Below are 115,343 nucleotides of genomic sequence, written 5' to 3'. Positions count from 1 at the left end.
ATGCTGTCAATATTCCAGGCAGGCTTTTATTAAAACAGGATAATGCGTTACCAATCTCCGGTTCAATCAAAGCGCGCGGAGGTATTTATGAAGTGTTGAAGCATGCAGAGACACTTGCGATAAATAACCAATTGCTAGATTACGCAAAAGACTACAGTCAATTCGATACACCGGCATTCCGTGAGTTGTTTGCGAAGCACAAAATCGCAGTAGGCTCGACGGGGAATCTGGGATTGAGTATTGGCATTATGAGTGCGAAACTTGGCTTCGATGTAACAGTGCATATGTCAGCTGACGCCAAACAATGGAAAAAGGGTTTACTGCGCTCAAAAGGCGTACATGTAGTGGAATATATCGATGATTACAGTAAGGCAGTAGAAGAAGGCCGGCGTCAGGCAGAAGCTGATCCGTCTTGTCATTTTGTGGACGATGAAAACTCTACGGATTTATTCATGGGGTATGCAGTGGCAGGGGAACGTGTTGCAGCGCAATTGAAAGAGCAGAATATTACTGTCGATGAAGCGCATCCATTATTCGTCTATTTACCTTGTGGCGTAGGCGGCGGACCAGGCGGCGTGGCATTCGGATTAAAACTGGCATTAGGCGATCATGTACATTGCTTCTTTGCTGAGCCGACACACTCACCGTGCATGATGATTGGAATGATGACAGGTATGCATGACCAAGTCTCGGTTGCAGACTTTGGCCTGGATAATAAAACTGCGGCTGATGGTTTAGCAGTCGGTACAGCTTCTGCATTTGTCGGAAAAATGATGGAACCTTTCCTGACAGGATGCTATACGGTAGAAGATCAGACATTATTCACGCTATTGAAAGAGCTGGCGGACAGTGAGGACATCTGGCTGGAACCTTCAGCACTTGCTGGTATGATAGGGCCTGTCCATGCAATTAAGTCTAAATTGCCGTTTGTTGACTTTAAAGACGCGACGCATCTCGTATGGGGAACGGGCGGAAATATGGTGCCTGAAGACGAAATGAAGGGCTATTATAATCATATGAGGAAATAATACACACTATTTCCCGGGAAATCGACAAAAGATCCGTAGAGAATAATCTCTGCGGATTTTACATTTTAGAGCATATGATTTGGAAGTGGGAAGACATCATTGATTGCCGTTCCAGAGTGCAAATCTGACCTTAATACGGATGCCCACCACATCATTTTACATCATGGTCTTACTGTAAATCTTTAAAAATCTTCAATTTCAAAAGTCTCGGAGCCAATAATAGGCCAATAATTGTCCCACTCACTGTCGATACAAGAAAAGGGGGAAGGAAGAAGAAAGCGGTTACGGTCGTGCCCATCAAAATTTTTGCATAAGGCACTGCAAACATAGGCGCTATCAAACCGGTACCGATTATCTCCCCAATGCCTGCACACCAATTTCTTTTGAAACGCTGATAGAATACGCCGGCCAAAAATGCACCGATCATCCCGCCTGGAAATGCGAGCAGTGAGCCGGTTCCTGTTAGTATACGTACGAGTCCTGTCATAAACGCTACTATGACGGCGGCGCCCGGACCCATTACAATCGCTACTATGACATTCACAGCATGCTGTATGGGGTATGCTCTGGCGATACCAGCAGGAAATGAAACGAATGCAGAGCCGGCAACTGCAATTGCGACAAACATTGTCATGAACATCATTTTACGTGTATTCATACGGACCTCTTTCATTCCAACAAGGAGTGAATGGTTTTTGATAAATCACTTGCCGCATACTGTGGATCTTTAGCCGATGCGATAGCGGAAACAACGGCTACACCGTCTGCTCCCGCTTGGATAATGGAGCCAGTAGTAGCCAGTGTAATACCACCTATAGCAACTATTGGCATATCAGTGAATGCAGTGTGAATTTCTTTTACCAGAGTGGTACCTACAACGGCTGAAGCATCCAGTTTGGTTGAAGTCGGATAGATAGGTCCCAGTCCTACATAATCCGCCCCAATTGATTGTGCCAGTTGTACTTCTTGTGCGTTGTGAGTCGAAACTCCGAGCCATTTATCCGGACCAATTCGCTGACGCACGCTGTCTGCCTGTTCGTCATCTTGTCCTACATGAACTCCGTCTGCATTAATTGCTAATGCCAGATCCACATCGTCATTGATGATGAAAGGAACGCGATACAGTCTGCAGAGCGCCTGACACTTTTTGGCGAATCCGAGCAAAGCGTCGCCTTCAAGTGCGTTCGATCCTTTCTCACGCAATTGAAAACATGTGATACCACCGCGAAGAGCTGCCTCTACTATTGCTAATGGATCCTGACTTCCTGAGTTTGGCGTGCCCATTACAAAATATAAGCGTAATGCTTTCTTTACTTCCATATTTCGCATCAGTGCATCTCCTTTTTCAGCTGACCATATGCCCAGTGATTTGTCGGTCCGTGTCCTGAACCGATCTTCAAGCCGTTTTCAATCGCAGCCTGTATGAATTGCTTCGCTTCGGCAACTGCATCCGGAATGGAATAGCCTTTTGCCAGGAAACTGGTCAGTGCAGCCGCAAATGTGCATCCAGTTCCATGTGTGTCTTTAGTTTGGATCCAAGGTGCTGTCACGGTGAATGACTGACCTTCTGCATCGGCATAATAATCCTTTGCATCCAGTACATCGCTACGGTGACCGCCTTTCATCACGACAGCTTTCGCTCCCATCTTAATAAAAGCAGTTGCAGCTTGCTGAATGTCTTCGTCTGTCTGTATTTTCATTCCGGTCAGCACTTCCGCTTCAGGAATATTTGGTGTCACAATTGTAGCTAGCGGTAGTAAATGTTCTTTTAGTGCTTGAATCGCCTGTTGTTGCAATAAAGATTGTCCACCCTTTGCAATCATGACAGGGTCGATGACTAAAGGAATTGGGGGGTATTCTTTTAATAGCGCAGCTACTTCAGTAATAATATCAGCCGAAAACAGCATTCCGGTTTTACATGCTTTTACATCAAAATCATCAAGCACAGCCCGTATTTGTGTTATGACCCCGTCGGTCTGTATTGGATAAACACCGTGAACACCGTGCGTGTTCTGAGCAGTCACTGCAGTTAGTGCAGAAGTTCCGAATACGCCTAGCTCCTGAAACGTCTTTAAGTCAGCCTGAATTCCTGCACCTCCTCCGCTATCCGAACCAGCAATGGTCAATGCTACTTGTACTGTCAATTAAAAAACCTCCTGTCTATTATGCCAAAAATGTTTTTGATTCGCGATCCAATGTATGTAATGTATTTAAGAAGTTCACAGCAAAGTCTCCGGGGCCACTTGAAGTTTTTGCTGTTTGTTCACCAGCTCGTTTATAAAATGAAAGTGCGTCTGCCACAGCTTCTAGCGGACGTTCCATTCCTACGGCAAGAAAAGCACCTGTAACAGAGCTGAGTAAACATCCCATACCTGTAATGGTAGTCATCATGGGGTGACCGCCTGTAATAGATAGTGTAGAATGTCCGTCCGTAACAATATCGACTTCACCTGAAACTGCTACCAGACAGTTGTACTTGCGTGCAGTCTTTTTTGCTATATCCTCGATGTCTGCTGAACCTTCTCCTGCATCGACACCCTTCGCGGCCCAGGGTATATCTGCAATCGCAGCTAGTTCGCCTGTATTACAGCGAATCAGTGTGATATCTACTTCGTCCAGTACTTTTAGGACGCTAGCTTTACGAAAAGGTGTGGCACCTGCACCAACAGGGTCTAGTACGACAGGTTTTCCTGCTGCGCGGGCACTGTTTCCCGCTAAAATCATTGCATCCACTGTCTGTTGTTTTAACGTACCGATATTTAAAATACTACAATCTGCAATTCTTGCGATATCTTCTGCTTCTTCTACTGCATCCGCCATAACGGGAGAAGCACCTAGTGCAAGTAAACCATTTGCTTGGAAATTCGCAACTACAAAATTTGTGATGCAATGAACGAGCGGTTGCCTTTGACGAAGTTGTTGAATAAGTTGCATGTTTCTCTTCCTCCCATTAAAGGTATATATACAAAAAGCCCATGCATAGATGGGCGGTTGGGTATAAAAACTACCCACTTTCCTCCGCTAGTATGTACTAGATCAGGTTCAAAGGGTTTGCATAATTGCATCTCAGCCAAAAAGAAGGCACCCCTAGTGGTGGAATGTATCAGACGAGCTCATTATATCATATACATGAAAAAGGTTGAAATAATACTGGTATAACGAGGTGGAAGTAAGTGAAAATGAGTGATTGCGCATAGAAGAACAGGTATAACTATAAGCTGAATGTTACATAATTATCTGAAGGCGTATAACTGTTTCAGATGAAATAGATAAAAGGGAGCAGATCGCAAATGGAGAAATTATTTGAAATTCAACAGATGGATCATTCGTTGGGTGATATAACGTTTACATGGAGTGATATAGGTGGTTATTACCGTGTCTATAAAGATGATCGGCAAGTATACGAAGGGACAGCCCCGAAGTTTACGGACGGGGAGCTGGATCCGTCACATCCCTTCCAATATACAGTGGAACGAGTGGAAGAAGGACGGGTTAAAAATGTAATTGTTATCCAAACATCAGCCCTGACAGAAGTACAGAAAGATGAACATCCTTTACAACGCTTAGTAATTACAACGATGGCTGCTCCATCGCAAATTGCATTGTCATGGGAGTGGATTAAGGATGTGGAGAAGTTCGATATTTACCGTAACGGTCAATACCTCGAGACAATTACTGATAATCGTTTTATTGATCGCCAGACGAATTCTTCGGAGCCGGTGGTATACAGTGTTTCGGCAACGCGTCCGTTGATTGACAGCAATCAGAAAATGAATGTCAGTAAATCAATTGCATCTAAAGTGTATGAAGTGATTATGCCCCCAGATCCTGATAATAAACCAACAGAAGAAGTTTATACTTTTTCCGTCCGTGTTAAGCAACGGGATCGATTACTAAAACCGGTGGCTGACAGGGAAAAAATAAATGAAGTGAAGCAATGGAAGTTCCGCTATACAACATTTTTAAAGGAAGATATCATAAAAAATCCGAATCTCTTTTCACCGATCCCATACTTTACAGGGGATGATCGGGACTTCAATCCAGAAGGAAAAAGCTTCCGCACCCGTGTCGATATAGAAGGAAAGTTTATTGGAGGAGACAGCGCACTGCAATTTACGAAAGCAACTGGACCCTCTATTGGATTGAATTATATGAAACGGTATAAACGTCATGACCATGCTTCTGTAGACGGTATAGAAATCGAGAGGTTGGAAGGAAGCTCGACCGAAGTACATTTTGCAATCAACCATGACGTGGGCAATCCACTAACCGCTTCACCGCCTATTCATTATGAAGTGAAAGCCCATTTGGATCAGCAAGGGAATCTAGACCTGGTTGGCTATCATAATGATGCGCCTCACCATGAAATTTATTTAGCACTTGATGACGAGGATTGGCGCTCGGTGCATCGTACTGAAAGTGAAGGGTTGGCATATTTGTCGGGTGTGCTCGGAGATAATTATTGGCGTTATATGACGTGTAATTAACAATGAACGGCCGCAATCCATAGTAGATTGCGGCTGTTCATTTAACTATGCCGTTCTATTTGATCGTTTCTTGAAAACTCTTTTGGTCTGAATTTAGTTTTGTGACTCGTACGTTCAATTTCCCGAACGATTCCTCTGTTAGTTCAATTTCTCCATCTTGTTCATATTTCTTCCATGTCCTCAATTCCTTTCTATCAAATGTTTCCGTTCGGAATTTTTTGTATATAGATAAAGAGAAAGATAAAGGGGAATAAAGCAAGAAACGCAATTATGACTGATATCCAACCATCTCTTCGAGCATCCTCCAGCAGTGAAGAAATAATTGTTACATGAAGTTTCAGTCCAATAACCGTCATAGATAAGAGTATGACATGCAGAACGCTGATAGAGCTCTTTTGATTCATAAGAACCCCTTTCCACTAAAGTACTTTCTCTTAGCATTGCCTAAAATGTGCAGTTTAATAGTCTTTGTAATGAATAAAAGTAGAACGGTAATATCGGACTCTATGACTCGCTTGATTTATGATAGTATTTGGTTGAAAGCGCTTACTAATTAGTTTAGAATAAAAGGTAGCTTATGAAAGCGTACACGTCAGGAATAAAGTGAAACTATGTTTCGTATAATAGCTTTGCGTGCATAATGATTGCGCTGAGATACAAGCAAAATAATGAGAACAGGGAGTGTGACGCAGTATGGTACAAGCTTCAGAAAATCTAGTTTACGCAAATCCAAATACAGAAGGTTCCAAGGTTCAGTTCAAAGAACGCTATGATAACTTCATCGGTGGTAAGTGGACGGCACCAGTAAAAGGCCAGTATTTCGATAATTCAACGCCAGTTACAGGTAAGGTATTTACCCAGGTGGCGAGATCTACGGAAGAAGACATAGAATTGGCTCTGGATGCAGCTCATGCAGCAAAAGATGCATGGGGAAAAACATCAGTCACTGAACGTTCGAATATTTTGCTGAAGATTGCCGATCGTATTGAAGAGAATTTAGAAATGCTAGCTGTAGCTGAAACGTGGGATAATGGTAAAGCTGTCCGTGAAACATTGAACGCCGATCTTCCGCTTGCAGTAGATCATTTCAGATACTTTGCTTCTGCAATTCGTGCGCAAGAAGGCGGAGTTAGCCAAATCGATAACGACACAGTAGCCTACCACTTCCATGAACCATTAGGGGTTGTAGGTCAGATTATTCCTTGGAATTTCCCGATACTGATGGCAGTATGGAAACTTGCTCCGGCATTGGCCGCAGGAAACTGTATCGTATTAAAACCAGCTGAGCAAACACCTGCATCTATTTTGGTATTGGTTGAATTGATCGAAGACTTACTGCCAGCAGGTGTTCTTAACGTAGTCAACGGTTTCGGACTGGAAGCAGGAAAACCACTAGCATCCAATCCGCGCATTAATAAGATTGCCTTCACAGGGGAGACGACAACAGGTCGTCTGATCATGCAGTATGCTTCTCAAAACTTGATTCCGGTTACATTGGAACTGGGCGGGAAATCTCCGAATATTTTCTTTGAAGATGTGATGGCAGAAGACGATGCATTCCTTGATAAAGCAGTTGAAGGTTTTGTTATGTTTGCATTGAATCAAGGGGAAGTCTGTACATGTCCGTCCCGTGCATTAATTCAGGAATCCATTTACGATAAGTTCATGGAACGCGCACTGGAGCGTGTTAAAGCAATCAAGACAGGAAATCCATTGGACCCAACGGTCATGATGGGTGCTCAGGCATCTACTGAGCAACTAGAGAAAATTCTTTCCTACTTGGATATCGGAAAACAAGAAGGCGCAGAGTGTCTGACGGGTGGAGAGCAGAACAAACTTGAAGGCGATCTTGCGGAGGGCTATTACGTGAAGCCGACGGTATTTAAAGGACATAATAAAATGCGTATCTTCCAGGAAGAGATCTTTGGTCCTGTAGTGGCAGTAACGACATTCAAAGATAAGAAAGAAGCGCTAGAAATTGCGAACGACACATTATATGGGCTGGGTTCAGGTGTATGGACGCGTGATATGAATACGGCGTACCGCTTCGGTCGCGGAATTCAGGCAGGGCGTGTATGGACGAACTGCTATCATGCATATCCTGCACATTCTGCTTTCGGCGGCTACAAAGCTTCGGGCATCGGTCGTGAAAACCACTTGCAAATGCTGGCACATTATCAGCAGACAAAGAACATGCTAGTTAGCTATGACGAAAGCAAACTAGGATTCTTTTGATCGAATCTGTCTGGAGGATCCGAAGTGAATGGAGGAATTCCTATGCCAGATCGAGTAGTCGCAACAGAAGAAGCGTTGGCCCTTATAGAGTTGTTAAAAGATAAGCACGGTCTTTTGATGTTTCATCAGTCCGGCGGTTGTTGTGATGGATCTTCTCCGATGTGTTACGAAGATGGAGATCTAATTATTGGCAATCAAGATGTATTGCTTGGGCATATCGGCGGCATGCCGTTCTATATGATGAAAAGTCAGTTTGAGTATTGGAAGCACACGCAGTTAATTATTGACGTGGTAGATGGACGTGGTGGAATGTTTTCGCTCGAAGGAGTGGAAGGGAAACGTTTCTTAACCAGATCCCGTGCTTTCACTGACGAAGAATATAAGGAATTAACTTCATGAAAAAAGCCTTCCGTAAATAGGGAGGCTGGGACTGAAAGCAGCTCCAGAAACATCGGGGCTTGTTTTCAGTCTTTTTAGTATACTTGGATATATAGTTAAAATTTTTACGAGATAAAACGTTTACGTTCTTCAGGTGAAGGTAACATGCAGGATAACTCCTTTTTGCCAAACCATTTATATCGGTTCTTTGCAATATAGTCGTAGGCGATATCGCGGATTGCTGGTGGGATGATTACGAATAGAAATGCTAAGTGCCATAAACCATCCAGTTTTTTTGCGATACGTAAAGCTGCGCCTGACTTTGTATAGGCTTTTTCATTTTCTATCAATACTAAGCTATCTACGTTATCGGGAATTTGATAGTCTTTACGAAATTTTCTACCCACATCATCTTGTAAGGAAGCGAATGAAAAGTGTTTGTACGGGTCACGTTTAATAATAAATTGTACGCTTGCGTCACAGAAATTACATTCGCCATCAAATAGTATAATTCTATTTCGTTCCATATTTATTCTCTCCTTCGAAAATAGGTGATATCGTACTATACCCACATAGCGTTAACTTCACTCATCCTCAATAAACAGAATAATTTAATTGATTCAGTAATCCGTATAAAATAGAAGGTGATTAGGTGGTTCAGTCTTGTGTATTATATTAAGAAAAAAGGGTGAAAAAGGATGGAACGTCAATACATTCATCCAGCTGAGCTGAGTTGCGTCGTGTCTCTGACTTTTTACGCTCTGAGAATATGGTAGGCGAAGGTGCGCCGGTCCACGACGCATTAACTGAGTGTGAAAGTATTGTAAGGAAGCTGGAATCGATTGAAAATAGTCTAGGGTATTAGAAGCCTTCTATACCTAGACGTTGTGAATTATAACTAGACTATCATAAATACAGCAATGTTCTTTATCTAAGTGGATAAGGAACATTGCTTTTTATTTTTTACTATCCTATGGCGGTAGCCCGTAACAAATTGGTTAGCTCGCATGTAATAGGGTATAAGGAGGTGGAGAAATGAATCAAGGACATTGTGGAATGTCAGGCGGACATCATCAGCAAGGGTGGGGACACCAACAACATCATCATGGAATGCATGGTCAGCAAGGTATGCCAAGCGGACAGCAACAAGGTTTCCAACCCGTGTTTTGCCCGCCACAGTACCGCTTTAACGATTGCTTCACTAAACAGGAAATGCCATTTATTCATCCGATCGTGAATGTGAATCGACACCACGTAGTCGGTGTGCCACAGCACTACTATACAGAAACTACTGAAAACGTTATGGGCTCTACTATTATGCCAGGAAGAGGACCGGGAATGGGACCAGGATTTGGACCAGGCCAGGGAGGCATGTGGGGTGGAGGAGGCTGTCACCGCCGCAGAAGATGCCGTTAATCCGTTTTCATTATGAAAAATCCGCTATCTCTGAAATACTAGAGATAGCGGATTTTGTTTATTTCCTCCAACGCCTGTCGAGTCTACCCGGCGCTTTCAGCATTTGAATCATGCGTTAAAGTATCGTGCGTCAGGATGCGCGAAGACGATGGCTGATACGGATGCTTCTGGTTCCATCATGAATTCTTCGGTTAGGATGACGCCGTGGTCTTCCGGTTTGATGAGTCGGAAGAGTTTAGCTTGGTCTTCTAGATTTGGACAAGCTGGGTAGCCGAATGAGAATCGCTGGCCTTGATATTTGGCGGCGAAACGTTCAAGCATTGTAAAGTCTGTTGGATCAGGGAATCCCCATTGGTCACGGATTTCTTGGTGAATCCGTTCAGCAAAGCCTTCTGCTAATTCTAAAGCAGTTGCTTGGAATGCGTGGCTTTCAAGGAATTTCCCTTCTTCCTTTAGTTTATTAGCATAATCACGAACGCCTTTACCAGCGGTCACTTGCATGAATGCAACGTAGTCCATTTCACCACTTTGCACTGTTTTCAAGTAATCAGCCAAGCATAGGAACGGTTCTTTTTCTTGACGGGGGAACGTAAATCGTTCAATTTCAGTTGTTGAATCTTCCGGATCGTAAATGATTACGTCGTCGCCGTCTGCCTGAGCAGGGAAGAATTGATAAATACCGGAAGCTGTCATTTTATCGGACTTCAAGAACCCAGTTACCATCTCGTGAAGTTGTACTGCACGTTCTTCATTTCTTTCAAGCATTTTATCAACATTTCCTCGTAGACCTAAGTGGTGACCGATTAGAGTACGCATATTTACATAAGGATGTAGGTGGGCAACAGAGTAATCTTTCACGACCCGTCTACGTAAGTCAGTTGGAGTAAATACAGGCACATCGGTGCGTACCGTTTTCACAGGACGTGGCTTTACTGCGACTGCTGTAGAACCCCGAGTTGCTTTAATCGCATCATTCGCTTCGCGTTTCTCAATACTATTCGCTAATTCTTCGAGTAACGCTCCTTTGTCAGTACTTTGAAGACGGTTTGCTAAATCAAGACCTTGCATCGCGTCTTTTGCAAAAATAACCGGGCCATCATACTCGGGTGCGATTTTCGTTTCAGTAAAGCGTCTCGTTAAAGCGGCACCGCCAACCATTACTGGCGTATCGATTCCTGCTGCTTTAAAGTCCTGTGCCGTCAACACCATCTGCTGTGCAGACTTTACGAGAAGACCTGATAGGCCAACAATGTCTGGTTTTTCTTTACGGATCACTTCAATTAATGAAGCTGGAGTAACTTTGATTCCGATGTCTATTACTTTAAATCCGTTATTACTTAAGATAATCTCTACGAGGTTTTTCCCGATATCGTGTACGTCACCTTTTACTGTCGCCAGGATAATCTTACCTTTTCCGCTATCGTCTTCATTCTTATCCATGAACTGCTCAAGGTAGGAAACAGAAGCTTTCATGACTTCAGCACTTTGAAGAACTTCCGCTACGATCAGCTGGTTGTCATTAAATAAACGTCCAACTTCAGCCATTCCCTTCATTAAAGGCCCATTGATGATATCAAGTGGTGCATCGTATGTTTTCAAAGCTGTTTCCAGGTCAAGAATTAAACCTTCTTTCGTACCTTCTACTACATAGTACGCGAGACGATCAGGCACAGTTTTCGGAATATCATCTTCGGACTTCTCTTTTTTCTTACCACGATAGAAATCCGTGAAATCAGCTAGTGTTTCATCTGTTGTAGTAAACAGCAAGTCGTTCGCCAACTTGATTTCAGCTTCTGGAATCGAAGCAAAGCGCTCAAGTTTTTCTGTATTGACAATCGCATAATCGAGACCTGCTTGTGTACAGTGATACAAGTACACAGCGTTCAACACTTCACGGCCAACAGGCGGTAACCCGAAGGATACGTTGCTGACACCGAGAGTCGTTAAGGTGCGTGGAAGTTTTTCTTTAATTAATCGAATTCCTTCAATTGTTTCTACGGCTGATCCGATGTATTGCGCATCACCTGTACCAACAGGGAAGACGAGTGGGTCAAAAATGATATCTTCGGGCGGAATCTCCCATTTGTTGACGAGTAAATCATAAGAACGCAACGCAACTTCCAGCTTACGTTCCCTCGTGACCGCCATTCCAATTTCATCAATCGTTCCGACAACGACAGCTGCTCCATATTTTTTTACTAAAGGAAGTACAGCGTCAAAGCGTTCTTCACCATCTTCTAAGTTAATAGAGTTGATAATTGCTTTACCTTGCGAGAATTTCAATGCTTCTGCAATGACATTTTCATCTGTAGAGTCAATGACGAGAGGAACTTTGACTTTTTTCACGACTTCTTTCATGAAGCGAGTCATATCGTACAATTCATCACGGTCAGGGTTCGCAAGACAAATATCCAATACGTGAGCACCACGTTTTACTTGTGCACGTGCGATTTCAGCAGCTTCTTCAAACTTTTCTTCTACAATTAATTGTTTGAATTTACGTGAACCGATAACGTTTGTACGTTCACCGATTAATAATGGACGCAATGTATCGTCGTAAAGCAAAGGTTCGATCCCTGAAATGGCATGACCATGAGGATTTTCCGGCATCTTGCGTGGAGCCTTATCTTTTACTACCTCACGAATTGCGCGAATGTGATCAGGCGTTGTACCGCAGCAACCACCAACCATGTTCAACCAGCCTTTTTCAGCGAAGCCTTCCAGCTTTTTCGATAGAGAATCAGGGGACTCATGATAATGTCCTTCTTCATCTGGCAATCCCGCATTTGGATAACAAGTTACATAGCTTGTCGCTAAGTCAGATAATGAACGCAAATGGTCCGTCATGAATTCAGGACCTGTCGCACAGTTTAAGCCGACCGAAAGTGGGTGGACATGTTCAATGGAAATATAGAAAGCTTCAATACTTTGTCCAGCAAGTGTTGTACCCATCGGCTCGATCGTCCCTGAAATCATGATAGGAATTTCGCGTCCAAGCTCTTCGAACGCCTTTTTAATACCAATCGTTCCGGCCTTCACGTTTAGCATATCCTGACTCGTTTCCATCAGTATCAAGTCGCTGCCTGCTTCTACAAGGGCTTTTGCCTGCACATAGAAATCATTGGATAGTTCATCGAACGTAATGCCGCCCGTAACCGAAAGCGTCTTTGTTGTAGGTCCGATCGCACCTGCGACAAAACGTGGCCATTCTGGTGTAGAAAACTTCGCTGCACTCTTTTTCGCGATTTCCACAGATTTTGCATTAATTTCATCTGCACGATGACCAAGTGAAAATTCATTCAAGACAAGGGGAGTACCACCAAATGTATTTGTACAAATGATATCAGCACCAGCATCTAAATATTCATCGTGAATTTTCTCTAAAACATCGGGGCGTAACACACTTAGGTATTCGTTACATCCATCATATTCTTCTCCGCCGAAGTCTTCCGTTGAGAAATCTTCCGCTTGCAGCATCGTCCCCATCGCACCATCAATGATCAGGATTCGTTTGTCTAGTTGCTCTTCAATAGGATGTCTCTGCATGTGTTAATTCCCTCTCCTTCTTCTTCTGGTCTATTTCCTTAATATACTCATACAACTCTAATGTCATATCGTAACGGAGGAATGGTGTGATGATATACAGCCCATTAAAATACTGCGCTGCTGTATCAATCAATTCTTTTGCGATTTCAAGACCTGTTTCAGTTGATTTTTCACGGTCATCTCCACATTCACGCATTCTTTCCAACACATCTTCTGAAAGCTTGATACCCGGTACTTCGTGATGCAGGAACTCTGCATTTCGTATATTTGTCAATGGCATGATGCCAATGAAGATCGGTGTATCCAAGTGTTTTGTGGCTTCGTATACATCGATAATCTTTTCTTTCGTGTATACCGGCTGCGTGATGAAATAGTCTGCACCCGCTTCAATTTTCTTCTCGAGTCGTTGTACAGCTCGATCAATTACGCGTACGTTCGGATTGAAAGCTGCTGAAATAGAGAAGTTTGCTTTCTTGCGCAATGGCTTACCGGAGAACGAAATCCCTTCATTCAATTTCTTAATTAACTGCAATAACTCCATGCTAGATACATCGTAGACGCTTGTTGCACCGGGGAAGTCGCCAACTTTTGTCGGATCGCCTGTTACAGCTAGGATATCGTGAATGCCTAATGCATCGAGTCCCATCAAATGTGATTGTAAGCCGATAAGATTGTGATCACGGCACGTTAAATGTACAAGCGGGCGGATATTATGTTTCATCTTAACGATTGAACCCATCGCCATGTTGCTGATGCGAGGGGAAGCAAGTGAATTATCTGCCATTGTTATAGCATCAACTCCTGCGTCATATAACACATTTGCACCCTTGATATAATCTTCTGTTTCCAAGTGGCGCGGTGTATCTAGTTCTACAATTACCGTACGCTCTGTTTTCGCTTTTTCATGAAGAGGTTGATGTTTTGTAGGTCCCGCTTCATGAATCACGATAGGCTTTTCCGGATGTACGACCTTTTCTGTGATAGGTGCAAGTCGCGTTAACTGTGTTTTCGCTGCTTTAATATGCTTAGGTGTTGTGCCACAACATCCACCGATCAACCGAACGCCTTGATCACGAAGTAATACGGCAGCGCGTCCGAAGTATTCTGCTTCAGATTCATAGACAATACGTCCATCTTCCACATCTAATAGACTGGCGTTTGGATATGCGGATAAAAATGCTTGTTCCGGTAATGTAACATTATCGAATGCTTGAATCGTGTGGTAAGGGCCTAAGCGACAGTTGACGCCTACGATATCTGCACCAAGAGATTCAAGTTGATGAAGTGCATCATTTAATGAGAGTCCGTTCTGTAATACGCCGGGATCATGCATAGAAACTTGTGCGATCAATGGAACATCCGTGATTTTCTTTAACGTTGTCACAACAGATGATAACTCTTCAAAGTCGTAATATGTTTCCAATAGAAGACCATCCGGATCGCCTGCCAATAATGCACTCGCTTGTTCTAGTACGACTTTTTCTATTTCATCCAATGTAGCATCGCTTTTACGTATGCCACGCAGGCCGCCAATTGTACCGAGTACAAATTGTCCCCCAGGTGCTGCTGCGCGTTTTGCAATTTGAATGGCCGCTTTATTGAATTCTGTTACATGACTTTCTAAGCCGTAGCGAGCTAATTTGTTCGCATTTGCACTGTAAGTGTTCGTCTGTATAATATCTGCGCCGGCTGCGATGTAGTCTTGGTGAATCTGCTCTATAATTTCAGGCTTTTCTACGTTTAGTTCTTCATAACAGTAATCAATTCCGTAAGAATATAAAATCGTCCCCATTGCACCATCTGCCGTTAAGACGTTTGTTTGTAGTTTATCTAGCAATGACATAATTCCATCTCCCCTTTGCTTTTTCTAATCAAAAAAAGCCTTCAAGTATATTAGAAGGCTTTGTAATCTCAATGACTAGTTCCCTCTCATCTTTTCAGAGTGTCAATTTGACAGACTGCTGGAAGTAGCACCTTGCCTATATGGCTGGTTGCTGAAGCGTCGACGGGCCAGTCCCTCAGCTTCTCTTGATAAGATATGTTTCTTATTCAATTATTTAGATTATTCTAACCACATCATAGCGGCTTTGTTGGATATCGTCAAGTGAATGTTTGGTGAAGTTCGAAGTGCGGAGTTAGAGCATAGAGAAATTGCGATATATATGCTAAAATCAATGAAACAACTCGAAAAGGTGAGGAATTATGCGGTTCTTTAAATATTCATTTCCAATCGCTGTTCTTGTAGGTACAATTGCTTGGATTATGATAGGTAGCAGTTACGAAGAAGTTGCTTATGATATGCGTGTGTACATTACAATTGGGGCTGCTATATTCAGTGGATTGATCTCAAGCGTTTTGTTTCGTAAAGAAAAAGAAGAACAGATTGATGAGAAGAAGTAGGCTGTCAGCATTTTGCTGCAGTCTTTTTTATTTGTTTTTTATGGGTTAACTATAAAATAAAATGTGTTGACATATTATGCGTTAACTATTATTGTTTTTATGGTAACTAATATAAAAGAGGTGACATGATGGCAACAGCAACGGAGAGGCAACCGGTAAGTAGGTTCAGTGCACTAACCATTGTATACAGTGGAATGTTCGCGTCATTAATGATGATTGGAGCAAACATCACATCCTTCGTGCCGTTTTTAGTAGTTGGTGGAGTACCTATTACATTACAAACGTTTTTCGCAATTTTATCAGGACTATTACTTGGCAGCCGTCTAGGTGCGTTATCTATGACGGTATATATGTTAATAGGATTAGCAGGTGCACCGGTCTTCGCTAAATTTTCAGGCGGCTTCGGTCAAATCTTGAGTCCAACGTTTGGCTTTATTCTTACCTTCATTTTAATAGCTTATGTAGCCGGGAAGATTGTCGAGCGAAGTCAGACCATGCCTGCATATATTACCGCGGCACTGGTCGCTACGGCAATCAACTATATAGTAGGCACAAGCTGGATGTATTTTGCGTACAAGATGTGGGCTGCTGCACCAGACGTGTTTACCTACAAGATCGCATGGCTATGGATGATGCCTCCTTTGCCAAAAGATCTAATTCTGGCTGTACTGTCAGGCATATTCGCGTTTAGAATCTCAAAACACTTGAAAGTGAGGCGTACGCTATAATGAACTACCAAAGGCTGGCTACTCAAGTACTGGAAGGGCATGTATTAACTGACGAGGAATCACTCGCAATATTGAATAGCCCAGATGAAGATTTGCTATTATTACTGCACGCGACGTACTCGATTCGATCACATTACTTCGGAAATAAGGTAAAGCTGAATATGATCATCAATACGAAATCAGGATTATGTCCGGAGAACTGTGGTTATTGCGCACAATCCATCATTTCAAAAGCACCTGTCGAAAAGTATGCGATGATGAAATCGGAAGAGATACTAGAAGGTGCAGAACGTGCTGCCGCTAATAAAGCGGGCACCTATTGCATCGTAGCAAGTGGACGGGGACCGCGTGACAGTGAACTGGACATAGTCATTGATTCTGTTAAGCAGATAAAAGAAAAACACAAAGGAATGACGGTATGTGCTTGCCTAGGTATTTTGAAGCCAGGCCAAGCAACCCGTTTGAAAGAGGCGGGCGTAGATCGCTACAACCACAACTTGAACACATCCGCAGAGCATCACGAAAGTATAACTACATCGCATACATACGATGATCGTGTAAACACTGTAGGGTTGGCTAAAGAAGCAGGCATATCTCCATGTTCAGGCGTCATCGTTGGCATGCGGGAAACAAAGCAAGATATCATCTCCATGGCGCGTAGCCTACGCGAACTGGACGCTGACTCAATACCTGTGAACTTTCTGCATGCAGTTGATGGAACACCATTAGAAGGGACATCAGAACTGGATCCACGCTACTGCATAAAAGTCCTGTGCCTATTCCGCTACATCAACCCTAGCAAAGAAATCCGCATTTCGGGTGGACGTGAAGTCAACTTGCGAAGCCTGCAGCCACTAGGCCTCTACGCTGCAAACTCTATCTTCATCGGTGACTATCTCACAACAGCCGGTCAGGAAAATGATCAAGATCAAAAAATGCTTGAAGACATGGGCTTCGTAGTCGATCTCGAACCGTTGCGCAAAGAACCTATCATTATATAAATAGAGAATGAGTAAATATACGTATACCTTGTGCTGAAGACAATCCGCTATGTGGATCTGCTCTTCAGTTTTTTCTATTCATTCAGAATTCTATTTAGGAGGATTGCAGTAGTTGGCCGTAAGTGAAAAGTATTCGTCTTGTTTTAATTCGGTGACTAATTGAATAATTAATAGCCTGTTGTGACAACCTAGCAACAAGTTTTCTTTTAACGTAATCATGTATACATACAAACAAATGAATTGCATCCCGCCTAATTCTTGCGATACAATCAAGTCAAAGATAGTCAAAGTCAACTAGATGAACGAGCGAAAAGAGGTGACGAGATGCGTAATATTTCTGACATTATAGAAGGATATTTGAAGTCGATTATAGAAGAGGAAGATAGCGCTTCTATTGAAATCAAACGAAATGAGATTGCTGAGAAATTCCAATGTGTACCATCACAGATTAATTACGTAATCAAAACCCGGTTTACCGTCGAGAGAGGTTACGCTGTTGAGTCTAAGCGAGGAGGAGGAGGCTACATCCGGATTTACAGGGTACGTACCAACTCCCGCAAGGACTTACTTGAACAAGCGTTAGAGATTTTAGAGAGTGAAGCGTCATCTACTATGGCGGAAGATGTCATTATCCGTTTAATTGAAGAAGAAGTCATTACAGAACGTGAAGCTAAACTGATGCTTGCTGCAGTAGGCCGTGCTACTCTGCGTTATATGTTGCCAGAGCGGGATGCGTTACGTTCACGTATTCTTCGCGCTATGTTAGTTACATTAATTTATGAAGAGATAGAATGAGGTGAATTTCAATGCTTTGTGAAAACTGTAAAGAACGACCAGCTACTGTAGTGTTTAAACAGGAAACATCAAATGATGTAATAGAGCGTCATTTATGTGATAAATGTGCATTTTACTCACAAACATTTTCTTTCAGTCCGGATCAGGAACCGTTATCAATTCAACAATTTTTAGCACATTGGTTAGGTGGTTCAGAGTTATTTCCGGAACAAAAAGCCGATGAAAGATTACCGGATGGTCCGAAATGTCCGAATTGCGATTTGACCTTCCATCGTTTCCTCGATATCGGGAAGTTTGGTTGCGCTGTATGTTATGAAACATTCAGGGGGCAACTGCCAAGAGTGTTTGCCAAACTGCATAATGGGCATACCCAACACCGTGGAAAGATTCCCGTATCACTTAATGAACGTTTTGCTTTAAAGAAGAAGCTTGAAGATATCCGTATGAAAATGCGGGAAGCTGTAGAAAACGAACATTTTGAAGAAGCGGCAACTTTGCGTGATGAGGCGAACCAAGTGAAACAGCAACTGTCCGATGGAGGTGATGATCAACATGTCATTTAAAAAATTCATCAAACAGGAACTGACAGGTTGGATGGTTGCGGAAGGTGAGCATGCTGACATCGTCTTGTCCACAAGAATCAGGTTAGCTCGCAATTTACAAGATTATTCTTTTCCGATAAGTGCCTCGCAGGAAGATGCGAACGACGTAAGCGAAGCATTGAATCAGGCAGTCGAGACGATGGAGGACCATCATTTTACAGGCATCACAATGGAAGATTTGTCTCCGCTTGAACGCCAGATTTTAGTCGAGAAGCATTTAGTCAGTCCACAGTTGATCAATCCTAAAAAACATGGATCCGTTTTGCTGTCCGAAGACGAAACAATTAGTATTATGGTGAATGAAGAAGATCATATTCGCATTCAATGTATTTATCCGGGTTTTCAAATAGATCAGGCATATGAACACGCTGATCGAGTAGATAGCGAACTTGAAGTGAATTTGAACTATGCTTTCGATGAAACATTCGGCTATTTGACAAGTTGTCCATCTAACACCGGTACGGGAATGCGCGCGTCAGTCATGATGCATTTACCTGCATTAACCATCACTAAGCAAATCGAGCGAATTATACCCGCGATATCAAGGCTTGGAATGGTCGTACGTGGAAGTTATGGAGAGGGCAGTGAAGCACTCGGTAACATTTATCAGGTTTCCAATCAAATCACACTCGGCAAATCAGAAGAGGAAATCTTGAAAGACTTAGAGAGTATTTCAAAACGCTTGATTGCACATGAAAAGAAATCACGTGAATTATTATTGGCTAAGTCGGAAGTTCACTTGGAAAATAGATTATTCAGGGCGCTCGGGACACTGACTCATTCGCGAATCTTGCCGTCAGCAGAAGCGGCAAAATGTTTGTCTGACGTCCGTTTGGGTATAGATTTAGGTATCATTGAAAATATTGATATGACAATTTTGAATGAATTGATGATTTTCATGCAACCAGGTTTTCTGCAACAATACGCGAAGGCAGAATTAACATCTGATGAACGAGATATCCTTCGTGCACAATTATTCCGTGATCGGCTAGGAGTAGAGCGATCTGCTGCACAAGAAAAAGACAGTGATTCGTTGTGAGCAAAGTTTTTGCAAGAAAGTCTTATAGCATTTATAATTAATCAAAGATAGTCAAAGTCAATATGCGAATTAGGTTGTATCGCGAATTGACATGAATATATATAGTTATAGGAAACAAAGCATTGATGTGTTATTTTGCATAACATAGAATATAGTCCACTGATGAAGGAAGAGGGGAATGAATATGATGTTTAATCGATTTACACAACGTGCACAAAAAGTTTTACAACTGGCTCAAGAAGAGGCTATTCGTTTAAAACATGAATCTATTGGTACTGAGCATATCCTGCTTGGATTGATTCGAGAAGGTGGCGGCATCGCAGCAAAAGCTCTTGAAGCAATTAGTGTGAATGCGGATACTATTGAACGAGAAGTAGAAATTCTAGTAGGTGTAGGCTCTAAAGATGTGGGTCCGATCGTTCATTATACTCCTCGCGCCAAACGAGTTATTGAATTATCCGTTGATGAGTCTCGTAAATTAGGACATTCTTATATCGGCACAGAGCACATTTTATTGGCTTTGATTCGAGAAGGAGAAGGCGTGGCTGCACGCGTTCTGAATAATGCAGGTGTTAGCTTGAACAAAGCTCGCCAGCAAGTACTTCAGTTGCTTGGCAATGATGAAAGTTCTGTTGGCAACCCAGCGAATTCTGCATCGGCAGCAACACCAACATTGGATGGCTTGGCGCGTGATTTAACTGAAATCGCACGTGAGGGCACGCTGGATCCAGTAATTGGACGAAGCAAAGAAATTACACGTGTTATTGAAGTATTGGCACGTCGTACGAAAAACAACCCAGTATTGATTGGGGAACCGGGTGTAGGTAAAACAGCGATTGCAGAAGGTTTGGCACAGCAAGTCGTAAGTAATGAAGTGCCTGAAATCTTGCGTGACAAACGCGTTATGACACTAGATATGGGTACAGTCGTCGCAGGCACAAAATACCGCGGTGAATTCGAAGATAGAATGAAGAAGGTAATGGAAGAAATCCGTCAAGCGGGTAACATTATCTTATTCATCGATGAATTACACACGTTGATCGGTGCAGGTGGAGCAGAAGGTGCTATCGATGCATCCAATATCTTGAAGCCATCTCTTGCACGTGGTGAACTACAGTGTATCGGTGCTACTACACTTGACGAATACCGTAAATATATTGAAAAAGACGCAGCGCTTGAACGACGTTTCCAACCAATCCAAGTTGATGAGCCATCTGTAGAGGAAACGATTCAGATCATTAAAGGCTTGCGCGACCGTTACGAAGCGCATCACCGTGTGAAGATTACGGATGAAGCGGTTGAAGCGGCAGCGAAGATGTCTGATCGTTATATCTCGGACCGTTTCTTACCGGATAAAGCGATTGACTTAATTGACGAAGCTGGATCGAAAGTGCGTTTGCGTTCATATACAACTCCTCCTAACTTGAAGGAGCTCGAGGTGAAGCTTGAAGCAATTCGTTCTGAGAAGAACGCAGCTGTGCAAAGCCAAGAATTTGAGAAAGCTGCTTCTTATCGTGATAAAGAGCAGAAGATGAAGGAAGAGTTGGAAACAACGAAAGCAGCTTGGAAAGAGAAACAAGGGCAGACTGAATCCGAAGTGACAGTGAATGATATCGCGTCAGTTGTGGCGATGTGGACAGGAATTCCTGTTGACAAGATTGCAGAGACAGAGTCGGCTAAATTGCTGAACATGGAAGAAATTTTGCATCAACGTGTCATTGGTCAAAAAGAAGCAGTGTTATCTATTTCGAAAGCCATCCGTCGAGCACGTGCAGGATTGAAAGATCCGAAACGTCCTATTGGTTCATTCATTTTCTTGGGCCCGACTGGTGTAGGTAAAACTGAACTAGGCCGTGCGTTGGCGGAAGTGATGTTCGGCGATGAAGATGCGATGATTCGTATCGATATGTCCGAGTATATGGAGAAGCATTCTACATCTCGTCTAGTCGGATCACCTCCAGGCTATGTAGGGTATGATGAAGGCGGCCAATTAACGGAGAAAGTTCGCCGTAAGCCGTACTCAGTTGTACTACTTGATGAGATTGAAAAAGCACATCCAGATGTTTTCAATATCTTATTGCAAGTATTAGAAGACGGACGTTTAACGGATTCTAAAGGACGTACAGTTGATTTCCGCAACACAGTAATTATCATGACTTCAAACGTTGGAGCAACTGAATTGAAGAAAAACCGCTACGTTGGCTTTAATATTCAAGACGGCGAATCCGACTACGATGACATGAAGGAAAAAATGCTTGCAGAATTGAAGAAAACATTCCGACCGGAGTTCTTGAACCGTGTGGATGACATGATTGTCTTCCATTCATTGGAGAAAGAACACTTGCGTGAAATTGTCAGCTTGATGAGTGATGAACTTTCTAAGCGCTTGGCTGAACAAGACATCGAATTGGTGTTGACGGATTCAGCTAAAGATAAAATCACGGAAGAGGGATATGATCCGGAATACGGTGCTCGTCCATTACGTCGTGCATTACAGAAACATGTAGAAGATCGTTTGTCTGAAGAGTTACTTGAAGGTAAAGTTCTGATGGGTGAAAAAGTAATCATTGATGTAGAGGATAATCAGTTTATCGTACGCACGGAGAAACACACAGTAGCAGTAGAAAAATAATAATATAATCAACGGGATAGCTCGCTCGCTTAGTTTTTAAAAAGCGCAGCGGGCTGTCCTTTTCGTACTTTTCAAATAAGGAGAGAGTGTATGGCTAAGCGAAAGTCGAAGTTCATGTGCCGTTCTTGTGGATATGAGTCCGCTAAGTGGATGGGGCGTTGTCCTGGTTGTGGAGAATGGAACACGATGGATGAAGAAGTGGAGATTGTTCAAAAGGGACCGCGTGCTGCATTTCAGCATGGTGAAAGAGTGAAGCACAAAGCTTTGCCTATCAGTCAGGTGGAAATGGCTGAAGAGCCACGTGTTAAAACGGAATTAGAAGAATTAAACCGCGTACTCGGTGGTGGGATTGTACCGGGCTCGCTCATATTAATCGGCGGGGATCCAGGAATCGGGAAGTCTACATTGTTGCTACAAGTCTCATCGTTACTTGCGAATCAACAACAGCGCGTACTGTATATTTCAGGAGAAGAATCGATCAAGCAAACTAAGTTACGTGCAGAACGATTAGGCGTGAAGTCAGATGAGTTATATATTTATGCCGAAACCGATCTCGCAATGATCAATGAAACTGTGGATGAAGTGAAGCCGAAGTTTGTGGTTGTGGACTCGATTCAGACTGTTCATCATCCTGAAGTATCATCGGCGCCAGGAAGTGTATCGCAAGTGCGTGAATGTACCGCAGAACTAATGCGTATAGCAAAGACGCAAAACATTGCCATATTCCTCGTAGGTCACGTAACAAAAGAAGGACAAATTGCTGGACCACGATTGCTTGAGCATATGGTGGATACGGTGCTGTATTTTGAAGGTGAACGTCACCACACATACCGTATTTTACGAAGTGTTAAAAATCGTTTTGGTTCTACTAATGAAATTGCCATTTTTGAAATGTTGCAGGCTGGATTAAAGGAAGTCTTAAATCCTTCTGAAATGTTCTTGCGTGAGCGATCGCAAGGTGGAGCGGGCTCTACCATTGTCGCTTCTATGGAAGGCACACGGCCAATACTTGTTGAAATTCAGGCACTGATGACGGCATCAAGTTTCAATTATCCGAAGCGCATGGCGACTGGATTGGATCAAAACCGTGTGCAGCTATTAATGGCGGTATTGGAAAAACGTGCAGGGATGCTATTACAGACACAAGATGCGTATATTAAGGTTGCGGGCGGCGTTAAGTTGGATGAGCCGGCCATTGATTTAGCCGTCTTGCTAAGTATTGTTTCTAGCTATCGCGACACGGCTGTAGGGGCGCGCGATTGTTTTGTTGGTGAAGTAGGGTTAACAGGTGAGGTTAGAAGGGTATCTAGAATAGAACAACGCGTCACGGAAGCGGCGAAACTTGGTTTTGATCGCATTATCATTCCGTCGTCTAATTTGGGCGGTTGGGATATTCCGAATGGGATTGAAGTGGTAGGCGTTGAAACTATTACGGAAGCGTTAGGAATGGCATTCAGATAACATCTATTTTATATGACGGGATGAGTAGAATAGCAAGAAACTTTCCTGCTGTTGAGATAGTCCTAGTAGGAGGAGTGAGGAATTTTCAGAAATTCCTCACTTAACCTAAGCAGCTAACCATGATTCGTTGTATACTATTAGGAAGGAAAAGGAGGTGGAAGAATATGTTGAAAAGAGTAGTCCAAGTTTCATTCTTATTAATTGGAGGAACTCTCGGTGTTTTATTTTTACCGTACTTATTCGCTATGTTTGAGTTTACATCACGCCCGATCATAGAAAACCCTTATGTGGAGGCAATTATAGGAGCAATCATTCTATTTTTATTAAGCTTATTTTTAACTGAACCGATTGTAAATTTCATTAAATGGATTGAAGAAAGACTTCTGAAAGCGCCGATCATGGATTTATTATTCGGTACAATCGGATTAGTCGTAGGGTTAATCGTAGCTTTTTTATTCAGTTTCGGACTAAGTGCAATTGGTTTTCCGGTAGTGTCTTCTGTTGTGCCTGTCTTATTGTCTATTCTTCTCGGCTATTTAGGTTTCCAAGTAGGTTTTAAAAAGTGGGAAGAGTTTATTAATGCATTTTCTAATTTACGCATGACAACTGCAAAAAAGAAAGAATCGACAGAACCCGTTGTCACTCCACCACAAAAAGATGTATATAAGTTACTAGATACAAGCGTCATTATCGATGGGCGCATTGCGGATATAGTGGCGACAGGATTTTTACAGGGAATTTTAGTTGTACCTCAGTTTGTACTAACCGAACTACAGCATATAGCCGATTCATCTGATACGTTGAAGCGGACAAAAGGTAGACGTGGCCTCGATATTCTAAAGCGTTTACAAAATGATGACGGTCCTCAAGTGCTCATTACGGACGAAGATATTCCGAATGTAGCCGAAGTGGATTTAAAGTTAGTTAAACTGGCGAAGAAAATGGATGGATTGGTTGTAACAAATGATTTTAACTTAAATAAAGTCTCGGATTTGCATGGTGTCGCAGTATTGAATATAAATGATCTCGCTAATGCAGTAAAACCGGTAGTCATTCCAGGTGAAGAAATGCATGTAGTCGTAATCAAAGACGGTAAAGAGCATAATCAAGGTGTTGCATATTTGGATGATGGCACAATGATTGTCATTGAAGATGGTCGGTCTCATATCGGAGATGCCATTGACGTTGTAGTAACAAGTGTATTGCAAACTTCTGCAGGACGAATGATTTTTGCGAAACCCAAAGGTCGATAACCAGCATAGAAAGCAGAGTGACAAACGTGAAATATACAGTGATGATTCCTGCCGCGGGAAGCGGCAAACGAATGGGTGCTGGACAAAATAAGCTCTTCCTGAAAATTGGAGAGCATTCAATTTTGTATCATACAGTCAGTGTGTTTCAAGAAGACCCTAATTGTGAAGAAGTCATTATGGCTGTGAAGCCGGAAGAGCAAGTTGAAATTGAAGAGATTCTCAAACAGGATCAACACGTGAAACCTATCACATTTGTAAAGGGTGGTGGTGAGCGTCAAAACAGTGTTGCAGCTTGTATCTCTGCTTACAAAGGGAAAGGTATTGTTCTCGTCCATGACGCGGCTAGACCTTTCTTGAATTCGTCAATTATTACGGAACTGGTGCGTACTGCTAATGAAAAGGGTGCAGCTATAGCAGCAGTTAAGGCGAAGGATACAATTAAGTACGCGGAAGATGGTACTGTCAAAGAAACTTTGGCTCGTGAAAAGCTGTGGCTCGTGCAAACGCCTCAGGCATTTCAATATGAATTGTTGAAAGAAGCATCGGACTCGGCTATTGCAGAAGGTTTCCTTGGCACGGATGAATCCATGTTAGTGGAACGACTTGGCCACGAAGTCCAAGTGGTGGAAAGTTCATATGATAATGTAAAAATGACGACTCAGGAAGATCTTGCTATAGGTGAAATCTTACTGGCTAGAAGAAAGTAGGAGGAATAATTACATGTTTCGAATTGGACAAGGTTTTGATGTACATGCATTTGAAGAAGGTAGACCACTCATTATTGGTGGTATCACCATTCCGCACTCAAAAGGGTTGATTGGTCACTCCGATGCGGATGTGCTACTACACACAGTAACAGATGCTGCACTAGGTGCGATTGGAAAAGTGGATATTGGTACACATTTCCCTGATACGGACGACGCGTTTAAAGACGCTGATTCTGCTATTTTATTGGAGAATGTATGGGCGATGGTAAAAGAAGAAGGCTACCGTTTAGGTAATATTGATTGTACGATTATTGCGCAACGTCCAAAAATGGCACCGTATATTGGAGACATCCGTGAACGCGTGGCGGAATTGCTCGAAGCAGATCTGTCGCAAGTGAATGTGAAAGCTACGACTACGGAACGTCTAGGCTTCCCTGGGCGTGAAGAAGGAATCGCAGCAATGGCAACGATTTTACTGATGAAAAACCAGTAACTTTCAAAACGTCCTTTAGAGTGCTAAAATAGATAGGAAATTATATAAGAATGTAATCAATTCGAAACGGAGAGGTAACTATTATGACACAAGAAGTACGTGTGCGTTATGCACCGAGTCCAACAGGCCAACTACATATTGGGGGCGCGCGGACCGCGTTATTCAACTATTTGTTTGCTCGTCACTATGATGGGAAATTTATTGTTCGTATTGAAGATACGGATACAGCGCGAAATATTGAGAGTGGTGAACTTTCCCAACTTGAAAACCTGACGTGGCTCGGTATCCATCATGACGAATCCATTGATATTGGCGGAGAATACGGCCCATACCGTCAAATGGAACGTCTGGACTTGTATAAAAAGTATGCAGACGAAATGCTTGAAAATGGGCATGCCTACAAATGTTTCTGTACACCTGAAGAGCTAGAAGCAAAGCGTGACGCTCAGAAAGAAGCGGGAATCGCAGCACCTATGTATGATGGTACTTGTCGTCATTTAACAGCAGAACAAGTAGCGGAAAATGAAGCTGCAGGGAAGTCATACAATATTCGTATGCGCGTTCCTGAAAATACTACGTATGCGATCGATGACCTTGTGCGCGGTGAAGTAACATTCGAATCAAAAGACATCGGTGACTGGGTTATGGTTAAGACGAATGGTATTCCGACGTATAACTTTGCTGTAGTAGTCGACGATCATTTGATGAAAATCTCCCATGTTTTCCGTGGAGAAGAGCATTTGACGAATACACCAAAGCAACTAATGGTATTTGACGTATTCGGTTGGGACCACCCACGATTTGGTCATATGACGCTGATTGTCAATGAAGAACGCAAAAAGCTTTCAAAACGTGATGAATCAATCATTCAATTCATTGCGCAATATAAAGATTTAGGCTATTTGCCGGAAGCAATGTTTAATTTCTTCTCTTTGCTTGGTTGGTCGCCTGTCGGAGAAGAAGAGATTTTCTCTCATGACGAACTCGTAGAACAATTTGATGAGTCTCGTTTGTCGAAGTCACCTTCCATGTTCGATACGGATAAGCTAACGTGGATGAATAACCAATATATAAAAAAGCTGTCTTTAGAAGAAGTAATTGAATTAACGTTGCCACATCTACAAGCAGCAGGATTGGTTTCAGAAAATATGTCTGCTGAAGAAAAATCATGGGTTCACGATTTGATCGCGCTGTACCACGGTCAATTGAGCTTTGGTGCTGAAATCGTCGAGTTATCCGCCCAGTTCTTCCATGACACATTGGAATATGATGAAACAGCATCTGAAATTTTGGCGAGTGAACAAGTACCTGAAGTGATGACGTCACTTAAGAAGCAACTAGAAGAATTGGAAACATTCGATGCACCGTCTATTAAAGCGGCAATTAAGGCAGTCCAAAAAGAAACAGGACATAAAGGTAAGAACTTATTCATGCCTGTGCGTGTCGTGGCAACTGGTCAGACATCAGGTCCTGAACTACCGGATGCTATTGCGCTAATTGGTAAAGAAAAGATTATTCAACGTGTTGAAAGATTTGCAAAATAAACAATATTGACATTTCGGTGAATTTCTGTAAAATGAACCTAATATACATTTGTCATATGAAAAGCGTCGAAAAGGAAAGTACGTAGTGGATGCTCTATAGAGAGGGTCATCTAGGCTGGAAATGACCTGAGTCGTTCACTATCGAAATGCACCTTTGAGCGATGAGCCGAAATTATTAGTAGGCCATACGTATAGTCTGCGTTAAAGACATTAAGCGGGGGACAATTACGTTCTCAAGCGGAGTGGAACCACGCATTAATTGCGTCTCTGTCATCATGAGTGACAGGGGCGCTTTTTTTATCTTGAGAAATTTTTCTATAGTGGAAATCGCCGTCATGTGAAAGAAGAAAAAGGGGGAAGTTCATTGTTCAAGCGTATGAAAGAGGATATTCGATGTATTTTCGATCAAGACCCGGCAGCCCGCAGCACGGTTGAAGTGATTTTAACGTATTCGGGGTTGCATGCAATTTGGATGCACCGTATTGCGCATGTGTTTTATAAGCGTAATCTTCGGTTTTTGGCTCGTGTAGTGTCGCAAGTTAGCAGGTTTTTCACGGGTATTGAAATTCACCCTGGAGCTGTAATAGGCAGACGTCTTTTCATTGATCATGGGATGGGTGTAGTCATAGGGGAAACATGTGAAATTGGCGATGACGTAACACTGTATCAAGGAGTTACATTGGGTGGAACAGGAAAAGAAGGCGGTAAGCGACATCCGACGCTCTGTGATAATGTATTGGTTGCGTCGGGTGCCAAAGTACTTGGTTCCATTACGATTGGGGAGAACAGTAAAGTAGGTGCGGGTTCGGTCATCTTAAAAGAAGTGCCGCCAAACTCTACAGTAGTTGGTATACCAGGGAAAATCGTTATTTCAAATGGTATACGTGTAAAGAATAAACTAGATCATTCCACGCAAGATCCGATTGCGGATGAAATCAAACGATTAGAAAAGCAAATTCAGGAGTTGAAGCTGCGTACTGAGCAGTTGGAAACCGTGAATGAAAAAAAGGGAGATTTACATGAGCATTCAACTTTATAATACATTGACACGTAAGAAAGAAAAGTTTGTTCCAATAGAAGAAGGAAAGGTCAAAATGTATGTCTGTGGACCAACCGTTTATAACTATATTCATATCGGAAACGCCCGTCCTGTGATTGCATTTGATACGATTCGTCGCTACTTGGAATATCGTGGCTATGAAGTCAATTACGTCTCAAACTTTACGGACGTAGACGATAAAATCATTAAAGCGGCAAATGAATTAAACGAAGAAGTCGGAAATTTAACCGAACGTTTCATTGCGGCCTATCACGAAGATGTCAGTGCTCTCGGCTGTGAAGTAGCGACAGCGCATCCTAGAGTAACTGAGCACATTGATGACATTGTGGAATTTATCCAGGTTCTCATTGCCAAAGGATTTGCTTACGAATCTCGTGGGGATGTCTATTTCCGTACACGTAAATTCGAAGGCTACGGGAAACTCTCACACCAATCCATCGATGAGTTAAAAGTAGGTGCGCGGGTGGAAGAAAATGCAATCAAAACAGATCCTCTCGACTTTGCGCTTTGGAAATCAGCGAAAGAGGGGGAAGTCTCGTGGGATAGTCCTTGGGGCAAAGGTCGTCCTGGCTGGCATATCGAATGTTCGGTAATGGCCAAACAGCTTCTTGGGGACACGATCGATATTCATGCAGGTGGGCAAGACTTAACATTCCCGCATCATGAGAATGAAATCGCGCAGTCTGAAGCGGCTACCGGCAAAACTTTCGCCAACTACTGGATGCATAACGGTTATATCAATATTGATAACGAAAAAATGTCGAAATCCTTAGGGAATTTTATTTTGGTACATGATATTCGTAAGCAAATAGACCCGAAGGTACTGCGTTTCTTCATGCTTTCTGTACACTATCGTCATCCAGTCAACTTTGCACAGGATCTTGTAGAAAGCGCGTCGAATGGATTGGAGCGTATTCAGACTGCGTACAGCAACTTGCAGCATCGTGTAACGATTTCGGCGGATCTAGCAGAAAATCCAGAGCCGTGGTTAGATAAGATTAACGAACAAATTAACGCATTTGAAAAATCGATGGACGATGACTTCAATACGGCTAATGCGATTGCGTCCATTTTTGAACTATCCAAACAGGCGAACGTATACTTGCTCGAGAAAAATACAGACCGTCACGTACTTCAGCAATTCATCGATGCGTTGGATCAATTAATGGGCGTACTTGGATTGCCATTTGATAATGCGGATGAATTAGTGGATGACGAAGTAGATGCTTTGATCCAGGAACGTCTTGATGCTCGGAAGAATCGTGATTTTGCACGGGCGGATGAAATTCGTGATGAACTAAAAGCACAGGGAATCATTTTAGAAGATACAGCGCAAGGCACTCGCTGGAAAAGAGGGTAACAGTGTGGAGAATTTACGTGAAATAGACGTTAAACAACTCAATGCACTTGCTCTTGCTTATATGGGCGATGCCGTATATGAAACGGCGATCAGAGAGCATTTACTACGCCACGGACGTGTGAAACCGCAAATCTTGCATAAGGAAGCTACGCGCTTTGTTTCTGCAAAGGCACAGGCGCGAATCATCTTAACGATGAGAGATCGGCAAATTCTCACAGAAGAAGAATTAGCGGTGATGCGTCGTGGTCGCAATGCGAAAGCGGGATCCGTCCCTAAAAACACTGATGTTACTACGTATAATTATAGCTCTGCATTCGAAGCAGTTCTCGGGTATGTACATTTATTGGATCGGCAAGAACGTCTGGCTGAACTGATAGAAACGGCGATTCGACTAGTGGAGCATCCTGAGGAGGAGAAAGCATGACGGAGCTAGAGATTGAAATGATTGGTGGAAGAAACCCTGTTGTGGAAGCACTACGTTCGGGCAGACAGCTGAATAAAATCTGGGTAGCAGAAGGCGTCAATAAGAAAAGTATCGGTGAAATAATGAAGCTTGCTAAAGAAGCAGGAGTAGTTGTGCAGACAGCGCCGAAGCAGAAATTAGATGGTATGACGGATCTGAGTCACCAAGGAATTCTTGCTTCGGTTGCTGCTTATGATTACGCGGAGTTGGAAGACTTATTCACAATCGCTAAAGAGAGGCAGGAAGATCCGTTCTTCATCATTCTGGATGAGTTAGAAGATCCGCATAATTTGGGTTCTATCTTACGAACAGCGGATGCTTCGGGTGTTCATGGCATCATCATTCCGAAGAGACGCGCTGTTGGGTTGACAGGTGTGGTGGCGAAAGCGTCAACAGGTGCGATTGAACATATACCGGTTGTGCGAGTGAATAATTTATCTCAAACTGTGGACGAGCTCAAGAAGCAAGGGGTTTGGATTGCGGGAACAGATGCTTCCAACTCCACGGATTATCGCCATATGGATGCCACGTTGCCTTTAGCTGTCATTATAGGCAGTGAAGGAAAAGGAATGTCACGCATTTTACGAGAGAGATGCGATTTCCTTTATAGTTTACCGATGGTTGGAAAAGTTACGTCTTTAAATGCTTCGGTAGCGGCGGCATTGTTGATGTATGAAGTTCTACGAAAGCGTCAATCCGCTCAGGCTACATCATGAAGAAAGATGTGCTGCTCGTTGATGGATACAACATCATCGGTGCGTGGCCTGAACTGCAACAACTGAAACAGGAAGATTTTGCGCAAGCGCGTGATCGACTTATTGAGAGGATGGCGGAATTCCAGGCTAACCGGGGATGGCGTGTCATCGTGATATTCGATGCGCACCTAGTACCGGGTATCGAAAAACGGAAAAAACAATACCGTGTGGAAGTTGTCTTTACAAGAGAGAACGAAACGGCGGATGAACGGATTGAAAAATTGGTATCCCAATTATCCACTCGCTTGACGCAAATTCATGTAGCTACTTCCGATCTTGTGGAACAATGGGTAGTGTTTGCCCAAGGTGCACTTCGCATCTCTGCACGAGAGTTGGAAATTGCCATGAAAGAAGTAGATCGTGTAATTGCGCAAAGGTTAAAAGATTCATTAGAACAAAGGCCTCTATCAAAGATTCCTCTGACGGATGAAGTGGCAGCGGAATTTGAAAAAATGAGACGTGGTGGAAAATGAGTAGTTGACGTGAAAAAATACCACGTCTATACTGGCATATAAATCCAATTAGTACTCTGGGGTGGAGAGGTTGGTGCGGGACATGGAAAAAGTGAAGAGTAAAAATAGGTTTTCTAAACTATCTGATGAAGAAATGGTGGAGTTGATCCATCTGGGGAATTCGGATGTATTGGATTTTTTAATTACCAAATTTCAGCCTATTGTCCGGATGAAAGCAAGAACATATTTCATTATTGGTGGAGATCGTGAAGATATCATGCAAGAAGGAATGATCGGACTCTATAAAGCGATACGTGATTTCCGTCCTGATAGATTAAGCTCTTTTAAAGTCTTTGCTGAGCTGTGTATTACGCGACAAATTATTACAGCTATTAAAACTGCCACGCGTCAAAAACATATTCCGCTTAATACGTCTATTTCGTTGGACAAGCCAATGTATGATGAAGATCAAGAGCGAACGTTGCTCGATATCATAGCGGGCTCTACATTAGATGATCCTGAAGATTTGATAATCCATAAAGAAAACTTCACATTCATGGAAAAAGAGATGAATAAAGTGTTGAGTGGATTGGAAAGAGAAGTATTAACATTGTACTTAGAAGGTCAATCCTATCGCGAAATTTCTGAAGTGTTGAATCGTCAAGTGAAATCAATTGATAATGCTTTACAACGGATCAAACGCAAACTGGAACACTCGATGGCGATGGATCTGGTACGTTAAACAAATCGAATGTAAATTGACATGTCGTTGGTTAAATGGTACTCTTTAGCAAGACTATTGTCTTGGATTAGGTGAATTAAATGATGAAAAAAATAACTTTAAGCTGTGAGATATGTGGTTCGCGAAACTATTCTTTACCCGCTGGCAACAATGGTCGCGAGGGAAGAATGAGTATAAAGAAGTTTTGCAGTCATTGCAATGCGCATACATTGCATAAGCAAACCACTTGACCAGTTACATAGAGTTTGAGTCAGAACGCTATGTCATTCGGAAGGGTTGGAGAAGAATGGGCAAGATTACGGATTTTTTGAAAAAAGTCGTTTCGGAAATGCGGAAAGTTAGCTGGCCGAAACGTAAAGAATTAACGAAGTATACCGTAGTCGTTATTTCGACGGTTATTTTCATGGCGGTTTATTTCTTCGTAGTGGATCTAGGTATCTCCGGAGTAATGAAATGGTACACTAATCTGTAATAAATAAAGTATGAATAGCGTGAGAATATCCCGTTTTGATGAATGAACGGGTTTTTTCAGCTTTAATTTAAGGGAGGGACGGACGCATAGTCCTCAATGTCATGGAAATGGATAAAAATTGGTACGTTGTGCACACGTACTCAGGGTATGAGAACAAAGTAAAGGCTAATCTTGAAAAGCGTGTCGAGACAATGGGCATGTCAGATAAAATATTCCGTGTCGTCATTCCGGAAGAAGAAGAGACGGATATTAAAGATGGTAAAAAGAAAACAGTTATGCGTAAAACGTTTCCAGGCTATGTCTTGGTAGAATTGATCATGACGGATGACTCTTGGTACGTTGTGCGCAATACGCCGGGTGTTACTGGGTTTATTGGTTCTTCGGGTGGTGGAGCGAAACCTACTCCATTATTGCCGGAAGAAGTAGAATTCATCCTAAAACAAATGGGTGTAAAAGAACAGCGCGTAGATATCGATTTCGGAGTAGGCGAAAGTGTGACGGTGCTTGAAGGGCCGTTTGCTCACTTTGAAGGTAAGGTGGAAGAGATTGAAATGGACAAAGGTAAAGTTGTCGTAAGCGTCGACATGTTCGGACGCGAAACGAAGATGGAGCTTTCGTTCGACCAAGTAGAAAAAATGGATTGATGGATAATGGGGATTTTCCACTTGCCAAATCTGTGTAATGGTGGTATCATTTCAAAGGTCAGACTTAGTCTGTACGGATTAACCAATTCTACCGACATTGTCGGCAGGCACATATTTGAGTGGGAGGGGCAACCCAATGACCACATCACGGACTTAAGGAGGTGTGTCTCGTGGCTAAAAAAGTTACTAAAGTAGTGAAATTGCAAATTCCAGCTGGTAAAGCAAATCCAGCACCACCGGTAGGGCCGGCATTAGGTCAAGCAGGTGTTAACATTATGGGATTCTGTAAAGAATTTAACGCTCGTACAGCAGATCAAGCTGGTCTAATTATTCCAGTTGAAATCTCAGTATTCGAGGACCGTTCATTTACATTCATCACAAAAACTCCGCCAGCAGCAGTATTGCTGAAGGTTGCAGCAAACGTTCAAAAGGGTTCAGGTGAGCCTAATAAAAACAAAGTTGCTACAGTTAAGCGTGATAAAGTTAGAGAAATCGCAGAACAAAAGATGCCAGACTTAAACGCGGCGTCAGTTGAAGCGGCGATGGCAATGGTCGAAGGTACTGCTCGCAGTATGGGATTCAAAATCGAAGACTGATTTTGTTTTTTCATAATAAAGCAATTGTTTGAAGGTGAAGGCTGCGGTCGATTGAGATTCGCAGCCTTCATTAAGTGGGAGGTTTAATCCGTTAAAACCACAAATGAGGAGGAAAATTCTGATGGCTAAAAGAGGTAAAAAATTCGTAGATGCAGCGAAGCTTGTAGATCGCACAGCTACATACACTGCGCAAGAAGCAATTGAACTTGCTAAAAAGACAACTACTACTAATTTTGATGCAACAGTTGAAGTGGCTTTCCGTCTTGGTATTGATACACGTAAAAACGATCAGCAAATCCGTGGAGCGGTAGTGCTTCCAAACGGTACTGGTAAAACTCAACGCGTATTAGTATTCGCTAAAGGTGATAAAGTTAAAGAAGCAGAAGCTGCAGGCGCAGACTACGTAGGCGACGCAGAACTAATTGCTAAAATTCAACAAGGTTGGTTCGATTTCGACGTAATCGTTGCTACACCTGACATGATGGGTGAGGTTGGTAAGATTGGTCGCGTTCTTGGACCAAAAGGTCTTATGCCGAACCCGAAAACAGGCACAGTAACATTCGACGTAACGAAAGCTGTTGAAGAAATCAAAGCAGGTAAAGTTGAATACCGTGCGGACAAAGCTGGAATTATCCACGCGCCAATCGGGAAAGTATCTTTTGACAACGAGAAGTTGGAAGAAAACTTCTTGACTATCTTTGATACGATTCAAAAAGCTAAACCGGCATCATCAAAAGGAACATTCATGAAATCAGTAAACGTTACGACAACTATGGGTCCTGCTGTTAAAGTAGATCCGTCAAGCGTTACTGTTAAAAAATAATTGACAAGCGCAAAGTGATCTGTTAAGATTACGCTTGTTATGATGATAACCATTTGTACCGAAGACAGCAGGTGTGGCTTGCCACTTAATGCTCCTGCCGAGGACAAGACGCTCTTTTTTAAAGATGACGACTTTTCTGCCCTCATGTCTTAGACATTGAGGGCTTTTTATATCGGTATAAGTGACCCTAATTACCAGGAGGTGTCAACATGAGCAAAATTTTAGAAGCCAAACAAGCAGTAGTTTCAGAAGTTGCTGAGAAGTTACAAGGAGCAGCATCTGTAGTAGTTGTCGATTACCGTGGTCTTACGGTTGCACAAGTTACAGAATTGCGTAAACAACTTCGTGAAGCAGGCATCGAGTTCAAAGTTTATAAAAACTCTATGGTGCGTCGTGCAACGGTAGTTGCAGGAATAGAAAGCTTGAACGAAAACCTTACAGGTCCAAACGCTATAGCTTTCTCCGCGGAAGATGCAATAGCGCCAGCAAAAATCTTAAATGAATTTGCTAAAAAGAACGAAAAGCTTGAAATAAAAGCGGGTGTGATCGAAGGAAACGTTGCATCAGCTGAAGAAATGAAAGCATTGGCTACTCTACCGTCTCGCGATGGTCTACTATCTATGCTACTCAGCGTTCTTCAAGCGCCAGTACGAAACTTTGCACTTGCTACAAAAGCAGTTGCAGAACAAAAAGAAGAGCAAGGTGCTTAATTTCGCATTTTGACAGTGACCGGAACAAGTTAGCCGGTTAAATACAATATTCCAGGAGGAACTTAAAATGACTAATGCACAAATTCTAGACGCAATTAAAGAAATGACAATTCTTGAACTAAATGACCTTGTTAAAGCAATCGAAGAAGAATTCGGCGTAACAGCAGCAGCACCAGTTGCAGCAGCTGGAGCAGTTGCAGAAGCAGCTGAAGAGCAAACTGAATTCGACGTAATCCTTGCATCAGCTGGAGATCAAAAGATCAAAGTTATCAAAGCTGTTCGTGAAATCACTGGCCTAGGCTTGAAAGAAGCTAAAGCTCTTGTAGACGAAGCTCCTAAAGCTGTTAAAGAAGCAGCATCTAAAGAAGAAGCAGAAGAAATGAAAGCTAAACTTGAAGAAGTTGGCGCATCTATAGAAATTAAGTAATTTCTATTTCCCTGAGAAAAGCCCGTCTATTTGACGGGCTTTTTTCTTCATATACAGATATTGTAACTCTACGCAGGAGGTGTATGTATGGGAGAGCATTATTATTCAAAAAGTCCTCAAGCTTTAAGTGCCCCCAAGCAATGGAGAGCTGAGATTCGTAATAAAGTATTTTCTTTCACAACAGATGCAGGTGTATTCAGTAAAGGTAGCATAGATGAAGGATCAAAATTACTCGCTGAAACGTTTAAAGAGCCAACCATCGGGGGAGACTTGTTGGAAATAGGTTGCGGCTATGGGCCAATCGCGTTGTCTATTGCATCGGATTTCCCAGAACGGCTTGTCCATATGGTGGACGTTAATGAGCGAGCGTTGGCTCTTTCTAGAACGAATGCCCAACAAAACAAGATCACTAATGTACAAATTTATGAAAGTAGTGGAGTCAATCAAGTTCAGTCAAATGACTTTGCTGCAATTATAACGAATCCTCCTATTAGAGCAGGTAAGCGTACAGTGTTTTCGTTCTACGACGGCGCTTATGCAAAATTGGCTTCAGGCGGGGAATTATGGGTTGTCATTCAAAAGAAGCAAGGAGCTCCGTCTACAGTGGATCACTTGAAGAAGTTGTTTGGTAATGTGGATACGGTTGCCAAGAAAAAAGGCTACTTTATTTTGGTGGCCAAAAAAGATTGACAGGAACTACATCGTGTAGTAGCATTATTAAATGCATAAATATTTATATTGCAGCTGTATGCCCTTTTGTGTGATGTGTTAGAGAAAAAGGCATATTGATGTTTGGATAAAGATTGTGAAATCGAAAATGAGCTCTTGTCGGAACTCGTTTTCTTTTTGTTTTTTCGAAGTCACAGCGGAATTTCTGATTTTGCAAAAAACTAATATTGTCTTAATGAGGGGTGAATGAGTTGACAGGTCATTTAGTTCAGTATGGTCAACATCGTCAGCGTAGAAGTTTCGCGCGAATCAAAGAAGTACTCGATCTGCCGAATTTGATTGAAATTCAAACGGCATCTTACGAGTGGTTCTTAGAAGAAGGGTTACGTGAAATGTTCCGGGATATTTCGCCTATCCAGGATTTCACAGGTAACTTATCTTTGGAATTTATCGATTACAAACTGGGTGAACCAAAATATCCAGTAGACGAATCAAAAGAGCGCGATGTGACATATGCCGCACCACTTCGTGTAAAAGTACGTCTTCATAATCAAGAAACCGGCGATGTCAAGGAACAGGACGTTTTCATGGGAGACTTCCCGCTTATGACGGAAAACGGAACGTTCATTATTAACGGAGCGGAGCGTGTTATCGTTTCACAGCTCGTTCGTTCGCCAAGTGTTTACTATAATGATAAGACGGACAAAAACGGTAAGCGTGGATTTGGCGCTACTGTTATTCCGAACCGTGGAGCGTGGCTGGAGTATGAAACAGATGCAAAAGACGTAGTACATGTCCGTATCGACCGTACTCGTAAGTTGCCAATCACTGTTTTATTACGTGCATTAGGCTTCTCTACTGATCAAGAAATTATCGATTTAATCGGTGATAATGAATATTTACGGAATTCATTAGAAAAAGATAATACCGAGACTTCAGAAAAAGCGATGCTTGAAATCTATGAGCGACTTCGTCCAGGTGAGCCACCAACACTAGACAGCGCAAGAAGTCTTTTGTATTCACGATTCTTCGATCCGAAGCGCTATGATCTAGCGAATGTCGGTCGTTATAAAATGAATAAAAAGCTTCACTTGCAAAATCGACTGTTCAATCAAACAGCTGCTGAAACACTTGTCGACCCTGAAACAGGCGAGATTTTAGTGGAAAAAGATCAGCTAATCGACCGACGTACATTGGATAAATTACTACCGTTTTTATCACAAGGTATCAATACTGAGTCGATCGAACATGTAGGGTCTATATTGGAAGAACCAATGGTGATCCAGACGCTAAAGATTTACGCACCGAAAAGTGAAGAGAAACAAGTGATTAATGTTATTTCCAACGCTGAAGTAGACGAGTCTATTAAGCATATTACCCCTTCAGATATCGTTGCATCTATCAGCTATTTCTTTAACCTCTTGCATGGTGTAGGAAACACGGATGATATTGACCATCTTGGTAATCGTCGTTTGCGTTCTGTTGGTGAATTACTTCAAAACCAATTCCGTATCGGTCTTTCCCGTATGGAACGTGTGGTTAAAGAGAGAATGTCCATCAATGACACGCAATCTATAGTACCTCAACAATTGATCAATATCCGTCCTGTTATTGCATCAATTAAGGAGTTTTTCGGAAGTTCACAGCTTTCTCAGTTCATGGACCAAACAAATCCACTGGCTGAATTGACGCATAAGCGTCGTCTATCTGCACTGGGACCTGGTGGTTTGACTCGTGAACGAGCAGGAATGGAAGTTCGTGACGTTCACTACTCTCACTATGGTCGTATGTGTCCAATTGAAACGCCAGAGGGGCCGAACATTGGACTGATTAACTCGTTGTCTACATTTGCAAAAGTGAATAAATTTGGTTTCATTGAGACGCCATATCGTAAAGTAGATCCTGAAACGGGTCGCGTTACCTCGCAAATTGATTATCTAACAGCAGATATTGAAGATAACTATGTAGTGGCACAAGCAAACGCACTGCTTGAAGAAGACGGATCATTTACTAATGAAGGCGTGGTAGGACGTTTCCAAGGGGATAACACTGTATTCCGCCGCGAACAAATGGACTATATGGACGTCTCACCTAAGCAAGTTGTGTCAGCAGCTACTGCATGTATTCCATTCTTGGAAAATGATGACTCTAACCGTGCGTTGATGGGTGCAAACATGCAACGTCAAGCAGTTCCTTTATTAAATCCTGAAGCACCACTTGTTGGTACAGGTATGGAACATATTTCTGCACGTGATTCAGGAGCGGCTGTTGTTTCTAAATACCACGGTATCGTAGAACACGTAGAAGCGAAGGAAATTCGTATTCGCCGTATTGAAGAAGTGGGCGGAAAAGAAGTCAAAGGTGACCTTGTCGTTTGTCGTTTGTCCAAATTCATTCGTTCGAACCAGGGAACTTGCTATAACCAACGTCCGATTGTAAAAGTTGGCGATCGTGTAAAACCGCTTGATATTCTTGCGGACGGACCGTCGATGGAACAGGGAGAACTTGCGCTTGGCCGTAACGTTCTAACTGCATTCATGACATGGGATGGCTATAACTATGAAGATGCGATTATCATGAGTGAGCGTCTGGTAAAAGATGATGTATTCACATCTGTTCATATTGAAGAATATGAGTCGGAAGCACGTGATACAAAGCTTGGGCCAGAAGAAATCACGCGTGATATTCCAAACGTCGGAGAAGATGCATTGCGCAACTTGGACGACAGAGGAATTATCCGTATCGGTGCAGAAGTTCGCGATGGCGATATCTTGGTCGGTAAAGTAACGCCTAAGGGAGTTACAGAATTGACTGCTGAAGAACGTCTTCTACACGCAATCTTTGGGGAAAAAGCACGCGAAGTTCGCGATACATCATTACGTGTACCTCACGGGGCAGGCGGAATCGTTCTGGATGTTAAAGTCTTTAACCGTGAAGATGGCGATGAGTTATCACCAGGAGTTAACCAGTTGGTACGGGTATATATCGTACAGAAGCGTAAAATCTCTGTCGGAGATAAGATGGCAGGACGCCACGGTAACAAGGGTGTTATTTCCCGGATCTTACCTGAGTCAGAAATGCCGTTCCTTCCAGACGGTACACCAATCGACGTCATGTTGAATCCACTTGGTGTTCCATCACGTATGAATATCGGACAGGTCCTTGAGATGCACCTTGGCATGGCTGCACGTAGTCTAGGTATTCACACTGCTTCTCCTGTATTTGACGGTGCGAACGAGGAAGATGTTTGGGCTACAATGGAAGAAGCTGGTATGAACCGTGACGGTAAAACTATGCTATACGATGGCCGTTCAGGTGAACCATTTGATAACCGCGTATCAGTCGGAGTTATGTACTTGATCAAACTTGCCCACATGGTAGATGATAAATTGCACGCGCGTTCTACTGGACCATACTCACTCGTTACACAGCAGCCACTTGGCGGTAAAGCCCAGTTCGGTGGACAGCGTTTCGGGGAAATGGAAGTATGGGCACTAGAAGCTTATGGTGCCGCTTATACATTGCAAGAAATCTTAACAGTCAAATCTGATGACGTCGTAGGTCGTGTGAAAACATATGAAGCGATTGTCAAAGGCGATAGCGTACCTCAACCAGGGGTGCCGGAATCATTCAAAGTACTAATCAAAGAACTTCAGAGTTTAGGATTAGACGTGAAAATGTTGACGGAAGACTTTGAGGAAATTGAGCTTCGTGATCTAGATGATGAAGAAGACTTGCAACCAACTGACGCATTGAACTTGATGAAAGAAGATCAACCGATCGCCTAAACTAAAAGCGAAAAGCGCCGTTTAGCCTCGACAGGCGTTGGAAGGGTAGCAGCGAAAGGGGCACTTTCCTTTCGAAGGTATCCTGAAACGACCCGAGAGGCTGGCGCTTGTAGCTAGATGTGACTTAAAGCGAAAAGCGCCGTTTAGCCTCGACAGGCGTTGGAAGGATAGCAGCGAAAGGAGCACTTTCCTTTCGAAGGTATCCTGAAACGACCCGAGAGGCTGGCGCTTGTAGCTAGATGTCGCCGAAAGCGTTGATCTGAAATATAAAAAAACAAACAAAAATGAATAGAAGAGGGCTTCGAGCACCCTCTTCTATTCTATTCAGTAAGACGAACGTCTTACGTGAATGCACTACTACAAGTTAAGTTGACTGATAAGCCGTTATGGCGATTAGACTAAAGGGAGGTTGGCTCCTTGATAGATGTTAATAATTTTGAGTATATGAAAATTGGCCTTGCTTCACCTGACAAGATTCGTTCTTGGTCGTATGGAGAAGTGAAAAAACCTGAAACTATTAATTACCGTACACTAAAACCGGAGAAAGACGGATTGTTCTGCGAGAGAATATTCGGTCCAACGAAAGACTGGGAATGTCACTGTGGTAAATATAAGCGAGTTCGTTATAAGGGCGTCGTGTGTGATCGTTGTGGAGTAGAAGTAACGCGTCAAAAAGTACGTCGTGAACGAATGGGTCACATCGAGCTTGCAGCACCTGTCACGCATATTTGGTACTTCAAAGGAATTCCTAGCCGTATGGGCTTGATTCTGGACATGACACCACGTGCGTTGGAAGAGATTATCTACTTCGCGTCTTACGTAGTTGTCGAACCGGCAGATACGCCACTTGAGCGCAAGCAATTGCTTTCTGAAAAAGAATACCGCCTATACCGTGAAAAGTACGGCTCCAAATTCCAAGCTGCAATGGGAGCGGAAGCAATCGAGCAACTACTTCGTGCAATCGACTTGGATAAAGAAACAGATTCATTAAAAGAAGAGTTGAAAACAGTACAAGGTCAGCGTCGTACACGCGCAATCCGACGTCTGGAAGTTGTGGAATCGTTCCGTAACTCCGGAAACCGTCCGGAATGGATGGTATTGGAAGTGCTTCCTGTCATTCCTCCTGAATTGCGTCCAATGGTACAGCTAGATGGTGGACGTTTTGCAACATCTGATTTGAATGATCTTTATCGTAGGGTTATTAACCGGAACAACCGCCTAAAGCGACTATTGGATCTAGGAGCGCCTGGCATCATCGTTCAGAACGAGAAGCGTATGCTTCAAGAGGCAGTCGATGCACTTGTAGACAATGGCCGTCGCGGAAGACCTGTAACGGGTCCGGGTAACCGTCCATTGAAATCCCTTTCTCATATGCTAAAAGGTAAGCAAGGGCGTTTCCGTCAGAACTTGCTTGGTAAACGTGTAGACTATTCTGGTCGTTCGGTTATCGTAGTAGGCCCTAACTTGAAAATGTACCAATGTGGTCTGCCTAAGGAAATGGCGATCGAGCTATTTAAGCCGTTCGTTATGAAAGAATTAGTAGAACGCAACTTGGCACATAACATTAAGAGTGCGAAACGTAAGATTGAACGTCTTCATTCTGAAGTATGGGATGTACTAGAAGACGTCATCAAAGAACACCCAGTACTTCTTAACCGGGCACCGACACTTCACCGTCTAGGAATCCAGGCGTTCGAACCGATATTGGTTGAAGGACGCGCTATTACGTTACACCCGCTCGTATGTACAGCATATAACGCTGACTTCGATGGTGACCAAATGGCTGTTCACGTACCGCTATCTGCTGAAGCGCAAGCTGAAGCGCGTCTACTGATGCTAGCTGCTCAAAATATTTTGAACCCGAAAGACGGGAAACCAGTTGTTACTCCTTCACAGGATATGGTTCTTGGAAACTATTACTTAACAGTCGAGCGTAAAAACGCAGCTGGAGAAGGTTCTGTGTTCAGTGATCCGAATGAAGCGTTAATCGCCTATCAAACAGGGCACGTTCACTTGCATTCCCGCATCGCGGTTCAGGCTGGCAGTATTAACAATCCGACGTTTACGGATAAGCAAAATAGTCAGCTGTTGTTAACGACGGTAGGTAAAATCATTTTCAACGAGATTTTACCGGAAACGTTCCCGTACATTAACGAACCGACGAATGAAAACTTACAAGTGGAAACGCCTGGGAAGTATTTCATAGACGGTACAGTTAATGTTAAGGAACACTTGCAAGAAGCGGAATTAATCACACCATTCAAAAAAGCAATCCTTGGGGAAATTATCGCGGAAATCTTCCGTCGCTTCCACATTACAGAAACTTCTAGAATGTTGGATAGAATGAAAAACCTAGGATTTAAATATTCTACTCGCGCTGGAATCACAATCGGTATCTCAGATATTGTGGTCTTGCCAAATAAAGAAGAAATTCTTCATGAAGCGCAAGGAAAAGTTGATAAAGTCACGCAACAGTTCCGACGCGGTTTGATTACCGAAGAAGAGCGATATGATCGTGTCATCTCTTATTGGAGCCATGCGAAAGACGTCATCCAGAATAAGCTAATGGATTCATTGGATATTGAAAACCCAATCTTCATGATGAGTGACTCTGGAGCACGTGGTAACGCATCAAACTTTACACAACTTGCTGGTATGCGTGGACTAATGGCCAACCCGGCTGGACGGATTATCGAGCTTCCAATTAAGTCTTCTTTCCGTGAGGGACTGACGGTACTCGAGTACTTTATCTCGACACACGGTGCGCGTAAAGGTCTTGCCGATACAGCACTGAAGACAGCCGACTCAGGTTACTTGACTCGTCGTCTCGTAGACGTAGCGCAAGACGTTATTGTTCGTGAAGAAGATTGCGGAACAGACCGCGGTCTAGCTATCACTGCATTAACTGAAGGAAATGAAATGATCGAAACATTGTTTGAGCGGATTGAAGGTCGTCATACGAAGAAGACGATTAAGCATCCGGAAACAGGTGAAGTCATTCTGGCGAAAAACGGTTTAATTACTGCGGACATAGCGAACTTAGTAATTCAAGCCGGCATCGAAGAAGTGACGATTCGCTCTGCGTTTACATGTAATACGAAACACGGCGTATGTAAAAAATGTTACGGCATCAACTTAGCTACTGGAGAAACGGTAGAAGTTGGAGAAGCAGTGGGAATCATTGCAGCACAATCTATCGGAGAACCAGGAACACAGTTAACGATGCGTACATTCCACACAGGTGGAGTAGCCGGAGATGATATTACACAAGGTCTTCCACGTATTCAGGAGATTTTCGAATCCCGGAATCCGAAAGGTGTAGCGGTTATTTCTGAAATTGCAGGTACTGTTATTGAAATTGATGAAATCCGCGAAGGCATGAAAGAGATTACTATTGAAGGTGAAGTCGAAACACGTAAATATCCTACGTTGTACAATGCGCGTTTAAGCGTAGAAGTAGGCGATGTGGTTGAGCGTGGACAAACGATTACCGAAGGTTCTATTGACCCTAAACAATTAATCGTAATAAAAGACGTTTCCACTGTACAAGAGTATCTGTTGAAAGAAGTTCAAAAAGTTTACCGAATGCAAGGTGTAGAAATTGGTGATAAGCACGTTGAAGTAATGGTACGCCAAATGCTTCGTAAAGTCCGGGTGATTGAAGCGGGAGATACTGATCTTCTTCCAGGTTCATTACTGGATATCCACCAATTCTCTGAAGCGAACGCAAAAGTATTGTTAGCAGGTAAAGTCCCGGCTACTTCACGTCCGGTAATTCTCGGAATTACGAAAGCTTCACTTGAAACTGAATCATTCTTGTCGGCCGCATCGTTCCAAGAAACAACAAGAGTTCTTACTGATGCAGCGATTAAAGGTAAAACAGATGAGTTGCTAGGACTGAAAGAAAACGTCATTATTGGTAAATTGGTCCCTGCAGGTACTGGAATGCAGAGATACCGCCAAATTACAATGCAACATGATGAAGTAGAAGAAACTATTACAGCAGAATAAAAATAAACGGGACATCGTTCCCGTTTATTTCTTAAATTTGTTGACAAGTCATTGTAGAGATGATAATATACAAAAGGTTGATAGTTGTTGACCGTTAACTTTTCAGAAAGAAAATATGTTCTTTTGAATAAGTGCAAGGCGATAAGCAATCATCATTATAAAATTACAGTAAGCAGAGATCTCTGGAGTTACTGTCACCCGTTTTTGTGTGTGCACGCACAAGAACTTTGTTTTTACTTAAAAATGAACCACCTGGGTGTGTGGTATTATAAAAAACTCGGAAGGAGGAACAACCTGATGCCTACAATTAATCAATTAGTCCGTAAACCTCGTAAATCGAAGTCGGAAAACTCTAAGTCACCGGCTCTAGGAAAAAGCTATAACAGCTTTAAAAAGTCTATGACAAACGTGAACTCACCACAAAAAAGAGGTGTTTGTACACGTGTTGGTACTATGACTCCTAAGAAGCCGAACTCGGCACTACGTAAGTATGCTCGTGTTCGTTTAACTAATACATTGGAAGTAAACGCATATATTCCAGGTGAAGGCCACAACTTGCAAGAACACAGTGTGGTACTAATCCGCGGAGGACGCGTAAAAGACTTACCGGGTGTTCGTTACCATATCGTACGTGGGGCACTTGATACAGCTGGAGTTACTGGCCGTATGCAAAGCCGTTCGATGTATGGAGCTAAAAAGCCTAAAGTTAAGAAGTAATACAAAACTAACAATATTGAAAGGAGGAACTAATTATGCCTCGTAAAGGTCCTGTAACAAAACGTGATGTACTACCTGATCCGATTTATAATTCCAAGCTTGTAAGCCGCCTTATCAACAAAATGATGGTAGACGGTAAGAAAGGTACTTCTCAAAAGATTCTTTATGGAGCGTTCGAAATTGTTAAAGAACGTTCTGGACAAGAGCCAATTGAAGTATTCGAAGCAGCTTTAAATAATGTAATGCCAGTTCTTGAAGTGCGCGCTCGCCGTGTAGGTGGAGCTAACTATCAAGTACCGGTTGAAGTACGCCCTGAACGTCGTTCTACTCTAGGCCTTCGTTACCTTGTAAACTATTCACGTACACGTGGAGAGAAAACAATGGAAGAACGTCTAGCGAACGAAATTCTTGATGCATCAAACAACACAGGTGCTTCTGTTAAACGCCGTGAAGAAATGCATAAAATGGCTGAAGCCAACAGAGCATTCGCTCACTATCGCTGGTAAGGTCGGATAAACAATAGCAGTAATCCGAAACGGAAGGAGATTACAAAATGGCTAGAGAGTTCTCACTAGAGAATACTCGTAACATTGGTATCATGGCTCACATTGACGCTGGTAAGACAACGACAACAGAGCGGATCCTTTTTTACACAGGTAAAATCCACAAGATTGGTGAAACGCACGAAGGTGCATCACAAATGGACTGGATGGAGCAAGAGCAAGAACGCGGAATTACGATTACTTCTGCTGCTACAACAGCAGCATGGAAAGGTCACCGCGTAAACATCATCGATACACCTGGACACGTAGACTTCACAGTTGAAGTTGAACGTTCACTTCGTGTATTGGATGGTGCTGTAGCAGTACTTGATGCACAATCAGGGGTTGAACCACAAACAGAGACAGTTTGGCGCCAGGCGACAAACTACAAAGTACCACGTCTCGTATTCGTAAACAAAATGGATAAGACAGGTGCTGATTTCCTTTATTCAGTAGGAACACTACGTGAACGCCTACAAGCGAATGCACACCCTATTCAATTGCCGATTGGTGCGGAAGATAACTTCTCAGGAATTATCGACTTAATCGAAATGAAGGCAACTATGTATCCAAACGATCTAGGAACAGATATTACAGTGGAAGAAATTCCTGCGGAACATCTTGAACTAGCTAATAAATACCGTGAGAGCCTAATTGAAGCTATTGTAGATTTCGATGAAGATCTTATGGAAAAATATCTTGGCGGCGAAGAGCTTACAACAGAAGAAATTACAACAGCTATTCGTAAAGCTACGTTGGCAGTCGAATTCTACCCTGTTGTTTGTGGTACTGCTTTCAAAAACAAAGGTGTACAACTAGTGCTAGATGCGGTAGTAGACTACTTACCATCACCACTTGATGTACCACCAATGATGGGCTTTAACCCCGAAACTGAAGAAGATGAAGTGCGTGAGTCAACTGATGAAGCACCATTCTCCGCTTTAGCATTTAAAGTTATGACGGATCCTTACGTAGGGAAGCTTACATTCTTCCGTATCTATTCAGGAATTCTTCAAGCGGGTTCTTATGTAACAAACTCTACAAAAGGCAAGCGTGAACGCGTAGGACGTATCCTACAAATGCACGCAAATAGCCGTGAAGAGATTTCTGAAGTACACGCGGGTGAAATCGCTGCTGCTGTTGGTTTGAAAGATACAACTACTGGAGATACATTATGTGATGAGAAACAATTGATCATTCTTGAATCAATGGAATTCCCTGAGCCGGTTATCTCTGTAGCAATTGAACCGAAAACAAAAGCGGACCAAGATAAAATGGGACAAGCGCTTGGTAAGTTACAAGAAGAAGACCCAACATTCCGTGCACATACAGATCAAGAAACAGGAGAAGTAATCATCGCGGGTATGGGTGAACTTCACTTGGATATTATCGTCGACCGTCTACGTCGTGAATTTAAAGTGGAAGCAAACGTGGGTGCACCACAAGTTTCTTACCGCGAAACATTCCGTCAGTCAGCTGAAGTCGAAGGTAAATTCGTTCGTCAATCAGGTGGACGTGGACAGTTTGGTCACGTATGGATCGAATTTGGTCCAAACGAAGAAGGAAAAGGTTTCGAATTCGTGAATAATATTGTTGGTGGATCTGTTCCTCGTGAATACATCCCTGCAGTAGAAGCAGGAGTTCGTGATTCATTAGATAACGGTATTTTGGCTGGATATCCTTTAATCGATGTCAAAGCGCGTCTATTTGACGGATCTTACCATGATGTTGACTCCAACGAGATGGCATTTAAGGTCGCTGCGTCAATGGCATTGAAAAACGCGGCATCTAAATGTAATCCTGTAATTCTTGAACCGACAATGAGAGTAGAAGTTATCATTCCGGAAGAATACATGGGCGATATCATGGGTGACATTACATCACGCCGTGGCCGTGTAGAAGGTATGGAAGCTCGTGGTAACGCACAAGTAGTGCGTGCGATGGTTCCGCTTGCTGAAATGTTCGGTTATGCAACGTCTCTACGTTCAAACACTCAAGGACGAGGAGTGTTCTCAATGGTGTTCGATCACTATGAAGAACTTCCAAAATCTATCGCTGAAGAAGTAATCAAGAAAAACAAAGGTGAATAATACAGTTCATCCTTGTTTCCTATAAATAATACTTGTAAGATATGGATAGTCGAAGGTGCGCTTTCGGCTTCCATACTAAAAAAACTAAACTTGTTCAAATTAAGGGAGGACCTCTAAAATGGCTAAAGAAAAATTCGACCGCTCCAAGGAGCACGCAAACGTAGGAACAATTGGTCACGTTGACCATGGTAAAACAACTTTGACTGCTGCAATCGCAACAGTTCTTTCTAAAGCACAAGGTGGAGAAGCAAAGTCATACGCTGACGTTGATAACGCACCTGAAGAAAAAGAGCGTGGAATTACAATCAGTACTTCACACGTAGAGTACGAAACTGACAAGCGTCACTACGCACACGTTGACTGCCCAGGTCACGCTGACTACGTTAAAAACATGATCACTGGTGCTGCACAAATGGACGGCGGAATCTTAGTAGTATCTGCTGCTGATGGCCCGATGCCACAAACTCGTGAGCACATCCTTCTTTCACGTCAAGTAGGTGTTCCTTACCTAGTTGTCTTCATGAACAAATGTGACATGGTAGATGACGAAGAACTACTTGAATTAGTAGAGATGGAAATCCGCGAACTTCTTTCTGAGTATGACTTCCCTGGTGATGATATTCCAGTAATCAAAGGTTCAGCTCTTAAAGCTCTTGAAGGCGAGCCTGAGTGGGAAGAAAAAATCATCGAACTTATGCAAGCTGTAGATGACTATATCCCAACTCCAACACGCGATACTGAAAAACCATTCATGATGCCAGTTGAGGACGTATTCTCAATCACAGGCCGTGGTACAGTAGCAACAGGACGTGTTGAGCGTGGAGTAGTTAAAGTCGGAGATGTTGTTGACATCATCGGTCTTGCTGAAGAACCAAAATCTACAACTGTAACAGGTGTAGAGATGTTCCGTAAGCTTCTTGACTATGCAGAAGCTGGCGATAACATCGGAGCTCTTCTTCGTGGTGTAGCTCGTGAAGATATCGAGCGTGGACAAGTTCTTGCTAAGCCAGGTACAATCACTCCACACACTCAGTTCAAATCTGAAGTTTATGTTCTATCAAAAGAAGAAGGTGGACGTCACACTCCATTCTTCTCAAACTACCGTCCTCAGTTCTACTTCCGTACAACTGACGTAACAGGTATCATTCAACTTCCTGAAGGCGTAGAAATGGTTATGCCTGGGGATAACGTTGAAATGACAGTTGAACTTATTTCTCCTATCGCGATTGAAGAAGGTACTAAATTCTCAATCCGTGAAGGTGGACGTACAGTTGGAGCTGGCGTTGTAGCAACAATCACAAAATAATTTGTTTGGATCCCGCCCTTGAGGCGGGATTTTTTGTTTTTCGCGAGACTAAAGTTAACGACATATATCGAAAAGTGTTTTAAACCGTTTTATAGGGAACTGTGAACAAGATTCTATAAGTGGACTTCAAATCACGTGCAAATCGCGAGGAAAGGTGGTAGGATAGTAAACGGATTAAAAGTTAAACTAATTTCTTCAAAAGGGTTGCACAATCCTCTTATATTATGTATAATGTTGAATGTTGGTCTTTGACTGCGATGAAGCGAGAGGTTACCGATACACCCGGCCGCTTTGCCATGGCGCGTGTAAGGAAAATTTTCGTGGAGAATTGTCTATAAAATAGGCGAAAGGGAGGGAAAGTAATGGCAAAACAAAAGATTCGTATTAGATTAAAAGCTTACGATCACAGAATGATCGATCAGTCAGCTGAAAAGATTGTTGAAACGGCTAAACGTTCTGGAGCTAGTGTTTCAGGTCCAATTCCGTTGCCAACTGAAAGATCAGTTTACACGGTATTGCGTTCTGTTCACGTATATAAAGATTCACGTGAGCAATTTGAAATGCGTACACACAAACGTTTAATTGATATCGTGAATCCAACGCCACAAACGGTGGATGCACTTATGAAGCTTGATTTACCATCAGGCGTCGACATCGAAATTAAACTATAAAACATAAAATCAAACAATATTACAGGAGGTGTGACTAATGACCAAAGGAATCTTAGGAAGAAAAGTCGGAATGACGCAAGTATTTGCTGAAAACGGCGATCTAATCCCAGTAACAGTGATTGAAGCTGCTCCAAACGTTGTTCTTCAAAAGAAGACAATAGAAACAGACGGCTACGAGTCAATCCAACTAGGATTTGATGATAAACGTGAAAAGCTTTCAAACAAGCCTGAACAAGGCCACGTAGCAAAAGCTAACACTGCACCTAAGCGCTTCATTCGCGAAGTTCGCGGAGCTGACGTTAGTGCATACGAAGTTGGTCAGGAAGTCAAAGTCGATACATTCGCAGAAGGCGAAGTAGTAGACATTACAGGAGTTTCAAAAGGTAAAGGATTCCAAGGTGTTATTAAGCGCCACGGTTACTCACGTGGACCAATGACTCACGGATCACGTTTCCATCGCGCGCCAGGTTCACTTGGAGCAGTCGATGCACAACGCGTATTCAAAGGAAAAAAACTACCTGGACGTACTGGTGGCAAAACAGTAACGATCCAAAACGTTGAAATCGTTCGAGTTGACGCTGAGCGCAACTTGTTATTAGTAAAAGGTAACGTTCCTGGAGCTCGTAAATCACTTGTACAAGTGAAAAGTGCTATCAAAGGAAACTGAGTAAAACAGAAAGGAGGAAACAGGAATGCCTAAAGTATCTGTAGTAAGTCAAACAGGTTCTGCTGTCGGCGACATCGAACTAAACGATGCGATTTTTGGAATCGAGCCGAATGAAGCAGTATTATTCGAAGCAATTGTTCAACAACAAGCCTCTTTACGCCAAGGTAACCATAAGGTTAAAACTCGCGCGGAAGTAGCAGGCGGCGGTCGTAAACCGTGGCGTCAAAAGGGTACAGGTCGTGCTCGTCAAGGTTCAATCAGATCACCACAATGGCGTGGAGGCGGTATCGTATTCGGTCCATCACCACGTAGTTACAGCTATAAAATGCCTAAGAAAGTTCGACGTTTAGCACTTCTATCCGCTCTTTCTACGAAAGTAGCAGCTGAAGAACTAATCGTTCTAGAAAACTTAGCATTTGATGCACCAAAAACAAAAGGCTTTGTTAAAGTGCTTGAAGACCTTTCAATCACTAAGAAAGCATTATTTGTTACAGCTGATCTAGAAGAATCGGTAGCATTGTCTGCTAGTAATATTCCAGGAATCAGCGTCATTTCAGCCAATGGTATTAATGTTCTTGACCTAGTCGGACATGACCAGCTAGTTATGACAAAAGCAGCAATAGAAAAAGTCGAGGAGGTGCTTGGTTAATGGAAGCACGTGATATTCTGAAACGTCCGGTCATTACCGAGCGTTCTTCTGAACAAATGGAAGACTTAAGGAAATATACATTCGAAGTTGATACACGCGCGAACAAAACGCATGTGAAACAAGCTATTGAAGAAATCTTCGGTGTTAAAGTTGAAAAAGTTAACGTTATGAACTACAAAGGTAAGTTCAAGCGTATGGGGAAACATGCTGGTTATACAAACAAACGCCGTAAGGCAATTGTTACATTAACTACTGATTCCAAAGATATCGAACTTTTTGAAATGTAATTAACTCATACTAAATGAAGGAGGGAACACAAAATGGCGATTAAGAAGTACAAAGCTACCTCCAACGGACGTCGTAACATGACTTCTTCTGACTTTGCTGAGATTACAGCTAGCAAACCAGAAAAATCATTGCTTGCACCAGTAAAGCGTAAAGGCGGACGTAACAACCAAGGTAGAATGACAGTTCGTCACCAAGGTGGAGGACATAAGCGCCAATACCGTGTCATCGATTTCCAACGTCGGAAAGACGGCATTCCAGGACGCGTTGCTACGATCGAATATGATCCAAACCGTTCAGCAAACATCGCATTAATCAACTATGCAGATGGTGAAAAGAAATACATCCTTGCTCCTAAAGGATTGACAGTAGGTTCCACAATCATCTCAGGACCTGAAGCGGACATCCGTGTAGGAAATGCTCTACCATTAGAGAACATCCCTATGGGTTCTACGATTCACAATATTGAAATGAAACCAGGCAAAGGCGGACAATTAGTTCGTTCAGCAGGAACTTCAGCTCAATTACTAGGACGCGAAGGCAAATACGTCATCATTCGTCTACAATCAGGAGAAGTTCGTATGATTCTTGCTACTTGCCGTGCTACAATCGGTCAAGTTGGTAACGAGCAACACGAATTGATCAACATTGGTAAAGCAGGTCGTTCACGTTGGTTAGGCAAACGTCCAACTGTTCGTGGATCTGTAATGAACCCTAACGATCACCCACACGGTGGTGGTGAAGGACGTACACCAATCGGTCGTCCAAGTCCTGTTACTCCTTGGGGTAAACCAACTCTTGGATTCAAGACACGCACGAAGAACAATAAATCAGATAAACTTATCGTTCGTCGTCGTAAAAAATAATGTTATTGCACTGCGGTTCAGTAGATGGACCGTAGTACATACTCGGAAGGAGGTTCCAGAATGGGCCGCAGCTTGAAAAAAGGACCTTTTGCAGATGACCATTTACTAAAAAAGGTTGACGCACAAAAAAACTCAGAAAAGAAACAGGTTATTAAAACATGGTCACGCCGTTCAACAATCTTCCCGACTTTCATCGGATTAACGATTGCAGTATATGATGGGCGTAAACACGTTCCTGTTTATGTAACGGAAGATATGGTAGGTCACAAACTAGGTGAATTCGTACCTACACGCACATACAGAGGCCATGGTGCCGACGATAAGAAAACAAAACGCTAATTTGAGAGGAGGTTATCCTGATGCAACAAGCTAAAGCATCTGTACGCACAGTCCGTATTGCTTCTCGCAAAGTTCGTTTGGTCGTTGATCTTATTCGCGGCAAGAATATAGGTGAAGCTATGGCTATTCTACGACTTACGCCTAAAGCGGCATCTCCAGTCGTGGAAAAATTATTGAAATCAGCAATTGCAAACGCTGAACATAACTACGAAATGGATACTGAGAACTTAATCGTCAGTGAAGTATTCGTAGATGAAGGACCAACAATGAAACGTTTCCGTCCACGCGCACAAGGTCGTGCAAGTGCGATTAACAAACGTACAAGCCACATCACATTAGTGGTATCTGAAAAGAAGGAGGGGTAATTAGTGGGCCAAAAAGTACATCCTAATGGACTCCGTGTAGGCGTCATCCGTGACTGGGACTCAAAATGGTACGCGGAAAAAGACTATGCGTCCTTACTACATGAAGACTTAAAGATCCGTGAATACATTGAAAAGCGTCTTATCGAAGCATCAGTTTCAAAAGTTGAAATTGAGCGTGCTGCTAAGCGTGTTAATATTACAATCCACACTGCAAAGCCAGGTATGGTTATCGGTAAAGGTGGTTCCGAAGTAGAAACACTTCGTAAGCAACTTAACGAAATCACAGGCAAGCGTGTACACATCAACATCGTAGAAATCAAACGCGCTGATTTGGATGCGAGATTAGTCGCAGAATCAATCGCTCGTCAATTAGAAAGTCGTGTATCATTCCGTCGTGCACAGAAACAAGCAATTCAACGTACTATTCGTTCTGGCGCAAAAGGAATTAAAACACAAGTGTCTGGTCGTCTCGGCGGTGCTGATATCGCTCGTGCAGAACACTACAGTGAAGGAACTGTCCCTCTTCATACATTACGTGCAGATATAGATTATGCACATGCTGAAGCTGATACTACTTATGGTAAGCTTGGCGTAAAGGTATGGATTTATCGTGGTGAAGTCCTTCCAGTAAAAGTTAAGAAGAACTCTGGGGAAGGAGGCAAATAATATGTTAATGCCTAAACGTGTAAAACATCGTCGTGTATTCCGTGGGAAAATGCGTGGTGAAACAAAAGGTGGCGCTACAGTTCAATTTGGTGAGTATGGTCTTCAAGCTCTAGAAGCAAGTTGGATCACAAACCGTCAGATTGAATCTGCTCGTATTGCTATGACTCGTTACATGAAACGTGGCGGTAAAGTATGGATCAATATTTTCCCGCACAAACCATATACTAAAAAGCCTCTAGAAGTCCGGATGGGTTCCGGTAAAGGTGCTGTAGAAGGCTGGGTTGCAGTTGTGAAACCTGGTAGAGTAATGTTCGAAATTGCAGGTGTTTCAGAAGAGGTTGCTCGTGAGGCACTTAGACTTGCATCGCACAAACTTCCTGTAACAAGCAAGTTTGTAAAACGACAAGAAATTGGTGGTGAGTCTAATGAAAGCTAATGAAATTCGTGACTTAACAACTGCAGAGATCGAGCAAAAAGTGAAATCACTTAAAGAAGAGCTTTTCAACCTTCGCTTCCAGTTAGCGACAGGTCAATTAGAAAACACTGCACGCATCCGTGAAGTACGCAAATCGATTGCGCGCATGAAAACTGTAATACGACAAAGAGAAATCAGTGCAAATAACTGATGAAGGAGGTTGCAGCCATGACTGAGCGTAACCAGCGCAAAGTATACACAGGCCGTGTGGTTTCCGATAAAATGGATAAAACCGTAACGGTAATGGTAGAAACATACAAAAAACATTCTTTATACGGTAAGCGTGTAAAGTACTCTAAGAAACTTAAAGTTCATGATGAGCTAAACGAAGCGAAAATCGGCGATGTTGTTCGTATTATGGAAACTCGTCCATTATCGGCAACTAAGCGTTTCCGTCTTCTAGAAGTCGTTGAAAAAGCGATCATCATCTAATAGGTTTTTAACCCAGATTTCGGAAGGAGGTAACCTCGATGATTCAACAGGAAAGTAGAATGAAAGTTGCTGACAACTCTGGTGCACGCGAAGTACTAACAATTAAAGTACTAGGCGGATCAGGTCGTAAAGTAGCTAACATCGGTGACGTAGTTGTTGTTACGGTTAAGAAGGCAACACCAGGTGGCGTTGTTAAGAAGGGTGACGTCGTTAAAGCCGTCATTGTTCGTACGAAAAGTGGTGTTCGTCGTAAAGACGGTTCATACATTACATTCGATGAGAATGCTTGCGTTATTATTCGTGATGATAAAGGGCCACGTGGAACACGTATTTTCGGACCAGTTGCTCGCGAACTACGCGACAGTAACTTCATGAAAATTATTTCACTTGCTCCAGAAGTTCTTTAATTCTAATGACAGAGCCAGTCAAGGAGGTGCGATAAATGCACGTTAAAAAAGGCGACAAAGTAATGGTGATCTCTGGGAAAGATAAAGGTAAAACAGGTGTGATCCTAACTGCTTATCCGAAAAAAGACCGTGTGCTTGTTGAAGGTATTAATATCGTCAAAAAACACACAAAGCCGAACCAAGAAAATCCACAGGGCGGAATTGTAAGCCAAGAGTCTACAATTCATGTCTCAAACGTGATGGTAATCGATCCTAAAACAGGCGAGCCGACTCGTGTAGGTTATAAAATGGAAGACGGTAAAAAAGTACGTATTGCAAAAAAATCCGGTGAATCACTGGATAAGTAAGTATTGCATGAAGGGAGGTCCGACTGATGAGTCGTTTGAAAGAGAAGTTTTCTAAAGAAATCACACCTGCTCTAATGAGCAAGTTTGAATATACATCTGTTATGCAGGTTCCTAAAGTAGACAAAATCGTTATCAACATGGGTGTTGGTGATGCTGTCCAAAATACAAAAGCACTTGATGCAGCTGTAGAGGATCTTGCAACTATTTCAGGTCAAAAACCAGTCATTACTAAAGCGAAAAAATCTATCGCAGGATTCCGTTTACGTGAAGGTATGCCGATCGGAGCAAAAGTAACGCTTCGCGGTGAGCGCATGTATGAGTTTCTCGATAAATTAGTTTCAATCTCATTACCACGTGTACGTGACTTCCGTGGCGTTTCTAAAAAAGCGTTTGACGGTCGCGGTAACTATACTCTTGGTGTGAAAGAGCAACTTATTTTCCCTGAAATTGACTTCGATAAAGTATCAAAAGTACGAGGGATGGATATCGTCATCGTGACGACAGCTAACACTGATGAAGAAGCACGTGAGTTGCTTGCACAGTGTGGCATGCCATTCCAAAAGTAAAATAATAGGGAGGCGAAAACGTGGCTAAGAAATCTATGATCGCTAAACAGAAACGTACGCCAAAGTACAAAGTACAAGAATATACACGCTGCGAACGTTGTGGTCGTCCACATTCAGTATATCGCAAATTTAAACTTTGCCGTATTTGTTTCCGCGAACTTGCATACAAGGGACAACTTCCTGGCGTTAAAAAAGCCAGCTGGTAAACCCCTAATTAGGGAAGGAGGTTAATTCAAATGACAATGAGTGATCCGATTGCAGATATGCTTACACGCATCCGTAATGCGAACATGGTTCGCCACGAGAAGCTTGAGGTACCTGCTTCAAACGTAAAGAAAGAAATCGCCGAGATCTTAAAACGAGAAGGTTTCGTTCGTGATGTGGAATACGTGGAAGATAACAAACAAGGCATCATCCGCATTTTCCTAAAATACGGTCAGGATAACGAACGCGTTATCAATGGCTTAAAACGTATTTCTAAACCAGGACTTCGTGTATATGCTAAATCAAACGAAGTACCTAAAGTACTTAACGGCTTAGGTGTTGCACTAGTTTCTACATCAAACGGTGTATTAACAGACAAAGAAGCCCGCGCTAAACAAGTCGGCGGAGAAGTCGTCGCTTACGTTTGGTAATTAGCTACAATTGAATGGAGGTGCAATAGAATGTCCCGTATTGGTAATCGTCAGATCGAAGTTCCTGAAAGTGTTACTGTAACAATTTCAGATGCAAACTTCGCTACTGTTAAAGGTCCGAAAGGTGAACTTTCGAGACAATTAGATAAAGAAATTACGATCACTCAAGAAGGCAATGTAATTACATTTACTCGTCCTTCTGAATCAAAAGCTCACCGTTCAATTCACGGTACTACACGCTCTGTTCTTAACAACATGGTAGTGGGAGTATCTACAGGATTTGAACGCACACTTGAATTGGTTGGGGTTGGATACCGTGCTTCTATGCAAGGGAAGAAACTTGTATTGAACGTAGGTTACTCACACCCAGTAGAGTTCACACCAGAAGAAGGTGTAGAAGTTGAAGTTCCAGCGAACACGAAAGTAATCGTTCGCGGATACAACAAAGAACACGTAGGTGCTCTTGCTTCTAACATCCGTCAAGTACGTCCGCCAGAGCCGTATAAAGGCAAAGGTATTCGTTATGAAGGCGAAATCGTTCGTCGTAAAGAAGGTAAAACAGGTAAATAATACCGCTTGAGGTATTTGGAAGGAGTGACTCCGATGATCACGAAACAAGATAAAAACGCTGTCCGTAAAAAGCGTCACGCACGTGTGCGTACGAAAATCAGCGGAACTGCAGAGCGTCCACGTCTAAACGTCTACCGTTCAAACAAACACATCTATGCACAATTGATTGATGATTTGAATGGCGTAACAATCGTTAGCGCTTCTACAAGAGATAACGATGTTGAGGCTGGATCTACTGGTAACACTGAATCTGCAGCTAAAGTCGGCGAGCTTATTGCAAAGAAAGCTGTTGAAAAAGACGTTAAAGCGGTTGTATTCGACCGCGGCGGATATCTTTTCCACGGCCGTGTAAAAGCATTAGCTGACGCTGCACGCGAAAATGGTCTGGAATTTTAATTAAGAGGGAGGGACATATTTCATGCGTCGTAATGATCAGAACAAAAGTGAGTTTGAAGAACGCGTAGTAACGATCAACCGCGTTGCGAAAGTTGTAAAAGGTGGACGTCGTTTCCGCTTCACTGCACTTGTCGTAGTCGGAGATAAAAATGGTCGTGTCGGTTTTGGTACTGGTAAAGCACAAGAAGTTCCAGATGCAATCCGTAAAGCAATTGAAGATGCGAAGAAAAACTTGATTGTAGTGCCAATGGTCAAAGGTACAACTCCACATGAAGTAATCGGACGCTTTGGTGCAGGACAAATCCTCATCAAGCCAGCTGCTCCGGGTACTGGTGTTATCGCAGGTGGACCTGTCCGTGCGGTACTTGAACTTGCAGGCGTCACGGATATACTTTCTAAATCTCTTGGATCAAGCACACCGATCAACATGGTACGTGCAACAATCGAAGGGTTGCAGAATTTGAAACGCGCAGAAGACATTGCCAAATTGCGTGGTAAATCCGTAGAAGAACTGTTAGGTTAAGGGGGGAAATACAATGACGAACAAACTTGAAGTCACCCTTACGAAAAGTGTTATTGGTTCAAAGCCAACACAGCGTAAAACAATTGAAGCACTAGGCCTTCGAAAGTTAAATCAAACAGTTGAGCATCAAAGCAACGATGCCATCCGTGGTATGATTACAAAAGTTAGCCACTTGGTAACCGTTAAAGAAATTTAAGTACTATTTTACAATAAGGAGGTGCCGATAAGATGAAATTACATGAGCTAAAACCAGCTGAGGGATCTCGCAGAAACCGCAAACGTGTTGGTCGTGGGATTGGATCTGGAACAGGTAAGACTTCTGGTAGAGGTCATGACGGCCAAAACGCTCGTTCAGGCGGCGGTGTACGTCTTGGTTTCGAAGGTGGACAAATTCCTCTTTTCCAACGACTTCCTAAGCGCGGGTTCACGAACATCAATCGTAAAGATTATGCCATCGTTAACCTCGACACATTAAATCGTTTCGAAGAAGGCACGGAAGTAACGCCGGAATTGCTAATTGAAACTGGTGTTATAAGCAACGCTAAATCTGGTATCAAGATTCTGGGTAACGGAACACTTGATAAGAAGATCACAGTACGTGCTAACAAATTCTCCGCTTCTGCAAAAGAAGCAATTGAAAAAGCAGGCGGGCAAACAGAGGTGGTATAATGTTTCAGACAATCTCTAATTTCATGCGTGTGAAGGAGATCCGGTCTAAAATAATTTTCACCCTCCTAGTGCTCATCGTTTTTAGACTAGGGACATTTGTTCCGGTTCCAAACGTTGATGCAACTGCTTTACAACAATCAGATAACCAGTTTATCGGATTCTTGAACACATTTGGTGGAGGAGCACTATCCAACTTCTCGATCTTTGCAATGGGGATTATGCCGTATATCACGGCATCCATCATTGTACAACTCTTGCAGATGGATGTTGTTCCAAAGTTTACTGAGTGGTCAAAACAAGGTGACGTCGGAAGACGTAAACTTGCACAATTCACAAGATATTTCACGATCGTTCTGGCCTTTATTCAAGCACTTGCCATGTCGTTTGGTTTCAACCAAACATTTGGCGGTACACTGATTCAAGACAATAGCGTATCTACGTATATCACAATTGCGATTGTGTTGACTGCCGGTACTGCTTTCCTTCTATGGCTTGGTGAACAAATTACTGCAAAAGGTGTTGGAAATGGTATTTCCATCATTATCTTTGCGGGGATTGTTGCCGGCATTCCAAATGCTGTTAACCAGTTGTATGTAACGCAAATTCAAGACGCTGGAGATGCACTATTTATTAGAATTGCAACGATGGTCTTACTGCTGATCGTGATCGTAGCCATTGTGGTCGGGGTTATTTACTTCCAAGAAGCATTGAGGAAAATTCCGATTCAATATGCGAAACGTGTCTCAGGACGCAATCAGTCTGTTGCAAGTCAACAAACACACTTACCTTTGAAATTAAATGCTGCAGGAGTTATCCCGGTAATCTTTGCGGTGGCATTCTTTATAACGCCACAACAAATCGCTCCATTTTTCGGTGAGAACAGTGTAACTAAAACTATTATTCGGATCTTCGATTATACGAATCCGATTGGTATGATTTTGTATGTAACACTTATTATCGCGTTTACGTATTTCTATGCATTCATTCAAGTGAATCCAGAAAATATGGCAGACAATCTGAAAAAACAAGGTGCATACATTCCAGGAATTCGTCCAGGAGCAAACACTCAAAAGTACTTAACAAGTACTCTGTATAGACTGACGTTCGTCGGCTCGATTTTCCTTGCTGTCGTAGCGGTTATGCCGATCTTCTTCATCAACTTGGCGAATTTACCTCAATCCGCTCAAATCGGCGGAACGAGCTTGCTCATCGTAGTAGGGGTTGCCCTTGAATCAATGAAGCAATTAGAATCACAATTAGTGAAGAGACATTACAGAGGCTTTATGAAATAAAAAGCAATAGCCTGACCTATTGTAAACAAATGGAGGGCAAGGACGTATGAATATCGTATTAATGGGTCTGCCTGGTGCTGGTAAAGGCACACAAGCAGACAAAATTGTCGAGAAATACGGAATCCCTCATATTTCTACAGGCGATATGTTCCGTGCTGCCATCAAAGATGGCACGGAACTTGGAGTTAAAGCAAAATCGTTCATGGATCAAGGAGCATTAGTTCCTGATGAAGTTACCATTGGTATCGTGCGTGAACGTTTAAGCAAACCGGATTGTGACAAAGGATTCTTGCTTGATGGTTTCCCTAGAACGGTCCCACAAGCTGAAGCATTAGATGCTTTGCTTGAGGATTTAGGAAAAAGCATTGAGTACGTATTGGATATCGAAGTCGATACGGAAGAATTAGTGGCAAGGTTATCTGGCCGTCGAATTTGTAAAGTATGTGGCACATCGTATCACTTGATCTTCAACCCGCCAAAGGTAGAAGATGTGTGTGATAAAGATGGCGGCGAACTTTACCAACGTGCAGATGACAATCCGGATACTGTCATGAATCGTCTGGAAGTAAATATGAATCAGACAGCTCCTTTACTCGACTTTTATGGCGAAAAAGGTGTACTGACTAAAATTAATGGCCAACAGGATATTAATCTTGTATTCAAGGACTTAGATGCAGTTTTGCAACAAGGTAAAAAGTAATCAATCCTTTTCGGGCACATCTTCTTCATTGTTCGGAAGGTAATGGATGAAATCGAACTGCAAAAGCATTAGGTTCCTGTTATAAGATCAATGAGAGTTTATCATTAATTCCTTGGTAGTTCCGACATGCATTCTATTGCCAATGGCAGTATAATATATAATTGGCACTGCAACGAGGGCAATAAAGGATCTCATTCGTGATTTATGCGAAACAGCGAAATGTGGCAGACGTCTTTCGAACATCACTCATGCTAACTGGACATATGTTGAAGGAAGCCTTTTGAAGGCAACTGATGCCGCTCGATGGTGAAAGCCTTTATTGGATATAGAAGGGAGACAGGATTGATGGCGAAGGACGACGTAATTGAGGTAGAAGGAACTGTTCTTGAAACGTTGCCGAATGCGATGTTTAAAGTGGAGTTAGAAAACGGACATACTGTGCTTGCACACGTGTCAGGTAAAATTCGTATGCACTTTATTCGTATTCTGCCAGGCGACAAGGTGACATTAGAACTTTCACCTTACGATTTAACACGTGGTCGTATCACATACCGTTTCAAATAAACTTTTGCACTCCCGAAATACTGAAGGAGGTTGGGTAAGATGAAAGTAAGACCATCTGTAAAACCGATCTGCGAAAAATGTAAAGTTATTCGTAGACGCGGCCGAGTAATGGTAATCTGTGAAAATCCAAAGCACAAACAAAGACAAGGCTAAAACACAAGGAGGTGCACAACTTATATGGCACGTATTGCTGGTGTAGACGTTCCGCGCGATAAGCGCGTTGTCATTTCATTGACATATATATTTGGTATTGGTAAAACAACTGCACAATCAATTTTAACTGCAGCTGATGTTTCTCAAGAAACTCGCGTTCGTGATTTAACTGACGCTGAGCTTGATAAGATTCGTGAACAAATTGACGGCTTGAAAGTAGAAGGAGATCTTCGTCGTGAAACTTCTCTAAACATCAAGCGTTTGATGGAAATCGGTAGTAACCGTGGTATCCGTCACCGTCGTGGATTGCCTGTTCGTGGACAAAACACGAAAAACAATGCACGTACGCGTAAGGGTCCTAAACGCACAATGGCTAACAAGAAAAAATAATTAGGTAAAGGAGGGTTCTTTCCAACATGGCACGTAAACAACAAACTCGTAAACGTCGTGTAAAAAAGAATATTGAGACTGGTATTGCACATATCCGTTCAACGTTCAATAACACTATCGTAACTATCACGGATAGCCACGGTAATGCACTTTCATGGTCTAGCGCTGGTGCACTTGGCTTTAGAGGTTCCCGTAAATCCACTCCGTTTGCTGCACAAATGGCTGCTGAAACTGCAGCGAAAACAGCAATGGAACACGGTTTAAAATCATTGGAAGTAACAGTTAAAGGCCCAGGTGCTGGTCGTGAAGCGGCTATCCGTTCACTGCAAGCTGCTGGTCTTGAAGTTACTGCAATCAGAGACGTAACTCCGGTTCCGCATAATGGTTGTCGCCCGCCAAAACGTCGTCGCGTATAATCGGTTTGAATCTATTGGATTAAGAAAGACATTTTTTGTTAATACTGTTGAAATAGACTATCTATTATCAGTGAATTCAATAAGGTTAAACCATTATAGAGACGTTTTGAGGAGGGTAAATTAATGATCGAGATTGAGAAACCAAAGATTGAAACAGTAACGATCGGTGAAGATTCACAGTTCGGTAAGTTTATTATCGAACCATTAGAGCGTGGATATGGAAACACCTTAGGGAATTCCTTGCGCCGCATTCTCTTGTCTTCATTACCAGGAGCTGCTGTGACATCTATTCAAATCGATGGTGTACTTCATGAATTCGCTACAATTGAAGGTGTCGTCGAAGACGTATCTACAGTTATTTTGAATGTGAAGAAACTAGCTCTCAAAATTTACTCAGACGATGAGAAAGTTATTGAGATCGATGTGAAAGGTGAAGGCGTCGTGACGGCTGCAGACATCACACATGATAGTGATGTTGAAGTATTAAATCCAGATCTCCCGATTGCTACTCTCGGTAAAAATGGACATTTACGTATGCGTATGTATGCTGTACGTGGGCGCGGATATGTTCCTTCCGATCAAAACAAACGTGAGGATCTAGCGATTGGTGTAATTCCAATCGACTCGATTTACACTCCTGTATCACGCGTTAACTTCCAAGTCGAAAACACCCGCGTCGGACAAAGTACCAACTTTGATAAGTTGACACTCGATGTATGGACAGATGGAAGCATTGGTCCTAAAGAGGCAGTATCACTTGGAGCTAAAATTCTTACAGAGCATTTGAATATATTCGTTGGTATGACTGACGAAGCACAAACTGCAGAAATCATGGTAGAAAAAGAAGAAGACCAAAAAGAAAAAGTTTTGGAAATGACGATTGAAGAACTTGATCTTTCTGTCCGATCTTATAACTGCTTGAAGCGTGCAGGCATCAACACGGTTTTAGAGCTTGCTAACAAGTCTGAAGACGAAATGATGAAAGTGCGAAACTTAGGCCGTAAATCACTTGAAGAAGTGAAAGCTAAATTGGATGAGCTAAACCTTGAGTTACGCTCTGAAGAATAACTGACATATATTGAAGGAGGGTAACTTCAAATGGGATACAGAAAACTTGGACGCACAAGTTCACAACGTAAAGCAATGCTTCGCGACTTAACGACAGATCTTATCATTCATGAGCGCATCCAAACAACTGAAACACGTGCGAAAGAATTACGTAAAGTAGTTGAAAAGATGATCACTCTTGGAAAACGTGGAGATCTTCATGCACGTCGTCAAGCGGCTGAATATATCCGTCGTGAAAAGGTAACTGTTGAAAACGGAGAAGGCGAAGAAGCAACAGTGTTTGCACTTCAAAAACTTTTTGATACAGTAGCACCACGTTATGCAGATCGCCAAGGCGGTTATACACGTATAATGAAAATGGGACCTCGCCGTGGCGATGGCGCACCAGTAGTTATTATCGAACTGGTGTAATTCCAACACTTCGAGGGTGTGTCTGTCACGCACAGCACACCCTCTTATTACAAGTACGAGATTTATACGACATAAAAGCTGAGTGTTATGATCCGCGAGTAATCGACTGGTCTAGCTCTACGTACCTCATCTGAGATGTCGGCATGAGCACCCGGCATTTTCGTTTTCAAAGGCGCATTCCTTAGATGAGGTACGCGCTTTTTTTTTATACATAAGAATAACTGATTACATAGAGTTTATATTGATCCATAACACCACCTAAGAGGAGGAATCTAAATGAAGGAAATAGCGTCGATGCACCATGTGGAGTTTTCTTACGATATGGAGGAAGAAGAATCTTCGCCTATGTCAACTAAGGCATTGAATAATGCGTCTTTCACTTTGTATGAAGGAGAATGGCTGGCAGTTGTAGGGCATAACGGTTCTGGTAAGTCGACGCTAGCAAAGCTGTTGATTGGTTTGATGTTTCCTTCATCAGGTGAAGTACATCTCTTCTCGGAACGACTATCAGAAGAGAATCTTTGGGAAACACGTTCGCGTATGGGCATTGTCTTTCAAAACCCGGATAATCAGTTTGTCGGATCTACTGTGCAAGATGATGTAGCCTTTGCATTAGAAAACAACGGCGTACCATACGACATGATGGTAAAACGTGTTCAAGAGGCTTTGGAACAGGTGAAGATGATGGATTACATTCATCACGAGCCACATCATCTCTCAGGTGGTCAGAAGCAGCGTGTAGCGATTGCAGGCGCGTTAGCTATGCATCCTGAGCTACTTATTTTGGATGAAGCCACTTCCATGCTGGATCCCCAGGGACGTGAAGAAGTAATCGAGATCGTCAAGAAGTTACGATCTGAAATTAACTTGACTGTGTTATCCATTACGCATGATTTAGAGGAAGTATTATTGGCAGATCGTATATTGGTAATGAATGAAGGACAAGTATTGATGGTAGGTACACCGCAGGAAATTTTCCAACAAGGTACTGAACTTGAAAAAGTAGGACTTGATCTGCCATTTGCTTTACGTGTTTCTGAGTTATTAAGAGCCACTGGCGTAGAGTTGCAAGGTAATCATATGACAGAAGAAGAGTTGGTGAATGAATTGTGGACATTTCACTTCAGCAAGTAGGATACTTATACGCTAAAGATTCACCGTTTGAGAAACGTGCTTTGCAGGACGTGACAGCTACGATCCCTTCAGGCTCTTATACATCAATCATTGGTCATACGGGCTCAGGGAAATCGACTTTATTGCTTCATTTGAATGGGTTGCTAAAGCCGTCTGAAGGTATTGTCCAAATAGGTGACACGATGATTACTGCCCAGACTAAAGGTAAGAAGATGAAGGAAGTTCGAAACCAAGTAGGGATTGTGTTTCAGTTTCCTGAACACCAGTTATTTGAAGAAACAGTTGAAAAAGATATCATGTTCGGACCTATAAATTTTGGTGTGCCGAAAGAGGAAGCAAGAGCTCGCGCACATGAATTAGTGAAGCTTTTAGGTCTGCCGGAGGATGTGCTGCAGAAGTCTCCTTTTGAACTGTCAGGAGGTCAAATGCGGCGTGTTGCGATTGCGGGTGTCCTAGCATTCAAGCCATCTGTCTTAGTCCTTGACGAGCCTACAGCGGGCTTGGATCCTAAAGGTCGTAAAGAGATTATGGAGTTATTCCATCATTTGCATAAGACAGAGAGTCTAACGACGATCCTTGTGACACATAGTATGGAAGATGCGGCACGCTACAGTGATCGAATCCTGGTGATGCATGAGGGGACGGCTGTGATGGAAGGGACGCCTGAAGAAATATATAGTTTGGAAGATCAGCTTCATTCATTTCGACTCAGCGTCCCGCGTTCCGTGCGTTTTCAGCGTGAGATCGAAAAGATGAGTGGACAGCGTTTTGATCGCATTGCACTTACGGAAGATACATTGGCACAAGAGTTAGCAAAAGCTATTGCGAGAAAAGGGGAGCGGCCATGTTAGAAAAAATGATTATTGGCCGTTTTATTCCAGGTACCTCCATTGTGCATCGTATGGACCCCCGTTCCAAGTTGCTCTTTGTCTTTCTGTTTGTAGTAGCGGTGTTCTTGGCCAATAACGTTGTGTCTTATGCCATTTTGCTTGGCTTCACAGCGTTTGTCATTGCACTCGCTCGAATTAGACCATACTTTTTGATCAACGGGTTAAAACCGGTCATCTTTCTGATCATTTTTACTCTTCTATTACATATCTTCTTTACACGTGAAGGACCCGTTATATTTGAATGGAAGTTTATCAAAATTTATGAAGAGGGTTTGCGAATGGGTATATTTATATCCATCCGATTTTTGGTTCTCGTTTTGATTACGACAGTATTGACATTAACAACTTCACCAATCTCGATTACGGATGGATTGGAAACGTTGCTCAATCCTTTTAAAAAGCTGAAATTGCCAGTACATGAGTTGGCATTGATGATGTCGATATCTCTTCGTTTTATTCCAACTTTAATGGATGAGACGGATAAAATTTTAAAAGCACAACTAGCAAGAGGATCTGATTTAAGTACCGGTTCCATCAAAGAGCGGGTGCAAGCAGTCATTCCGTTGCTTGTACCGCTATTTGTCAGTGCGTTTAAACGTGCAGAAGATTTAGCAATCGCTATGGAAGTGCGTGGCTACCGTGGTGGAGAAGGTCGCACAAGGTTCCGTCAGTTGTCTTGGCACATGAGGGATACTGCTGTTCTGATTACTTTTGTGCTATTGGTAGGTGTATTGCTGTGGGTGAGGAAGTGAATAAATTGAAACGAATGAAAGCGACTGTTTCGTATGACGGGACGCATTTTGCCGGATATCAGTCCCAGCCAACCATGCGGACAGTTCAAGCGGAGATAGATAAGGCGCTTGTTAAATTGCATAAAGACCCGACATCACACGCGGTAGCAAGCGGACGAACCGATGCTGGTGTCCATGCGTTAGGTCAGGTCATCCATTTTGACACACCTCTAGATTTAGGTGATCGCTGGCTGATGGCATTGAATGTGCTGCTGCCTAAGGACATCCGTATAACTGCGATTGAACAGGTGTCTAAAGATTTTCACGCCCGTTACGGTGCAACAGGTAAAACGTATCGATATAAATGGTCCTATGGAGAATTGCAAAGTCCATTCGAGCGTAATTTTGCTGTTCATTTAGGTAGGTGGAATCCAGATGTAGAACGAATGAATGCAGGTGCTGCCTATTTAATCGGCACACATGATTTTACAAGCTTCTGTTCGGCGAAGACCGCTACCTCGAATAAAGTCCGTACGATCCGGAAACTTACACTTGAACGGCATCAGGACGAACTGATTCTTGAAGTGGAAGGAGATGGATTTCTTTACAATATGGTTCGTACGATTGCCGGTGCTTTGCTGGAAGTTGGCATTGGTTGGGACGAGCCCGAAGATATCCAAAAAATACTCGAGGCAAAAGATCGCCAAAGAGCAGGGAAAACTGCGGCGGCACACGGTTTGTACTTGCTAGAAGTCACTTATTGAAGTCATGGCAACTAATCCTGGCGTATACATAAAAACGCTTGACTTTATCGGCAATAAAGGATAACATGATAAATGGTATTTCAATAACCCCACAAACAAGCCCCGGAAGTTTATTTGTGTTTAGGGATAGAGAAAACAAGGGAACAGATTTGATATTTTAGGAGGAAATACAATATGCGCACAACATTCATGGCTAAAGGTCACGAAGTCGAACGTAAATGGCTAGTTGTCGACGCTGAAGGACAAACGCTTGGTCGTCTTGCTTCAGAAGTTGCAACTCTTTTACGCGGTAAACATAAACCAACGTTTACACCACATGTTGATACAGGCGATCACGTCATCATCATCAACGCTGAAAAAATCCAATTGACTGGTAACAAGTTGAAAGATAAAATGTACTACCGTCACTCTGGTTACACAGGTAGCATCAAGTCACGTACTGCTCTTGAAATGCGTACGAACTACCCTGTAAAAATGCTTGAACTTGCGATTAAAGGAATGCTTCCAAACGGTCCTCTAGGTCGTCAAACAATCAAGAAATTACACGTATTTGCTGGTCCAGAGCATCAGCATGCAGCACAAAAACCAGAAGCTTTCGAGCTTCGCGGTTAATTAAGAGGAGGAAACCCACTTGGCACAAGTACAATATATCGGCACTGGCCGTCGTAAAAGTTCAGTAGCTCGTGTACGTCTAATTCCTGGCGAAGGCAAAATTGTCGTCAATAATCGTGACGTAGAAGACTACGTACCATTCGAAACACTTCGTGAAATCATTAAACAACCACTAGTTACAACGGAAACACTTGGAAGCTACGATATCCACGTTAACGTTCACGGTGGAGGTTACACAGGTCAAGCAGGCGCAATCCGTCACGGCGTTGCTCGTGCATTGCTTACTGTAGATCCTGATTTCCGTGCAGCACTTAAATCAGCAGGATTCCTAACACGTGATCCACGTATGAAGGAACGTAAGAAATACGGTCTTCGCGGCGCTCGTCGTGCACCTCAGTTCTCAAAGCGTTAATTTGTTTTTTCAAAAGTTCTTCTCATTATTTAATGAGGAGGGCTTTTTTGTGTTTAGCTTGAGCAGTACTTTTCTAAGTAGATATCTCGCCAGCTCCTTATGTAAGCGGGAACACTTGAATCTTCGCCGAGAAACTGTACAATAAATTAGTAGCAGTAACTCCAATTCACTTTCTAAAAAGAAAGTAAACCACCCTTCATTCCCAGTTGTTTTAGCTAGTTGAGAGGCTCACGGATCACCCCCCCTGATATTATGAGTCTTTAACGAATCAACTGCGACTAGACCATGTATTAAACAACTCGTTACCTAATCATATGATTCGAATTTAGAGACAACTTGACCGAAATACTATTTTGGCCGCTAACAATAGTTTATTTGTCGGCGAAGTGTTATGTGGACAACGTTTATGTTAACTTGCATTTGGGTAAACTGTGACAAGTTGGACCTCTCTATACACACACGCTTTATCAATGGAATTATATGAATGAATCAAAATGTGTAAGGCAATTAAAAGAGGATAGCAAGTCAATATAATTTTTATACTTTATAGAATATTACATTTTTAATTGGAGAAGTGTATTACTGCAATATATTATTTATTTTAGGAGGTTGAACAATGCGATTACTACCGCGTGAAATTGATAAATTAATGATCGTTGTTGCTGCAGACGTTGCCAGAAGACGGAGGGAACGAGGGCTTAAATTGAATCACCCTGAAGCAATGGCTCTTATTACATATGAGGTGATGGAAGGTGCCAGAGACGGGAAAACAGTTGCGGAACTTATGGCTTATGGTGCGACGATTTTAACTCGTGAAGATGTAATGGATGGGATTCCTGAAATGATTGATGACATTCAAGTAGAAGCAACATTCCCTGATGGGACGAAGTTAGTCACAGTGCATAACCCGATAAGATAGATTGTTTATGAATAGAAGGGAGACGTAACGATGATACCAGGCGAATACATTTTAAAAGATGAACCAATCATTTGTAATGAAGGTGCAGAAAATATACATGTACAAGTTATTAATCATGGGGACAGACCCATCCAAATTGGTTCCCATTATCATTTTTATGAAGTGAATCTTGCATTAAAGTTTGATCGGGATGTTACGTACGGTAAACGTTTAAATATTCCTGCAGGCGCTGCTGTTCGTTTTGAGCCGGGCGATGAAAAAGAAGTACAGCTAATTGACTATGCTGGAGAAAGAGAAGTGTACGGATTTCACAATAAAGTAGACGGAGCATTGGAAGGCGGGAATACAAAATGAGTTTTAAAATGGATAGAGAGCAATATGCTCAAATGTACGGACCGACAACCGGAGACTCTGTCCGACTAGCAGATACAGATTTATTTATCCAAATTGAAAAAGACTACACGAAATATGGAGAAGAAGTTGTGTTCGGTGGCGGGAAAGTCATTCGCGATGGAATGGGACAACACCCATACATAACGCGCGAAGAAGATGAACGCGTACCAGATACAGTCATTACAAATGTTGTCGTGCTGGACTATACAGGAATATATAAAGCGGATCTAGCAATTCGAGACGGCAAAATTTCGGGTATCGGCAAAGCAGGTAATCCGCTTGTGCAAGACAAAGTGGATATTATTATTGGAACATCCACTGAAGTTATTTCGGGAGAAGGTAAAATCATTACTGCCGGTGCAATTGATACGCACGTGCACTTCATTAATCCGGCACAAGTAGATGTCGCACTTACTGCGGGAACGACAACACTAATCGGTGGTGGAGCTGGACCAGGAGATGGTTCTAGAGCTACGACTGCCACACCGGGTGCTTGGCATCTTCATTCCATGCTGAAGGCTTTGGATGGACAACCGATCAATATCGGTTTAACAGGAAAAGGGCATGCAGCAGCGGGAGGCCCTTTAGCTGAACAAATAATTGCCGGTGCGATTGGTTTGAAAGTTCATGAAGACTGGGGCGCGACACCGTCTGTTCTCGATCATGCATTACGCATTGCCGATGAATATGATGTGCAAGTCGCCCTTCACGCGGATACATTAAACGAATCCGGATTTTTTGAGGATACGATCAAAGCCATTGACGGCCGTGGTATCCATATGTACCATACAGAAGGCGCGGGGGGAGGGCATGCTCCGGATTTGATTAAATCTGCAGGCATGATGAATGTGTTGCCGGCTTCTACCAATCCGACATTGCCGTATACAATTAATACGATTGATGAGCATTTGGATATGGTGATGGTAGCGCATAACTTAAATCCTTCCGTGCCAGAAGATATCGCATTTGCAGATTCACGTATTCGCAATGAAACGATTGCAGCGGAAGATATTTTACAAGACCTAGGTGTCTTTAGTATGACAAGCTCCGATTCTCAGGCGATGGGCCGTATCGGAGAAGTTGCACTTCGTACATGGCAAGTAGCTCACAAAATGAAAAAACAGCTTGGAGTTATGGAGGGCGATAGTGAGTATTCGGATAATAATCGGGTAAAGCGCTATGTCGCTAAATATACGATTAATCCTGCTATTGCTCATGGCGTATCGGAGTATATCGGTTCAATTGAAGTCGGGAAAATGGCCGACCTTGTCCTATGGGATCCAAAATTCTTTGGCGTTAAACCCGAAATGATATTGAAAAATGGAATGGCAGTCTTTAGCTTAATGGGAGATGCCAATGCGACGATCCCGACGCCACAACCAATGATTTATCGTCCGATGTATGCAACACTCGGTAAGGCATTGTCGCAAAGTTCTATTACATTTGTTTCCCAAATTGCATATGATCAAGGAATAAAAGAAAAGCTTGGACTTGAAAAAGTAGTACTGCCTGTCCGTAATATACGCAGTCTCACGAAAAAAGATATGAAATTAAATACAGCTACACCCCATATTGATGTGGATCCACAAACGTATGAAGTGAAAATTGACGGAAAACTTATAACATGTGATCCGATTGACGTAGTACCTATGGGTCAACGCTATTTCTTATTCTGAGGTGAAGAAAATGATTGTAGAAGAAGTCTTAATGAACGTTAGGGATTTAGATCCAAGTAAGTATGAAAGCCTTCATAAAGAGAAAGTGTACTTAGAAAGTGCGCATTTAATGAAAAGAATCCAACGTGTGGAAACCGATCACGGACGTGAAATTGGAATTCGATTAAAAAAACCGCGTGATTTGGAAGCGGGAGACATTCTTTTTATGGATGATAAGAATGTTATTTTGATTGATGTACTTTCTGACGATTTAATTATTATTAGCCCGCGCACGATGCTTGAAATGGGAACGATTGCTCATCAGCTTGGAAATCGTCATTTACCTGCGCAGTTTGAGGATGAGGACATGCTCGTTCAGTATGATTATTTAGTCGAGGAATTGCTAAAAGAAATGGGTATTCCGTTCAAGCGTGAAGAACGAAAAGTTGCGAAGGCTTTCCGTCATATCGGACATAGCCATGACTAATAACGCACTGTCCTTGTTACAGCTATGCGATTCAAGTTTTCCGATCGGCTCTTTTAGCCAGTCATTTGGACTGGAAACATATATCCAGAACGACAAGGTCACCGATGCCAATACGTTTTCTGAGTGGTTGAATGTCTATCTGCATGAACAGCTTGCTTATGCAGATGGCTTGGCCGTAAGACTCGTTTATGATGCACTTGATGTGGATGATCTTGATAAGATTTGGGAATTGGATCGCTTATTGACTGTACAGAATCTTGCCCGTGAATCACGTGATGGTACACAACGTATGGGTGACAGAATGTTAGACATTGCCGAATCCATTTACAAAATACCAGTGTTATCTATCTACGCGCAGAAAATTCGTGACAAACAAGCTTTCGGACATCCGGCTATTGTTTTTACGATGATCGGATATCACCTTCAAGTAGAAAAGACTACAACGATTTTATATTATTTATATTCGACGGTTGTTAGTCTCGTACAAAATGCCGTGCGGGCCATCCCGCTTGGACAAACTGCGGGACAGAAGATTATTTATACGTTTCAACAACAACTTCAGCAAACAACAGACAAAATTATGGAATTAGATCAAGAAGAGTTTGGAGTCGTATCGCCAGGACTCGATCTTTCACAAATGCAACACGAACGTGTTGGGATACGTATCTTTAGTTCGTAATGAACACAATGAAATTGAGAATAAGGATGTGCTTAGAATGGGACCAATTAAAATAGGTGTTGGCGGACCAGTTGGTGCAGGAAAAACTATGCTGGTCGAAAAGATTACACGCGCTTTAGAGGGCGAAGTAAGTATGGCTGTCATTACAAATGATATATATACGAAAGAAGATGCCAAATTTTTAGTTGCGAACGGTATTCTTCCAGAAGACCGCATTGTCGGGGTGGAAACAGGAGGCTGTCCACACACGGCAATTCGAGAAGATGCATCGATGAACTTTGCAGCGATTAATGAATTGCAGGAAAAGCATCCCGACGTAGAGTTAATTTTTGTAGAGAGTGGCGGAGATAATCTAGCGGCTACATTCAGTCCGGAACTCGTAGACTTTTCCATTTATATAATTGACGTAGCGCAGGGTGAAAAAATCCCGCGCAAAGGCGGACAAGGAATGATTAAATCTGACTTGTTTATTATAAACAAAACAGATTTGGCGCCATATGTCGGGGCAAGTCTTGAAGTCATGGAATCTGACACAAAAGTATTCCGAGGAAATAAGCCTTTCTTTTTCACTAATTTAAAAGACGATCAAGGGCTAGATGAAGTAGTAGAGTGGGTCAAGAAACATGCTTTGTTAAAAGGACTAGGACAAGATGTCTGAATGGACAGGCGTTCTTGACCTTGTCATGGAAAACCGCTTAGGACGCTCCGTGGCAAAAAGTGTCTACTTCCAGGGTGCATTTAAAGTGATGCGCCCTGTCTATTTCAATAAGAATAGTTATCCATGCTATTATTTATTAAATCCTGGCGGTGGCTATTTAGATGGAGATCGGTATCAAATGAAAGTCACGCTTGGTGAACGAGCGATGCTGACGTTGACGACCCAGTCGTCGACGAAAGTATATAGAACGCCCACCAAGCCAGTGTACCAAGAGACGATCTTTTATATGAAAAAAGACAGTTATCTAGAGTACTTGCCGGATGCACTTATTGCATACAAAGATGCCAGTTGTTATCAAAAAAACAGTATATACATGGAAAAAGGCGCAACATTGCTATATTCCGATATACTGACTCCCGGCTGGTCACCGGAAGGAGAAAAGTTCAGCTACGATATGCTCCGTTTGAAAACGGAGATTTATATGGAAAATCAACTTGTTGCCTTTGACCATATTAAACTTCATCCAGCATCTCAGCATATGAATGAGTTAGGTTTTATGGAAGGATACACACATTTAGGTTCCTTAATTGTCGTTGGAGAAAAGACAAGCGATGCTTTATTAGATCGATTGTATGAAACAATTCAACAAGAGGCTGGAGAATTTACATTTGGATTATCCAAGCTTGCTGTTCCTGGCTTCACCATCCGTATATTAGCAAACTATACACAGGTCATAGAACGAATTATTTCAGTGTGCCATCACGTGATTAGCGACGAATGGTATCAAACGAAACCAAGTTTTTTAAGGAAGTACTAGACAGGGCCCGACAATTCTAAAGAGTTGTTGGGCTTTTCCTGTTAATTTTGCTGTTTATATATAAATTATTATATGACTAGTAGTTCGCGCATTGGAGTGTGTTCGAACAGCTTAGATACCAGTCCAATAAAATAGTTAGAGTGTCATTTCAAATGATTGAAACACAGAAATTAGGGTATCATTAAACATATGAGTAATAACACTTTATAAGTTGGAACCAGACGTCAATCCAAGTGGAATTATAGGTGTTTTAGGTGTATAGGCTCAACATTCATGCTTATTATGAATGGCTTTAAAAAGACCGTTACCCAAGTGTGAATTTGGCATGCTGACTTGTAATGAGCAAAGGCGCAATAGACTGAACGGCTTTTGAACTGGCCGTGACCACCATTTTCCCACTGAATTTTGCGTTTATAACAAGTGCCTTAGAACAGTGATTGGTTTGACAACAACCTATTGCTGAGATATATTTGGTTTTTATTTGAAGAGGATCTTTATAAGTAAACTTGAACGGTGGGAAAATCTAACTTTGTGCTAAATAGCTTGAATTAGTAGTGATGGATGAAGTAAGATGAATTATTCTATAAAAAAGAGACTTGTTACTATTTTTGGAGGTGTTTCCTGTGGTAGACGACTTTGAAGCGGAAAAAGTTTTTGAGGACAGGCAGTACGAGCGAATTCAGTTTAAGCTCATCATAGAAGGTCGTAATTATAAGGGGGACTATCATGATGGTGAAATCCAATGGCTTCATCCACATCCGAAGCAAGACGTCGGTGAAGAAGAAGTAATTGCCATAGAGAATAAAGTGTTGGAATTGTTATCTGAGCAAGGGATTCGAAATGAAGCAGATGATATTGAAATCGAACGTTCGATTAGCAGAAATCAAACTCGGCCACTTCAGTTATTTAAATTAAAGATTCAGGGTGAAGAGTTTAAAGGAACATTTATTAACGGTGAAATCGAATGGTTTCATCCTAAACCAAGACGTAAACTAAAAGAAGAGCGCGTGAAAAAAATAGAAGAAGATGTTCAGAAAAAGCTCAAAGAACATCTAGAATAAAGATTTGAAACTGCGTGACTCTCACTAAAAATAAACTAATAAACTTATTCGAATAAATGCCATCAACTTGAGGACTGTTACCATTCACTGTGTTGTATGTTAGGCAGTTTATAATCTCAATTCGTTTGACTTTTCTGACAAGATATGCCTATAATGGATATACAAATGAAATAGTTGTTACCGCTAGGGGTGCTCTGTGGAGCTGAGAGAAGCATATTGCTTTAACCCTTTAACTTGAACCGGTTCATACCGGCGTAAGGAAGTGGTGCAGATGTTACGTAGCTTATTTCTGGCTCTGTGACGTCTCTCCGCCACTTCTGGTCAAGAAGTGGTTTTTTCATTTACTACGAAAAAGGGGAGAGTATACATGAAGTTCACTGAGCGCTTATTAGAGAAGACATTACCGATTTGGAGACAGAATCATAGTCATCCATTTGTCCAAGAAATTGGAAATGGTACGTTGGATGAGGAGAAGTTTCGATTTTATATGGTGCAAGACTATTTGTATTTAATCGACTACGCAAAAGTGTTTGCTGTAGGCACGATGAAGGCTACCGATGTAGAGATGATGGGGAAATTTGCAGCGTTACTTAACGGTACACTAAACACGGAAATGGATCTACATCGTAAGTATGCAGCTCGCTTTGGTATTACAGAAGAAGAGCTAGAGAATGCCAAGCCGTCACCCATTGTCCTAGCGTATACGCACTATATGTTGCATGTTAGTCAAAACGGTTCTTTAGCGGAAGTAGTCGCTGCATTATTGCCGTGTGCGTGGAGCTACTGGGAGATCGGCAAAGAGCTTTCTGAGTTGCCAGGTGCGTTGGATCATCCGTTGTACGGTGACTGGATTCGCATGTATTCATCGGAAGACTTCGGGGAGTTGGCTACTTGGTGCTTAGACTTAATGGATGAAACAGCAAAAGGTAAGCCTGAATCGGAATTAGCGAGGTTAGAGGAGATTTTCCTTAATACGACTCGTTATGAGTATATGTTCTGGGACATGGCGTATACGAAACAAATGTGGCCTGGTGTGAAGGAAGAACAGACAATAAAAATTTAATATACAAGAGACATCTAACTATTTTAGTTGGATGTTTTTTTATTTAGAATTGAATGGTTATAATCAGCGCATGCTATTCTTAAAAGGAGGTGTGCGCCATCTTTGCGAAAATAGGCTTGGCACTTGGAGTTTTATTGACAAGTGGGTCGGGCACTAGTGATGCGCCAGTTGCTGCACTTAGTAAAGTGGAAGTACCGGCATACGCCAAATGGTCAAGGCTTGCTATCAAGCAAACGATGCTCAAGTATCCTCATGCAGATATCAAGGATTATTTGCATATCGCAACTGACTCAAAGAAAGTTACAAACACGGAAAAGTTCCAGCTTTGGTTAAAAGAGGAGGAACGAGAATTCGGTGTGCTAGTGACTGTCACCTATTCAGCAGAAACGGGTAAATTTATTCGCATCGATTTTCAAGAAATACCTATTAATTAAAACAACACCCCTATGCCATATAACATGGCTTAGGGGAGTTGTTTTATTCGGGAGCTTTTTGATAAAAGAAAATGTAAGAATTGATGTCGTTGGTGAACCACTTGTATAGACATGCATCCGAATAGTTTAGGTGAATTGCAGACTTCTTATTTAATCCTAAGTAAACGATATATCATTTCTTGCCCCGCGTCTTTCGGGTAGGATCGGTATAGATGACCTGATAGGCGAACCGGATCTCCGAAAAAATACCGTTCATATTGTGTTTGTCTTGTGCCGAACGAACTCATCGTCAAATCCCAAGCCAAACGAAACAGTTGTACACGTTCTACCGCGGTTTTTGTCGCTCCTTGCAGGTACTTTGCGAGATCAGGTTGAATAGCCGAATGGAAATCCTTATCGGTGGGTAACGCAATCATTCCACTTGCTCCGATTAGCTGAATGATCTCACTGAAACGCGGGTAGACTTTCGGGAAAACATTGCTGGCTACTTGAAGTGGTATTGCACTTGGACACATATACCCCCATTGATCGAGTGCCGCATCGGCTTCAGATTTATCTCGCAGTGCTTTCATTGTTTCGAGTCCAATAATTATTTCAGACAGTTTTTCTTGTATGTGGAGATATTCCGCTATATTAATCGTTTGGACGAGCTGCTCTGCTAAATTCAGCATGAACTCCGTTTTGACAATCTGTCTCGTAATGACTTGATGTGTGGCGAATGGATGGAACGAACTCATGGAAAAAAACTCTGAAGCTACTTCGGCATTGTGATGAAAGAATACACGCTCCCATGGGACGAGAACATTATCGAAAACCACTACAGCATCCATCTCTTCAAACCTTGAACTCAGTGGGTAATTAAATGTGGAACTCCCTCCTACAAATGATTCTCTACAAAGAAAACGCAAACCTTCTGTTCCAGAGGGAATGGAAAAGGCGAAAGCTTCATCAGGATCCCCAAGAAATGAAGGCGTGCTAAATACCAATACCTCATCTGTCACGCCGCCCTGTGTTGCAAGTAGCTTAGCTCCTTTAATGATGAGTCCTTCCGATGTCTGACCTACAATCTTCGCGGAGACCGGTTCATCTGACATATTAAAGGCACTTTGAGATCGATTAATCTGCGGTGTAATGAAGGTGTGAGTAAAAGACAGGTCCTCTTCTCGTGCTCGTTCATACAGCGCTTGAATATGTTCGGGAAAGCAGTTTTCCTTGCCGAGCAAGTGAGGCGAAGAAGAGGCAAAGCTCATGATCACCGTATTGAGGTAATCGGGACTTCTGCCAAGTAAGCCGCAAGAAAGTCTTGCCCATTCTTCTGTCATGACTCTGCGATTCTGCAAATCTGTTTTGGTTTTAGGTTGTAAGTAAGAAATACCAATTCGCTCATTTGTGACTGGCGAAGCGTATGTCATGAGAGATCTGTGTGCAGGTGACAGTTGTAAATCATATAGAGAAGCCTTCGTTTCTATAAGCCCTTTAAAAGCGGGATGTTCAGAGATAGGTCCTTTCAATTGTTGCCCATCTAGCCAAATCTCAGCGTTTTGCTCATTCATTCTACGTACAAACTCCTCGCCGTTTATAGCACCCATACTATTCCTCCTGATTTTTCTAGTTGGTATAGTATATTATGACATCGTCTTGAATGATCAAAATAGTTCTCGTTCTGAACAATAGACAATAGTTTTGATACAATACAGAAAGAGTACATAGGGAATTTATCCGGATAAGTGAAAGGCGTGTATATAATGAATGAAGAATTGGTAATGAAGTATATCGTGGCGTGCACAAATCTATATGGGATTGTGCCTGTTGAAAAAGTGGTTGAGATCTACAAAAATCAAAACAAAGAAGAGATTTCATTGGATGAAGTGGAAAGATTTTTGCAATCAGAGCAAGTGAAAGAAAAACTAGAGGAGAGCTTCGTTTATATTCAATCAAACGAATTTGTAGCAGAAGCGACTAGCGAAGAGGATGAAAAGGAAAACCTAAAACGAAATGCAGCTGGAAAGCCATATTACATACCTGGAAAAGAAGAATTACTGCGATTCATTGATGAAGAGTACTTTCAAGAAACGCCAGAGCAGGTAATAGTAAAGAATATGTTAAGAGAAGACTTCGGTGATCAATTGAATGTAGAGGAAGAAGTCTCTGAACTAGTATATAATTTGCAAGTAAGTGGCGGCGACTTCATGATGGAACTTTCATTATTTGTATCGGGACTGGAACTGCCTATTAAAGAATCCGAGCGCTATATCCCTGCGATTGTTGAATTGGCGGATGCGACCAGATTATGGGAAAACCGAGGGCATACTATGAAAGAGTTACAACAACACTAATTAGTTCATTTCAATAGACAATGCTTAACTCAGCAAGATAGAATAAGGGTACATTAAACACTTTGGAGGATATCATTCATGACTTTAAAAGAATTAACTGCAAAAGAAGTGCAAGAGCAACTAGAAAGCGGTAAAGATCTCAATATCATCGATGTACGTGAAGATGACGAAGTAGCAGAAGGCATCATTCCGGGTGCACAACACATCGCACTTGGCAACCTACCCGTTGTAATGCATGACTTAAATGCTGAAACACCTTACATTCTCGTATGCCGTTCAGGCGGCAGAAGTGGCCGTGCGCAGGAGCTTATGGCAGACGAAGGATTCGATGTAACAAACATGGTGGGCGGCATGTTAGCATGGGAAGGCGAAACAAAATAATAAGCGAAACCAAAGCTGTCGTAAGAAGTGAAAAACTTCTTGCGACAGCTTTTTTATGTATGCGTTCCACCGTAGAGTGTCGCATTTCTACCTAGTTACGTAGTGTGCGTGCACCTTTAGTGCAACGGTGTCTTCACTCTTACAAATCCATAGCATAAGCCCATGGTACACTTCACTATCTTCTACTCTAAACAGCTTCTCATATACTACGTAGACATAACCTCAAAAGTCCAAGCGTATAGTGAAAGAAAAAGGCGGTGTCTGTATGAAAAAGTGGCTTGTAGCAGGGTTGCTAATAATTTTCTCGTTAGGTGGAGTGTTATACGGCGTCAAAGCATCTGATCGTGGCTTCTTTCTGCCCTCAGAACTTGGTGGGGTAAGCATCCTCATTGATCCTGGGCATGGTGGGGAAGATGGGGGTGCTTCAGCAGGTGAACTCATTGAAAAAGATATTACTTTAAACATCTCCCATGAAGTGAGTAAACTATTAAAGAAAAAAGGGGCAACTGTAGAAATGACGAGGGAGAAAAGTGGCGATGCGGTCGCGGAACATGCACCATCCGAGAAGTTTACCTCGTTGAGAAGTAGAAAGTTCGCAGACCTGAAACTACGTGAAAGCATGGCCGTCGATTCGAAGCCCGACATGTTTATCAGCGTACACGTTAACGCAATTCCAGAAGAGCGCTGGAGAGGGGCACAAGTATTTTATCATCCAGGCGGCCATCCAGAGGGTAAGCAACTAGCGACGTCGATCCAAAACGAATTGCGTGATCAGTTGAAAAACACAGAGCGAGAAGCCATGAAAATTACAGGGGTCTACTTATTGAAAAAAGTACCGGTGCCAGCTGTATTGGTAGAAACAGGCTTCCTGTCCAATCCAGAGGAAAGAAAACTATTGGCAAATAAATCATATCAGAAAAAAGTGGCTGCAGCGATTGTGGATGGAATTGTGAAATACCAACTTGCTGAAGAACAATGAAGCATATGACGTTTTAGTGAATAGGGAATATGATATACTGAAAGGGAGTGAATGAATTCAGTAAGGAGTGTTGAATGTGATTAATGAGCAACAAGTCCGTGAACTGATTGGCGCATTGGAAGATCCGTTTTTACATAAAACATTGGCAGAAACGAATGGTGTTGTGGGTGTAACCATTAAACCTGAAAAAGAACACGTCAGTGTTAAAATCGCGATTGCGAAAGTGAATACCGGAGAGCAATTGACGCTACAATCAAAAATAGTTGAAATGTTGAAAGAAGCAGGAGCCGACTCGGTGGGCATTCGATTCGAAGAGCTGCCTAAAGAAGTGTTAGAGCAATTCCGTGGTACAGTTACGGAAGCGGAAACACAAGATATCTTATCCCCTTTATCTAATATCGAGTTTATCTCGATTGCATCTGGTAAAGGCGGTGTAGGAAAATCTACAGTCTCTGTCAACTTAGCAGTAGCTTTAGCTAGACGCGGCAAAAAAGTTGGTTTGATCGATGCAGATATTTATGGATTCAGTGTTCCGGATATGATGGGTATTACAGCTATGCCTGAAGTCCGGGAAGATCGTATCATGCCAGTAGAACGTTTTGGTGTCAAAGTGATCTCAATGGGCTTCTTTGTTGAAGACAACGCACCTGTCGTATGGCGTGGACCTATGCTTGGGAAAGTGTTGGATCAATTCTTCCGCGACGTGGACTGGGGCGAGTTGGATTACTTGTTGCTCGACTTACCACCAGGAACAGGTGACGTAGCACTTGATATTCACCAAATGATTCCAGCATCTAAAGAAATTGTCGTTACTACTCCACACCCAACTGCAGCATTCGTTGCAGCACGTGCAGGGGCGATGGCATTACAGACTGAACATGAATTACTCGGTGTGATTGAAAACATGTCTTGGTTCTCATCGCAAGCAACAGGCGAGAAAGAGTATGTCTTTGGACAAGGCGGCGGTGTTCGTCTTTCTGAAGAACTTCGTACGGAATTATTAGGACAAATTCCTCTCGGCCAACCTGACTGGAACGAAACGGATTTTGCACCTTCCGTCTACGCAGAAGATCATCCGATAGGAAAAATCTATTTAGACGTTGCCGATACAGTAATTAAAAAAACAGAAAAGTAAAATGTAACAGACGAAGAAAGGATTATTTTCCTTCTTCGTCTGTTTTTTCTTCTTTAGCGTCACCCTTTGCGGATTCCTCACCAGCACCTTTTCCTGCCTTCATAATCAGTTCTTGCCACTTTGCTTGCATGAGAGGACTATTGATTGTATCCTCTATGGCCTTCTCCATTTCCTTCTTGAGCGTTGCTGAATTCACGATATTCTCCATTTGCTTCATCATGTCTGGTTGACCAAAAAACTTCTCCAATTCTTTTTGAAAAGAAGCATCTCCCATCAAATCTTTCATAATATCCGCTTGTTGCTTTTTCATGCTTTTTGCGATGGATTCAGTGAATTTAGGATCTTCAAAAGTTGTTTTCCAAAAAAGTTCTCCTTCTTTAGAAAGTAATACATTCTCAATGCTCTGCTTGACTTCGGGCTGTTCAAGTACTAATAACTCCCTGAACTCAGGATCAGTCATCAATTTACGGAGTGCTTTTTTTCCGTCTTCCGTTTGGATTGCATCCGTCATCATCTTTTTCATCTCATCATAGCTTGGCGCCGCCTGATGACCTCCGCTGCAACCCGTAAGGAATAGAAGGAATAGAAATAGAACTGCAAATTTTTTCATTCCACTCAACCTTCCACTTGTATTTTCATTTATTGTTCACAATATAAGAAGGAATATGCATGAATCGTTCAATGAAATAGATTTTTTTGTCGATCGTTGATACACTAGGATGGACATGATAAAAAGGGGAACAGTACTGTGACAATACGAAATTGGGTTAAATTTTTCTTACGCGCAATGGCAATTGGCGGAGCAATTACAGCGGTTGTCGGTCTAATTGTACGTTGGGACTTTTTCTATGGATACTTACAGGCAGGCGAGATATGGCAATTTCTTGGTGCTTTTTTATGGATGATTTTCTTAGGATTTACAATGAGTGTGATTGCGCAGATGGGCTTCTTCGCCTACTTAACCGTCCATCAGTTCGGCGTGAATATGTTCCGTACGCTAACATTATGGAATTGGGTGCAAATGCTGATCATAGTAGTAGTACTGTTTGATTTAGTCTTTTTCCGTTTTCAATTAACGAAAGAAGATACAAGTCGTACATTTTTGTATATTTTCTTACTCATCACGTTAATTGCAGTATCAGTAGTGACAGCGTACTTTAAAGCACAGTGGACAAAAAAACATGCATTAATTTCAGCATTATTCTTCATGATTGTGATCACGACGCTTGAATGGTTACCGGCACTAATGGTTACTTCAGGTAACAAAGATGAATGGGTAACTATTCTTTTATTTCCGCTTCTCGCAGTGAATGCGTATCAGTTATTAATATTGCCTAAATACAACAAACAATCCGATGTTGATAAAGAAAAGCTAGATCAACGCAGAACGGAAAGAAAAAATGCGAAGAAACAAGCGGGTAAATCCCCAAAAAACTGACAGGAGATTTTTCTCCCGTCAGTTTTTTATTGTGGAATTTTTTTTGTTTTTACAGTTGACCGAAATAACAAGTCCTCTACGGATTGAAAAGTACGGCTGGCAATTAATCGCTGAATCTCAGCTGTAGCTACGTGTTCGTTACGGGCATATGGAACGGCAATAATTTCGCCCTTAGAAGCTTTCGGTAATGCGCCGCCAGACCACTGGACAGTAGATCCAAGGGCGTTGATTTCTGCTTCGCTTAATTCTTGCAGCAGCGCTAAGGGGAATTCTTCATCTGTCGTACGGAACCAAAGAGGTCGCTTGCTAAACAATTCTTCAAACGTTTGAAGTTGCTCGCTCAACAGGTTTGGATCGTTTTCATACTGTTGACCCTCTGTACCGAGTAATGCGACAGGTAGAGAACGCTGTTTAATTTGCTCTGTAATATGAGGGAAGCGTGAAGCCCAGTCACTATCGATAAATAATAAAGGATAGGGCTGCGACAATTTTTCAAGAAGTTCCTCCACTTCTTTATCACCGAATGAAATATTGATGGTCAATGCCGAACCTTGTGTACCTTTCACTATCACTGCAGGTTGTTCAGTCAATCGGAAAACCGCCTTCAAGGTAGAAGAAGGCTTGGCCAATTGAGGGATAAAAGCTAAGAATAGTGCAGTCAATACAAGAAGGAAGAGAAGTTTTTTTATCATGCCAATCTCCTTAACTATGTGAAGTCTAAACTATTGTATGAAAAACCCTTGACGTATATGACTAAGCCCACTATAATTAAAAAAGCTTGAGTGATTTAAAAGTATTTGTTGCAGAGAGTTAGCAAGCATGCTATAATGGTTTTTGTCGTCAAACGTACTACATATAATATTATTCCGCAGTAGCTCAGTGGTAGAGCAATCGGCTGTTAACCGATCGGTCGTAAGTTCGAGTCTTACCTGCGGAGCCATTTTTTATGCTTCCATAGCTCAGCAGGTAGAGTGCTTCCATGGTAAGGAAGAAGTCGCCGGTTCGAGTCCGGCTGGAAGCTCCATGAACACTTTTATGGCCCCTTGGTCAAGCGGTTAAGACACCGCCCTTTCACGGCGGTATCACGGGTTCGAATCCCGTAGGGGTCACCATTTAAAGTTTTGAAGAAAAACAGCAATGCGAAGCTTATCGCAATTTTAACACGGTGGGGTAGCGAAGTGGCTAAACGCGGCGGACTGTAAATCCGCTCCCTCCGGGTTCGGCGGTTCGAATCCGTCCCCCACCACCATGTTTGTTTTACCTTTAGAAAAGAATAACCAGCTATTCGTTGGGGTATAGCCAAGCGGTAAGGCAACGGACTTTGACTCCGTCACTCGTTGGTTCGAATCCAGCTACCCCAGCCATTTTACTAACGTACGTACAATTCTATATTTAAAATATCCAAACCCTTTATTTTTTAAAAATAAAGGGTTTTTTTGTTGGATAAAATACTTAAACATATAGAACAATTTGAATAATCATGTATAATAATCTGTAACACATATAGGTATTTAATCTTGTATGCATGACGAAAAATAACCAGATATAGGGATTGTGATATAGCTATGCAAGAATTTCTAAACGGCATGAATGCACTTGTTGAGTCTAGTAGTGAAAAAGAATTGCAAAAGGTTCTTAGTGATATTGCCTATACATTAGAACAGGCAGCTATCGTCGCAATCACCGACTCAAAAGGAACGATTCAATATGCCAACGAACACTTCGAAAAAATTTCAAAATACTCAAGAGAAGAATTAATTGGTGCTAATCAACGCATTGTCAACTCGGGTCATCATGATGCAGCATTCTTTAAAGAGATGTGGGCAACGATTGGGGCGGGCAAGACTTGGCGTGGCGATATATGTAATCGTGCCAAGGATGGAACAACTTACTGGGTAGACACAACGATCGTCGCATTTTTAAATCATAAAGGAAAACCCTATCAATATATCGCAATTCGCTATGACATTTCCGAGAGAAAGAAAATGGAACTAGAAATCCGAAAAAATGCAGATCTATACGAAATTATTACAGATAATGCATCTGACTATATTGCCGTCATTGATCGGCACGGGAAATTCTACTATGTTTCACCATCCTTTCAGAAGCTTCTTGGGCATTCAGTGGACGAACTACTTTCCAATTCATTCTATTCATATATTTATAAGCAAAACCGCCAAAAGGTAGAAAAGAAAATTTTGCAATTTGGGAGATATCAGTACCAAGCACTCAATTTGGAGTATCCTTTTCTAGATAGTAAAAATAGATTGCACTTCATGGAGGCAAAGATTGATAAAGTGAGGGAATCAGTTGAATATGAAGACAAACTATTAGTCGTCATGCGTGATGTCACAGAACGTGTGAAATCAGACGAGAAAATCAAATACCTTGTCTACAATGACCAATTGACTTCCTTAATGAATCGTAATTCATTTAGGGAACAGATGGCGCTAGCATTTGAAAGAGCACGTACCCGCAAGCAAATATTTGCTCTCGTTCATATGAATATTGATCGACTACGCTATGCAAATGATTTACTTGGGCATGAAGCAGGAGACTATTTATTGGCGATGGTCGGAGAAAGGCTGAAAGAGAGAACAGGTCCTGAAAGCCTGTTAGCGCGTATTGCGGGAGATGAATTTGCCTTCATCATACATGGATTGCTAGACGCAGAAGAGTTTTATAATCATGCGGAAGATATTCGTACTTTCTTAGAAAAGCCTATCCAAGTTGGAAAACAAACCTACACATTGTCTATAAGTTGTGGTGTTTCTATGTATCCTGAACACGCCGATCACCCTTCTGATTTGATCACTAAAGCCACATTGGCGTTAAGTAAGGTCAAGTTACGTGGTGGCGGGGATACTGTACTGTACAAGCCCGGTACTTCAAAGATGTCGTTAGAGCGAATTTTGTTGGAAAATGAATTACGTAAAAGTGTGCAACAACAACACTTTTATCTTGAGTATCAGCCGAAAGTGTTATTGGATACTGGCGAATTGACAGGCGTAGAAGCGCTTGTACGTTGGAATCATCCAGATTTAGGAGTGATTCCTCCTAGTAAATTCATTCCGCTAGCCGAGGAAACGAAAATTATCGTACCGCTAGGTGAATGGATTTTACGTGAAGTGTGTAAGCGCGCAGAGATAGAGGTGGCGGCTGGTGAAACCTGCCGATTCGCTGTAAATGTCTCCACAGTCCAAATGAAAGAAGAGGGCTTTGTTGACACTGTCTTGAATATTATTAAGGAATACCATGTACCACCTGAGATGCTAGAGTTGGAACTGACGGAAAGTTCATTTATCGATACGGAAGGTATGAAAGAATCCATTCAAAGACTTCGAAGTGAAGGTATTACTGTTGCGATTGACGACTTCGGGACCGGTTATAGTACGTTTAGTTATATTAAAGAACTCCCAGCCGATACGTTGAAAATTGATATGGCATTTGTGAGGGATGTATTGGAAAATGAGAACAGTCAAGCTATTATCAAAGCGATTGTAACTCTTGCTGATACCGCAGGGTTAAACGTAGTGGCTGAAGGAATAGAATTACCAGAGCAGGCAAAAATGCTCTACAACTTAGGGTGTCGCGAAGGTCAGGGCTATTATTACGGTCGACCCATGTCACTAGAAAACGCGAAAGAGATAAGAGAATACGGTTCTACTTAAAAATATAAATATCAGGTGGGAGGATTAGTTATGCGCGAACTAGATATTTCTTTAATCGGAGTGCCCGTAGATCTTGGCCAGAGCCGACGTGGAGTGGATATGGGGCCGAGTGCAATTCGATATGCAGGAGCGGTAGAGCGTCTACAAGCTTTGGGTCATCACGTCACAGACGGAGGGAATATTTCTGTTTCTCCTGTTCACGATTTATCGTGTAATGAAGCGGGATTGAAGAACTTAACAGAGGTGACAGAAGCGGCCGAAGAGCTTGCTGCGACAGTTTCGGCTATTGTAAAGAACAAGAAGTTTCCATTAGTGCTTGGCGGAGACCATAGTATTGCAATAGGCACACTTGCAGGGTTGGCGGAACACTATACAAATCTTGGTGTGATTTGGTACGATGCGCATGCAGATATGAATACAAGCGAAACCTCTCCGTCAGGAAATATCCACGGTATGCCACTCGCGGTCAGCATGGGGTTGGGACATGAGCAACTAGTGAATGTGCATAATAAAGGAGCGAAAATCAATCCTGAAAACGTGGTAATCATCGGAGCGCGCTCAGTGGATCCTGGTGAACGACAATTAATTAAAGAAAAAGGCGTAAAAGTGTTTACTATGCATGAAATTGATTGTTATGGTATGTCAGCAGTGATACAGCAAACACTTAAATATTTTGCTTCAAGACAAGTAGATGGTGTTCATTTGTCATTAGACTTGGACGGTTTGGATCCGTTGTATACCCCAGGAGTTGGAACGCCGGTGCCAGGTGGGATCACCTACCGTGAAAGTCATCTGGCGATGGAATTGCTAGAAGATGCAAATGTCATTACATCCGCGGAGTTCGTTGAGGTAAACCCTATACTGGATGAGTACAATAAGACAGCTGATGTGGCAGTTGGACTGATGGGTTCGTTATTTGGTGAAAAGCTAATATAATTTGTGGAAGTGATTAAAGCCTGCGGGTTTTGATCACTTTTTTCTATTAAGGAAATTACTACCACAGATAGCTGAAATAATGATAAAGTAGAGATGGACATAATAAATAAAAAAAGTGAAACTAAATGAAGTTTCTAACGTATATAAAGGGACAGCCGCATAGGAGCGGAGAGTGAAGCCTATTGGACGAATTAATTAACAAACGAGTAAAAGAAGTTTTACATGGTAATCAGGAAGCTTTTGAGGAAATCGTCATCCATTTTCAGCACCGTCTATATCAAGTATGTTACCGAATGTTGAACAATGCAGCAGAGGCGGAAGATATTGCACAAGAAGCCTTTGTGCGAGCCTATGTAAACTTGGAAACCTATGATCAAAAGCGAAAATTTTCTACTTGGTTGTACCGTATTGCGACCAATTTATGTATTGACCGCATTCGTAAGAAAAAACCTGATTACTACTTGGATGCTACGGTGCCAGGAACGGAAGGCTTGGATATGTATTCGCAAATCGCAACGGATCATCAGTTACCGGAAGAAGAAGTAGAGAAGATGGAAATGAAAGATCGTGTTCAATACGAAGTAAACAGGCTGCCCGATAAATACCGTACGATTATTATTTTGCGATATATGGAAGACCTACAGTTGCAGGAAATCGCCGACATTTTGGAGATGCCACTTGGTACGGTAAAAACACGAGTGCATCGAGGAAGAGAAGCGCTTCGACAACAAATGGGTAGTATGTAGGAGGTTGGATTCATGGAAAAATGTCCTAAACATGTTGTCCATTATATGCATGCGTTTTTAGATGGTGAAATCACCAATGAAGAAGAGCAGATTATGAACGACCATTTGAAGTTATGTGAAGAGTGTAGAGTAATATTTGAGGAACTAGAGCAAACTGTTACTTTATTTAAGGGTGTCGATGTAGTGGAAGCGCCTGCTGGATTTGTTGATGGCGTGACGGCAAGATTGCCGAAACAGATGATCAAGAAAGGTCCGAATAAGTGGTTTCGTCAGCATCCATTTATGGTGGCGGCTGCGATGTTTTTACTACTGATGAGTGCATCTTTTTTCTCGAGTTTTGAAAATGAACAGCAGTTTTCATTTACAAAACAGCCTAATTTAGTTGTTGAAGGGGAAACGGTGGTTGTACCGGCAGGCGAAACGGTTGTAGGAGACCTAGTCGTGAAGAATGGGGACCTTCGAATTGAAGGGGAAGTGGATGGCAATGTCACAGTCATTAAAGGTTCCAAGTATATGGCTTCAACGGCGGTTATAACGGGATCAAGTGAAGAAATCAATGAGATCTTTGATTGGCTGTGGTATAAGATGAAATCTGTTGCAAAAGATATTATTCCTGCGTCGAAGCAACAAAAGCTTGAAAATGAATGACGAAATAGATTGTAAAGTGATGCGGCTTCCGAGCTTACGCATCACTTTTTTGATTTACATTCAGATGCTCACTACCTTTTAGTTGGGCATGTTAGTTGGGAATTATGTTATACTAGATGCATAAGAACTTTTTTAAAAGGTAGGGGAAGCACATGCCGGGTTTGGAGCAAGTAACAACATTAGCACCAATAGAAATACTGAAAAATATTGTGGATGTGCTTCTTGTTTGGTTCGTATTCTATAAATTAATTACTATTATTAAAGGAACAAAAGCTGTTCAATTATTGAAAGGTATTTTTGTGATTTTAATCGGTCGCTATATTACGGAATGGCTCGGCTTGAAGACCCTCCAATGGATGATGGAGGAAGTACTTCGATTCGGTTTTTTGGCTGCAATCATCATATTCCAACCTGAATTACGTAGAGCATTGGAGCAACTAGGACGGGGGAGGCTCTTTGCGCGGACTGCTATGCAGGAGGAAGAAGAACGTGACCGCTTGATTGAGGCATTCGTCAAATCCGTTAGCTATATGGCGAAGCGACGAATTGGTGCGTTAATCACAATTGAGAAAGAAACAGGTCTTAGTGAATATATCGAAACAGGTACCCCTATGAATTCACATATTACTTCCGAACTTCTTATCAATATTTTCATTCCAAACACACCACTGCATGACGGTGCAGTCATAGTGACGAAAAATCGTATTGCTGCTGCGGGTTGTTATTTACCTTTGTCGGAAAGTGCATTTATTTCCAAAGAGCTCGGTACACGACATCGTGCTGCGCTTGGTATCAGTGAGGTCACTGATTCGGTAACCATCATTGTTTCAGAAGAAACCGGTGCCATCAGTCTAGCTGTAGAAGGGGAAATCAATCGTAAATTAGATATCGAGGAGTTCGAAAAACTATTACGTATTTCCTGGTTCGGTAACACAACAGGACAAACAGATACTTCTCTATGGAAGTGGGGGAAGAGAAAAAATGGATAAATTCATGGATAGCCCCTGGTTTTTACGACTGACTGCTCTTTTTTTAGCCATTATGCTGTTTTTATCAGTAAAAGCTGAGGATCAATCTAGTCGTAATACAATAGGTGATATGTTTGATCTCATGCAAGATGTACCTGTGGAAGTATATTACGATACGGAGAATTTGGTAGTAACCGGAGTACCTGACATGGTCAATATGACAATTGAAGGGCCGGCCCAAATTGTACAGACTACTAAATTGTTAAAAGATTTCACATTGAAATTGGATTTGCAAAATTTGACACTCGGTGAACATAACGTACGTATACAAGCAGAAAATTTATCAGATAAACTGGATGTTCGACTTGACCCTGCAACAGTGACTATTAACATTGAGGAAAAGGTAACTCAATCATTTCGTGTCGATCCAGAGATGAATACTAGATTGCTAGCAGAAGGCTATGAAGTGAAAAGCATGGGAGTCCAACCCTCCTCGATTAATGTTACAGGTGCGAAAAGTGTTGTGGATGCAATTAGTTTCGTAAAAGTTTCTATTACAAGTGACGGTAGCCTAGATAAACCTTTTGAGCAAAAATCTCGTGTTCGCGTATTGGATCGCGACTTGAATAAGCTCTCCGTTGCATTGGATCCGGAAGAGGTCACGGTCAAAGTGGATGTTCAGGAATATAGTCGTGAAATTCCGTTAAAGTTGCAACAAAAGGGCCAATCACCGACTGGAATAACTATTGAAAGTGCTGTACCCGAGAATCAATCAGTCCGCATTCACGGTCCAAAGAGTACAGTGGATGCAATCAAAGAAATTCCAGTAGAACTGGATATTACTAAAATAACTAAATCTGGTAAAGTGGAAGTAGATGTAAAGAAACCTGAAGGAATTACTAAAGTGACACCTGCCAAATTAAAAGTTCAGGTGAAAGTTTCAGGTGAAACTTCTAACGTATCGAAAAAGACGGATGATAGTAAAGAATCGTAAAGCTCGTACCAAACGTGATCTACTAAGATCAGATCGAAAGGAAGAATACAACATGACACAGTATTTTGGAACAGATGGCGTCAGAGGTGTAGCGAACAAGGAACTTACACCTGAACTGGCATTTAAATTAGGCAGAATCGGTGGATATTTATTCACTAAAGATACAGAAGAAAAAGCGGAAGTGCTAGTGGGAAGAGATACACGGATTTCTGGTTTAATGCTTGAAAATGCCTTAATTGCAGGCCTATTATCTGTTGGTGTGGAAGTTATGAAGTTAGGCGTAATTAGTACACCAGGCGTAGCCTATTTAACACGTGTCATGAACGCGCAAGCAGGCGTTATGATTTCAGCATCACATAATCCGGTTGAGGATAATGGAATTAAGTTCTTCGGAGATACCGGCTTTAAATTAACTGATGCACAAGAAGAGGAATTCGAAAAATTATTAAATGCAGAAGAAGATACATTACCTCGTCCGGTAGGTGGAAGTGTTGGAACCATTACGGAATACTTCGAAGGCGGTCAAAAATATATTCAATACCTGAAACAAATTGTCGATGAGGACTTCGAAAATATCCATGTAGCGCTCGATTGCGCACATGGAGCGACTTCAGTCTTGGCAACCCATGTATTTGCAGACTTGGATGCAGACTTGACTACAATGGGTGCTTCTCCAAACGGCTTGAATATCAATGATGGCGTCGGATCTACACATCCTGAAACACTTGCAGCACTTGTAGTAGAAAAGAGTGCAGATATCGGTCTAGCATTTGATGGTGATGGCGATCGTCTTATCGCAGTTGATGAAAAAGGAAATATTGTCGACGGTGACCAAATTATGTTCATCGTAGCTCGATATTTACATAGCAAAGGCAGATTAAAATCAGACACTATTGTCTCTACTGTGATGAGTAATCTGGGCTTCTATAAAGCGCTAGAGGAATTTGGCATGAAGAGTGTTCAAACAGCTGTAGGTGATCGGTACGTTGTAGAAGAGATGCGTAAGAATCATTATAATCTTGGTGGTGAGCAATCAGGCCACATTATCTTCATGGATTACAATACAACGGGTGATGGCTTACTGACGGCATTGCAACTTGTTAATATCATGCAGCAAACTGGAAAAAAATTATCGGAATTGGCTAGTGAAATGAAAGTGTATCCACAGAAACTAATTAATATTCGGGTAATGGATAAATATGCGGTCATGGATAATATGCGTATTGTCGGAGTTATTAACGAGGTGGAGAAAGAAATGAACGGTCAGGGAAGAGTACTAGTGCGTCCTTCGGGTACGGAGCCTCTTGTCCGCGTAATGGTCGAATCTGAAACAGAAGCACAGTGTGCAGACTATGCAGAACGGATTTCACAAGTAGTAAAAGAAGAAATGGGTCTAGAGTAAATATGCGTTTGAGCTGGTAATAGGAAACTCTATATTACCAGCTCTTTTTTTATAGAAGTAGAATACCGGGGAATCAGAAGTACAGGCCGAGCTGGGAATGCTTTCGCTGAACGGAGAGGAAAACAGTGAGTCAAAAAAAATATCAAAATATGCTCGCACAACGAACAGAGAATATCTTTGAAGAGTGGAAAGCGCGTGGTAGTTTAACGGAAAGAGAGTTATATTATTTTCTTCATAAATTGAAGGGAACGTCCGGGACAATTGGATTACAACAGTTGTCTCTCTTTTGCACGTCACAGTTAGAGATTCTGACGTCTTCCAACGATCAGAAAATACCCGTTTCTTCATTAGAAAATTTGAAGAATCGTATTCGTTCGCATTTTGATGATACCGTTGCTGTGAAAAAAGAAGAATTTCAATTGCCTGATCGCTACGTCAATCGTCTTGATCAGGAAACGTTCATTCTAATTATTGATCAAGACTTAGAGTTCGTATCCTATTTAAAAGAGCTGCTTGAGAAGCTTGGAGCTCAAGTAATTATTTCATTGAATGGGAAGCGTGGAATTGAACAGTTTTACTCTATGAGACCAAGTATTGTGATCATTGATGCAAAGTTGCCTGATATGACAGGCTTTGAAGTGTTGGATCAAATCGCAGAACCCGCGCGACAAAAAAATACGACTTTAGCCATCTCGAGTGAAGAAGTAACAAAAGAAATTCTAATTGAAACGTATCGTAGAGGCGCTATGGATTTGATACCTAAACCATTTGATATGGATGTCTTTTTCCCTTATTTGTTCAATCGGCAAATGCGTCAGCATGCGGTCAGTAGCAGTATGATTACAGATAGTTTGACGGGTGTTGGAAATCGACGCTACTTCGATGAGACGATTAATACATTGGCCAAAAAAGCCGATCAATCTGAAGCGGTTTTTTCGCTGGTCATAATAGACTTGGATCACTTTAAACAAGTAAATGATCTGTATGGACATCCTGCAGGCGATGAAGTATTGCAGAGTTTTGGCAAAATCATTAAAGAAGAAAAGCGCGAAGGTGATTACGTATTCCGTTATGGCGGGGAAGAGTTTGCTTTATTATTTGATAACATCAAAGCAGAAGATACTGTGCATGCTGTTGAGCGAATTCGAGAAAAATTCAATGATGCAATATTCACTTCAGGTGAAGCGACGTTCCAGGTGACCTTCTCAGCAGGCAGTGCAACATATGAAGGGAATACTGCCAACTTGATATCTGCTGCTGATCAAGCTCTGTATGAAGCAAAGCGTTCAGGGCGAAATCAAACTGTGATTTACGACCAGAGAAAAAGAGTAGTAAAGCGAAAATTGATCGTCATTATCGTTGACGACGACTCATTCATAAGGCAAATCCTTCAGCAAACGTTGCTGGAATTAAAATCTTCGGATATTGATATTACAGTGAAGACATATGCTGACGGCCCTTCGTTTCTAGAAGATGATTGGTATAGTCCAGATGCTTATTTTATCGTATTACTTGATGGTGTCATGCCGAAAATGGACGGTCTTGAAGTATTAAGTCGATTAAAGAGTGACCATGCGAAAACAAACGTCACGGTATCCATGATGACAGCTAGAAAAAGTGCGAATGATATTAAGGCGGCACTCTGGCTTGGAGCAGACGACTATATTATTAAGCCATTCCAACCGTCAGAAGTCCTCGGAAGAATCGATAAATTAGCTAACCGGTTATTTGATAAAAGAGATTAGAAGGAGATGCCCACTTTGACACATGTAGGAAAAAAAGTGTTAGTTGTAGATGATGAAGATATTTTGCGCATGTTGCTCACAGACACTTTGGAATTTGAAGGATTTCAAGTGGAAGAAGCTGAAGACGGGGTAGAAGCATTGGAAAAAATTCAAAGCGACCCATATGACGCCATTCTATTAGACTATATGATGCCACGTATGACCGGTTTGGAATTATTAGAGCATCTACAACCGCTAAAACTAACAACACCTATCATTATGCTCACTGCGAAAGCGCAGCAAGCAGATCAGGATCTTGCTTTAGCTAAAGGGGCTTCTTATTTCGTACCCAAACCATTTAGTCCAAATGAACTGGCTGAATTAGTTAAATCATTATTTTAATTACTGTGCATATCTATAAAAAACAGAACGTCCTCTCCATAATGGAAAGGACGTTCTATTTAGTCGTTCTCTGGATATAAAATCAGTCCATCCGACCGTTCTATAGTCTCCATGATAATGGTTGATAAGTCGCTGAGAGGGTAAGGTTTCGTCAAAAATTCACTGACATGAAACTTTTCCATTAGTAACGGTTCTTTTTCCAATGAAGAGGATATAACAATAGGAATTGATTCAGTTTGAGTGTGATCTTTCATTTGGTTAATCAGATCCCAACCATTTTCACCTTCGTCTAACATTAGATCAACGACGACTGCGGTAGGTAGCCTTTTTTCTATACAGGCAAATGCTTTGTTCACCTTGGAATGATGAATGACTGAAAAACCATTGCTTGCTAGCTCTTCACCAAGTAATAAAGAAATATTCACATCATCTTCTACTATCACGACCAAAGGTTTATCAAAGTCAATATTTTCTGTTGGTAATTGCTGTTTTAAAGGAAGAGCAAAGAAAATAGTCGTCCCTACATTTTCTTCAGAATCCACCCAAATCTGTCCATTATGATCTTGAATAATCTCTTTACAAATAGATAGACCGAGACCTGTACCACCAATTTTTCTACTGTAACTATTATCGAATCTATAGAATTTTTCAAATAGATGTCCGATAGTATCTGAAGGAATTCCAATGCCTTCATCCGCTATGGAAACGGTAACTGCATCCTGTTGATTTAACAGAGTGATATTCACGCTTCCGCCCTCAGGAGAAAACTTAATGGCATTTCCGATTAAATTCATGAATACTTGCAAAATACGATCATAGTCGGCTCTGATTATAGATGAATAAGTCAGATCTTGCACGTTTATCGTATGGCGAGGTGATTGAATCAGTAAATTAGCCACAGCTTTTTCAGCCACTTCACTGATCGATATATCGTCTACGGTGTACGATTGACGCCCAGATTCCATCCGCTGAAGATCTAAGAAGTCATTGATGAGCGCAGTTAGTCGGTTTGCTTCGCTATGAATAGTCTCAAGATAACGTTTCTTGCGTGTATCATCCATATCTTTATTTAGTAAAAGCTCAGAGAATCCGACGATACTCGATAAAGGTGTTCGTAATTCGTGACTGACAGTCGAAACCAATTCTGTTTTCATTTTATTGACTTCGTGCTCATGAGTTATATCACGGTGTACGAAAATCGTACCGACTCTTTCATCTTGAATAATAATAGGGACACTATACACATTCATGACTCGAGATTCGTTAGAAGGTAATGAAAGTATATATTGGTTATTAATGAACTCCGTAGCTTCGGATTGGTTTGCCTCATCAAGAAATACTTTGTATTGAACCGGGTCATCGATTTGCTTTAGAAAAACCTCCGTCCACTCTTCTCGAGACCATATCTTGTGTTCAGTTTCAGGTTTCATGCCAAGTAAATCGAATAAGGCTGCATTATACTTATCATTCTCATCTCTATTTGAGACGAAACGAATGCCTTCATTGATACTATCCAGGATGTTTTGATTCAACTGACGTTCATGACTAATGAGCTCGTATTGCTCAATTCGGTCCACCGCAATGGCAATTCGCTTAAGCAAACCATATAAATCTTTTTGGTCGTCTTCCGTAAATGACCTGCCGATACGCGAGAGGACGGAAACGACGCTTAATTCGTTTGCGACATTATAGACACCTGTCACAAAATCATAGACATATGTAATATTGTCGGCTATGCCTTTTTCATATTCCGCTTCTCGTTTAATAATGAAATAGGACTCTGTTTCAAGTCTGGTTTTTATATATTCCAACCGTTCTCGTTTAATTTCATCAAAAAACTCTTGTGAAATTCCCTTTAATGTATGAATTCCGCTTCTAGGAAGCCAAAGAAAACCCAAGTCGGATTGATAGATTTGATTTAAATAGTCAGAAGTTTGGTCGCATACTTCTTGCTTATCCAGTGAGAATGATAAGATATGACTCAAACCATTGTAACGTTCCAAACGAACACGTGAAAATCGAGCTTCCGATAAAGCGAATTCCATCTTAGTTTGGCGACTGAATAATTCATCTTGCTGTGTAATTAATTCTTCATTTTGGGAGAGGAGCTCCTGCTCATTCATTTGAATGCGTTCCATCATTTTATGAATGGATTGCGAAAGTGCACCGATTTCATTCTTCGTCTGAATAGGTTGGAATAGCACTGTACCTTCTGTTTCATACCGATCTGCCGCACGCGTAATATCTTCTATTGGCTTAACCACACGGTGAATAACGTTCCAAACCATATAGATTGGAATAAGCAAGAAGATAAAGCCAAATATGGTGATAATCAAAAAGAAAGTTTTAGTTTGTTGCATCGTTTGATCATATGCATTTCTTTGCTTATCCTTTGAAGAATTTTCGTATTCACTGGCATATTTAATGAAGCTATTAACGGTTAGGTTGGTACCACTATTTGCTAAGTTCCGTAAGCCGTCATAATCATTTTCTTCAACAAATTGAATGGCTTTTGGGAGGGTGACATTTTCGTATTCCGTTAAGAAGTTATCGATTTCGGCAATGATTTGTTGTTCTTCTGCATTTAAATGAAACGATTTAAATTCCTTGGAATGAGAATGAATGTCTTCGATTGCTTGATAAGCATAGTTTAGTTCTTCCTCTATTTGAAAAGCATAGTAACCACGGATCCGAAAGAATAGATCTTGGATTGAATCGGATATATCTTCCACTAGTTTTGACTTTGTATAAGAGTCTTGCTGTTGATCTTCTAGTTCATCCCATGAGTTACTAGCATAGAAATACATACTAGCCATTCCGACAATCGTGATGACTATTGAAACGATAAATACTTTTATGTATTGTTGGCGAATTCCTATTTTCTGCACGATCCGATTGCCCCTTCCACTATCTCATCTACTTCTATTCTACCATTTGCTCCGACTCTATACGTATAGAATTTTCAGTTAAGAAATTATATCTTTAGGGTAGGATTGGACGAAATTATTACGTGTGAATACTAGCCAAAATAAATGGCGTTTCAAGTGAAGATCATAGCAATCAGTGGACAAAGAAAAAGACAAGCCGATAAATGATAGGCTTGTCCTCTAGTAAGTAATTAACATATTTACTCAAAAATATATTTCAGAGCTAAGACTGCTTGATCTACCGATTCTACGGTAACATGTGCTTTGCGGGATAGTTCTTTTAGTGGGTGGTGATGATTTTCCTGACGGATCAGAACTAGTGGCTTCCCGAAAGCGACTGCTGCGCTGGCATCCATCGCAGTATTCCACTGTTTGTACTGTTCGCCAAATAACGCCATGACGACATCTGATTTTTTCATTAAAATTTCCGTTCGTAAATTATTAAGGCTAGAAGCTGCGGCATCTTTAAATATTTTATCCGGTTGTTCGCCTAGAATTTCTTCCCCGATATTGTCTGAGCGGTCATGGTCTTCCATGGGTCCGACAAAGTCGACAGGTAATTGTAAATCCTTTGCTTGTTGTTTGACTTCATCTCGCCAAGATGTGTGAATTTCCCCAGCTAAGTATACTGTTAATCGCATGAAAACCCCTCCTAATTTGATAACCTTTATTGTATCATGCATTATTCCTTCCTTCATCAGATGTACTTGAAGAGAAAGAGTTCATGAATATGGTACACTAAATAAAAACGAGGAGAGTTGAGTATATGAATGGACAGAATAGAGCAGATGTAAAACCTGGATTACGAGTAGCCGTTATTTTAAAGAAAGATCAGCGAAGCGGCGTGAAAACAGAAGGTGTCGTAAAAGATTTATTGACCAATTCCAGTTTTCATCCGCACGGGATTAAAGTACGGCTTGAGGATGGACAAGTAGGGCGCGTAGCAGAAATATTAGAGTAATACAAAAGAGAGGGGAGTACCCTCTCTTTTGTATATATGATTATTCTCCATCGCGATACGTTACAGCTGTACCGGTTGCGATACACATCATCATACCTTCACGTACCATTTCGAAATCTAAGTCTACACCGATAACAGCGTTCGCCCCCATAACATTCGCTTTCTGGGACATTTCATCAAGTGCTGTTTGACGTGCTTCAGTTAGTTTGCTTTCATAAGCAGCACTGCGTCCGCCTACAATATCGGTGACAGATGCAAAAATATCCCGTACGATATTTGCTCCCATAATGGTTTCCCCTGATACAATCCCGTGATACGTTTCAATTGTTCGGCCTTGCAACATGTTAGTTGTCGTGTGTAACATTTGATCTCCCCCTTTAGTTTGTATTTATACGTTAGGAAGGAGAGAATGGTTTCAAAATATATATAACATGTGGAAATAAAACGTTTTTGTTTTCTATGTCAAATGAAGTAATTTCACGGGGAATTGTATCGAAAAAATAGTTATATTCTACGAGTCTCGAAATAAAGGTTCAAAGCGCGCTACCTATCAGGTAGTATGAGTACATAGATAGAAAAAAGGAGATGATTGTATGACAGAACAAATGTATCAGCTTATTTCCATAATCGTTTACATGGCGGCTATGCTGTTCATTGGTTGGTATGCGTTCAAACGTACATCGAACCTGACGGATTATATGCTTGGTGGACGTTCGCTCGGGCCGGCTGTTACAGCACTAAGTGCCGGAGCTTCCGATATGTCCGGTTGGCTGTTGATGGGACTGCCGGGTGCAATTTATTTAAGTGGATTAGGTGAAGCTTGGCTCGCGATTGGCTTGACGGTAGGTGCTTATTTGAACTGGTTGTTTGTGGCGCCGCGTTTACGTGTCTACACACAAGTTTCGAATAACTCCATCACGATTCCGAGTTTCCTTGAGAATAGATTAAAAGATACTTCTCGTTTATTACGGGTGGCTTCAGGTATCATTATTTTATCATTCTTCACGTTCTACGTATCCTCAGGTATGGTAGCAGGTGGGAAGTTCTTTCAAAGTTCATTCGGGTTAGAATATCATACAGGGCTCATCATTGTATCGGTAGTAGTGTTAGCGTATACATTGTTCGGTGGATTTTTGGCAGTAAGTTATACCGATTTCATCCAAGGATTGATTATGTTTTTAGCACTGATTTTAGTGCCTTCATTTGGTATTTTCATAACAGGTGGATTTTCAGAAACTGCAGCGAGTATAAGAGAAGTCGATCCTTCGCTCTTTAACTTTGTAACAGGTGTGAGTGTGGTAGGAATCATTTCCTCACTGGCATGGGGACTAGGTTACTTCGGCCAGCCGCATATTATCGTCCGCTTTATGGCGATCAGCTCTGTTAAAGAGACGAAAAGTGCCAGACGGATCGGTATTGGCTGGATGTTACTGAGTTTAATAGGTGCGATTGCTACTGCATTAATCGGTGTCGCGTATTTTCAGCAAAGCGGCGCGGACTTGGCAGATCCGGAAACGGTCTTTATCGTTCTCGGACAGATCATCTTCCATCCGTTGATTGCAGGCATCATGCTAGCAGCTGTATTGGCAGCTATTATGAGTACGATATCTTCTCAATTGATCGTGACATCATCTGCTTTGATTGAAGACTTATATAAAGCAGTTTTCAAAACAGACGCTTCGGATAGTCGCTATGTATTTTTAGGCCGCCTAGCCGTTCTGCTCGTGACGATTGTCGCCATGGTGCTGGCTTGGCCAAATAAAGAATCTGTCTTAAAATTGGTTTCATTCGCTTGGGCAGGTTTTGGTGGAGCATTCGGTCCCATTATTCTCTTGTCATTATACTGGAGAAAGCTAACGGCTAAAGGTGCACTATACGGTATGATCGCTGGTGCCATTACAGTCGGTGTTTGGGGTAACGTCAAGTTCTTATCGAGTTCACTATATGAAATCGTCCCAGGGTTCGCGATTTGTCTCCTTGTTGCGGCTGTAGTAAGTAAAGCAACGTATAAACACAACCCCATTATTGAAAAAGAATTCGATGAAACAATGGAGTTGCTTGAAAAAGAAAAGTAAACAAAAAGAGCGATCCTGCACATTGTGCAAGGGTCGCTCTTTTTCATTGTGCTTATAAAGCGTCGGTGACTTCATCGCCATCTGGTAGATACTCGTATAATCCAATTTCCTTCAAGCCCTTTTTAATCTTTGTCGTATAGCCAAGTTTTTCATTGGATAGGAAGGTAGCCTTGGAAATAATTAGTTGCTTCAGGGTAGGCAAGTAACTTGGATCGATTTGCTGCCAAAGTTGATAGGATTCAATCAAGTCTTCCAGTGTCAAATGTTTATAATCATCCCCCTCAAAAGTGGATTCTGGAGAAATCTTATACCAAATATCTCCGTTATCACGAATCCATTTATCTTTTTGATAGACAATGGCTCGCTGGATATTGCGTGCAGTTTGAAGATATCGCCAATCCCCGAACTCTTGGTAAGATAGGAGTAGAATATTCATACCACCGAGTGCATGGTTCATGGATGTATGGGTAGTAACTTTCTGTTTGATCGGAAAGTAATCCGCAATGTAATAGGCATCGCTAGCTACTCTATTAATATTGCCTTTTTGCTGTTGGGAAACTAGCAGGTCAGCATAATTACGCAGTGGTTCATTTGCAGAAGGAATCCCGAACTCACCACCGATATTGTAATAGAATAAAGCGATTTGTTCATTGAAACGCGTATCAATGAATGGTGCGTGAATATCATACAAATTTTTGAGATACGTACTAGTTACTTCTGTTTCCCAGTAGGCCTTGTCCTGCTTGAAGTTTTTCAAATTGACGAAAGCATTATAGACTAGATTCTCAAAATAACGTCCTTTGTTTTCATGATAAAGTGTCAATGCGCGATCTTCTTTCAGCATCAATAAAGTACGTCCGTAGTTTTGCCCTGAAACGGGCATTGGTTCTGTCGAGTCAGCCAGTTTATTATACGAACCATCTGCAGTGTACCAATTATTTCGCTTCTTGTGATTCTGACTAGTTTCTCTCATCCACTTAAATATATCATTCTTTGAATTAAACAATGGTTCGTCCGAATCGACATACCAGTGATCAGCAATTTCCCCTGAATCGGCTTGAAGTGTGTAGGAGGATAATAGTGTTTTTCCAGCTAACGCATAGGTGAAGTTCTCTTGCTCTTCAAGAAGTTCACGCGAAACGCTTTGTTCGTCATTATCATAGCGGAGAGATAATTGTTTGGATAGATAAGCCTGTCCAATCATCCGCTCTTCTACTGAGCCATCTGTCTTAATGAAGCGCAACAATCCTGTTGGATAAGTTGTCATATCCGCATCGGTCAAATCTGTGTTTTCACGCATGAGTGGATAGCGATCATAGCGGAATAAATTAAAACGGGCAATATCCTCTTCTTTTTGAAGTACTTCTACCGTAATAGATGTGTCGGTTGGATTGTTGAGTTCCGAGAATACAAATACATCTTCATTAGGTAATTCACGAACAGTTAGTTTAATTTCTGCCCCATCTGTTCCAACTGAATACGTATACGTACTATCACGTGAGAAACCATAATTGATTTGTGTAAAGTCTTTGTATTCAAATGCTTCCTCCGAGCGTAAATAAAGGGGGTGAGTACTGAATGGTACACTCCCTAAATGATTTCCGGGTACACTTTTACTATAGGCAACGGACTCTTCCGGAGCGGTAAGTGTGAATTGCTTCGGGTGTTTTATACGATTGGTTTCCACTAGTATCCGATGCAGTGCTTTTGAAAAGTATGCTCGCGATACGACCGAGTCTCCATAATGAAGATACTCCTCTACTTGAGGAAACGTATAAACAGGAATGTTTTGTAATGTAGCTCGATCCGAACTAGAAGGCCAACTTGTAGATAACACTTTAGCGAAGTCCTTTTCCATATCAAAGGCCGTAATGAGTGAATTCCATAGCTCTGTCTTCTTCAATGGTTCATTAAAGCCGAAAACTCCACGTTCGCTTGGTTGGATCCAGCCGTTTTCGACAGCAGTCAAAGCAAAACGTGCTTTATCCGATCCCCATGCAATATCTGAAAAACCATAAGATTTATCAATGAATTTTGATCCGAAGATTTTAGATAAAGAAACAGCAGCTTGCCCCTTTGTTAGTGGTGCTTCTGGATGAAACTGCATATCGAAATTGCCTGTGATAATTTTCATTTCATCCAGCTGCATGATTTCATTTTTTGCCCAGTGGTGATTAGGGACGTCTATATATTTTACGTCTGTCGTTTGTGCACTGACAGACTGGATGGAACAAATGAAAAATAGTGCTGTTAAAATGATTGCGGTATTCCATTTTCTCACTTTCATGACCTCCAACTAATGTCGCTTCAATACTCTAGTATACCCCAAAAGAAATCATAACGACAACGGAGGAAGCAAAAGGGGACATATGATACAATCGGAATAGAATGACTACTATGAAATTGATAACAGAGGAGGTTTCTATATGAATAAAGAAGAGTTTTTGGAACGTTATGCAATTGATCGAAAGGGTACGAACTCGCTGAAATGGGACAAGCTGGAGGAACGTTTCGGCGATGCAGACTTACTTGCGGCCTGGGTAGCAGATATGGAATTTAAAGCACCAGAGCAAGTGATCGAGGCGTTGAAAGAAAAAGTGGACTTTGGGGTGTTCGGGTATACATATGCACCTGAATCATATTTTGAAGCGTTCATTAATTGGGAACGTGAGCATCATGGTTATGAAGTGAAAGAGGAATGGATGCGTTTTTCAACAGGCGTCGTGACGGCGTTATACTGGTTTGTGAATGCATTTACGAAACCTCAGGATGCAGTGATGATTCTATCTCCGGTCTATTATCCTTTCGCCAACGCAGTGAAAGATACTGGCCGTACACTGATAAGCAGTGAACTCATTAATACGGCAGGCGTTTACACAATAGATTTTGAAGACTTTGAAAAGCAAATACTTGAGAATGACGTGAAATTATTTATTCATTGTACACCGCATAATCCCGTTGGTCGTGTGTGGACAGCAGAGGAAGCAGAGAAACTCTTGTCAATCTGTGAAAAACATGACGTACTGGTTGTCTCGGATGAAATCCATCATGATATGACGTTTGGCGATCATACACATATACCATCTGCAATTGTCGCTGGAGGGAAGTACTCTGAGCGTGTCATTACAGTAACTTCTGCTTCCAAAACATTCAACTTGGCGGGCTTGTTAACATCTCAAATTATCATTGAAAATGAAGCGTTGCTAGAGCGGTTCGATACATTTGTGAATTCCGTGAATCAAACAGAAGTGAATATGCTAGGTATGACGGCTGCAGAGGCGGCGTATAATTATGGGGCAGACTGGCTTGAAGGATTACGAGAAGTCGTGAAGTCGAATGAACGCTATGCAGTCGAACAGTTCGCAGAGCATGCGCCAAAGTTAATCGTTACGCCATTGGAAGGAACGTACCTATTGTGGATTGACTTGCGTGCACATATCCAGCCAGACAGTGTAAAAGAATTTGTGCAAGATACATGTAAACTGGCAATCGACTACGGAGAGTGGTTTGGGGAAAACTCGAAAGGCTTCATTCGTTTAAATCTTGGGACGGAACCGAACTATATTAAACAAGCAGTGGACCGCATCATCGAGCACTTGCCGCAATCATAAGTTTGGTAAAAAGATCACCGTATCGTCAAAAAGACGTTGCGGTGATCTTTTTATGCTGTTAAATAGTGTGGTTGTCATCTGTTGGTAGAAAACCGAGCAAAGGCTGCAGTTCGTTCTCTAAGAAAGGCTTCGCCTGCAACATATTTCTGAATGTAACGTAACGATCAATTTGCTCTGGAGTTGGTTGCTTAGTAGTACGGTAAGCACGTATCAAGATGTTCTTCGGTGTGTGCTCCATATCGATGAACTCTACTAGTTGTGCTTCATAGCCAACTAATTTTAGCAACTCTGCGCGGATGGAATCGGTTGCGAGTGCAGCAAAACGTTCTTTTACTAGACCATGCTGCAACATGATGTCGAGGGCCGGGGCTTGAACTTGTGAAAACAGCTCATGCTGACAGCAAGGAACTGATAGTATGACGGAAGCCCCCCAGTTGACTGCTTTAGCCAACGCCATATCTGTTGCTACATCACATGCGTGAAGCGTGACGACCATATCGACTGCAGTATCGCCATCATATTCATTGATATCACCTACTAGAAATTCTAGCTGATCATATTGCAAATCACGTGCGATTTCCTGGCATTCTTCAATGACTTCTTTTTTAAGATCTAGTCCCGTTACCCGAATATCCAGGCATTTTTCGATTCGCAAGTAATGATACAGTGCGAACGTCAAATAAGATTTACCCGATCCGAAATCGAGTATGCGAATCGGACGGTCTTTCGGCAAGTGGGAAAGAGTGTCATCAATCAGTTCGACGAAGCGATTGATTTGACGAAACTTATCATGTTTTTGATTTTTGACCTTACCTTCAGGTGTTTGAACGCCGAGACGAACAAGAAATGGGTAAGGTGTCCCTTCATTCAAAGCGTAATTTTTCGTACGATTATGCGCATAGTCGACTGTCTTTTCGGTATTGAGAAAAATGCGTTTGATCGAAACCTTCATCTTCTTGGATATTTGAATCTGCATCGTTTCATCTGATAAATCAATATGGAATTGCTTAAAGGTTTTTAAGGCATCGTGCAGAGGTTGCGCCACATCTTCAAGTGCCACATTATCATGCTTGAGAACACGTTCATGCTGATATTCAAATTGAATGTAAAATTCACCTTTTAGTTCAAGCGGTTTTAATTTAATTCGCTTCACATCATTGGATTTCATTCGTGGACCACTAATTGTCGCACGGATGAATGTTCCATCTGTCATGCGTCGCTGGAGTAGTTCCAGCACGTCATCTACTGACATCGTTTGACACTCCTGTCTGTCTTCAGTTCAATAAGAATCCTTGCTTTTGTAAGAATGCCTGAAGATCCGTTCTTCTTGGTGATTCAAGGAAATCAGCCATTTCTTTTGTCCACATCGCATCACGCTGATTGGAGTCACGGCTCGCATAGTATTCTTTCATGATTTCGTCATATGCTGGTAATAGATCAGTATACTTTTCTTCGTTATACGTGTTTTCATGCAAAATGGCTTCTACAGGTAAACGTGGTTTGACTCCATTGGATTCATTTGGAACACCGATAGACAATCCGAATAGAGGCACAACACCTTTAGGCATTTCCAAAACATCTGAAATTTCCTCCATCGCATTCCGTACACCGCCGATATAGCAAATACCATAGCCTTTTGATTCGGCAGCAATGACGACATTTTGTGCGAAAAGACCGACATCGATCGCGCCGACTAATACATTTTCCGCTACTGTATAGTCAATTTCCTGACCATGTAAACGTGCAGCATGAGATAATCGGTTATAGTCCATACAAAATACTAATACTGCGCCGGCTGTATAGAATTGGCGACGGTTCTTGGATAGCTCAGCCAACTGACCGCGTTTTTCAGTGTCCGTTACATACATTACCGTGCATGCTTGCACGAAATGAGAACTGGCAGCATGCTGACCAGCTTTCACTAGTTCCATAACTGTCTCTCTTGAAATCGGTTCATCTTTATAACGTCGAACCGATGAGTGAGATTTTAATAAATTGATTACCATACAATCCCTCCGCATTTGTTTTGATCAGAACATATATCTTCCTGAAACTCTCTTTTTATCCTACACTATTCTGACCTTTCGGGAAACACTGAAGCTTATTTTGACTGTTGCTGATCTAATATGATGTAAGGGTTTCTTTCATCATAGTTCCGTATCGTGTATACCTCAAGCACACACATAACGGATGAGGCAAAACATAAAGGTCGGGGAATCCCGATTGGTAGGACAGGTTTGATATGATAGAAGGAAATCATCTATTTAGGAGGGCGTGCTTACTATGAAACTCGACCACCTCGTCTATTTCACTCAGAATGATGTTCAAAGTATTGTCAATGAACAACGTGCAAAAGGTAATCAAGCAGTAGTTGGTGGACAACATGAAAACTGGGGAACAGCGAATGCGTTATTGCATGCTGATAATGTCTATATCGAATGGCTGACAGTAGTAGATGAGGACACAGCGAGAATAGCAGCAGAGGAGCAACCACTTATTGCTCAATATTTTCATGATCAGCCATATGGTGACGGCTGGGCAACTGTCTGTTTTTCCGTTGAGGATATGGAACAATGGAAAGCTGAACTCGATAATAAAGGTTTCACGACAACTAAAATTCTCAATGCTTCACGAAAAACAGAAAATGGTGAGTTGCTTCGCTGGAAGATGCTGTTTATTGAACAAAGGGTCTCCAATGAATTGCCGTATCCATTCTTTATCGAATGGGAAGAACCAGAAGCAAAGCGAAAAGCTGGCCTTGCTAAGACGGGTGCACGAACGACTTTCCATCAGCAGCAAAAAGTTTCTGAATGTATTTTTCATGTGGAAGACCCGTTACGAGAATCCGGTGAATGGGCAATATTATTATCACAGAAAGTCGGAGATGTACATGATATCCGAATCGGAGACGTTGTTTTGCGCTTTATAGAAAAAATGACACAGCACAACGTTTGGCGGAGATTCATTTCATATCGAACGATTAGCAAATAGAACGAAGGGTAAACTATATATAAAGATGTCGGGAGGATGCTAGCATGGATGTGTTAATTGAAAAGGCCATAATAGTTGGCGTGCATGAGCAGAAGGATTTGCACTTTGAATATGCGATGGAAGAACTGAAGAATTTGGCAGAAGCCATCAATGTGGAAGTACTAGGTGAAGTAACACAGAATTTGGAACGGAAAAATCCTTCTAGTTATATTGGAAGAGGGAAGATCGATGAAATCCGTGATGTGTATGAAGAAACCGAAGCGAATTTAATAATCTTCAATGATGAATTATCACCTTCACAGTTACGAAATTTGGAAAGAGATCTAGAATGTAAAATCATTGACCGTACTATGCTAATACTGGATATTTTTGCGAGGCGGGCACGCAACCGAGAAGCGCAGATGCAAGTTGAATTAGCGCAACTGCAATATACACTGCCACGACTCGTCGGACTACGTGCATCACTCAGCAGGCAAGGTGGCGGCACGGGAGGCGGCTTACAGAATAAAGGAGCCGGAGAAACGAAGCTTGAGCTTGATCGTCGGAAAATTGAAGATCAGATCGCGAAGCTTCGCCGTGAACTCGAGCATGTAAGTGATCAACGAGAAACGCAGCGAAAACAGCGTGTCAGAAGCGGCATACCTGTAGTGTCGATTGTAGGTTATACAAACGCTGGGAAATCCACGTTGATGAATCGATTGCTGCAATTTACGGATGTGGATGAATCTAAAGAAGTCCGTGAAAAAGATATGCTATTTGCAACACTCGAAACCGCTGTAAGAAAGATCAAGCTGCATGATAAAAAAGAATTTGTTTTAACGGATACCGTAGGGTTCGTTTCAAAACTCCCACACCATCTTGTCCAAGCATTCCGTTCGACACTAGAAGAAGCCAAGAATGCCGACTTATTGTTGCATGTTGTGGACGTTTCCGACGAAGAACATGGTCATATGATGGACGTTACTAATGAAACGCTAGGAGACATTGGCGTGAAAAGCATTCCTACTATCAATATATATAATAAATCGGACTTGACTGAAATCTCCTATCCACGTATAAAAGATCAGAGTATTTGGATGTCGGCAGGCGAAGATAAAGGAATACCTGAATTACTAACATTGATCCAACAAAACTTATTCCGACAATATGTCACGTGTAAATTAATGATTCCATACGACCGTGGAGAAATCGTTGCACATCTCAATGAAAATGCGTCGATTAAAGAAACAACGTATGAAGAAGAAGGTACATTGATGACTGTAGAAATGCCAGCAAGTGAATGTGAACGTCTACAAGAATTTATTCTAAATTGAATATAAAAAAGGGCTGCATGCGCAATGCATGCAGCCAAATCCTTTTATCTTTATAAGAAGAGAAAGGGGGTGGGATGCTTCTAGTTTGCCCGATTACTCGGAATCTAAACCTCTTGATGAATATTAAAAAATATTTAGTATATTAACTTGCGGTTTTCCCATTGTTTTATGTTATATAAAAAGGTGAATCTGAGGAAATTTTCTTAATCAATCGTACAACTAAGCGAGAACGATATATAAGGAGTGATGAACTGTATGAAAAAATGGACAACCATTCTTACAGCAGGAACGCTAGCATTTGTCTTAAGTGCCTGTGGCCAAACTGCTGAACCTAAAGAAGATCCTATGACAGGGGAAAGAGAAGAAGTGGTCGTAAAAAGTGAACTGACAGCCGGTGAAGTAATGGAAAAAGCAAATGCGGCAGCTGAAACACAGCAGAGTATGCATTCTGATATGGAAATTATGCAAACGTTAGAAATGGGGGATGAAAAGCAAGACATTAATTCAACGATTGATATGGATATGATACTTGAACCGCTCGCTATGCGCCAAACCATGAATATGCAAGTTGGCGGTGAAGAAATGGCGATAGAACAGTATATGACAGAAGAAGGTTTCTTCATGAAAGATCCACAATCAGGTGGTTGGATCAAACTACCGAATGAACTGTATGAGGAAGTCACTGGTCAAATGGCGGGAGTGACTGAATCACCAGTGGACTTCACTATGTATAAAGAATACGCAGAAGACTTTACATTTGAAGAGACTAACGATGAATACGCTTTGACATTGATAGGTTCTGGTGAAAAGTTTAGCGAGCTCATGCAGGAGATGTTGGAGAAACACATGCCAGCAGGAGCAGATGAAGCCAAGTTGGAAGAAACTGATATAAAAGTAGAAAAAGTCGATCTACAATTCACTATTGATAAAAAGACTTTCTTCACAAAAGACTTTGACATGGATATGGTCATGACAATGGACGAGCAAGGTCAGCAAGTTAAAGTCACGCAGAATATGAAGGGTACCATGACAATGATCAATGAGATTGATGAAATCAAAGTACCGAAAGAAATATTGGATAGCGCCCAAGAAATGGACCAAGGAATGAATCAGCAGTAAATGAATACGCCGTTTTCCGTGTCATACGGAAAACGGTTTTTTCGTATAACCCCATACGTTTAAATAAATAACGGGGCATAAGTACCCAAATATGCATTTTTAAAAAAGTGTTGATAACGATTTTCATTTAGATATTGACATCATCTGCAAAACGCTGTAAAGTTGTTGTTGAGCGAATGATAATCATTTTCATTTAAATGAGAAATGCTCAAATATTCGATATCGGAGTTCTTCATGAAGAAACGTTACTTAATTACAGCAGTTATACTTTTATCATTTCTTTCGCTGTTTGTTGGCGCAAGCCGAATCACACCAGCGGACCTATTGGACTGGCGGTCAGAAGCGACAGAAATTTTCATGATTAGTCGGTTCCCTCGATTAGTCGCGATATTACTTGCAGGTGCAGGGATGAGTATTGCAGGTTTGATTATGCAACAATTGAGCCGCAATAAATTTGTATCACCTACCACGGCAGGGACGTTGGATGCGACTAAACTTGGAATCTTAGTGTCTATGTTAATCTTTACCAACGCAACACTATTAGAAAAGATGGCGGTATCGTTTACATTCGCCTTACTTGGTACATTTTTGTTTATGCAAATTCTTGATCGTATTAAATTCAAAGATGCGATTTTCATTCCGCTTGTTGGATTGATGTTCGGGAGTATCTTATCTTCCATCACCACATTTTTTGCATTTAAAGCTAACGTGATCCAGAATATGTCTGCTTGGCTTCAAGGAGATTTTTCCATGATCATGAAAGGCCGTTATGAGCTTTTGTATATTAGTATACCCGTGTTGATCATTACATATTTATATGCGAATCGATTTACAGTGGCAGGTATGGGAGAAGACTTTTCCAAGAACTTAGGACTCGCTTACAAGAGTATCGTCAATATCGGGTTGGTCTTAGTCGCATTAATTACCACAACCGTTGTATTGACAGTGGGACTGATTCCTTTCTTAGGGTTAATCATTCCGAACATCGTCTCAATCTTCAAAGGAGACCATTTACAAAAGACCTTGCCGCATACTGCATTGCTAGGCGCGATCTTCCTTCTTATTTGTGACATTCTAGGCAGGATTATTATTTTCCCGTATGAAATCTCGATCAGTTTAATGGTCGGTGTCATCGGAAGCGCAATCTTCCTGTTCTTGCTGTTTAGGGGGAAAGCCTATGCGTAACTCAACGAAGCTATTAATTTTGTTGGCATTTTCATTAGTCTTTTGCGGATTATATCTGTTTCAAGGTTTGAACGGCAGCTATGACTATGCACTTCCTAGAAGAGCAATCAAAGTGGTAGCGATGATTTTAACAGGCGTGGCAGTGGCATATTCCACAGTTATTTTCCAGACCATCACGCATAACCGTATTTTGACACCAAGCATTATGGGATTAGATTCACTCTATATCCTGCTGCAAACCGTTCTCATATTCTTTTTCGGATCCACTTCATTTGTCCTGATTAACCAACAGTTTAACTTCATGCTGTCGGTAGGTGCGATGATATTGTTCGCCTTACTGCTCTATCACTTCTTATTCGGAAAAGGGAACCGGCCGATTTATTTCTTACTGCTAGTCGGTATTATCGTTGGTACATTCTTCGGAAGTATTTCAACATTCCTCCAAGTGATGATTGATCCGAATGAATTCTTGCGTGTGCAAGATAAGATGTTTGCGAGTTTCAACAATATCAACGGGGATCTCGTTTGGTGGGCATTATCGATATTGGTTATCACACTAATTATCGGATGGCGCTATATCAATGAACTCGATGTTTTATCATTGGGACGCGATACAGCTATCAATCTAGGTGTACCGTATCAGTCGGTCGTCAAGATCATGCTGATTTTATCGGCAGTACTGATTGCGGTGTCCACGGCACTTGTAGGTCCGATTACATTCTTCGGATTAATCGTAGCCAACTTGTCCTACCAATTCTTTAACACGTTCAAGCATTCGGTGTTAATTGCCGGTGCTGCATTGATGAGTGTCATTGCATTAGTTGGCGGACAGTGGATCGTTGAACGTCTATTCTCTTTCTCGACCACACTCAGTGTGATCATTAACTTTGTCGGTGGCATGTACTTTATCTACTTATTATTAAAGGAGAGTCGGTCTTCATGATTCAAGTTCGTGAGATAACGAAGTTTTATGGAAAAAAAGCAGTCGTCGAAAAGGTCAGTGTGAATATTCACCGTGGAAAAATCACATCATTCATTGGACCGAACGGGGCTGGTAAATCTACTCTTCTGTCTATGGTAAGTCGATTAATGGATGCTGACACGGGCGAAGTATTGCTCGATAAAAGCAAAGTGAAAAATATGAAGTCTAATGATTTTGCTAAGCGCGTCGCGATATTAAAGCAATCTAACTTCATGAATGTCAAACTTACCATCCGTGAACTTGTTTCGTTCGGCCGTTTCCCGCACTGTAAGGGCCGTCTTCAGGAAGAAGATGAGCGGATGGTGGATCAGGCGTTGGAGTATATGGGCCTGATAGACATGCAAGAAGCATATTTGGATGAATTATCCGGTGGTCAGCGTCAGCGAGCGTTCATTGCGATGACGATTGCACAAGACACCGATTATATTCTGCTCGATGAACCACTAAATAACCTGGACATGAAACACTCCGTGCAAATCATGAAAATCTTGCGTCAGCTTGTCGATGATCTTGGCAAAACGGTGGTCATCGTCTTGCATGACATCAACTTTGCCTCTGTCTATTCAGACCGCATCGTTGCGTTAAAGAACGGAAAAGTCGTCAAGGACGGAGTAACAAACGATATTATCACCTCAGATTCATTACGCGAAATTTATGATATGGAAATTCCAATTCAACAAATGAAAGATTGCCGTATTTGTGTGTATTTTAACTCTTAAAATAAATTATACAAAGTGAGGAATTATACTAAAATGAAGAAACTTACCCTTTCCCTATTTGCATTAATTTTAATGCTTGCACTAGCTGCTTGTGGCGGTGCGAAAGACGAAGAAAAACCTGCAGACAATGCAAAACCTGAAGACAAGCCAGCTGAAGAAAGCAAAGAAGTAACGATTACACATGAACTTGGTGAAACAACACTTGAAAAGAACCCTGAAAAGGTAGTAGTTTTTGACTTTGGAACATTGGATACATTGGATGAGCTAGGAATTGAAGTAGCAGGTCTTCCACAATCAAACGTACCTGGTTACCTTTCTAAATACGAAGATGAGAAATATGAAAATCTTGGTAGTTTGAAAGAGCCTGACTTTGAAGCAATCAATGCAATGAAACCAGACGTGATCTTCATCTCTGGACGTCAAACAGACTTGTATGATCAGTTATCTGAAATCGCTCCAACCATCTTCGTGGGTGTTGATACAGCTAACTACATGGAATCTTTCAAAGAGAACATGGGCAAAATCGCTACAATCTTCGATAAAGAAGATGAGATGAACACTGAATTAGCAGAAGTAGATGCAAGCATCGAAGAAATCAAAACTAAAACTGAAGGCATCGACAGCAATGCATTAATTATCCTAGCAACTGAAGGGAAAGTAAGTGCATACGGCCCAAGCTCACGTTTCGGACTAGTTCATGACGTATTTGGTTTTGAGCCCGCTGACGAAAAAATAGAAGTTTCTACACATGGACAAAACATTACGTTTGAATACATCTTAGAAACAAACCCAGATATCCTCTTCGTGATCGACCGCGACGCAGCAATCGGTAACGGCGCATCAGCGAAAGATTCTGTTGAAAACGATCTTGTGAAGAAAACAAACGCATTCAAGAACGACAAAATGGTTTATTTGAACGGTGAATATTGGTACCTATCTGGTGGCGGACTTCAATCAATCAAAGAAATGATTAAAGAAGTAGAAGCTGGACTATAAGAACAAATGAAATCCCGGGAGACTCTGTCTTCTGGGATTTTTGTATGTTCATTTATTGGTTTTTTACTCTGATTTGTTGGGGTGTGCTCACTCAACTTGAACGAGCGCTCTATCATGTTGTTTGTTCGCTCATAGCCGCAGCCTAACCGCTCAATCCAGTTCTGTATGCGCTCATAGCCGCAGCCTAACCGCTCAACCCAGTTCTGTATCCGCTCATAGCCGCAGTCTAACCGCTCAATCCAGTTCTGTATCCGCTCATAGTAGCAGCCTAACCGCTCAACCCAGTCCCCATATCCGCTCATAGCCACAGTCCATCCGCTCAATCCAGCCCCGTATCCGCTCATAGCCACAGCCTAACCGCTCAATCCAGTTTCGTAACCGCTCATAGCCACAGCCTAACCGCTCAATCCAGTCTCGTAACCGCTCATAGCCACAGTCCATCCGCTCAATCCAGCCCCGTAACCGCTCATACGCACAACCACCAACATCTAAAAACACCCCAAAAACAAAGCTAGTCAAATGCAACTAAAAAGTGCTATAATGACAACTGTAAAGACACCTAAAGATTGCACGATAGAAAGGTAGAAGCCCAGTGAAAAAGAAAGAAATATCACGAAATAAATTATTAGGCATAGCAGGTACAGGCTGGATGTTCGACGCGATGGATGTGGGAATCCTGTCATTCGTCATTGCTGCATTAGCTGTAGAGTGGAATCTGACTTCGACTGAGATGGGCTGGATTGGTAGTGTTAACTCGATCGGTATGGCGATAGGTGCATTCGGATTCGGTTTATTGGCCGATCGAATTGGACGTAAGCAAGTATTTATGATGACATTGGTTTTATTTTCAGTTGCGAGTGGCTTATCCGCTTTGACGACGACATTATGGGCGTTTTTAGCCTTGCGTTTCTTAGTGGGAGCAGGGTTAGGGGGAGAGTTGCCTGTTGCCTCTACATTAGTTTCGGAAAGCGTATCCGCAAAAGAGCGGGGACGTGTGGTGGTGTTACTGGAAAGCTTCTGGGCAGCGGGCTGGCTTATAGCGGCTTTAATAGCATATTTTATTATCCCAGAATTCGGCTGGAGAATTGCTCTGATCATCACGGCACTACCGGCATTTTATGCGATTTACATTCGACGTAATTTACCGGACTCCAAGAAATTCGAAGAGCAAGAAAAAACATCGCAAACGACTGGACAGAAACTAAAGCAACTACTGGCTCCGACATTTAGAAAACGGACAATCATGTTGTGGATTGTATGGTTTGCTGTGGTATTCTCGTATTATGGAATGTTCCTTTGGCTTCCGAGCGTTATGGTGATCAAAGGTTTTAGTCTAATTAAAAGTTTTGGCTATGTATTATTGATGACACTAGCGCAGTTGCCAGGGTACTTCAGTGCCGCGTGGCTAATCGAGCGCATAGGACGTAAATTTGTCCTCGCTACCTATTTATTCGGAACGGCACTAAGTGCTTTAGCTTTTGGCAATGCCGAGACATTGACTACATTGATGGTAGCCGGTGCGTTTCTATCCTTCTTTAACTTGGGGGCGTGGGGAGCACTCTACGCTTATTCACCCGAACAATATCCTACCGCGATCCGAGCGACAGGCTCAGGGGTTGCAGCTGCAGTTGGACGTGTGGGAGGAATTTTCGGACCACTTCTCGTTGGTTCATTGTTAACGGCAGGATACGGTTTCGGAGTAGTATTTGGTATATTCTGCGCAGCTATTATGGTAGGAGTACTAGCTGTTATTTTCCTCGGAACAGAAACAAAACAAACGGAGTTAACATAGTATAAAGTTAGTCGTTTCCATTTCACTGAAATGGGAGCGGCTTTTTCGATGGTTAACATTTTTTATTCACCAAGGAAACCTTTATAATTACAGAAAGGAGTGGATACAATGTTTCGTGTACCAGATGAAATTGCGCGTGTAGCTTTAGAACGTAGCGAAGGATTTCCAGTAGAAGGCTTTGTTCATGGAGAAGGTCCGAAATCACCGACGCTCTTACTCGTTGGAGAAGCGCCGGGAGAACATGAAGCGATACATGGTATTCCGTTCATTGGCCGTGCAGGTGACGAATTAATGAAATCCCTTGCATCG

General features: G+C 42.0%; 126 protein-coding genes, 5 tRNA genes, 3 riboswitches and 2 other annotated features (2 of these 136 cut by a window edge). Of the genes, 113 read left to right on the top strand and 18 right to left on the bottom strand.

The annotated features are described in order from the left end of the window. Positions 1 to 1,028, top strand: the 3' portion of a protein-coding gene (locus CSV80_RS04855; protein WP_099669998.1) for a D-serine ammonia-lyase. The gene continues 265 nt to the left of window position 1, outside the view; the window shows 1,028 of its 1,293 coding nt (coding positions 266-1,293); its start codon lies beyond the left edge, outside the window; its stop codon occupies positions 1,026 to 1,028. A 169-nt stretch (positions 1,029 to 1,197) separates the two neighbouring features. Here CSV80_RS04855 and thiW read toward each other — a convergent pair whose 3' ends face one another. The 4 genes from thiW to thiM are packed head-to-tail and all read right to left on the bottom strand — an operon-like array spanning position 1,198 to position 3,962. Continuing rightward, positions 1,198 to 1,686, bottom strand: a complete 489-nt coding sequence (thiW, locus tag CSV80_RS04850; RefSeq protein ID WP_099669958.1) for an energy coupling factor transporter S component ThiW — start codon at positions 1,684 to 1,686, stop codon at positions 1,198 to 1,200. Between the two features lie 11 nt (positions 1,687 to 1,697). Continuing rightward, positions 1,698 to 2,357, bottom strand: a complete 660-nt coding sequence (thiE, locus tag CSV80_RS04845) for a thiamine phosphate synthase (RefSeq protein WP_099669957.1) — start codon at positions 2,355 to 2,357, stop codon at positions 1,698 to 1,700. Continuing rightward, on the bottom strand, positions 2,357 to 3,172 hold the full coding sequence (gene thiD, locus CSV80_RS04840) for a bifunctional hydroxymethylpyrimidine kinase/phosphomethylpyrimidine kinase (RefSeq protein WP_099669956.1): 816 nt from the start codon (positions 3,170 to 3,172) through the stop codon (positions 2,357 to 2,359). Before thiD ends, thiE begins: the two co-directional genes overlap by 1 nt. Before the next feature lie 19 nt (positions 3,173 to 3,191). Continuing rightward, entirely contained in the window at positions 3,192 to 3,962 is a 771-nt protein-coding gene (gene thiM / locus CSV80_RS04835) for a hydroxyethylthiazole kinase (protein ID WP_099669955.1), read from the bottom strand. A gap of 62 nt (positions 3,963 to 4,024) precedes the next feature. Further along, positions 4,025 to 4,127, bottom strand: a riboswitch (TPP riboswitch). 191 nt (positions 4,128 to 4,318) lie between these two features. On the opposite strand from thiM, the gene CSV80_RS04830 reads away from it, so the two are divergent. After that, positions 4,319 to 5,515 (top strand): DUF3238 domain-containing protein, encoded by a 1,197-nt coding sequence (locus tag CSV80_RS04830; RefSeq protein WP_099669954.1) that lies wholly within the window; start codon positions 4,319 to 4,321, stop codon positions 5,513 to 5,515. A gap of 55 nt (positions 5,516 to 5,570) precedes the next feature. Here the strand turns inward: CSV80_RS04830 and CSV80_RS17980 are convergent, their stop codons facing one another. Next, the gene (locus CSV80_RS17980; protein ID WP_255407635.1) at positions 5,571 to 5,699 is read right to left on the bottom strand and encodes a hypothetical protein; all 129 of its coding nucleotides are present in this window, start codon (positions 5,697 to 5,699) and stop codon (positions 5,571 to 5,573) included. A 509-nt stretch (positions 5,700 to 6,208) separates the two neighbouring features. Between CSV80_RS17980 and adh the strand changes: the two genes are divergently transcribed. Continuing rightward, positions 6,209 to 7,750, top strand: a complete 1,542-nt coding sequence (adh, locus tag CSV80_RS04820) for an aldehyde dehydrogenase (protein WP_099669952.1) — start codon at positions 6,209 to 6,211, stop codon at positions 7,748 to 7,750. Positions 7,751 to 7,792: 42 nt separating this feature from the next. Further along, positions 7,793 to 8,149 carry a DUF779 domain-containing protein gene (locus CSV80_RS04815; RefSeq protein ID WP_029053315.1) on the top strand — a complete coding sequence of 119 codons (357 nt, stop codon included), beginning with the start codon at positions 7,793 to 7,795 and terminating at the stop codon, positions 8,147 to 8,149. 104 nt (positions 8,150 to 8,253) lie between these two features. On the opposite strand, the gene CSV80_RS04810 is transcribed toward CSV80_RS04815, so the two are convergent. After that, on the bottom strand, positions 8,254 to 8,655 hold the full coding sequence (locus CSV80_RS04810) for a thiol-disulfide oxidoreductase DCC family protein (RefSeq protein ID WP_029053314.1): 402 nt from the start codon (positions 8,653 to 8,655) through the stop codon (positions 8,254 to 8,256). A gap of 508 nt (positions 8,656 to 9,163) precedes the next feature. Between CSV80_RS04810 and CSV80_RS04805 the strand changes: the two genes are divergently transcribed. Next, positions 9,164 to 9,544, top strand: a complete 381-nt coding sequence (locus CSV80_RS04805) for a hypothetical protein (protein ID WP_099669951.1) — start codon at positions 9,164 to 9,166, stop codon at positions 9,542 to 9,544. 108 nt (positions 9,545 to 9,652) lie between these two features. On the opposite strand, the gene metH is transcribed toward CSV80_RS04805, so the two are convergent. Both metH and CSV80_RS04795 read right to left on the bottom strand, forming a co-directional pair. Next, on the bottom strand, positions 9,653 to 13,090 hold the full coding sequence (gene metH, locus CSV80_RS04800) for a methionine synthase (protein WP_099669950.1): 3,438 nt from the start codon (positions 13,088 to 13,090) through the stop codon (positions 9,653 to 9,655). Continuing rightward, positions 13,071 to 14,933, bottom strand: a complete 1,863-nt coding sequence (locus tag CSV80_RS04795) for a bifunctional homocysteine S-methyltransferase/methylenetetrahydrofolate reductase (protein WP_099669949.1) — start codon at positions 14,931 to 14,933, stop codon at positions 13,071 to 13,073. Before CSV80_RS04795 ends, metH begins: the two co-directional genes overlap by 20 nt. An 83-nt stretch (positions 14,934 to 15,016) precedes the next feature. After that, a riboswitch (SAM riboswitch) is annotated at positions 15,017 to 15,128 on the bottom strand. Between the two features lie 164 nt (positions 15,129 to 15,292). Here CSV80_RS04795 and CSV80_RS04790 point away from each other — a divergent pair. From CSV80_RS04790 to CSV80_RS04410, 77 genes are all read left to right on the top strand, one after another. Beyond that, the gene (locus CSV80_RS04790; protein WP_099669948.1) at positions 15,293 to 15,490 is read left to right on the top strand and encodes a hypothetical protein; all 198 of its coding nucleotides are present in this window, start codon (positions 15,293 to 15,295) and stop codon (positions 15,488 to 15,490) included. A gap of 128 nt (positions 15,491 to 15,618) precedes the next feature. Continuing rightward, positions 15,619 to 16,218 (top strand): biotin transporter BioY, encoded by a 600-nt coding sequence (locus CSV80_RS04785; RefSeq protein WP_029053308.1) that lies wholly within the window; start codon positions 15,619 to 15,621, stop codon positions 16,216 to 16,218. Continuing rightward, positions 16,215 to 17,219: a biotin synthase BioB gene (gene bioB / locus CSV80_RS04780; protein WP_199083931.1), complete on the top strand. Its 1,005-nt coding sequence runs from the start codon at positions 16,215 to 16,217 to the stop codon at positions 17,217 to 17,219. Before CSV80_RS04785 ends, bioB begins: the two co-directional genes overlap by 4 nt. A gap of 324 nt (positions 17,220 to 17,543) precedes the next feature. Then, a complete protein-coding gene (locus tag CSV80_RS04775) occupies positions 17,544 to 18,014 on the top strand; it encodes a CtsR family transcriptional regulator (protein WP_029053306.1) in 471 nt (156 codons plus the stop codon). Between the two features lie 11 nt (positions 18,015 to 18,025). Continuing rightward, positions 18,026 to 18,577, top strand: a complete 552-nt coding sequence (locus tag CSV80_RS04770; protein ID WP_099669945.1) for a UvrB/UvrC motif-containing protein — start codon at positions 18,026 to 18,028, stop codon at positions 18,575 to 18,577. Continuing rightward, positions 18,567 to 19,655, top strand: coding sequence for a protein-arginine kinase McsB (mcsB, locus tag CSV80_RS04765; protein ID WP_099669944.1), 1,089 nt, complete (start codon positions 18,567 to 18,569; stop codon positions 19,653 to 19,655). Before CSV80_RS04770 ends, mcsB begins: the two co-directional genes overlap by 11 nt. A 184-nt stretch (positions 19,656 to 19,839) precedes the next feature. Further along, positions 19,840 to 22,287, top strand: coding sequence for an ATP-dependent Clp protease ATP-binding subunit (locus CSV80_RS04760; protein WP_099669997.1), 2,448 nt, complete (start codon positions 19,840 to 19,842; stop codon positions 22,285 to 22,287). A 90-nt stretch (positions 22,288 to 22,377) separates the two neighbouring features. Beyond that, the gene (gene radA / locus CSV80_RS04755) at positions 22,378 to 23,748 is read left to right on the top strand and encodes a DNA repair protein RadA (RefSeq protein WP_029053302.1); all 1,371 of its coding nucleotides are present in this window, start codon (positions 22,378 to 22,380) and stop codon (positions 23,746 to 23,748) included. Positions 23,749 to 23,912: 164 nt separating this feature from the next. Next, positions 23,913 to 25,001 carry a PIN/TRAM domain-containing protein gene (locus tag CSV80_RS04750; protein ID WP_099669943.1) on the top strand — a complete coding sequence of 363 codons (1,089 nt, stop codon included), beginning with the start codon at positions 23,913 to 23,915 and terminating at the stop codon, positions 24,999 to 25,001. Positions 25,002 to 25,027: 26 nt separating this feature from the next. Further along, positions 25,028 to 25,708, top strand: a complete 681-nt coding sequence (ispD, locus tag CSV80_RS04745) for a 2-C-methyl-D-erythritol 4-phosphate cytidylyltransferase (protein WP_099669942.1) — start codon at positions 25,028 to 25,030, stop codon at positions 25,706 to 25,708. A 13-nt stretch (positions 25,709 to 25,721) separates the two neighbouring features. Then, positions 25,722 to 26,201 (top strand): 2-C-methyl-D-erythritol 2,4-cyclodiphosphate synthase, encoded by a 480-nt coding sequence (gene ispF / locus CSV80_RS04740; RefSeq protein WP_029053299.1) that lies wholly within the window; start codon positions 25,722 to 25,724, stop codon positions 26,199 to 26,201. Between the two features lie 83 nt (positions 26,202 to 26,284). After that, positions 26,285 to 27,745 (top strand): glutamate--tRNA ligase, encoded by a 1,461-nt coding sequence (gene gltX, locus CSV80_RS04735; RefSeq protein WP_099669941.1) that lies wholly within the window; start codon positions 26,285 to 26,287, stop codon positions 27,743 to 27,745. Positions 27,746 to 27,802: 57 nt separating this feature from the next. Then, positions 27,803 to 28,017 (top strand) — a binding site (T-box leader). Positions 28,018 to 28,109: 92 nt separating this feature from the next. Further along, positions 28,110 to 28,784 (top strand): serine O-acetyltransferase, encoded by a 675-nt coding sequence (cysE, locus tag CSV80_RS04730; protein WP_099669940.1) that lies wholly within the window; start codon positions 28,110 to 28,112, stop codon positions 28,782 to 28,784. Then, entirely contained in the window at positions 28,765 to 30,165 is a 1,401-nt protein-coding gene (gene cysS, locus CSV80_RS04725) for a cysteine--tRNA ligase (RefSeq protein WP_099669939.1), read from the top strand. The genes cysE and cysS overlap by 20 nt, the downstream gene beginning before the upstream one ends. A gap of 4 nt (positions 30,166 to 30,169) precedes the next feature. Beyond that, entirely contained in the window at positions 30,170 to 30,589 is a 420-nt protein-coding gene (locus CSV80_RS04720) for a Mini-ribonuclease 3 (protein ID WP_029053295.1), read from the top strand. Further along, positions 30,586 to 31,344 (top strand): 23S rRNA (guanosine(2251)-2'-O)-methyltransferase RlmB, encoded by a 759-nt coding sequence (rlmB, locus tag CSV80_RS04715; protein ID WP_029053294.1) that lies wholly within the window; start codon positions 30,586 to 30,588, stop codon positions 31,342 to 31,344. The genes CSV80_RS04720 and rlmB overlap by 4 nt, the downstream gene beginning before the upstream one ends. After that, on the top strand, positions 31,341 to 31,856 hold the full coding sequence (locus CSV80_RS04710; RefSeq protein ID WP_099669938.1) for an NYN domain-containing protein: 516 nt from the start codon (positions 31,341 to 31,343) through the stop codon (positions 31,854 to 31,856). The genes rlmB and CSV80_RS04710 overlap by 4 nt, the downstream gene beginning before the upstream one ends. 82 nt (positions 31,857 to 31,938) lie before the next feature. Next, entirely contained in the window at positions 31,939 to 32,577 is a 639-nt protein-coding gene (sigH, locus tag CSV80_RS04705) for an RNA polymerase sporulation sigma factor SigH (protein ID WP_037561629.1), read from the top strand. A gap of 80 nt (positions 32,578 to 32,657) precedes the next feature. Next, positions 32,658 to 32,807, top strand: a complete 150-nt coding sequence (gene rpmG / locus CSV80_RS04700; RefSeq protein ID WP_099669937.1) for a 50S ribosomal protein L33 — start codon at positions 32,658 to 32,660, stop codon at positions 32,805 to 32,807. 56 nt (positions 32,808 to 32,863) lie between these two features. Continuing rightward, complete coding sequence (gene secE, locus CSV80_RS04695; protein WP_029053291.1) at positions 32,864 to 33,049, top strand: preprotein translocase subunit SecE; 186 nt, start codon at positions 32,864 to 32,866, stop codon at positions 33,047 to 33,049. 107 nt (positions 33,050 to 33,156) lie between these two features. Then, positions 33,157 to 33,693, top strand: a complete 537-nt coding sequence (gene nusG, locus CSV80_RS04690) for a transcription termination/antitermination protein NusG (protein ID WP_029053290.1) — start codon at positions 33,157 to 33,159, stop codon at positions 33,691 to 33,693. 170 nt (positions 33,694 to 33,863) lie between these two features. After that, positions 33,864 to 34,289 carry a 50S ribosomal protein L11 gene (gene rplK / locus CSV80_RS04685; protein WP_029053289.1) on the top strand — a complete coding sequence of 142 codons (426 nt, stop codon included), beginning with the start codon at positions 33,864 to 33,866 and terminating at the stop codon, positions 34,287 to 34,289. Between the two features lie 121 nt (positions 34,290 to 34,410). Continuing rightward, positions 34,411 to 35,112, top strand: a complete 702-nt coding sequence (gene rplA / locus CSV80_RS04680; protein ID WP_029053288.1) for a 50S ribosomal protein L1 — start codon at positions 34,411 to 34,413, stop codon at positions 35,110 to 35,112. Positions 35,113 to 35,152: 40 nt separating this feature from the next. Continuing rightward, positions 35,153 to 35,291, top strand: a sequence feature (ribosomal protein L10 leader region). A 30-nt stretch (positions 35,292 to 35,321) separates the two neighbouring features. Continuing rightward, the gene (gene rplJ / locus CSV80_RS04675; protein WP_099669936.1) at positions 35,322 to 35,822 is read left to right on the top strand and encodes a 50S ribosomal protein L10; all 501 of its coding nucleotides are present in this window, start codon (positions 35,322 to 35,324) and stop codon (positions 35,820 to 35,822) included. 67 nt (positions 35,823 to 35,889) lie between these two features. Continuing rightward, complete coding sequence (rplL, locus tag CSV80_RS04670; RefSeq protein WP_029053286.1) at positions 35,890 to 36,249, top strand: 50S ribosomal protein L7/L12; 360 nt, start codon at positions 35,890 to 35,892, stop codon at positions 36,247 to 36,249. 87 nt (positions 36,250 to 36,336) lie between these two features. Continuing rightward, a complete protein-coding gene (locus CSV80_RS04665) occupies positions 36,337 to 36,939 on the top strand; it encodes a class I SAM-dependent methyltransferase (RefSeq protein WP_099669935.1) in 603 nt (200 codons plus the stop codon). Positions 36,940 to 37,160: 221 nt separating this feature from the next. Then, entirely contained in the window at positions 37,161 to 40,706 is a 3,546-nt protein-coding gene (rpoB, locus tag CSV80_RS04660; protein ID WP_198040307.1) for a DNA-directed RNA polymerase subunit beta, read from the top strand. A gap of 417 nt (positions 40,707 to 41,123) precedes the next feature. Then, the gene (gene rpoC, locus CSV80_RS04655) at positions 41,124 to 44,717 is read left to right on the top strand and encodes a DNA-directed RNA polymerase subunit beta' (protein ID WP_099669934.1); all 3,594 of its coding nucleotides are present in this window, start codon (positions 41,124 to 41,126) and stop codon (positions 44,715 to 44,717) included. Positions 44,718 to 45,014: 297 nt separating this feature from the next. Continuing rightward, complete coding sequence (gene rpsL / locus CSV80_RS04650; RefSeq protein ID WP_029053282.1) at positions 45,015 to 45,434, top strand: 30S ribosomal protein S12; 420 nt, start codon at positions 45,015 to 45,017, stop codon at positions 45,432 to 45,434. 35 nt (positions 45,435 to 45,469) lie between these two features. Continuing rightward, positions 45,470 to 45,940, top strand: a complete 471-nt coding sequence (rpsG, locus tag CSV80_RS04645) for a 30S ribosomal protein S7 (protein WP_029053281.1) — start codon at positions 45,470 to 45,472, stop codon at positions 45,938 to 45,940. Between the two features lie 47 nt (positions 45,941 to 45,987). Next, a complete protein-coding gene (gene fusA, locus CSV80_RS04640; RefSeq protein WP_099669933.1) occupies positions 45,988 to 48,066 on the top strand; it encodes an elongation factor G in 2,079 nt (692 codons plus the stop codon). A 118-nt stretch (positions 48,067 to 48,184) separates the two neighbouring features. Then, positions 48,185 to 49,372, top strand: a complete 1,188-nt coding sequence (tuf, locus tag CSV80_RS04635; protein ID WP_029053279.1) for an elongation factor Tu — start codon at positions 48,185 to 48,187, stop codon at positions 49,370 to 49,372. 362 nt (positions 49,373 to 49,734) lie between these two features. Beyond that, the gene (gene rpsJ / locus CSV80_RS04630) at positions 49,735 to 50,043 is read left to right on the top strand and encodes a 30S ribosomal protein S10 (protein WP_029053278.1); all 309 of its coding nucleotides are present in this window, start codon (positions 49,735 to 49,737) and stop codon (positions 50,041 to 50,043) included. Positions 50,044 to 50,080: 37 nt separating this feature from the next. Continuing rightward, on the top strand, positions 50,081 to 50,710 hold the full coding sequence (gene rplC, locus CSV80_RS04625) for a 50S ribosomal protein L3 (protein WP_029053277.1): 630 nt from the start codon (positions 50,081 to 50,083) through the stop codon (positions 50,708 to 50,710). 25 nt (positions 50,711 to 50,735) lie between these two features. After that, the gene (rplD, locus tag CSV80_RS04620) at positions 50,736 to 51,359 is read left to right on the top strand and encodes a 50S ribosomal protein L4 (protein ID WP_099669932.1); all 624 of its coding nucleotides are present in this window, start codon (positions 50,736 to 50,738) and stop codon (positions 51,357 to 51,359) included. Then, entirely contained in the window at positions 51,359 to 51,646 is a 288-nt protein-coding gene (rplW, locus tag CSV80_RS04615) for a 50S ribosomal protein L23 (protein ID WP_029053275.1), read from the top strand. Before rplD ends, rplW begins: the two co-directional genes overlap by 1 nt. Positions 51,647 to 51,679: 33 nt before the next feature. Then, complete coding sequence (rplB, locus tag CSV80_RS04610) at positions 51,680 to 52,510, top strand: 50S ribosomal protein L2 (protein WP_029053274.1); 831 nt, start codon at positions 51,680 to 51,682, stop codon at positions 52,508 to 52,510. 60 nt (positions 52,511 to 52,570) lie between these two features. After that, the gene (gene rpsS / locus CSV80_RS04605) at positions 52,571 to 52,849 is read left to right on the top strand and encodes a 30S ribosomal protein S19 (RefSeq protein ID WP_029053273.1); all 279 of its coding nucleotides are present in this window, start codon (positions 52,571 to 52,573) and stop codon (positions 52,847 to 52,849) included. A 20-nt stretch (positions 52,850 to 52,869) separates the two neighbouring features. After that, entirely contained in the window at positions 52,870 to 53,214 is a 345-nt protein-coding gene (rplV, locus tag CSV80_RS04600) for a 50S ribosomal protein L22 (protein WP_037561627.1), read from the top strand. Positions 53,215 to 53,217: 3 nt separating this feature from the next. Further along, on the top strand, positions 53,218 to 53,880 hold the full coding sequence (gene rpsC, locus CSV80_RS04595) for a 30S ribosomal protein S3 (RefSeq protein ID WP_029053271.1): 663 nt from the start codon (positions 53,218 to 53,220) through the stop codon (positions 53,878 to 53,880). A gap of 1 nt (position 53,881) precedes the next feature. After that, positions 53,882 to 54,316, top strand: coding sequence for a 50S ribosomal protein L16 (gene rplP / locus CSV80_RS04590; RefSeq protein WP_029053270.1), 435 nt, complete (start codon positions 53,882 to 53,884; stop codon positions 54,314 to 54,316). Next, on the top strand, positions 54,306 to 54,506 hold the full coding sequence (gene rpmC, locus CSV80_RS04585) for a 50S ribosomal protein L29 (protein ID WP_025783856.1): 201 nt from the start codon (positions 54,306 to 54,308) through the stop codon (positions 54,504 to 54,506). Before rplP ends, rpmC begins: the two co-directional genes overlap by 11 nt. Positions 54,507 to 54,523: 17 nt before the next feature. After that, the gene (gene rpsQ / locus CSV80_RS04580) at positions 54,524 to 54,787 is read left to right on the top strand and encodes a 30S ribosomal protein S17 (RefSeq protein ID WP_029053269.1); all 264 of its coding nucleotides are present in this window, start codon (positions 54,524 to 54,526) and stop codon (positions 54,785 to 54,787) included. Positions 54,788 to 54,825: 38 nt separating this feature from the next. Next, the gene (gene rplN / locus CSV80_RS04575; RefSeq protein WP_029053268.1) at positions 54,826 to 55,194 is read left to right on the top strand and encodes a 50S ribosomal protein L14; all 369 of its coding nucleotides are present in this window, start codon (positions 54,826 to 54,828) and stop codon (positions 55,192 to 55,194) included. Positions 55,195 to 55,229: 35 nt separating this feature from the next. After that, complete coding sequence (gene rplX, locus CSV80_RS04570; RefSeq protein ID WP_029053267.1) at positions 55,230 to 55,541, top strand: 50S ribosomal protein L24; 312 nt, start codon at positions 55,230 to 55,232, stop codon at positions 55,539 to 55,541. Positions 55,542 to 55,567: 26 nt separating this feature from the next. After that, on the top strand, positions 55,568 to 56,107 hold the full coding sequence (gene rplE / locus CSV80_RS04565; RefSeq protein WP_029053266.1) for a 50S ribosomal protein L5: 540 nt from the start codon (positions 55,568 to 55,570) through the stop codon (positions 56,105 to 56,107). 20 nt (positions 56,108 to 56,127) lie between these two features. Beyond that, on the top strand, positions 56,128 to 56,313 hold the full coding sequence (locus tag CSV80_RS04560; protein ID WP_008298870.1) for a type Z 30S ribosomal protein S14: 186 nt from the start codon (positions 56,128 to 56,130) through the stop codon (positions 56,311 to 56,313). A gap of 30 nt (positions 56,314 to 56,343) precedes the next feature. Then, on the top strand, positions 56,344 to 56,742 hold the full coding sequence (gene rpsH, locus CSV80_RS04555; RefSeq protein ID WP_029053265.1) for a 30S ribosomal protein S8: 399 nt from the start codon (positions 56,344 to 56,346) through the stop codon (positions 56,740 to 56,742). 30 nt (positions 56,743 to 56,772) lie between these two features. Beyond that, complete coding sequence (gene rplF / locus CSV80_RS04550) at positions 56,773 to 57,312, top strand: 50S ribosomal protein L6 (RefSeq protein WP_099669931.1); 540 nt, start codon at positions 56,773 to 56,775, stop codon at positions 57,310 to 57,312. Positions 57,313 to 57,345: 33 nt separating this feature from the next. Beyond that, entirely contained in the window at positions 57,346 to 57,708 is a 363-nt protein-coding gene (gene rplR / locus CSV80_RS04545) for a 50S ribosomal protein L18 (RefSeq protein WP_029053263.1), read from the top strand. A gap of 22 nt (positions 57,709 to 57,730) precedes the next feature. Continuing rightward, positions 57,731 to 58,231 carry a 30S ribosomal protein S5 gene (gene rpsE, locus CSV80_RS04540; RefSeq protein ID WP_029053262.1) on the top strand — a complete coding sequence of 167 codons (501 nt, stop codon included), beginning with the start codon at positions 57,731 to 57,733 and terminating at the stop codon, positions 58,229 to 58,231. Positions 58,232 to 58,244: 13 nt separating this feature from the next. Further along, a complete protein-coding gene (gene rpmD, locus CSV80_RS04535; RefSeq protein WP_029053261.1) occupies positions 58,245 to 58,427 on the top strand; it encodes a 50S ribosomal protein L30 in 183 nt (60 codons plus the stop codon). Positions 58,428 to 58,459: 32 nt separating this feature from the next. Beyond that, positions 58,460 to 58,900, top strand: coding sequence for a 50S ribosomal protein L15 (rplO, locus tag CSV80_RS04530; RefSeq protein WP_099669930.1), 441 nt, complete (start codon positions 58,460 to 58,462; stop codon positions 58,898 to 58,900). Next, positions 58,900 to 60,192, top strand: a complete 1,293-nt coding sequence (secY, locus tag CSV80_RS04525) for a preprotein translocase subunit SecY (RefSeq protein ID WP_029053259.1) — start codon at positions 58,900 to 58,902, stop codon at positions 60,190 to 60,192. Before rplO ends, secY begins: the two co-directional genes overlap by 1 nt. 46 nt (positions 60,193 to 60,238) lie before the next feature. Next, complete coding sequence (locus tag CSV80_RS04520) at positions 60,239 to 60,892, top strand: adenylate kinase (RefSeq protein ID WP_029053258.1); 654 nt, start codon at positions 60,239 to 60,241, stop codon at positions 60,890 to 60,892. 345 nt (positions 60,893 to 61,237) lie between these two features. Further along, positions 61,238 to 61,456: a translation initiation factor IF-1 gene (infA, locus tag CSV80_RS04515; RefSeq protein WP_029053257.1), complete on the top strand. Its 219-nt coding sequence runs from the start codon at positions 61,238 to 61,240 to the stop codon at positions 61,454 to 61,456. 39 nt (positions 61,457 to 61,495) lie between these two features. Next, positions 61,496 to 61,609: a 50S ribosomal protein L36 gene (gene rpmJ, locus CSV80_RS04510; protein WP_076758849.1), complete on the top strand. Its 114-nt coding sequence runs from the start codon at positions 61,496 to 61,498 to the stop codon at positions 61,607 to 61,609. A gap of 24 nt (positions 61,610 to 61,633) precedes the next feature. Next, on the top strand, positions 61,634 to 61,999 hold the full coding sequence (gene rpsM, locus CSV80_RS04505) for a 30S ribosomal protein S13 (protein WP_085132003.1): 366 nt from the start codon (positions 61,634 to 61,636) through the stop codon (positions 61,997 to 61,999). 26 nt (positions 62,000 to 62,025) lie between these two features. Next, positions 62,026 to 62,415: a 30S ribosomal protein S11 gene (rpsK, locus tag CSV80_RS04500; RefSeq protein ID WP_009499031.1), complete on the top strand. Its 390-nt coding sequence runs from the start codon at positions 62,026 to 62,028 to the stop codon at positions 62,413 to 62,415. Between the two features lie 123 nt (positions 62,416 to 62,538). Then, complete coding sequence (locus CSV80_RS04495) at positions 62,539 to 63,483, top strand: DNA-directed RNA polymerase subunit alpha (RefSeq protein ID WP_029053255.1); 945 nt, start codon at positions 62,539 to 62,541, stop codon at positions 63,481 to 63,483. Between the two features lie 30 nt (positions 63,484 to 63,513). Beyond that, positions 63,514 to 63,894, top strand: a complete 381-nt coding sequence (gene rplQ, locus CSV80_RS04490) for a 50S ribosomal protein L17 (protein ID WP_029053254.1) — start codon at positions 63,514 to 63,516, stop codon at positions 63,892 to 63,894. Between the two features lie 276 nt (positions 63,895 to 64,170). Continuing rightward, positions 64,171 to 65,028, top strand: a complete 858-nt coding sequence (locus CSV80_RS04485; protein ID WP_099669929.1) for an energy-coupling factor ABC transporter ATP-binding protein — start codon at positions 64,171 to 64,173, stop codon at positions 65,026 to 65,028. Then, entirely contained in the window at positions 65,004 to 65,879 is an 876-nt protein-coding gene (locus tag CSV80_RS04480; RefSeq protein WP_099669928.1) for an energy-coupling factor ABC transporter ATP-binding protein, read from the top strand. The genes CSV80_RS04485 and CSV80_RS04480 overlap by 25 nt, the downstream gene beginning before the upstream one ends. Then, positions 65,873 to 66,670: an energy-coupling factor transporter transmembrane component T family protein gene (locus CSV80_RS04475; RefSeq protein ID WP_099669927.1), complete on the top strand. Its 798-nt coding sequence runs from the start codon at positions 65,873 to 65,875 to the stop codon at positions 66,668 to 66,670. Before CSV80_RS04480 ends, CSV80_RS04475 begins: the two co-directional genes overlap by 7 nt. 5 nt (positions 66,671 to 66,675) lie before the next feature. Beyond that, positions 66,676 to 67,413, top strand: a complete 738-nt coding sequence (gene truA, locus CSV80_RS04470) for a tRNA pseudouridine(38-40) synthase TruA (RefSeq protein ID WP_099669996.1) — start codon at positions 66,676 to 66,678, stop codon at positions 67,411 to 67,413. Positions 67,414 to 67,587: 174 nt separating this feature from the next. After that, complete coding sequence (gene rplM, locus CSV80_RS04465) at positions 67,588 to 68,025, top strand: 50S ribosomal protein L13 (protein WP_029053249.1); 438 nt, start codon at positions 67,588 to 67,590, stop codon at positions 68,023 to 68,025. Between the two features lie 19 nt (positions 68,026 to 68,044). Further along, on the top strand, positions 68,045 to 68,437 hold the full coding sequence (gene rpsI, locus CSV80_RS04460) for a 30S ribosomal protein S9 (RefSeq protein ID WP_029053248.1): 393 nt from the start codon (positions 68,045 to 68,047) through the stop codon (positions 68,435 to 68,437). Between the two features lie 616 nt (positions 68,438 to 69,053). After that, positions 69,054 to 69,356 carry an urease subunit gamma gene (locus CSV80_RS04455; RefSeq protein WP_029053247.1) on the top strand — a complete coding sequence of 101 codons (303 nt, stop codon included), beginning with the start codon at positions 69,054 to 69,056 and terminating at the stop codon, positions 69,354 to 69,356. Between the two features lie 30 nt (positions 69,357 to 69,386). Beyond that, positions 69,387 to 69,710 (top strand): urease subunit beta, encoded by a 324-nt coding sequence (locus CSV80_RS04450; RefSeq protein ID WP_099669926.1) that lies wholly within the window; start codon positions 69,387 to 69,389, stop codon positions 69,708 to 69,710. After that, on the top strand, positions 69,707 to 71,425 hold the full coding sequence (ureC, locus tag CSV80_RS04445) for an urease subunit alpha (RefSeq protein WP_099669925.1): 1,719 nt from the start codon (positions 69,707 to 69,709) through the stop codon (positions 71,423 to 71,425). Before CSV80_RS04450 ends, ureC begins: the two co-directional genes overlap by 4 nt. A 10-nt stretch (positions 71,426 to 71,435) precedes the next feature. Next, positions 71,436 to 71,891, top strand: a complete 456-nt coding sequence (ureE, locus tag CSV80_RS04440) for an urease accessory protein UreE (protein ID WP_099669924.1) — start codon at positions 71,436 to 71,438, stop codon at positions 71,889 to 71,891. Continuing rightward, the gene (locus CSV80_RS04435) at positions 71,884 to 72,570 is read left to right on the top strand and encodes an urease accessory protein UreF (RefSeq protein WP_099669923.1); all 687 of its coding nucleotides are present in this window, start codon (positions 71,884 to 71,886) and stop codon (positions 72,568 to 72,570) included. Before ureE ends, CSV80_RS04435 begins: the two co-directional genes overlap by 8 nt. A 37-nt stretch (positions 72,571 to 72,607) precedes the next feature. After that, the gene (gene ureG, locus CSV80_RS04430; RefSeq protein WP_099669922.1) at positions 72,608 to 73,228 is read left to right on the top strand and encodes an urease accessory protein UreG; all 621 of its coding nucleotides are present in this window, start codon (positions 72,608 to 72,610) and stop codon (positions 73,226 to 73,228) included. Then, positions 73,221 to 74,045: an urease accessory protein UreD gene (locus CSV80_RS04425; RefSeq protein WP_099669921.1), complete on the top strand. Its 825-nt coding sequence runs from the start codon at positions 73,221 to 73,223 to the stop codon at positions 74,043 to 74,045. The genes ureG and CSV80_RS04425 overlap by 8 nt, the downstream gene beginning before the upstream one ends. Before the next feature lie 623 nt (positions 74,046 to 74,668). Continuing rightward, the gene (locus tag CSV80_RS04420) at positions 74,669 to 75,106 is read left to right on the top strand and encodes a YheE family protein (protein ID WP_232321189.1); all 438 of its coding nucleotides are present in this window, start codon (positions 74,669 to 74,671) and stop codon (positions 75,104 to 75,106) included. 175 nt (positions 75,107 to 75,281) lie between these two features. Beyond that, positions 75,282 to 75,384, top strand: a riboswitch (TPP riboswitch). Positions 75,385 to 75,473: 89 nt separating this feature from the next. Further along, a complete protein-coding gene (gene tenA, locus CSV80_RS04415; RefSeq protein ID WP_099669920.1) occupies positions 75,474 to 76,169 on the top strand; it encodes a thiaminase II in 696 nt (231 codons plus the stop codon). Between the two features lie 116 nt (positions 76,170 to 76,285). Then, entirely contained in the window at positions 76,286 to 76,603 is a 318-nt protein-coding gene (locus CSV80_RS04410; protein ID WP_158231973.1) for a DUF3889 domain-containing protein, read from the top strand. A 146-nt stretch (positions 76,604 to 76,749) separates the two neighbouring features. Here CSV80_RS04410 and hpaB read toward each other — a convergent pair whose 3' ends face one another. Continuing rightward, on the bottom strand, positions 76,750 to 78,192 hold the full coding sequence (gene hpaB / locus CSV80_RS04405; RefSeq protein ID WP_099669918.1) for a 4-hydroxyphenylacetate 3-monooxygenase, oxygenase component: 1,443 nt from the start codon (positions 78,190 to 78,192) through the stop codon (positions 76,750 to 76,752). Positions 78,193 to 78,348: 156 nt separating this feature from the next. Between hpaB and CSV80_RS04400 the strand changes: the two genes are divergently transcribed. The 4 genes from CSV80_RS04400 (at position 78,349) to CSV80_RS04385 (ending at position 81,434) form a co-directional block, all read left to right on the top strand. Continuing rightward, complete coding sequence (locus CSV80_RS04400) at positions 78,349 to 78,939, top strand: hypothetical protein (RefSeq protein ID WP_099669917.1); 591 nt, start codon at positions 78,349 to 78,351, stop codon at positions 78,937 to 78,939. A gap of 78 nt (positions 78,940 to 79,017) precedes the next feature. Next, positions 79,018 to 79,320, top strand: a complete 303-nt coding sequence (locus CSV80_RS04395; protein WP_029053235.1) for a rhodanese-like domain-containing protein — start codon at positions 79,018 to 79,020, stop codon at positions 79,318 to 79,320. Positions 79,321 to 79,585: 265 nt separating this feature from the next. Beyond that, positions 79,586 to 80,299: an N-acetylmuramoyl-L-alanine amidase gene (locus tag CSV80_RS04390; RefSeq protein WP_029053234.1), complete on the top strand. Its 714-nt coding sequence runs from the start codon at positions 79,586 to 79,588 to the stop codon at positions 80,297 to 80,299. A gap of 76 nt (positions 80,300 to 80,375) precedes the next feature. Further along, a complete protein-coding gene (locus CSV80_RS04385) occupies positions 80,376 to 81,434 on the top strand; it encodes an Mrp/NBP35 family ATP-binding protein (protein ID WP_099669916.1) in 1,059 nt (352 codons plus the stop codon). A 22-nt stretch (positions 81,435 to 81,456) separates the two neighbouring features. Here CSV80_RS04385 and gerD read toward each other — a convergent pair whose 3' ends face one another. Next, positions 81,457 to 82,044: a spore germination lipoprotein GerD gene (gerD, locus tag CSV80_RS04380; protein WP_158231860.1), complete on the bottom strand. Its 588-nt coding sequence runs from the start codon at positions 82,042 to 82,044 to the stop codon at positions 81,457 to 81,459. A gap of 138 nt (positions 82,045 to 82,182) precedes the next feature. Between gerD and CSV80_RS04375 the strand changes: the two genes are divergently transcribed. After that, positions 82,183 to 82,872, top strand: a complete 690-nt coding sequence (locus CSV80_RS04375) for a KinB-signaling pathway activation protein (protein ID WP_099669915.1) — start codon at positions 82,183 to 82,185, stop codon at positions 82,870 to 82,872. Between the two features lie 26 nt (positions 82,873 to 82,898). Here CSV80_RS04375 and CSV80_RS04370 read toward each other — a convergent pair whose 3' ends face one another. Beyond that, complete coding sequence (locus tag CSV80_RS04370; RefSeq protein WP_099669914.1) at positions 82,899 to 83,564, bottom strand: polysaccharide deacetylase family protein; 666 nt, start codon at positions 83,562 to 83,564, stop codon at positions 82,899 to 82,901. Between the two features lie 173 nt (positions 83,565 to 83,737). On the opposite strand from CSV80_RS04370, the gene CSV80_RS04365 reads away from it, so the two are divergent. From CSV80_RS04365 to CSV80_RS04300, 14 genes are all read left to right on the top strand, one after another. Then, positions 83,738 to 83,812, top strand: a tRNA-Asn gene (locus CSV80_RS04365). An 8-nt stretch (positions 83,813 to 83,820) separates the two neighbouring features. After that, positions 83,821 to 83,896 (top strand) — tRNA-Thr (locus tag CSV80_RS04360). Between the two features lie 13 nt (positions 83,897 to 83,909). Next, positions 83,910 to 83,984 (top strand) — tRNA-Glu (locus CSV80_RS04355). A 52-nt stretch (positions 83,985 to 84,036) separates the two neighbouring features. Further along, a tRNA-Tyr gene (locus CSV80_RS04350) sits at positions 84,037 to 84,121 on the top strand. Positions 84,122 to 84,161: 40 nt separating this feature from the next. After that, positions 84,162 to 84,236 (top strand) — tRNA-Gln (locus CSV80_RS04345). 201 nt (positions 84,237 to 84,437) lie between these two features. Then, positions 84,438 to 86,543 carry a sensor domain-containing protein gene (locus CSV80_RS04340; protein ID WP_099669913.1) on the top strand — a complete coding sequence of 702 codons (2,106 nt, stop codon included), beginning with the start codon at positions 84,438 to 84,440 and terminating at the stop codon, positions 86,541 to 86,543. A 30-nt stretch (positions 86,544 to 86,573) separates the two neighbouring features. Beyond that, positions 86,574 to 87,479, top strand: a complete 906-nt coding sequence (gene rocF / locus CSV80_RS04335; RefSeq protein ID WP_099669912.1) for an arginase — start codon at positions 86,574 to 86,576, stop codon at positions 87,477 to 87,479. A 182-nt stretch (positions 87,480 to 87,661) separates the two neighbouring features. Beyond that, on the top strand, positions 87,662 to 88,225 hold the full coding sequence (gene sigW, locus CSV80_RS04330) for an RNA polymerase sigma factor SigW (protein WP_029053228.1): 564 nt from the start codon (positions 87,662 to 87,664) through the stop codon (positions 88,223 to 88,225). A gap of 12 nt (positions 88,226 to 88,237) precedes the next feature. Next, on the top strand, positions 88,238 to 88,873 hold the full coding sequence (locus CSV80_RS04325) for an anti-sigma factor family protein (protein ID WP_099669911.1): 636 nt from the start codon (positions 88,238 to 88,240) through the stop codon (positions 88,871 to 88,873). A 152-nt stretch (positions 88,874 to 89,025) separates the two neighbouring features. Beyond that, positions 89,026 to 89,862, top strand: a complete 837-nt coding sequence (gene cdaA / locus CSV80_RS04320; protein ID WP_099669910.1) for a diadenylate cyclase CdaA — start codon at positions 89,026 to 89,028, stop codon at positions 89,860 to 89,862. After that, positions 89,855 to 90,835: a CdaR family protein gene (locus tag CSV80_RS04315; protein ID WP_099669909.1), complete on the top strand. Its 981-nt coding sequence runs from the start codon at positions 89,855 to 89,857 to the stop codon at positions 90,833 to 90,835. The genes cdaA and CSV80_RS04315 overlap by 8 nt, the downstream gene beginning before the upstream one ends. 52 nt (positions 90,836 to 90,887) lie before the next feature. Further along, positions 90,888 to 92,237: a phosphoglucosamine mutase gene (gene glmM / locus CSV80_RS04310; protein ID WP_099669908.1), complete on the top strand. Its 1,350-nt coding sequence runs from the start codon at positions 90,888 to 90,890 to the stop codon at positions 92,235 to 92,237. Between the two features lie 125 nt (positions 92,238 to 92,362). Beyond that, positions 92,363 to 93,982, top strand: a complete 1,620-nt coding sequence (locus CSV80_RS04305) for a diguanylate cyclase (protein ID WP_099669907.1) — start codon at positions 92,363 to 92,365, stop codon at positions 93,980 to 93,982. A gap of 15 nt (positions 93,983 to 93,997) precedes the next feature. After that, entirely contained in the window at positions 93,998 to 94,363 is a 366-nt protein-coding gene (locus CSV80_RS04300) for a response regulator transcription factor (RefSeq protein ID WP_255407632.1), read from the top strand. Between the two features lie 59 nt (positions 94,364 to 94,422). Here CSV80_RS04300 and CSV80_RS04295 read toward each other — a convergent pair whose 3' ends face one another. Both CSV80_RS04295 and CSV80_RS04290 read right to left on the bottom strand, forming a co-directional pair. After that, on the bottom strand, positions 94,423 to 97,251 hold the full coding sequence (locus CSV80_RS04295; RefSeq protein ID WP_099669905.1) for an ATP-binding protein: 2,829 nt from the start codon (positions 97,249 to 97,251) through the stop codon (positions 94,423 to 94,425). Positions 97,252 to 97,490: 239 nt separating this feature from the next. Further along, positions 97,491 to 97,931, bottom strand: a complete 441-nt coding sequence (locus tag CSV80_RS04290) for a YtoQ family protein (protein WP_099669904.1) — start codon at positions 97,929 to 97,931, stop codon at positions 97,491 to 97,493. Between the two features lie 125 nt (positions 97,932 to 98,056). Here CSV80_RS04290 and CSV80_RS04285 point away from each other — a divergent pair, with 125 nt between their 5' ends. Continuing rightward, a complete protein-coding gene (locus CSV80_RS04285) occupies positions 98,057 to 98,251 on the top strand; it encodes a YwbE family protein (RefSeq protein WP_099669903.1) in 195 nt (64 codons plus the stop codon). Positions 98,252 to 98,291: 40 nt separating this feature from the next. On the opposite strand, the gene CSV80_RS04280 is transcribed toward CSV80_RS04285, so the two are convergent. After that, a complete protein-coding gene (locus tag CSV80_RS04280; RefSeq protein ID WP_099669902.1) occupies positions 98,292 to 98,615 on the bottom strand; it encodes a YbjQ family protein in 324 nt (107 codons plus the stop codon). 229 nt (positions 98,616 to 98,844) lie between these two features. Here CSV80_RS04280 and putP point away from each other — a divergent pair, with 229 nt between their 5' ends. Further along, complete coding sequence (putP, locus tag CSV80_RS04275) at positions 98,845 to 100,326, top strand: sodium/proline symporter PutP (protein ID WP_099669901.1); 1,482 nt, start codon at positions 98,845 to 98,847, stop codon at positions 100,324 to 100,326. 52 nt (positions 100,327 to 100,378) lie between these two features. Here the strand turns inward: putP and CSV80_RS04270 are convergent, their stop codons facing one another. After that, positions 100,379 to 102,607, bottom strand: coding sequence for an S-layer homology domain-containing protein (locus CSV80_RS04270; RefSeq protein ID WP_158231859.1), 2,229 nt, complete (start codon positions 102,605 to 102,607; stop codon positions 100,379 to 100,381). Positions 102,608 to 102,752: 145 nt separating this feature from the next. Between CSV80_RS04270 and CSV80_RS04265 the strand changes: the two genes are divergently transcribed. Then, entirely contained in the window at positions 102,753 to 103,937 is a 1,185-nt protein-coding gene (locus CSV80_RS04265) for a MalY/PatB family protein (protein WP_099669899.1), read from the top strand. Positions 103,938 to 103,995: 58 nt separating this feature from the next. Here the strand turns inward: CSV80_RS04265 and CSV80_RS04260 are convergent, their stop codons facing one another. Both CSV80_RS04260 and nfsA read right to left on the bottom strand, forming a co-directional pair. Then, complete coding sequence (locus tag CSV80_RS04260; RefSeq protein WP_099669898.1) at positions 103,996 to 105,189, bottom strand: class I SAM-dependent methyltransferase; 1,194 nt, start codon at positions 105,187 to 105,189, stop codon at positions 103,996 to 103,998. A gap of 22 nt (positions 105,190 to 105,211) precedes the next feature. Then, on the bottom strand, positions 105,212 to 105,943 hold the full coding sequence (nfsA, locus tag CSV80_RS04255) for an oxygen-insensitive NADPH nitroreductase (RefSeq protein WP_099669897.1): 732 nt from the start codon (positions 105,941 to 105,943) through the stop codon (positions 105,212 to 105,214). Between the two features lie 277 nt (positions 105,944 to 106,220). On the opposite strand from nfsA, the gene CSV80_RS04250 reads away from it, so the two are divergent. The 7 genes from CSV80_RS04250 to CSV80_RS04220 all read left to right on the top strand — a co-directional run bounded on the left by CSV80_RS04250 (position 106,221) and on the right by CSV80_RS04220 (position 113,242). After that, positions 106,221 to 106,928 (top strand): VOC family protein, encoded by a 708-nt coding sequence (locus tag CSV80_RS04250; protein ID WP_099669896.1) that lies wholly within the window; start codon positions 106,221 to 106,223, stop codon positions 106,926 to 106,928. 44 nt (positions 106,929 to 106,972) lie between these two features. After that, positions 106,973 to 108,241 (top strand): GTPase HflX, encoded by a 1,269-nt coding sequence (gene hflX, locus CSV80_RS04245; RefSeq protein WP_099669895.1) that lies wholly within the window; start codon positions 106,973 to 106,975, stop codon positions 108,239 to 108,241. Between the two features lie 255 nt (positions 108,242 to 108,496). Then, entirely contained in the window at positions 108,497 to 109,360 is an 864-nt protein-coding gene (locus CSV80_RS04240) for a DUF6612 family protein (protein ID WP_099669894.1), read from the top strand. 234 nt (positions 109,361 to 109,594) lie between these two features. Continuing rightward, positions 109,595 to 110,545 carry an ABC transporter permease gene (locus CSV80_RS04235; RefSeq protein WP_099669893.1) on the top strand — a complete coding sequence of 317 codons (951 nt, stop codon included), beginning with the start codon at positions 109,595 to 109,597 and terminating at the stop codon, positions 110,543 to 110,545. Beyond that, positions 110,538 to 111,488 (top strand): iron chelate uptake ABC transporter family permease subunit, encoded by a 951-nt coding sequence (locus CSV80_RS04230; RefSeq protein ID WP_099669892.1) that lies wholly within the window; start codon positions 110,538 to 110,540, stop codon positions 111,486 to 111,488. The genes CSV80_RS04235 and CSV80_RS04230 overlap by 8 nt, the downstream gene beginning before the upstream one ends. Beyond that, entirely contained in the window at positions 111,485 to 112,246 is a 762-nt protein-coding gene (locus CSV80_RS04225; protein WP_099669891.1) for an iron ABC transporter ATP-binding protein, read from the top strand. The genes CSV80_RS04230 and CSV80_RS04225 overlap by 4 nt, the downstream gene beginning before the upstream one ends. 33 nt (positions 112,247 to 112,279) lie before the next feature. Continuing rightward, on the top strand, positions 112,280 to 113,242 hold the full coding sequence (locus CSV80_RS04220) for a siderophore ABC transporter substrate-binding protein (RefSeq protein WP_099669890.1): 963 nt from the start codon (positions 112,280 to 112,282) through the stop codon (positions 113,240 to 113,242). A gap of 276 nt (positions 113,243 to 113,518) precedes the next feature. Here CSV80_RS04220 and CSV80_RS17295 read toward each other — a convergent pair whose 3' ends face one another. After that, entirely contained in the window at positions 113,519 to 113,740 is a 222-nt protein-coding gene (locus CSV80_RS17295) for a hypothetical protein (RefSeq protein ID WP_143560462.1), read from the bottom strand. A gap of 151 nt (positions 113,741 to 113,891) precedes the next feature. On the opposite strand from CSV80_RS17295, the gene CSV80_RS04215 reads away from it, so the two are divergent. After that, positions 113,892 to 115,034 carry an MFS transporter gene (locus CSV80_RS04215; protein ID WP_198040356.1) on the top strand — a complete coding sequence of 381 codons (1,143 nt, stop codon included), beginning with the start codon at positions 113,892 to 113,894 and terminating at the stop codon, positions 115,032 to 115,034. A 108-nt stretch (positions 115,035 to 115,142) separates the two neighbouring features. Then, positions 115,143 to 115,343 carry the 5' portion of a uracil-DNA glycosylase gene (locus CSV80_RS04210; RefSeq protein ID WP_099669889.1) on the top strand. It continues 462 nt past the right edge of the window, so 201 of the gene's 663 nt are visible here — the first part of the coding sequence; it begins with the start codon at positions 115,143 to 115,145; its stop codon lies beyond the right edge, outside the window.

Source organism: Sporosarcina sp. P12(2017) (assembly GCF_002743035.1).
GTDB classification, from domain to species: domain Bacteria; phylum Bacillota; class Bacilli; order Bacillales_A; family Planococcaceae; genus Sporosarcina; species Sporosarcina ureae.
Note: the sequence above shows the minus strand (reverse complement) of the source record. Positions and strands in the feature narration are given on the sequence as shown.

Excerpts from the sequence above, each read along its gene's own strand:
- thiW (WP_099669958.1), bottom strand. The coding sequence starts at position 1,686 with ATGAATACACGTAAAATGATGTTCATGACAATGTTTGTCGCAATTGCA.
- thiE (WP_099669957.1), bottom strand. The coding sequence starts at position 2,357 with ATGCGAAATATGGAAGTAAAGAAAGCATTACGCTTATATTTTGTAATG.
- thiM (WP_099669955.1), bottom strand. The coding sequence starts at position 3,962 with ATGCAACTTATTCAACAACTTCGTCAAAGGCAACCGCTCGTTCATTGC.
- CSV80_RS04830 (WP_099669954.1), top strand. The coding sequence starts at position 4,319 with ATGGAGAAATTATTTGAAATTCAACAGATGGATCATTCGTTGGGTGAT.
- adh (WP_099669952.1), top strand. The coding sequence starts at position 6,209 with ATGGTACAAGCTTCAGAAAATCTAGTTTACGCAAATCCAAATACAGAA.
- CSV80_RS04815 (WP_029053315.1), top strand. The coding sequence starts at position 7,793 with ATGCCAGATCGAGTAGTCGCAACAGAAGAAGCGTTGGCCCTTATAGAG.
- CSV80_RS04810 (WP_029053314.1), bottom strand. The coding sequence starts at position 8,655 with ATGGAACGAAATAGAATTATACTATTTGATGGCGAATGTAATTTCTGT.
- CSV80_RS04805 (WP_099669951.1), top strand. The coding sequence starts at position 9,164 with ATGAATCAAGGACATTGTGGAATGTCAGGCGGACATCATCAGCAAGGG.
- metH (WP_099669950.1), bottom strand. The coding sequence starts at position 13,090 with ATGCAGAGACATCCTATTGAAGAGCAACTAGACAAACGAATCCTGATC.
- CSV80_RS04795 (WP_099669949.1), bottom strand. The coding sequence starts at position 14,933 with ATGTCATTGCTAGATAAACTACAAACAAACGTCTTAACGGCAGATGGT.
- CSV80_RS04790 (WP_099669948.1), top strand. The coding sequence starts at position 15,293 with ATGCGGTTCTTTAAATATTCATTTCCAATCGCTGTTCTTGTAGGTACA.
- CSV80_RS04785 (WP_029053308.1), top strand. The coding sequence starts at position 15,619 with ATGGCAACAGCAACGGAGAGGCAACCGGTAAGTAGGTTCAGTGCACTA.
- CSV80_RS04775 (WP_029053306.1), top strand. The coding sequence starts at position 17,544 with ATGCGTAATATTTCTGACATTATAGAAGGATATTTGAAGTCGATTATA.
- CSV80_RS04770 (WP_099669945.1), top strand. The coding sequence starts at position 18,026 with ATGCTTTGTGAAAACTGTAAAGAACGACCAGCTACTGTAGTGTTTAAA.
- mcsB (WP_099669944.1), top strand. The coding sequence starts at position 18,567 with ATGTCATTTAAAAAATTCATCAAACAGGAACTGACAGGTTGGATGGTT.
- CSV80_RS04760 (WP_099669997.1), top strand. The coding sequence starts at position 19,840 with ATGATGTTTAATCGATTTACACAACGTGCACAAAAAGTTTTACAACTG.
- radA (WP_029053302.1), top strand. The coding sequence starts at position 22,378 with ATGGCTAAGCGAAAGTCGAAGTTCATGTGCCGTTCTTGTGGATATGAG.
- CSV80_RS04750 (WP_099669943.1), top strand. The coding sequence starts at position 23,913 with ATGTTGAAAAGAGTAGTCCAAGTTTCATTCTTATTAATTGGAGGAACT.
- ispF (WP_029053299.1), top strand. The coding sequence starts at position 25,722 with ATGTTTCGAATTGGACAAGGTTTTGATGTACATGCATTTGAAGAAGGT.
- gltX (WP_099669941.1), top strand. The coding sequence starts at position 26,285 with ATGACACAAGAAGTACGTGTGCGTTATGCACCGAGTCCAACAGGCCAA.
- cysS (WP_099669939.1), top strand. The coding sequence starts at position 28,765 with ATGAGCATTCAACTTTATAATACATTGACACGTAAGAAAGAAAAGTTT.
- rlmB (WP_029053294.1), top strand. The coding sequence starts at position 30,586 with ATGACGGAGCTAGAGATTGAAATGATTGGTGGAAGAAACCCTGTTGTG.
- CSV80_RS04710 (WP_099669938.1), top strand. The coding sequence starts at position 31,341 with ATGAAGAAAGATGTGCTGCTCGTTGATGGATACAACATCATCGGTGCG.
- sigH (WP_037561629.1), top strand. The coding sequence starts at position 31,939 with ATGGAAAAAGTGAAGAGTAAAAATAGGTTTTCTAAACTATCTGATGAA.
- rpmG (WP_099669937.1), top strand. The coding sequence starts at position 32,658 with ATGATGAAAAAAATAACTTTAAGCTGTGAGATATGTGGTTCGCGAAAC.
- secE (WP_029053291.1), top strand. The coding sequence starts at position 32,864 with ATGGGCAAGATTACGGATTTTTTGAAAAAAGTCGTTTCGGAAATGCGG.
- nusG (WP_029053290.1), top strand. The coding sequence starts at position 33,157 with ATGGATAAAAATTGGTACGTTGTGCACACGTACTCAGGGTATGAGAAC.
- rplA (WP_029053288.1), top strand. The coding sequence starts at position 34,411 with ATGGCTAAAAGAGGTAAAAAATTCGTAGATGCAGCGAAGCTTGTAGAT.
- rplJ (WP_099669936.1), top strand. The coding sequence starts at position 35,322 with ATGAGCAAAATTTTAGAAGCCAAACAAGCAGTAGTTTCAGAAGTTGCT.
- rplL (WP_029053286.1), top strand. The coding sequence starts at position 35,890 with ATGACTAATGCACAAATTCTAGACGCAATTAAAGAAATGACAATTCTT.
- CSV80_RS04665 (WP_099669935.1), top strand. The coding sequence starts at position 36,337 with ATGGGAGAGCATTATTATTCAAAAAGTCCTCAAGCTTTAAGTGCCCCC.
- rpsL (WP_029053282.1), top strand. The coding sequence starts at position 45,015 with ATGCCTACAATTAATCAATTAGTCCGTAAACCTCGTAAATCGAAGTCG.
- rpsG (WP_029053281.1), top strand. The coding sequence starts at position 45,470 with ATGCCTCGTAAAGGTCCTGTAACAAAACGTGATGTACTACCTGATCCG.
- fusA (WP_099669933.1), top strand. The coding sequence starts at position 45,988 with ATGGCTAGAGAGTTCTCACTAGAGAATACTCGTAACATTGGTATCATG.
- tuf (WP_029053279.1), top strand. The coding sequence starts at position 48,185 with ATGGCTAAAGAAAAATTCGACCGCTCCAAGGAGCACGCAAACGTAGGA.
- rpsJ (WP_029053278.1), top strand. The coding sequence starts at position 49,735 with ATGGCAAAACAAAAGATTCGTATTAGATTAAAAGCTTACGATCACAGA.
- rplC (WP_029053277.1), top strand. The coding sequence starts at position 50,081 with ATGACCAAAGGAATCTTAGGAAGAAAAGTCGGAATGACGCAAGTATTT.
- rplD (WP_099669932.1), top strand. The coding sequence starts at position 50,736 with ATGCCTAAAGTATCTGTAGTAAGTCAAACAGGTTCTGCTGTCGGCGAC.
- rplW (WP_029053275.1), top strand. The coding sequence starts at position 51,359 with ATGGAAGCACGTGATATTCTGAAACGTCCGGTCATTACCGAGCGTTCT.
- rplB (WP_029053274.1), top strand. The coding sequence starts at position 51,680 with ATGGCGATTAAGAAGTACAAAGCTACCTCCAACGGACGTCGTAACATG.
- rpsS (WP_029053273.1), top strand. The coding sequence starts at position 52,571 with ATGGGCCGCAGCTTGAAAAAAGGACCTTTTGCAGATGACCATTTACTA.
- rplV (WP_037561627.1), top strand. The coding sequence starts at position 52,870 with ATGCAACAAGCTAAAGCATCTGTACGCACAGTCCGTATTGCTTCTCGC.
- rplP (WP_029053270.1), top strand. The coding sequence starts at position 53,882 with ATGTTAATGCCTAAACGTGTAAAACATCGTCGTGTATTCCGTGGGAAA.
- rpmC (WP_025783856.1), top strand. The coding sequence starts at position 54,306 with ATGAAAGCTAATGAAATTCGTGACTTAACAACTGCAGAGATCGAGCAA.
- rpsQ (WP_029053269.1), top strand. The coding sequence starts at position 54,524 with ATGACTGAGCGTAACCAGCGCAAAGTATACACAGGCCGTGTGGTTTCC.
- rplN (WP_029053268.1), top strand. The coding sequence starts at position 54,826 with ATGATTCAACAGGAAAGTAGAATGAAAGTTGCTGACAACTCTGGTGCA.
- rplX (WP_029053267.1), top strand. The coding sequence starts at position 55,230 with ATGCACGTTAAAAAAGGCGACAAAGTAATGGTGATCTCTGGGAAAGAT.
- rplE (WP_029053266.1), top strand. The coding sequence starts at position 55,568 with ATGAGTCGTTTGAAAGAGAAGTTTTCTAAAGAAATCACACCTGCTCTA.
- rpsH (WP_029053265.1), top strand. The coding sequence starts at position 56,344 with ATGACAATGAGTGATCCGATTGCAGATATGCTTACACGCATCCGTAAT.
- rplF (WP_099669931.1), top strand. The coding sequence starts at position 56,773 with ATGTCCCGTATTGGTAATCGTCAGATCGAAGTTCCTGAAAGTGTTACT.
- rplR (WP_029053263.1), top strand. The coding sequence starts at position 57,346 with ATGATCACGAAACAAGATAAAAACGCTGTCCGTAAAAAGCGTCACGCA.
- rpsE (WP_029053262.1), top strand. The coding sequence starts at position 57,731 with ATGCGTCGTAATGATCAGAACAAAAGTGAGTTTGAAGAACGCGTAGTA.
- rpmD (WP_029053261.1), top strand. The coding sequence starts at position 58,245 with ATGACGAACAAACTTGAAGTCACCCTTACGAAAAGTGTTATTGGTTCA.
- rplO (WP_099669930.1), top strand. The coding sequence starts at position 58,460 with ATGAAATTACATGAGCTAAAACCAGCTGAGGGATCTCGCAGAAACCGC.
- secY (WP_029053259.1), top strand. The coding sequence starts at position 58,900 with ATGTTTCAGACAATCTCTAATTTCATGCGTGTGAAGGAGATCCGGTCT.
- CSV80_RS04520 (WP_029053258.1), top strand. The coding sequence starts at position 60,239 with ATGAATATCGTATTAATGGGTCTGCCTGGTGCTGGTAAAGGCACACAA.
- infA (WP_029053257.1), top strand. The coding sequence starts at position 61,238 with ATGGCGAAGGACGACGTAATTGAGGTAGAAGGAACTGTTCTTGAAACG.
- rpmJ (WP_076758849.1), top strand. The coding sequence starts at position 61,496 with ATGAAAGTAAGACCATCTGTAAAACCGATCTGCGAAAAATGTAAAGTT.
- rpsM (WP_085132003.1), top strand. The coding sequence starts at position 61,634 with ATGGCACGTATTGCTGGTGTAGACGTTCCGCGCGATAAGCGCGTTGTC.
- rpsK (WP_009499031.1), top strand. The coding sequence starts at position 62,026 with ATGGCACGTAAACAACAAACTCGTAAACGTCGTGTAAAAAAGAATATT.
- CSV80_RS04495 (WP_029053255.1), top strand. The coding sequence starts at position 62,539 with ATGATCGAGATTGAGAAACCAAAGATTGAAACAGTAACGATCGGTGAA.
- rplQ (WP_029053254.1), top strand. The coding sequence starts at position 63,514 with ATGGGATACAGAAAACTTGGACGCACAAGTTCACAACGTAAAGCAATG.
- CSV80_RS04485 (WP_099669929.1), top strand. The coding sequence starts at position 64,171 with ATGAAGGAAATAGCGTCGATGCACCATGTGGAGTTTTCTTACGATATG.
- CSV80_RS04475 (WP_099669927.1), top strand. The coding sequence starts at position 65,873 with ATGTTAGAAAAAATGATTATTGGCCGTTTTATTCCAGGTACCTCCATT.
- rplM (WP_029053249.1), top strand. The coding sequence starts at position 67,588 with ATGCGCACAACATTCATGGCTAAAGGTCACGAAGTCGAACGTAAATGG.
- CSV80_RS04455 (WP_029053247.1), top strand. The coding sequence starts at position 69,054 with ATGCGATTACTACCGCGTGAAATTGATAAATTAATGATCGTTGTTGCT.
- CSV80_RS04450 (WP_099669926.1), top strand. The coding sequence starts at position 69,387 with ATGATACCAGGCGAATACATTTTAAAAGATGAACCAATCATTTGTAAT.
- ureC (WP_099669925.1), top strand. The coding sequence starts at position 69,707 with ATGAGTTTTAAAATGGATAGAGAGCAATATGCTCAAATGTACGGACCG.
- ureE (WP_099669924.1), top strand. The coding sequence starts at position 71,436 with ATGATTGTAGAAGAAGTCTTAATGAACGTTAGGGATTTAGATCCAAGT.
- CSV80_RS04435 (WP_099669923.1), top strand. The coding sequence starts at position 71,884 with ATGACTAATAACGCACTGTCCTTGTTACAGCTATGCGATTCAAGTTTT.
- ureG (WP_099669922.1), top strand. The coding sequence starts at position 72,608 with ATGGGACCAATTAAAATAGGTGTTGGCGGACCAGTTGGTGCAGGAAAA.
- CSV80_RS04425 (WP_099669921.1), top strand. The coding sequence starts at position 73,221 with ATGTCTGAATGGACAGGCGTTCTTGACCTTGTCATGGAAAACCGCTTA.
- tenA (WP_099669920.1), top strand. The coding sequence starts at position 75,474 with ATGAAGTTCACTGAGCGCTTATTAGAGAAGACATTACCGATTTGGAGA.
- hpaB (WP_099669918.1), bottom strand. The coding sequence starts at position 78,192 with ATGGGTGCTATAAACGGCGAGGAGTTTGTACGTAGAATGAATGAGCAA.
- CSV80_RS04400 (WP_099669917.1), top strand. The coding sequence starts at position 78,349 with ATGAATGAAGAATTGGTAATGAAGTATATCGTGGCGTGCACAAATCTA.
- CSV80_RS04395 (WP_029053235.1), top strand. The coding sequence starts at position 79,018 with ATGACTTTAAAAGAATTAACTGCAAAAGAAGTGCAAGAGCAACTAGAA.
- CSV80_RS04390 (WP_029053234.1), top strand. The coding sequence starts at position 79,586 with ATGAAAAAGTGGCTTGTAGCAGGGTTGCTAATAATTTTCTCGTTAGGT.
- gerD (WP_158231860.1), bottom strand. The coding sequence starts at position 82,044 with ATGAAAAAATTTGCAGTTCTATTTCTATTCCTTCTATTCCTTACGGGT.
- CSV80_RS04370 (WP_099669914.1), bottom strand. The coding sequence starts at position 83,564 with ATGATAAAAAAACTTCTCTTCCTTCTTGTATTGACTGCACTATTCTTA.
- CSV80_RS04340 (WP_099669913.1), top strand. The coding sequence starts at position 84,438 with ATGCAAGAATTTCTAAACGGCATGAATGCACTTGTTGAGTCTAGTAGT.
- rocF (WP_099669912.1), top strand. The coding sequence starts at position 86,574 with ATGCGCGAACTAGATATTTCTTTAATCGGAGTGCCCGTAGATCTTGGC.
- CSV80_RS04325 (WP_099669911.1), top strand. The coding sequence starts at position 88,238 with ATGGAAAAATGTCCTAAACATGTTGTCCATTATATGCATGCGTTTTTA.
- cdaA (WP_099669910.1), top strand. The coding sequence starts at position 89,026 with ATGCCGGGTTTGGAGCAAGTAACAACATTAGCACCAATAGAAATACTG.
- CSV80_RS04315 (WP_099669909.1), top strand. The coding sequence starts at position 89,855 with ATGGATAAATTCATGGATAGCCCCTGGTTTTTACGACTGACTGCTCTT.
- glmM (WP_099669908.1), top strand. The coding sequence starts at position 90,888 with ATGACACAGTATTTTGGAACAGATGGCGTCAGAGGTGTAGCGAACAAG.
- CSV80_RS04290 (WP_099669904.1), bottom strand. The coding sequence starts at position 97,931 with ATGCGATTAACAGTATACTTAGCTGGGGAAATTCACACATCTTGGCGA.
- CSV80_RS04285 (WP_099669903.1), top strand. The coding sequence starts at position 98,057 with ATGAATGGACAGAATAGAGCAGATGTAAAACCTGGATTACGAGTAGCC.
- CSV80_RS04280 (WP_099669902.1), bottom strand. The coding sequence starts at position 98,615 with ATGTTACACACGACAACTAACATGTTGCAAGGCCGAACAATTGAAACG.
- putP (WP_099669901.1), top strand. The coding sequence starts at position 98,845 with ATGACAGAACAAATGTATCAGCTTATTTCCATAATCGTTTACATGGCG.
- CSV80_RS04265 (WP_099669899.1), top strand. The coding sequence starts at position 102,753 with ATGAATAAAGAAGAGTTTTTGGAACGTTATGCAATTGATCGAAAGGGT.
- CSV80_RS04260 (WP_099669898.1), bottom strand. The coding sequence starts at position 105,189 with ATGTCAGTAGATGACGTGCTGGAACTACTCCAGCGACGCATGACAGAT.
- nfsA (WP_099669897.1), bottom strand. The coding sequence starts at position 105,943 with ATGGTAATCAATTTATTAAAATCTCACTCATCGGTTCGACGTTATAAA.
- CSV80_RS04250 (WP_099669896.1), top strand. The coding sequence starts at position 106,221 with ATGAAACTCGACCACCTCGTCTATTTCACTCAGAATGATGTTCAAAGT.
- hflX (WP_099669895.1), top strand. The coding sequence starts at position 106,973 with ATGGATGTGTTAATTGAAAAGGCCATAATAGTTGGCGTGCATGAGCAG.
- CSV80_RS04240 (WP_099669894.1), top strand. The coding sequence starts at position 108,497 with ATGAAAAAATGGACAACCATTCTTACAGCAGGAACGCTAGCATTTGTC.
- CSV80_RS04235 (WP_099669893.1), top strand. The coding sequence starts at position 109,595 with ATGAAGAAACGTTACTTAATTACAGCAGTTATACTTTTATCATTTCTT.
- CSV80_RS04230 (WP_099669892.1), top strand. The coding sequence starts at position 110,538 with ATGCGTAACTCAACGAAGCTATTAATTTTGTTGGCATTTTCATTAGTC.
- CSV80_RS04225 (WP_099669891.1), top strand. The coding sequence starts at position 111,485 with ATGATTCAAGTTCGTGAGATAACGAAGTTTTATGGAAAAAAAGCAGTC.
- CSV80_RS04220 (WP_099669890.1), top strand. The coding sequence starts at position 112,280 with ATGAAGAAACTTACCCTTTCCCTATTTGCATTAATTTTAATGCTTGCA.
- CSV80_RS04215 (WP_198040356.1), top strand. The coding sequence starts at position 113,892 with ATGTTCGACGCGATGGATGTGGGAATCCTGTCATTCGTCATTGCTGCA.